The sequence below is a fragment of the Embleya scabrispora DSM 41855 genome (assembly GCF_000372745.1).
Taxonomy (GTDB): domain Bacteria; phylum Actinomycetota; class Actinomycetes; order Streptomycetales; family Streptomycetaceae; genus Embleya; species Embleya scabrispora.
Genome location: NZ_KB889561.1, coordinates 230,687 through 346,029 on the forward strand (window position 1 = coordinate 230,687; position 115,343 = coordinate 346,029).

90 protein-coding genes and 4 pseudogenes (2 of these 94 running past the window's edge) are annotated in these 115,343 nt (G+C 71.1%); 60 read left to right on the forward strand and 34 right to left on the reverse strand.

The window, feature by feature from the left end:
• Positions 1-5,039: the 5' portion of an ATP-binding protein gene (locus tag A3IC_RS0100930; RefSeq protein WP_425387286.1), read on the reverse strand. 625 nt of this gene lie to the left of the window's left edge; only the first 5,039 of its 5,664 coding nucleotides appear in the window; the start codon lies at positions 5,037-5,039; its stop codon lies off the left edge, out of view.
• Between the two features lie 263 nt (positions 5,040-5,302).
• Positions 5,303-6,178 carry an SDR family NAD(P)-dependent oxidoreductase gene (locus A3IC_RS51835; protein WP_020548179.1) on the reverse strand — a complete coding sequence of 292 codons (876 nt, stop codon included), beginning with the start codon at positions 6,176-6,178 and terminating at the stop codon, positions 5,303-5,305.
• A gap of 627 nt (positions 6,179-6,805) precedes the next feature.
• Between A3IC_RS51835 and A3IC_RS68230 the strand changes: the two genes are divergently transcribed.
• The 4 genes and pseudogenes from A3IC_RS68230 to A3IC_RS0100950 all read left to right on the forward strand — a co-directional run bounded on the left by A3IC_RS68230 (position 6,806) and on the right by A3IC_RS0100950 (position 9,404).
• Positions 6,806-7,102 (forward strand): acyl carrier protein, encoded by a 297-nt coding sequence (locus A3IC_RS68230; protein ID WP_245599120.1) that lies wholly within the window; start codon positions 6,806-6,808, stop codon positions 7,100-7,102.
• 149 nt (positions 7,103-7,251) lie between these two features.
• Positions 7,252-7,482 (forward strand): annotated as a pseudogene (locus A3IC_RS70515) (beta-ketoacyl synthase N-terminal-like domain-containing protein); the annotation flags it as partial.
• Between the two features lie 119 nt (positions 7,483-7,601).
• Positions 7,602-7,790: pseudogene (locus tag A3IC_RS70520) on the forward strand (3-oxoacyl-ACP synthase); the annotation flags it as partial.
• A 177-nt stretch (positions 7,791-7,967) separates the two neighbouring features.
• Positions 7,968-9,404 carry a hypothetical protein gene (locus tag A3IC_RS0100950; protein WP_245599121.1) on the forward strand — a complete coding sequence of 479 codons (1,437 nt, stop codon included), beginning with the start codon at positions 7,968-7,970 and terminating at the stop codon, positions 9,402-9,404.
• A 471-nt stretch (positions 9,405-9,875) separates the two neighbouring features.
• Here A3IC_RS0100950 and A3IC_RS63825 read toward each other — a convergent pair whose 3' ends face one another.
• A complete protein-coding gene (locus A3IC_RS63825; protein WP_020548183.1) occupies positions 9,876-10,241 on the reverse strand; it encodes a chaplin in 366 nt (121 codons plus the stop codon).
• A 285-nt stretch (positions 10,242-10,526) separates the two neighbouring features.
• On the reverse strand, positions 10,527-10,886 hold the full coding sequence (locus A3IC_RS0100960; protein ID WP_040875935.1) for a hypothetical protein: 360 nt from the start codon (positions 10,884-10,886) through the stop codon (positions 10,527-10,529).
• Between the two features lie 239 nt (positions 10,887-11,125).
• Between A3IC_RS0100960 and A3IC_RS0100965 the strand changes: the two genes are divergently transcribed.
• The 4 genes from A3IC_RS0100965 to A3IC_RS0100985 all read left to right on the forward strand — a co-directional run bounded on the left by A3IC_RS0100965 (position 11,126) and on the right by A3IC_RS0100985 (position 14,525).
• Positions 11,126-11,800 (forward strand): TetR/AcrR family transcriptional regulator, encoded by a 675-nt coding sequence (locus A3IC_RS0100965; protein ID WP_020548185.1) that lies wholly within the window; start codon positions 11,126-11,128, stop codon positions 11,798-11,800.
• A gap of 98 nt (positions 11,801-11,898) precedes the next feature.
• Positions 11,899-12,480, forward strand: coding sequence for a TIGR03086 family metal-binding protein (locus A3IC_RS0100970; protein ID WP_020548186.1), 582 nt, complete (start codon positions 11,899-11,901; stop codon positions 12,478-12,480).
• A 224-nt stretch (positions 12,481-12,704) separates the two neighbouring features.
• Positions 12,705-13,277: a TetR/AcrR family transcriptional regulator gene (locus A3IC_RS0100980; RefSeq protein WP_020548188.1), complete on the forward strand. Its 573-nt coding sequence runs from the start codon at positions 12,705-12,707 to the stop codon at positions 13,275-13,277.
• Between the two features lie 63 nt (positions 13,278-13,340).
• Positions 13,341-14,525 (forward strand): SGNH/GDSL hydrolase family protein, encoded by a 1,185-nt coding sequence (locus A3IC_RS0100985; protein WP_020548189.1) that lies wholly within the window; start codon positions 13,341-13,343, stop codon positions 14,523-14,525.
• Positions 14,526-14,596: 71 nt separating this feature from the next.
• Here A3IC_RS0100985 and A3IC_RS0100990 read toward each other — a convergent pair whose 3' ends face one another.
• Positions 14,597-15,133, reverse strand: coding sequence for a TetR/AcrR family transcriptional regulator (locus A3IC_RS0100990; protein WP_020548190.1), 537 nt, complete (start codon positions 15,131-15,133; stop codon positions 14,597-14,599).
• A gap of 207 nt (positions 15,134-15,340) precedes the next feature.
• Here A3IC_RS0100990 and A3IC_RS0100995 point away from each other — a divergent pair, with 207 nt between their 5' ends.
• From A3IC_RS0100995 to A3IC_RS72355, 3 genes are all read left to right on the forward strand, one after another.
• Positions 15,341-16,540: a trypsin-like serine peptidase gene (locus A3IC_RS0100995; protein ID WP_158695762.1), complete on the forward strand. Its 1,200-nt coding sequence runs from the start codon at positions 15,341-15,343 to the stop codon at positions 16,538-16,540.
• A 495-nt stretch (positions 16,541-17,035) separates the two neighbouring features.
• Complete coding sequence (locus A3IC_RS0101000) at positions 17,036-18,613, forward strand: amidase (RefSeq protein WP_026217735.1); 1,578 nt, start codon at positions 17,036-17,038, stop codon at positions 18,611-18,613.
• A 148-nt stretch (positions 18,614-18,761) separates the two neighbouring features.
• A complete protein-coding gene (locus A3IC_RS72355; protein ID WP_020548193.1) occupies positions 18,762-19,850 on the forward strand; it encodes an FAS1-like dehydratase domain-containing protein in 1,089 nt (362 codons plus the stop codon).
• A 36-nt stretch (positions 19,851-19,886) separates the two neighbouring features.
• Here the strand turns inward: A3IC_RS72355 and A3IC_RS0101015 are convergent, their stop codons facing one another.
• A complete protein-coding gene (locus A3IC_RS0101015; protein ID WP_020548194.1) occupies positions 19,887-21,215 on the reverse strand; it encodes an aspartate aminotransferase family protein in 1,329 nt (442 codons plus the stop codon).
• A gap of 87 nt (positions 21,216-21,302) precedes the next feature.
• On the opposite strand from A3IC_RS0101015, the gene A3IC_RS0101020 reads away from it, so the two are divergent.
• Complete coding sequence (locus tag A3IC_RS0101020; protein ID WP_020548195.1) at positions 21,303-22,211, forward strand: LysR family transcriptional regulator; 909 nt, start codon at positions 21,303-21,305, stop codon at positions 22,209-22,211.
• Between the two features lie 119 nt (positions 22,212-22,330).
• Here the strand turns inward: A3IC_RS0101020 and A3IC_RS0101025 are convergent, their stop codons facing one another.
• Entirely contained in the window at positions 22,331-22,831 is a 501-nt protein-coding gene (locus tag A3IC_RS0101025) for a phosphatase domain-containing protein (protein WP_020548196.1), read from the reverse strand.
• 325 nt (positions 22,832-23,156) lie between these two features.
• Between A3IC_RS0101025 and A3IC_RS51855 the strand changes: the two genes are divergently transcribed.
• The 6 genes from A3IC_RS51855 to A3IC_RS0101055 all read left to right on the forward strand — a co-directional run bounded on the left by A3IC_RS51855 (position 23,157) and on the right by A3IC_RS0101055 (position 29,211).
• Entirely contained in the window at positions 23,157-23,495 is a 339-nt protein-coding gene (locus tag A3IC_RS51855) for a hypothetical protein (protein ID WP_040875936.1), read from the forward strand.
• Positions 23,496-23,592: 97 nt separating this feature from the next.
• Positions 23,593-24,645, forward strand: a complete 1,053-nt coding sequence (locus A3IC_RS0101035; protein WP_020548198.1) for an STM4015 family protein — start codon at positions 23,593-23,595, stop codon at positions 24,643-24,645.
• Entirely contained in the window at positions 24,642-25,850 is a 1,209-nt protein-coding gene (locus tag A3IC_RS0101040; RefSeq protein WP_020548199.1) for an STM4014 family protein, read from the forward strand. The genes A3IC_RS0101035 and A3IC_RS0101040 overlap by 4 nt, the downstream gene beginning before the upstream one ends.
• 47 nt (positions 25,851-25,897) lie before the next feature.
• Positions 25,898-26,707, forward strand: coding sequence for an STM4013/SEN3800 family hydrolase (locus A3IC_RS0101045; protein WP_026217737.1), 810 nt, complete (start codon positions 25,898-25,900; stop codon positions 26,705-26,707).
• Positions 26,708-26,869: 162 nt separating this feature from the next.
• On the forward strand, positions 26,870-28,252 hold the full coding sequence (locus A3IC_RS0101050) for an STM4012 family radical SAM protein (RefSeq protein ID WP_020548201.1): 1,383 nt from the start codon (positions 26,870-26,872) through the stop codon (positions 28,250-28,252).
• 29 nt (positions 28,253-28,281) lie between these two features.
• Positions 28,282-29,211: an STM4011 family radical SAM protein gene (locus A3IC_RS0101055; RefSeq protein ID WP_026217739.1), complete on the forward strand. Its 930-nt coding sequence runs from the start codon at positions 28,282-28,284 to the stop codon at positions 29,209-29,211.
• Positions 29,212-29,236: 25 nt separating this feature from the next.
• Here A3IC_RS0101055 and A3IC_RS61650 read toward each other — a convergent pair whose 3' ends face one another.
• Positions 29,237-30,244 carry a DUF4034 domain-containing protein gene (locus tag A3IC_RS61650; protein WP_020548203.1) on the reverse strand — a complete coding sequence of 336 codons (1,008 nt, stop codon included), beginning with the start codon at positions 30,242-30,244 and terminating at the stop codon, positions 29,237-29,239.
• Between the two features lie 669 nt (positions 30,245-30,913).
• Between A3IC_RS61650 and A3IC_RS0101070 the strand changes: the two genes are divergently transcribed.
• From A3IC_RS0101070 to proS, 3 genes are all read left to right on the forward strand, one after another.
• Complete coding sequence (locus A3IC_RS0101070; RefSeq protein WP_020548205.1) at positions 30,914-31,801, forward strand: M20/M25/M40 family metallo-hydrolase; 888 nt, start codon at positions 30,914-30,916, stop codon at positions 31,799-31,801.
• Positions 31,802-31,886: 85 nt separating this feature from the next.
• Entirely contained in the window at positions 31,887-33,299 is a 1,413-nt protein-coding gene (locus tag A3IC_RS0101075; protein WP_020548206.1) for a M1 family metallopeptidase, read from the forward strand.
• A 187-nt stretch (positions 33,300-33,486) separates the two neighbouring features.
• Positions 33,487-34,899, forward strand: a complete 1,413-nt coding sequence (gene proS, locus A3IC_RS0101080; RefSeq protein WP_020548207.1) for a proline--tRNA ligase — start codon at positions 33,487-33,489, stop codon at positions 34,897-34,899.
• Positions 34,900-35,158: 259 nt separating this feature from the next.
• On the opposite strand, the gene A3IC_RS0101085 is transcribed toward proS, so the two are convergent.
• Entirely contained in the window at positions 35,159-36,844 is a 1,686-nt protein-coding gene (locus tag A3IC_RS0101085) for a PucR family transcriptional regulator (RefSeq protein WP_020548208.1), read from the reverse strand.
• A gap of 284 nt (positions 36,845-37,128) precedes the next feature.
• Between A3IC_RS0101085 and A3IC_RS0101090 the strand changes: the two genes are divergently transcribed.
• Positions 37,129-38,079 carry a hypothetical protein gene (locus A3IC_RS0101090; RefSeq protein ID WP_026217742.1) on the forward strand — a complete coding sequence of 317 codons (951 nt, stop codon included), beginning with the start codon at positions 37,129-37,131 and terminating at the stop codon, positions 38,077-38,079.
• A 70-nt stretch (positions 38,080-38,149) separates the two neighbouring features.
• On the opposite strand, the gene A3IC_RS0101095 is transcribed toward A3IC_RS0101090, so the two are convergent.
• Both A3IC_RS0101095 and A3IC_RS0101100 read right to left on the reverse strand, forming a co-directional pair.
• Complete coding sequence (locus tag A3IC_RS0101095; protein ID WP_020548211.1) at positions 38,150-38,998, reverse strand: SAM-dependent methyltransferase; 849 nt, start codon at positions 38,996-38,998, stop codon at positions 38,150-38,152.
• A 116-nt stretch (positions 38,999-39,114) separates the two neighbouring features.
• Positions 39,115-39,777 (reverse strand): O-methyltransferase, encoded by a 663-nt coding sequence (locus tag A3IC_RS0101100; RefSeq protein WP_026217743.1) that lies wholly within the window; start codon positions 39,775-39,777, stop codon positions 39,115-39,117.
• 82 nt (positions 39,778-39,859) lie between these two features.
• Between A3IC_RS0101100 and A3IC_RS0101105 the strand changes: the two genes are divergently transcribed.
• Positions 39,860-40,510, forward strand: coding sequence for a TetR/AcrR family transcriptional regulator (locus A3IC_RS0101105; protein WP_020548213.1), 651 nt, complete (start codon positions 39,860-39,862; stop codon positions 40,508-40,510).
• A gap of 120 nt (positions 40,511-40,630) precedes the next feature.
• Here A3IC_RS0101105 and A3IC_RS0101110 read toward each other — a convergent pair whose 3' ends face one another.
• Positions 40,631-43,333: an immune inhibitor A domain-containing protein gene (locus tag A3IC_RS0101110; RefSeq protein ID WP_020548214.1), complete on the reverse strand. Its 2,703-nt coding sequence runs from the start codon at positions 43,331-43,333 to the stop codon at positions 40,631-40,633.
• A 603-nt stretch (positions 43,334-43,936) separates the two neighbouring features.
• Here A3IC_RS0101110 and A3IC_RS0101115 point away from each other — a divergent pair.
• Positions 43,937-44,200: a hypothetical protein gene (locus A3IC_RS0101115; RefSeq protein WP_020548215.1), complete on the forward strand. Its 264-nt coding sequence runs from the start codon at positions 43,937-43,939 to the stop codon at positions 44,198-44,200.
• A gap of 280 nt (positions 44,201-44,480) precedes the next feature.
• Positions 44,481-46,325: an arabinofuranosyltransferase AftB family protein gene (locus tag A3IC_RS0101120; protein WP_158695763.1), complete on the forward strand. Its 1,845-nt coding sequence runs from the start codon at positions 44,481-44,483 to the stop codon at positions 46,323-46,325.
• Positions 46,326-46,411: 86 nt separating this feature from the next.
• Here the strand turns inward: A3IC_RS0101120 and katG are convergent, their stop codons facing one another.
• Positions 46,412-48,643, reverse strand: coding sequence for a catalase/peroxidase HPI (gene katG / locus A3IC_RS0101125; RefSeq protein WP_020548217.1), 2,232 nt, complete (start codon positions 48,641-48,643; stop codon positions 46,412-46,414).
• Positions 48,644-49,190: 547 nt separating this feature from the next.
• Here katG and A3IC_RS0101135 point away from each other — a divergent pair.
• From A3IC_RS0101135 to A3IC_RS0101155, 4 genes are all read left to right on the forward strand, one after another.
• Positions 49,191-49,601, forward strand: coding sequence for a Fur family transcriptional regulator (locus A3IC_RS0101135; RefSeq protein ID WP_020548219.1), 411 nt, complete (start codon positions 49,191-49,193; stop codon positions 49,599-49,601).
• 344 nt (positions 49,602-49,945) lie between these two features.
• Positions 49,946-50,431, forward strand: coding sequence for a pyridoxamine 5'-phosphate oxidase family protein (locus tag A3IC_RS0101140; RefSeq protein ID WP_020548220.1), 486 nt, complete (start codon positions 49,946-49,948; stop codon positions 50,429-50,431).
• A 310-nt stretch (positions 50,432-50,741) separates the two neighbouring features.
• Positions 50,742-53,141, forward strand: coding sequence for an ATP-binding cassette domain-containing protein (locus A3IC_RS0101150; protein ID WP_020548221.1), 2,400 nt, complete (start codon positions 50,742-50,744; stop codon positions 53,139-53,141).
• Between the two features lie 146 nt (positions 53,142-53,287).
• Positions 53,288-53,731, forward strand: coding sequence for a DUF6314 family protein (locus A3IC_RS0101155; RefSeq protein ID WP_020548222.1), 444 nt, complete (start codon positions 53,288-53,290; stop codon positions 53,729-53,731).
• A 246-nt stretch (positions 53,732-53,977) separates the two neighbouring features.
• On the opposite strand, the gene A3IC_RS0101160 is transcribed toward A3IC_RS0101155, so the two are convergent.
• From A3IC_RS0101160 to A3IC_RS0101195, 8 genes are all read right to left on the reverse strand, one after another.
• Complete coding sequence (locus A3IC_RS0101160; RefSeq protein WP_020548223.1) at positions 53,978-55,843, reverse strand: asparagine synthase-related protein; 1,866 nt, start codon at positions 55,841-55,843, stop codon at positions 53,978-53,980.
• Between the two features lie 216 nt (positions 55,844-56,059).
• Positions 56,060-56,188: a lasso RiPP family leader peptide-containing protein gene (locus tag A3IC_RS67195; protein ID WP_020548224.1), complete on the reverse strand. Its 129-nt coding sequence runs from the start codon at positions 56,186-56,188 to the stop codon at positions 56,060-56,062.
• 349 nt (positions 56,189-56,537) lie between these two features.
• On the reverse strand, positions 56,538-57,128 hold the full coding sequence (locus A3IC_RS0101170) for an SDR family oxidoreductase (RefSeq protein WP_020548225.1): 591 nt from the start codon (positions 57,126-57,128) through the stop codon (positions 56,538-56,540).
• The gene (locus A3IC_RS0101175) at positions 57,128-57,850 is read right to left on the reverse strand and encodes an SDR family NAD(P)-dependent oxidoreductase (RefSeq protein ID WP_020548226.1); all 723 of its coding nucleotides are present in this window, start codon (positions 57,848-57,850) and stop codon (positions 57,128-57,130) included. Before A3IC_RS0101175 ends, A3IC_RS0101170 begins: the two co-directional genes overlap by 1 nt.
• Positions 57,847-58,623 (reverse strand): creatininase, encoded by a 777-nt coding sequence (locus tag A3IC_RS0101180; RefSeq protein ID WP_020548227.1) that lies wholly within the window; start codon positions 58,621-58,623, stop codon positions 57,847-57,849. The genes A3IC_RS0101175 and A3IC_RS0101180 overlap by 4 nt, the downstream gene beginning before the upstream one ends.
• Positions 58,620-59,522 carry an NAD-dependent epimerase/dehydratase family protein gene (locus A3IC_RS61655; RefSeq protein ID WP_020548228.1) on the reverse strand — a complete coding sequence of 301 codons (903 nt, stop codon included), beginning with the start codon at positions 59,520-59,522 and terminating at the stop codon, positions 58,620-58,622. Before A3IC_RS61655 ends, A3IC_RS0101180 begins: the two co-directional genes overlap by 4 nt.
• Positions 59,519-60,946: an APC family permease gene (locus A3IC_RS0101190; RefSeq protein ID WP_158695764.1), complete on the reverse strand. Its 1,428-nt coding sequence runs from the start codon at positions 60,944-60,946 to the stop codon at positions 59,519-59,521. The genes A3IC_RS61655 and A3IC_RS0101190 overlap by 4 nt, the downstream gene beginning before the upstream one ends.
• 74 nt (positions 60,947-61,020) lie before the next feature.
• Positions 61,021-62,763, reverse strand: coding sequence for a thiamine pyrophosphate-binding protein (locus A3IC_RS0101195; RefSeq protein WP_020548230.1), 1,743 nt, complete (start codon positions 62,761-62,763; stop codon positions 61,021-61,023).
• A gap of 253 nt (positions 62,764-63,016) precedes the next feature.
• On the opposite strand from A3IC_RS0101195, the gene A3IC_RS0101200 reads away from it, so the two are divergent.
• Complete coding sequence (locus A3IC_RS0101200) at positions 63,017-64,762, forward strand: PucR family transcriptional regulator (RefSeq protein WP_020548231.1); 1,746 nt, start codon at positions 63,017-63,019, stop codon at positions 64,760-64,762.
• Positions 64,763-64,849: 87 nt separating this feature from the next.
• Here the strand turns inward: A3IC_RS0101200 and A3IC_RS0101205 are convergent, their stop codons facing one another.
• Complete coding sequence (locus A3IC_RS0101205) at positions 64,850-65,755, reverse strand: MerR family transcriptional regulator (RefSeq protein WP_020548232.1); 906 nt, start codon at positions 65,753-65,755, stop codon at positions 64,850-64,852.
• A 92-nt stretch (positions 65,756-65,847) separates the two neighbouring features.
• On the opposite strand from A3IC_RS0101205, the gene A3IC_RS0101210 reads away from it, so the two are divergent.
• The 6 genes from A3IC_RS0101210 (at position 65,848) to A3IC_RS51870 (ending at position 72,064) form a co-directional block, all read left to right on the forward strand.
• Positions 65,848-66,711, forward strand: coding sequence for an alpha/beta fold hydrolase (locus tag A3IC_RS0101210; RefSeq protein WP_026217747.1), 864 nt, complete (start codon positions 65,848-65,850; stop codon positions 66,709-66,711).
• Positions 66,708-67,256, forward strand: a complete 549-nt coding sequence (locus tag A3IC_RS0101215) for a YybH family protein (RefSeq protein WP_020548234.1) — start codon at positions 66,708-66,710, stop codon at positions 67,254-67,256. Before A3IC_RS0101210 ends, A3IC_RS0101215 begins: the two co-directional genes overlap by 4 nt.
• Positions 67,257-67,258: 2 nt before the next feature.
• Positions 67,259-68,251 carry an LLM class flavin-dependent oxidoreductase gene (locus tag A3IC_RS0101220; RefSeq protein WP_020548235.1) on the forward strand — a complete coding sequence of 331 codons (993 nt, stop codon included), beginning with the start codon at positions 67,259-67,261 and terminating at the stop codon, positions 68,249-68,251.
• Positions 68,252-68,367: 116 nt separating this feature from the next.
• A complete protein-coding gene (locus A3IC_RS0101225; RefSeq protein ID WP_026217748.1) occupies positions 68,368-69,282 on the forward strand; it encodes a DUF1028 domain-containing protein in 915 nt (304 codons plus the stop codon).
• Positions 69,279-70,541, forward strand: a complete 1,263-nt coding sequence (locus A3IC_RS0101230; RefSeq protein ID WP_020548237.1) for a M20 family metallopeptidase — start codon at positions 69,279-69,281, stop codon at positions 70,539-70,541. Before A3IC_RS0101225 ends, A3IC_RS0101230 begins: the two co-directional genes overlap by 4 nt.
• Positions 70,542-70,567: 26 nt before the next feature.
• Positions 70,568-72,064, forward strand: coding sequence for a purine-cytosine permease family protein (locus tag A3IC_RS51870; RefSeq protein WP_106668727.1), 1,497 nt, complete (start codon positions 70,568-70,570; stop codon positions 72,062-72,064).
• A 130-nt stretch (positions 72,065-72,194) separates the two neighbouring features.
• Here the strand turns inward: A3IC_RS51870 and A3IC_RS64115 are convergent.
• Positions 72,195-72,606 (reverse strand): annotated as a pseudogene (locus A3IC_RS64115) (serine hydrolase); the annotation flags it as partial.
• A gap of 13 nt (positions 72,607-72,619) precedes the next feature.
• Positions 72,620-74,581 (reverse strand): hypothetical protein, encoded by a 1,962-nt coding sequence (locus A3IC_RS0101250; protein ID WP_020548239.1) that lies wholly within the window; start codon positions 74,579-74,581, stop codon positions 72,620-72,622.
• A gap of 209 nt (positions 74,582-74,790) precedes the next feature.
• On the opposite strand from A3IC_RS0101250, the gene A3IC_RS0101255 reads away from it, so the two are divergent.
• The 3 genes from A3IC_RS0101255 to A3IC_RS0101265 all read left to right on the forward strand — a co-directional run bounded on the left by A3IC_RS0101255 (position 74,791) and on the right by A3IC_RS0101265 (position 76,776).
• Positions 74,791-75,420: a hypothetical protein gene (locus A3IC_RS0101255; protein WP_020548240.1), complete on the forward strand. Its 630-nt coding sequence runs from the start codon at positions 74,791-74,793 to the stop codon at positions 75,418-75,420.
• Between the two features lie 142 nt (positions 75,421-75,562).
• Entirely contained in the window at positions 75,563-76,192 is a 630-nt protein-coding gene (locus A3IC_RS0101260; protein ID WP_020548241.1) for a ClpP family protease, read from the forward strand.
• The gene (locus tag A3IC_RS0101265) at positions 76,189-76,776 is read left to right on the forward strand and encodes a ClpP family protease (RefSeq protein ID WP_020548242.1); all 588 of its coding nucleotides are present in this window, start codon (positions 76,189-76,191) and stop codon (positions 76,774-76,776) included. The genes A3IC_RS0101260 and A3IC_RS0101265 overlap by 4 nt, the downstream gene beginning before the upstream one ends.
• 63 nt (positions 76,777-76,839) lie before the next feature.
• On the opposite strand, the gene A3IC_RS51875 is transcribed toward A3IC_RS0101265, so the two are convergent.
• A complete protein-coding gene (locus tag A3IC_RS51875; RefSeq protein ID WP_020548243.1) occupies positions 76,840-77,292 on the reverse strand; it encodes a helix-turn-helix domain-containing protein in 453 nt (150 codons plus the stop codon).
• Positions 77,293-77,478: 186 nt separating this feature from the next.
• On the opposite strand from A3IC_RS51875, the gene A3IC_RS0101275 reads away from it, so the two are divergent.
• Positions 77,479-78,447 (forward strand): right-handed parallel beta-helix repeat-containing protein, encoded by a 969-nt coding sequence (locus A3IC_RS0101275; RefSeq protein ID WP_020548244.1) that lies wholly within the window; start codon positions 77,479-77,481, stop codon positions 78,445-78,447.
• Positions 78,448-78,574: 127 nt separating this feature from the next.
• On the opposite strand, the gene A3IC_RS0101280 is transcribed toward A3IC_RS0101275, so the two are convergent.
• The 4 genes from A3IC_RS0101280 to A3IC_RS61665 are packed head-to-tail and all read right to left on the reverse strand — an operon-like array spanning position 78,575 to position 82,602.
• Positions 78,575-79,900: an ABC transporter permease gene (locus tag A3IC_RS0101280; protein WP_020548245.1), complete on the reverse strand. Its 1,326-nt coding sequence runs from the start codon at positions 79,898-79,900 to the stop codon at positions 78,575-78,577.
• Entirely contained in the window at positions 79,813-80,667 is an 855-nt protein-coding gene (locus A3IC_RS0101285) for an ABC transporter ATP-binding protein (protein ID WP_020548246.1), read from the reverse strand. The genes A3IC_RS0101280 and A3IC_RS0101285 overlap by 88 nt, the downstream gene beginning before the upstream one ends.
• A complete protein-coding gene (locus A3IC_RS61660; RefSeq protein WP_020548247.1) occupies positions 80,664-81,974 on the reverse strand; it encodes a peptidoglycan-binding protein in 1,311 nt (436 codons plus the stop codon). Before A3IC_RS61660 ends, A3IC_RS0101285 begins: the two co-directional genes overlap by 4 nt.
• A complete protein-coding gene (locus A3IC_RS61665; RefSeq protein ID WP_158695765.1) occupies positions 81,961-82,602 on the reverse strand; it encodes a hypothetical protein in 642 nt (213 codons plus the stop codon). The genes A3IC_RS61660 and A3IC_RS61665 overlap by 14 nt, the downstream gene beginning before the upstream one ends.
• Before the next feature lie 122 nt (positions 82,603-82,724).
• Between A3IC_RS61665 and A3IC_RS0101300 the strand changes: the two genes are divergently transcribed.
• The gene (locus A3IC_RS0101300) at positions 82,725-83,447 is read left to right on the forward strand and encodes a response regulator transcription factor (protein WP_020548249.1); all 723 of its coding nucleotides are present in this window, start codon (positions 82,725-82,727) and stop codon (positions 83,445-83,447) included.
• Positions 83,437-85,374, forward strand: coding sequence for a sensor histidine kinase (locus A3IC_RS72360; protein ID WP_281174445.1), 1,938 nt, complete (start codon positions 83,437-83,439; stop codon positions 85,372-85,374). The genes A3IC_RS0101300 and A3IC_RS72360 overlap by 11 nt, the downstream gene beginning before the upstream one ends.
• A 54-nt stretch (positions 85,375-85,428) precedes the next feature.
• Here A3IC_RS72360 and A3IC_RS0101310 read toward each other — a convergent pair whose 3' ends face one another.
• Positions 85,429-87,033 (reverse strand): N-acyl-D-amino-acid deacylase family protein, encoded by a 1,605-nt coding sequence (locus A3IC_RS0101310; protein WP_020548251.1) that lies wholly within the window; start codon positions 87,031-87,033, stop codon positions 85,429-85,431.
• Between the two features lie 233 nt (positions 87,034-87,266).
• On the opposite strand from A3IC_RS0101310, the gene A3IC_RS0101315 reads away from it, so the two are divergent.
• Together A3IC_RS0101315 and A3IC_RS0101320 are read left to right on the forward strand one after the other, a co-directional pair.
• Positions 87,267-88,103: a TIGR02452 family protein gene (locus A3IC_RS0101315; RefSeq protein WP_020548252.1), complete on the forward strand. Its 837-nt coding sequence runs from the start codon at positions 87,267-87,269 to the stop codon at positions 88,101-88,103.
• Between the two features lie 150 nt (positions 88,104-88,253).
• On the forward strand, positions 88,254-89,813 hold the full coding sequence (locus A3IC_RS0101320) for a phytoene desaturase family protein (RefSeq protein WP_040876003.1): 1,560 nt from the start codon (positions 88,254-88,256) through the stop codon (positions 89,811-89,813).
• A 79-nt stretch (positions 89,814-89,892) separates the two neighbouring features.
• On the opposite strand, the pseudogene A3IC_RS64125 reads toward A3IC_RS0101320, so the two are convergent.
• The 4 genes and pseudogenes from A3IC_RS64125 to A3IC_RS0101350 form a co-directional block, all read right to left on the reverse strand.
• Positions 89,893-90,368 (reverse strand): annotated as a pseudogene (locus A3IC_RS64125) (trypsin-like serine protease); the annotation flags it as partial.
• 194 nt (positions 90,369-90,562) lie between these two features.
• Positions 90,563-91,648: a cytochrome P450 gene (locus tag A3IC_RS51895; RefSeq protein ID WP_052173158.1), complete on the reverse strand. Its 1,086-nt coding sequence runs from the start codon at positions 91,646-91,648 to the stop codon at positions 90,563-90,565.
• Positions 91,649-92,279: 631 nt separating this feature from the next.
• Positions 92,280-93,128 carry a protein kinase family protein gene (locus tag A3IC_RS61680; RefSeq protein ID WP_020548258.1) on the reverse strand — a complete coding sequence of 283 codons (849 nt, stop codon included), beginning with the start codon at positions 93,126-93,128 and terminating at the stop codon, positions 92,280-92,282.
• Positions 93,129-93,240: 112 nt separating this feature from the next.
• A complete protein-coding gene (locus tag A3IC_RS0101350; RefSeq protein ID WP_020548259.1) occupies positions 93,241-93,450 on the reverse strand; it encodes a hypothetical protein in 210 nt (69 codons plus the stop codon).
• A gap of 614 nt (positions 93,451-94,064) precedes the next feature.
• Here A3IC_RS0101350 and A3IC_RS51905 point away from each other — a divergent pair.
• From A3IC_RS51905 to A3IC_RS0101430, 16 genes are all read left to right on the forward strand, one after another.
• A complete protein-coding gene (locus A3IC_RS51905) occupies positions 94,065-95,363 on the forward strand; it encodes an MFS transporter (protein ID WP_020548260.1) in 1,299 nt (432 codons plus the stop codon).
• Positions 95,364-95,990: 627 nt separating this feature from the next.
• A complete protein-coding gene (locus tag A3IC_RS0101360; RefSeq protein WP_020548261.1) occupies positions 95,991-97,334 on the forward strand; it encodes a lysine N(6)-hydroxylase/L-ornithine N(5)-oxygenase family protein in 1,344 nt (447 codons plus the stop codon).
• The gene (locus tag A3IC_RS51910; protein WP_020548262.1) at positions 97,331-98,491 is read left to right on the forward strand and encodes an NAD(P)/FAD-dependent oxidoreductase; all 1,161 of its coding nucleotides are present in this window, start codon (positions 97,331-97,333) and stop codon (positions 98,489-98,491) included. Before A3IC_RS0101360 ends, A3IC_RS51910 begins: the two co-directional genes overlap by 4 nt.
• Positions 98,488-100,830: a class I tRNA ligase family protein gene (locus tag A3IC_RS0101370; RefSeq protein WP_020548263.1), complete on the forward strand. Its 2,343-nt coding sequence runs from the start codon at positions 98,488-98,490 to the stop codon at positions 100,828-100,830. The genes A3IC_RS51910 and A3IC_RS0101370 overlap by 4 nt, the downstream gene beginning before the upstream one ends.
• On the forward strand, positions 100,827-104,213 hold the full coding sequence (locus A3IC_RS0101375; RefSeq protein ID WP_020548264.1) for a non-ribosomal peptide synthetase: 3,387 nt from the start codon (positions 100,827-100,829) through the stop codon (positions 104,211-104,213). Before A3IC_RS0101370 ends, A3IC_RS0101375 begins: the two co-directional genes overlap by 4 nt.
• Positions 104,210-105,757 carry an AMP-binding protein gene (locus A3IC_RS0101380; protein WP_020548265.1) on the forward strand — a complete coding sequence of 516 codons (1,548 nt, stop codon included), beginning with the start codon at positions 104,210-104,212 and terminating at the stop codon, positions 105,755-105,757. The genes A3IC_RS0101375 and A3IC_RS0101380 overlap by 4 nt, the downstream gene beginning before the upstream one ends.
• Complete coding sequence (locus A3IC_RS0101385; protein WP_020548266.1) at positions 105,741-106,004, forward strand: hypothetical protein; 264 nt, start codon at positions 105,741-105,743, stop codon at positions 106,002-106,004. The genes A3IC_RS0101380 and A3IC_RS0101385 overlap by 17 nt, the downstream gene beginning before the upstream one ends.
• Before the next feature lies 1 nt (position 106,005).
• Positions 106,006-106,620, forward strand: a complete 615-nt coding sequence (locus tag A3IC_RS0101390) for a GNAT family N-acetyltransferase (RefSeq protein ID WP_020548267.1) — start codon at positions 106,006-106,008, stop codon at positions 106,618-106,620.
• Positions 106,617-107,720, forward strand: coding sequence for a C45 family autoproteolytic acyltransferase/hydrolase (locus tag A3IC_RS0101395; protein WP_020548268.1), 1,104 nt, complete (start codon positions 106,617-106,619; stop codon positions 107,718-107,720). The genes A3IC_RS0101390 and A3IC_RS0101395 overlap by 4 nt, the downstream gene beginning before the upstream one ends.
• The gene (locus A3IC_RS0101400; protein WP_211232254.1) at positions 107,717-108,511 is read left to right on the forward strand and encodes a thioesterase II family protein; all 795 of its coding nucleotides are present in this window, start codon (positions 107,717-107,719) and stop codon (positions 108,509-108,511) included. Before A3IC_RS0101395 ends, A3IC_RS0101400 begins: the two co-directional genes overlap by 4 nt.
• A 72-nt stretch (positions 108,512-108,583) precedes the next feature.
• Entirely contained in the window at positions 108,584-109,441 is an 858-nt protein-coding gene (locus A3IC_RS0101405) for an isocitrate lyase/PEP mutase family protein (protein WP_020548270.1), read from the forward strand.
• On the forward strand, positions 109,438-110,364 hold the full coding sequence (locus tag A3IC_RS0101410) for a beta-ketoacyl-[acyl-carrier-protein] synthase family protein (protein ID WP_020548271.1): 927 nt from the start codon (positions 109,438-109,440) through the stop codon (positions 110,362-110,364). Before A3IC_RS0101405 ends, A3IC_RS0101410 begins: the two co-directional genes overlap by 4 nt.
• A gap of 31 nt (positions 110,365-110,395) precedes the next feature.
• Positions 110,396-112,720 carry an iron-containing redox enzyme family protein gene (locus A3IC_RS0101415; protein WP_020548272.1) on the forward strand — a complete coding sequence of 775 codons (2,325 nt, stop codon included), beginning with the start codon at positions 110,396-110,398 and terminating at the stop codon, positions 112,718-112,720.
• A 71-nt stretch (positions 112,721-112,791) separates the two neighbouring features.
• Entirely contained in the window at positions 112,792-113,856 is a 1,065-nt protein-coding gene (locus A3IC_RS0101420) for a saccharopine dehydrogenase (RefSeq protein WP_020548273.1), read from the forward strand.
• A complete protein-coding gene (locus A3IC_RS51915; protein ID WP_020548274.1) occupies positions 113,849-115,147 on the forward strand; it encodes a saccharopine dehydrogenase family protein in 1,299 nt (432 codons plus the stop codon). Before A3IC_RS0101420 ends, A3IC_RS51915 begins: the two co-directional genes overlap by 8 nt.
• Positions 115,144-115,343, forward strand: the beginning of a protein-coding gene (locus A3IC_RS0101430) for an ATP-grasp domain-containing protein (RefSeq protein WP_020548275.1). Its footprint extends 1,135 nt past the window's final position; 200 of the gene's 1,335 nt are visible here — the first part of the coding sequence; its start codon is at positions 115,144-115,146; its stop codon lies beyond the right edge, outside the window. Before A3IC_RS51915 ends, A3IC_RS0101430 begins: the two co-directional genes overlap by 4 nt.

Here is a 115,343-nt window from a genome sequence, read left to right on the forward strand (position 1 = left end):
TTGCCGGACGCCGCGTTGATCGCCCGCGCGACCTTCTTCGACGACAGCGGGAACAGCGTGCCCGCGGTGTAGGTGTCCGGGCCGTCCGTGGGCGGGAAGCCGCGTCGCGGCACCGACCGCGACTCGATCCCGATCAGACACACCGGCAGGCCCCCCAGGCGCACGTCCTGCACGGCCGCTGTGTCCGCGTCGGCCATCCCCGCCCAGCGCTCCGACACGGGGTGGTCCTGGTCGGACAGCGCGCGCATCACGGTACGGATGTCGAACGGCTTCTTGCGGTCCGGGTTGTGCTCCGCGGAGAAGATCTCGCCGACGGTGGTGAAGTCGCTGCCCGCCACCGCGTGCGGGAAGTCGCGGATGTCGCGGTCGAGGGGGTCGGTGGTCCGCGCCCGCCGCGGCATCTCCTCTCCCGGTACGACATAGGTGTGGTCGTAGTGCTCCAGCAGCACGTCCCGCGCGGCGGCCAGGTTCGGCGCCCAGTACTGCGCCTGGCCGTTGGGGCCCATCACCCGGTCGTAGCCGCCGATGCCGAAGTTGTCCTCGGCCGAGACGCCACCGGAGAAGTCCAGCGCCTGCTTGCCGGTGAGCACCATCGCCGAGNCCGGCGTCATCACCAGGATGCCCTTGGTGTGCATCAGCATCGTCGCCTCGGCGTTCCAATACGGCTGGGCGCCGACGGTGATCCCGGCGACCACGATGTTGATCTCGCCGCCGGCCTGGGTGAACGTGACGATCCGCTTGAGCGCGGCCGCGACCCAGTCCATGTTCTCGGTACCCGAGGTCATCGAGACCCGCGCGCCCGACGACAGCGCGAACCACTCCACCGGCACGCGCATCCGCTCGGCGAGGTCGAGCGCGGCGATCACCCGCGAGCACTCCGGCTCGGACAGCGCGCCGAGCGACTTCGTCGGGTCGCCGAGCAGCACGACCCTGACGACGCCCTGGGGGTGCAGCGCGGTCGGCGTGGTGACCACGCCCGCGACGATCGCCGCGGTGTTGTTCCCGCGCGGCCGGTCGACCGGCGCCAGAACATGCTCTTCGTCGAGGTCGTACTCGACGAAGTCGCCCAGCAAGCGGATCAGTTCGTACGGGTACACGGTGTTGCGGGCGGCGGCGCGGAGCACCTTGCGCCGGTAGTCGTCGACCGGCTCGACCGGCTCCGGCGAGCGCTCGCCGACGGTGAGTTCGGTGCCGCCGGAGGCGTCGCAGGCGACCCGCACGGCGATCTTGCCCAGTTCACCACTGTGCCGGTCGCGCCGGCGGGCGATGAACACGATCTCCTCCAACCCGGCACCCTCGGTCGTCGGCATCAAGCGCCCGACGACCGTCTCCAACTCGGCGCGGGTGATGTCGCTCGGCGGCCAGACGTAGATCACGATCCGATTGGTGTCCGCGTACTTCCCGGTCGGCCGCCGGGATTGGGCGCGGCGGATCGAGTCGAGGCAGGCGGCGAAGACGTTCTCGGCCGTCGGCAGCGCGATGAGCCTGCCCTCCTGGTCGCGCAACTCGGTGAGGTCACGGACCTGGGCGAAGGCCACGAGGCGGTCGTCCGACGGGTTTTCCCGCGCGACGCACCGGAAGAGGTAGACCTCCTCGTCCGAGGACGGCAGGCGGGTGAGGTCGAACTCGCTCAGCCGCTCCAACTGCATCCGCCGCGCGATGTACGGGTGCAGGCCGCGGATCAGCCGCTCCTCGACCATTCCGGTGCCGGTCGGGCGGAAGGTGAAGTGGTGGTGCATCACCGTGCCGCCGCAGCCCGCGACGGTGGCGGTGAGCCTGCGGACCCGGTTCGACAGGGGGTGTGCGTCGACGACTTCGTGCAGCGCGAGTGCCATCGCGTCGGTGTCCGCCGGCTGCTTCTCCCAGGCGAGATAGATGTCCGCCTCGACCGCGTCCTCGCCTCCCGCCAGTTCCGTGAGCCCGCGCAGCACGTTGCCCAGTTCGTCGAAGCGCACCGCCGAGGAGACCAGACGTGTACCCGCGCGCTCGGCCACCACGAACGTGCAACCCGCGACCTCACTCGAACGCACGCCGGTAAGGCCCTTGTTGCCGTAGTACCGCCGGGTCAGCACCTCCAGCATGGTCGTGTTGTCCAGGTCGTCGCGGCCGAGCCGCCGGCCGAGGAGTCGCACCAGCGGTTCGGTGCTGCGCACCATGGCGGCGACCCGCTCGGCGCGGTCCGGCGTGTCCGGGTGCTCGTCGAGGTGACGCAGGTGCCTGCGGACCTCGGTGTAGACGCGAGCCCGGTTGCGCCGCAGCAGCGGCTGGGCCAACCAGGCGAAGATCAGGCCGCGCGCGAGGTCGGCGACCGAGGGGAAGCGGACCTGGGTCGCGGCCACCAGCCGCTCCAGGGCCAGACCGACCGGCTCGCGCAGGGTCGCGTCCGGTGGCGCCTCCCGCAGCCACGTTCGCAGCAACGTCGTGACGACGTTGGCGTCGACGGACGCGCGCTGCCGGCCGAGGAAGATCCTGAACACCGCGGCCTCGAGCCCGGCCGAGGGCTCCGACTCGGTGACGCCGTAGTGGGCGAGCGCCTTGGCGAGCTTGGCCCGAAATGCCTCCGGCAGCCCGGCCCGTTCGACGTCGAGGCTCTGCAGGTAGGTGTGGAAGTGTTCACGGGCGCTGTGCACGTGGCTGTCGACGTCGCCGAACTCGCCTGCCGGGCGGTTGCGGCTCAGCTCGGCGAGATCGGCGAACAAGTCGACGAGTTCGAGCTCCTCGGCCAGTGGTCGTTCCTGGCCCTCCTCGATGGCCGCCCGGCGCGCCGCGAGATAGTCGTCGAGCACCCGGCGTTCGTCGTGCGGATCGACGTCGTACCCCAGGAGCAGGCCGCGCAGGTCCTCCCGGCCGCGCGCGGCGCGCTCTCGCGTCGGGAGCGCCTCGGCGGCGGCCGGCAGGTCCGGCTCGACGGATGAGGTGTTCTCGGCTTCGGCGGCTTGGTCGTCGAGCGGTTCCAGGCGCAGCAGCGGTGCGCCGGTGTCCACCTGGCTGCCCACGGACACGGCGCATTCCTTCAGCCGCGCCCGGAACGGCGCCCGCAGTACCGTCTCCATCTTCATGCTCTCCAGCACCAGCACCGGAGCGCCCGCCTCGACCTCGGCGCCCACCGCCAACGGCGTGGCGACGACCAGCGCGGGCGCGGGCGAGCGCACGACGCCGCCCTCGTCGCGGCCGACCCGGTGCGTCACGCCGTCGACCTCGACCAGGTGGATCGGCCCGTGCGTGGCGGTGAGCAGGTGGTACGCGGTGCCGTTGACGACGATCTGCCCGGTGTGCCGGTCGAAACGGTCGAGTTCGACGTCGGCGGTGCGCACGACGTCACCCACCTGGATGCCGACGCGGAACCGATGCGCACCGACGCGCGCGACGCGTACCCGGTAGCCGATACCGCGCAGTTTCAGGTCCAGCGGACGGCCGCTCTCGTGTTGCACCTGCGGGCGCCCACCGAAGGCCGTGGACAACAGCCGCCGCCGCTCCCGGAGTTCCTCTTCCTCGTACGCCTCGATGGCGGCGGCCGCCAGCGCCACGCCGGAGTGCCGATGCGCAACGAGCCTGCCCTCGCCGCGGACGCGGTCGATCCAGCCGGTGTCCGCGCTCGCGTCGATCACCTCGGGCTGGTCGAGCAGATCGAGCACGAAGCTCTTGTTCGTCGCGCCGCCCTCGATGACGACCCTGGTCTGCGACATCGCCCGGCGCAGCCTGCCGAGGGCCTCGTCCCGGTCGTGGCCGTAGGCGATGATCTTGGCGATCATCGAGTCGAAGTCGGCCGGGATGGTGTCGCCTTCGCCGACTCCGGTGTCCACCCGGATGCCCGGGCCCGTGGGCAGGTCGAGGCGCACGATGCGGCCCGGGGAGGGCGCGAAGTCGCGGTCGGGGTCCTCGGCGTTGAGCCGGGCCTCGATGGCGTGCCCGCGCTCGACGGGCGGCTCGCCTTCGAGCCGGCCGCCCGACGCCACCCGCAGCTGCGCCTTGACCAGATCGAATCCGGTGGTGCACTCGGTGATGGGATGTTCGACCTGTAGGCGGGTGTTGACCTCGAGGAACGCGAACTGCCGGTCGCCGGGGTGGTAGAGGAACTCGACGGTCGCCGCGCCGCGGTAGCCCACGGCGATGGCCAGTCGTTCGGCCGACGCCTTGAGTTCGGCGGTTTGTTCGGGGTCGAGTACCGGCGACGCCGACTCCTCGATGATCTTCTGGTTGCGTCGCTGGATCGAGCAGTCGCGAACGCCCAGCCCCCACGCCGTGCCTTCGCCGTCGGCGATCACCTGTACCTCGACATGCCGGGCGCCGGTGACCAGGCGCTCCAGGAACACGACGCCGCTGCCGAACGCCCGCTCGGCCTCCAGGCTGGTGCGCTCGTAGGCGTCGCTCAGCTCGGCCTCGCTCGTGACCACGCGGATACCGCGCCCGCCACCACCCGCGGTCGCCTTCAGCATCAGCGGATAGCCGATCTCGGCCGCCACCGCCAACGCCGCGGCCGGCGTCTCGACCGCGCCGCGGCTCCACGGCGCGACCGGCACACCGACCTCTTCGGCGATGAGCTTCGCCTGGATCTTGTCACCGAGGCGACGCATCGCCTGCGCGCTCGGCCCGACGAAGGTGACGCCGATGCGCTCGCACAGCTCCGCGAACGCCGGGTCCTCCGCGACGAAGCCCCAGCCGACCCAGGCGGCGTCCGCCCCGGTCGCCACCAACGCCCGCTCCAGGACGGCGTGGTCGAGGTAGGGACGAGCGGACGCGGGACCGAGATCGTAGGACAGGTCGGCCTCGCGCACGAATGTCGCCGCGTGGTCGACGTCGGTGTGCAGGGCCACCGTCTCGATCCGGGTCCCCGATTCCCCGGCCAGTTCCCGCACGGCGTGGATGAGCCGCATCGCGGCCTCACCACGGTTGACGATGGCGACACGACTGAACACTCGACCGACACTCCTCTGAAGCAACGATGTGCGCGCGGCGGCACGGCGGTTCCGGTGACGACCTTCCGTCCCCCGGCCTCGGCCGTGTCGCAGACGGGGCAGGCTATCGGGAACAGACCGCATGAAACGACCACGAAACACCGCACACTTGCGTCCGGCCGGGGCGCATCGGTGGGAGTTGGGGCCCGAATGTCGGCGTCGGATCCCGATGATCGCCCGTTCGGCGGGCACCCGTTCGGCGCAGCGCCGCTTCCGGCCTGGGCCCGAACCCAACTGCGAACGATGGCACGTGCGTTGGGGTCGCGCCGGCCGTCGAGGACCCCACCGCCCGATGTCACGCACGGCAGGGTCGAGCGATGCGACGCGGGCGGGGCCGAGGACGCGCGTCAGTGGGCCTGCCCGTCCCGGTGGGCTCCGACGGGCGGCACGTCGTTACCACCATCGCCTCGTCCCGATGCCACCGTGTCGGTATCGCGGTCGTGGGCCCCGACCGGGCCGGTGGTGAAGTCCTTGGCCAGGCCGGGCATCGTCAGGGACCGGTACGGGGCATGGCGCAGGAGACCTGCCAGCACCTTGTAGCGCATGCTCGGCACACACACGACCGGTGGACGGCGCCGATGGATGGCCCGCACCGCCTGTTTCGCGACGTAGGGCGATGCGAGCGTGAGCAACGGGGGCGGCGCGGTGACGCCCGCTCGCACGTGGAACTGCGACGCCATGTAGCCGAGCACGAGTGCGGTCAGCGCGACGGGCGAGGTGCGGACGCGCCGGGAGTAGGCGAACGACTGGGTCATGGCCAACTCGTACGCCTTGGCCGCGCCGTACGCCGTGCCCTGCCAGGCGGGCCCGACGGCGGCCACCGAGGACACGGTCAGGATGCGCCCGACGCCGCGCCGGAGCATTTCGGGCAGCGCGGCGTGGACGAGCCGGGAGGGGGCGACGACGTTGAGGGCGAGCATCCGCTGTTCGTCCGCCCAGGCCGTGCGGTCGAAGGACGCACCCAGGGCCGCGCCCGCGTTGTTGATCAGGATGTCGATGTCGCACGCCGCCGCGGCCACCTGTTCGAGGTCGGCCTCGACGGTCAGGTCGGCGGGCAACGCATGTGCCTTGATGCCGTGTTCGATCGTGAGGTCGGCCGCGAGTCGGTCGAGGGCTTCGGCGCCGCGGGCGACCAGGACCAGATCGTGGCCGCGTGCGGCGAGGGCGCGGGCCAGGTCGGCACCGAGACCACAACTGGCGCCGGTGACCAGGGCCGTGGACATTACTGCCTCCTTCTCGCAACGGGCGGACGGGAACCGCACACCAGCGACGACGGCTCGGACCGGCGAATCCGCGATGGAGGCCCGGATTTCGGTATCGGGACGCGAACGTCGAACCGGCGCGAGCACCGAGGGCGGCGCGAAATCGCGTCGTACGGCGACACCTCGCGAGGACGTGAGCGCCGACGTACGTACTGGGCAGGCCCGTGGTCGAGCCCGGCGGCCGGGACCGGATCCGGGTGTGCGTCCCATCCTTTGGGACGACGCCTCCCCGGACGGTTCGCCCGCTGTCCGCGGACGAATGATCGGCCGATCGGACTCCCGTACGGGCTGGTTAACCGCACGAACCCCGGAAAGGTCACGCCAGGTCCGCCTTCGTACGTTCGAGTTGCGATGGTTGCGTACTTGCGGGTGAACATCCAGGCATGCTCCCGGTGCCGTTCCCGGCCCATCACCCCAGGTCGTGGACTGGTTCGGGGGCGTGGGAGCGGCCGGGGGACGGTTTCGCGCCCGACCTCGCCACCGATACACAGGGTGCTCGATCGCATACCCGATCGGGGTTGTTGCACGGCGACGCGCCGCCGGGTGTGCGCGTTCCGACCGAGCAGGAGGGCGTTCCCCGTGTACGCGATGCTGTGTGAGTTGCTGGTCCAGGAGTTCGGCATCGACGCCACGGACATCGTTCCCGAAGCGACGTTCGAATCGCTGGAGTTGGACTCGCTGTCGATGGCGGAACTGGCGGTCATCGTCGCGGACCGGACGGACAAGGACTTCAGCGGGCCGGCCAACCTGGACAAGGACACCACGTTGGCCGAGGCCGCTGTGGCGTTCGAGGCCGTTCCGATCGCCGAACCGTACGCCCGGACCACCCCCGCCCCCTCCGTCCCGACCTCCGCCCCGGTTCACGCCTTGTCCTCGGACGGCTGAGATGGCCTCCTCCGAGGTTGCGGTCACCGGTCCGGGCCTGGTCACCGCCGGCGGAATCGGGGTCGAAGCCACCTGGAGGACCTTGTACGCGGGCACTTCCACGGCTCGCCGCGACCCGGTGCCGGCCGGCCTGGCGGTGGGCATCTCCTGTGGACGGAGGCTATGACGAAGCCGGCCGCGGACCGTGTCACCTCCGGCTCCCCGCGACCGCTCTGCCCCGCTCGCTGCCGAACACCCCGCGCACCGAGCTCGCCCTGGATCCGGGTGCCCAGGGCGCCGACTTCGCCCCCACCGCCGGTTGCGCGTCCGGAGCGACCGCGTTGGGCGTCGCCCGCGACCTGGTCCGCGCGGGCACCCTGGACATCGTCTTCGCCGGCGGCGCGGACACGATGTGCAACCGGCTCACCGCGACTGATTCGTACCGGGCGAGGGCATCGGCATCCTGGTCCTGGAGCGGCTGGAGCACGCGCGCGCCCGCCGGGCCCGCGTGCGGGCCCTGGTGTCCGGCTACGGCTCCGCGAGCGACGCCTGCCATGTCACCGCGCCGCACCCCGACGGCCGCGGCTCCCGACTCGCCACCCCCGCTGCCCTGGCCGACGCCGGCCGGAGCCCGGGCGATGTCGATCACGTCAATACGCACGGCCCCGGCACAGCCCTCGACGACGCCGCCGAGGCCCGCTTCCTCGCGGCCACCTTCGACCACTGCCCACCGATCACCGCCGCACCGACCCGAGTCGGATCCGGACGTGGTTGCCGAGGCCCCACGCCACCCCACCCGCCTGAACACCGCGATCTCCACCTCGGTCGCGTTCGGCGGCCGAAACGCCGTCCTCGCCTTCCGCTCAGCAACCTTAGGAGCCCCTGTATGACTGTGACCCGAGTGGAATCGATGTCGGCGCGATGCGCCGTCCCGGCTCCCCGCCGGCCGCTGGAAGAGTTGGACTGGTGGCGCTCGTGCAGTGTCCGGGTCGCCGACCCGGCCCCGGAACTCTCCGGCGTGGTGCGGTCGTTCCTGGACGACCTGACGGCGGCGTTCGTGCGTGGCGGGCACCGGGTGGTCCGGCGGGGAGCGAACGAGACCAGGACCGACGTGGTCCTGGTGGGCGTGTCCGTGCCCGACGGTCCCGGCCCGCTGGCCGACCGCATCGTGGAGGAACGGACTCCGCTGATGCTCAGGCTCCGCAAGGAGCAGGGTCGGCAGGGCGTGGTCGGCCGACTGGTCGCCGTCGCGGAAGTGCCCGAGCGGATGAGCGAGATGTCGCACCCCGAGGTGGTGCGCGCCGCGCGGATCCTGATGGCCAGGGTGGGGGTCTTCACGGTCGTGTTCGTCACTCCCGGCGCGCTGCCCGGGGAGGTCGCCGAGGCGACGCTGTGCACGATGGAAGGCGGACACCCCACCGAGACCGTGAACGTCGCTCAGGGCATCTGCGATCGACTGGTCGCCGCGGCCTGCGCCCACGAAGTGGCCGGCCGTCACGACGTGGTGCCCGATGCCTTCACCGCCGCCGAGTGGGCCGCCGCCCGCGTGCCGCGGAGCCTGGCGGCGGCCGGGACCCGGATGGGGGGCCTCGGGCTGTTGCCGGCCCCGCACGCGATGCGCGACTTCGTATCGCCTCGGCTGAGCCGCACCTACGCGATGTACCTCAACCTCCAGGGCTTCAGCGAGGGCATGCTCTTCGCCTTCGACCCCGATCTCGACGCGCTCGTGGTCACCGCGTCCGGGCGCTGGGGTGTCGACAAGCGCGACCTCTCCGACAGTGACCTCGTGGCCGTCGACCATCGCCTGAACCGGGGCCGGTTGCGCGTCCTGGCCCCCGAGGGCATGCAACCCATGGCTCCGTCGGTGGAGGCGTGGGAGGTCTGCGCGCTCCTCGAGGCGGCGCCCACCGTACGGGTCACCAGGAACGCGGCGGGGCATTGGGAGTGGGACCCGAACGGCACCCATGAGGTGCCGGCCATCCGGGCGGGCCTGCACGCGCACGTCGGTGTCTCGCACGCCGACTCGACCCTGATCGAGACCATCCCGCCGGACCGGGATCGTTATCCGTACGGTTTCGGCTGTGGCACGGATCTGATGATCGACGTCGCCAGTTCCACGCTGGCCGCCTCGCGCGCGCTGCACGACCCTGCGGACACCCGCCACTACGTGCGCTGGCCCATGCTCTACCACGGCGAGATGGCCCTGGAACTGTGGGGACCCGACCAGCCCGACGAGCCGCTGCGCGGTCTCCTGGACCTCTTCGACCCGCAGGTGCTGGGAGCCGTGCGCTTCCACCCGGACCACATCGACCAGCCCTGCTGAGCACCGCGCCGCACCCGCTCTCGCGCCCGGGGTAGCCGCTCGGGTGTGGGGGGAACTTCTTCCGTCGTCCGTCGTGACGGGCGATACGTCGGCCCCGACCATCCCGTGGTCGGGGCCGAAGTCGTCGTGCCGAGGCGGGATGAACACGCGCCCGACCCGGGGGCGTTACGAAGGTGTCGATCCTTCTTCCGCTCGAAGTCCCGGAGTTCGCGGGGCCGGCGGTGGATCCGGTCGCTGGCATGCCGATGGCGCGGCGGCCCGCCCGGACGCCGTCCGTGGTCCTGCGGCGGATCGTTCGCGTGAGGGACGGCACCGATGGTGCCCGGGGGCGCGGGTATCCCCCTCACTCCGGTGTCGTCGCGAGGCGGCGACACCGGAGCGGACGATCGCCGAATCCGCAGGGCGGGCACGGGATCCCGGGCTCGGACGCGGAGAGGGCGGCCGAACCGGTGACTCGAACGAAACGAGGTGTCAGACCCCTACACGCTCCAGGAGCGAGCGGTGGCCGTCGTCGTGCTGGTAGCCGCCGCCACCGTGCGGGTGATCCTGCCGGCGGTGGCCCTCGTGCTCGTAGTCCTCGTCACCGTAATCGTTGATCTCGGCGATGACGCATTCGTTGCCGAACGCCGGGTTGAGCGCGGCGCCCGTATTGGCGGTGTCGCCGCATCCCATGGCGGGAGTGTGGAAGGGTGTCTGGCCGATGTTTCCGGAAAAGACACCCGAGGACTTCACCGCCGCAGCATCGGCATCGGCGCTCGCGCTCGCGGCGCCTGCGCCCGTCATCACGAGGGCGGCGGTGCCGACGGCCAGGACACTGACCTTTTTGAACGAGTTCACGACAATCTCCCGTGTAGCGCAGCATCCGCGCCGCCCGATTGCGACGCGCACTCCTCTCAACGAGGCCGGCCGGCTCCGGCAACCATCGCCGCACCGGTTCACCCGAATGGCCCACGCCCGATCGGGGCCTTGGGGCGTGTCTTCGATCCCCCGCCGGACACCCGTCCACGCGAGGGCCCGATCGGACCGCGGCGGACGGCCGTGTTCGAAGCGCCGCCGGCCGTCGGCGACCGACCGGGCCGACATCCACCGCCCCCGGCAGCGGGGGCGGTTCGGGTGGTGGTGTCACCGGGTCGGCAGGCGACGGCGCGCGCGGTGGATGGTGAAGACGAGGGCGGCGGATGCGGCGACGATCAGGGCGACGAACGCCGGGTGGATGTCCTTGGACAGGCTTTGCGCGCCGTCGGGCCGTACCAGCCACACGGTGAGTGGGATCGCGAAGGCCACTGCCACGAGGGCGGCCGTCAGGCGGACCGCCCGGTCGCGGACTCGGGTGAGCGCGCCGACCAGGGCGATGACGACGGGCACGCCCGCGAGCAGGGCGAATTGGGCGAGAACCATGACGGGAACGGCCCACGCGCCGATGGTCACCGCCCGAGGCACGCGTCGGTCCGTGGCTGCGGGCGAGGTGGCTGCGACTGACATGACGTTCTCCTTGTGCGGGCGTGGGGTCGGACGTGCGAAACCGAAGGCGACGCACCGCCGGGTGCCTGAATGGCCTTGCCGTTCGTTATAAGTTGTAACGCTCGTAAGTAGTCCTCGTCAAACACGTGCGTGATACCCTCTAACCAGACCTTGAGCATGTAGCCGCCAGGGTCCGGCAAGATCGGCAAGGTCCCGGCAGGTTCCATCGGGGTTCATCGAGGTCCGGAAAGAGGCAGACCATGGCGGAGACCGACACGGAGACCCCGCGTGAGCGCTACCGCACCCAGGTGCGCGCCGAGATCAAGGAGCACGCGCGGGAGCAGATCGCCACCGCCGGAGCCTCCGCACTCTCGCTCAACGCGATCGCGAAACGCATGGGCCTCAGCGGCCCCGCCCTCTACCGCTACTACGCCGGCCGCGACGACCTGATCACCGAACTCGTCGAGGACGCCTACCGCAGCCTCGCCGACACCCTCCACGCGGCCGCCGCATCCGGCCCCGACCCGAGGGCGCTCGCCCACGCCATGCGCGGCTGGGCCCTGGAGGACCCCCAGCGATACCTCCTCATCTACGGCACCCCGGTCCCCGGCTACCACGCCCCCGACCACGTCACCGTCATCGCGAACGAGCTCATGACGACCCTGCTCGACGCCTGCTCCGCGACACTCCCCGACGGCCCCGTGACCCCACTCGACACCCACCTCGCGAACCACCGCCACTGGGCCGCCGACCACCCCGCCTCACCCGCCGTCCTGCACCGGGCCCTGACCTTCTGGACCCGACTCCACGGCGTCCTGTCCCTCGAACTCGCCGGCCACTTCGCCGGCATGGGCTTCGACCCCGCCCTACTTTTCGCAGCCGAACTGGAAGACCTCCTCACCGACGGCGGCGATCCGCCCACCGACCACCGATAACCACCGACGCGCCGCCGGCCGGCAGAGTGGCCATCACGGGTGAGGCCCTGTCGCGTTTGTTCAAGGCGGGGGTGGGGGGCCGTGCCTAGGGTCTGGGCATGACCGAAACGATCAGTGAGCTTCTGCGGCATGCCTCTCGCGCGGCCGTCGCGGTTGTCGGCGGCATCCGCGACGACGAGTTGCGCCTGCCGACGCCCTGCGACGCCTACGAGGTGGGCGACCTGCTCAACCATCTCTTCCAGGTGGTCGTGAACTTCCAGGCTCTCGCCGCCAAGGAATCGGCGGACTTCTCCACGACCCCCGATCACCTGCACGGCGACTGGCGGGCGGGCTTCGAGGCCGAGACGGCGCGGCTCGTCGCGGCGTGGTCGATGCCGGGTGCCGACGAGGGGATCTCCGGCGGCATGGGCCTGCCCGCGGGCATCGTGGCGCGCATGGCCCTGCTCGACCTCACCGTCCACGCATGGGATCTCGCACGGGCCACCGGCCGGGACTACACGCCGCCCTCGCAGGTGATCCCCGCGTTGAACGAGCTCGTCGACACGATGGCCACGACCGCGCGCACGATGAACGTCTTCGCCGCCCCGGTCCCGACCCCCGAGGACGCCCCACCGTTCGAGGCCCTGCTTGCCCACACCGGCCGCGACCCGCGGTGGAACTCGGCGACCGCAACGCGTTGACCACGACCGGCCGCGCCTCCACGCGCGGCCCGCCGACCCGGCCGCTGCGCCTTCGGGCGAGACGGGAGCGGCACGGCGAAGCGCCGGTTCGGGCCGGCCCGAACCGGCGCTTCGTGCTCGATCGATGCGTCCGATGAGGATGTCATTTTGCCTAATCTGTTTAGGCAAAACACTAATTGACTGTGGCACACTGGGAGGTGAGTTCGGAAACCTGGAGGATGGGCATGGCACGGGTGGGACTGACCACGGAGAACCTGGTCCGGGCGGGGGCGGAGCTGGCCGACGAGATCGGCTTCGAGCAGGCGACCCCCGCGGAACTCGCCCGGCGGTTCGGCGTCAAGACCGCGAGCCTCTACTCGCATGTCAGGAACGCCCACGACCTCAAGACGAGAATCGCCCTGCTCGCCTTGGCGGAGCTCGCCGACGCAGTCTCCGCCGCGGTCGCCGGCCGGGCCGGCAAGGATGCCCTGATCGCGTTCGCGAACGTCTACCGCGACTACGCCCTCGAACACCCGGGCCGCTTCGCCGCGGCCCGGTTCCGGCTCGACCCGGACACGGCGGCCGCCGGTGCCGGCGTCCGGCACGCCCGGATGATGCGGGCCATCCTGCGCGGATACGACCTGGCCGAACCACACCAGACGCACGCGGTACGGCTGCTGGGCAGCGTCTTCAGCGGCTACGTCGACCTGGAGAGCGCCGGCGGCTTCAGCCACAGCGCCCCCGACTCGCAGGAGAGCTGGACCAAGATCCTCGACGCGCTCGACGCCCTGCTGCGCACCTGGCCCACCGCGCCCTGACCGGCCCGGACCCGACCGGCCCTCCCTCACCGGCCTCCCCATCGACAAGACCGAGGCAATGCGATGAACACCGAAAACGACCGGGTCACCACCCCCATCACCGCCGACCTCGTCCGCGGCGCCCTCGACCTGGAGCACACCGAACGCGGCGTCCTGCCCCACCGACTCCCCGCACGTGCCCGACGGCAGATCCCCGACGGGCAGCTCGCCATGGCGGAATCGCAACCCTCCGGCGTGCGGCTGGCCCTGCGCACCCGGGCCACCGTCGTCGAACTGGACGTCGTCGCCACCAAACGGGTCTACGTCGGCGCGCCGCCACGCCCCGACGGGGTGTACGACCTCGTCGTCGACGGACGACTCGTGGACCGGGCCGGTGTGCCCGACGGCGACACGCTCACCATCGACATGGCCTCCGGAACCGCCCGGACCCACCCCGGTCCGGTACGGACCGTGCGGTTCGCCGGCCTGCCCGATGACGAGAAGGACGTCGAGATCTGGCTGCCGCACGACGAGACCACTTTGCTGGTCGCCCTGCGCACCGACGCGCCCGTGCACACACGACCGGCCGACGGCCGCAAGGTCTGGCTGCACCACGGCAGTTCGATCAGCCACGGCTCCAACGCCGCCACCCCGACCGGGACGTGGCCCGCCCTGGCCGCGGCTGCCGGCAACGTGGAGCTGATCAATCTGGGGTTCGGCGGCAGCGCCCTGCTCGACCCGTTCACCGCCCGCGCGATGCGCGACACCCCCGCCGATCTGATCAGCCTCAAGATCGGCATCAACATCGTCAACACGGATCTGATGCGGCTGCGCGCGTTCGGCCCGGCCGTGCACGGCTTCCTCGACACCATCCGCGACGGACATCCCACCACGCCGCTGCTGGTCGTCTCGCCCATCCACTGCGCCATCCACGAACACACCCCGGGACCCTCCGCCTTCGACCTCGAAGCGATGAGCGAGGGGCGCCTGCGGTTCACCGCCACCGGCGACCCCGCGCAGGTCGCCGCCGGGAAGCTGACGCTCACCGTGATCCGGGAGGTGTTGGCCGGCATCGTCCGGCATCGTGCCGCCACCGATCCGAACCTGCACCACCTCGACGGCCTCGACCTCTACGGCGAGGCGGACCACGTGGAACTGCCGTTGCCCGACGAACTGCACCCGGACCCCGCCACCCACCGCCGCATCGGCGAACGTTTCGCCCGCCTGGTATTCGGCACCGACGGTCCGTTCCTCGGCACGACCGGCTGACCCGGATCGCGGTCACGCGCCTGTCACCTCACCGGGACGCGGCCGGACCCCGTCGACGTCCGCCGCGCGGATCAGCGCAGGAACAGTCGCAGCAGCGCCTCCCGCAGGTCGTCGCGGCGGCCGCCGACGAGTTCCTCCAGGGTGATGTCGAAGACCATCGCGACGAGCAGGTGCGCCATCGGTTCGGCGGGATCCCAGCCCAGGGCGACGAGTTCGGGCAATACGAGTGCTCTGGTACGGGCGTTGCGGGCCCGGGTCTCCTCGAAGAGGTCGGGGTCCGTACGGGCCTGGACCAGCAGCGCGCGGGTGCCGGTGGTCGCCAGGCCGGCGTCCAGGTAGCCGTGCACACCGGCGACCAGGCGCTCGCGGCCGGCCGCGAGGCCGTCCACATCGGCCAGGACACGTTCCTCCAGGCCGCCGTGGTACCGGCGGTGCAGCGCCACGAGGTAGCCGCGGCGGTCCTTGAAATGCTGGTAGAAGCTGCCCTTCGCCATGCCCGCCGCGTCCACCACGGCGTTCACCGACATCCTGGACAGCCCGCGCGCGTCGGCGACTTCGAGCCCCGCCCGCAGCAACGCCTCGCGTCCCGGTCCCGCCGGCCGTGCCACCGATCACCCCTGTTCGACGGTCAAACCATCCGGTGGCCTTGACAGTTGCGCCCCGCGTGAACACCTTATGACCGACCGGCCGGTCATGAACAGAGTCGATCGCGACGTACGGCACGGCGTGATCTCGGCGAGGGCCCGGATGGGCCTACGCCTCCCGACGCGACAACGCTCGTACCGTTGCTCATTCGAGAGGACATGGACCACTTCATGCACATACGAAGCACGTTACGACGCAGGATCGCCACCGTGGTGGGGGTGTTCGGTCTCACCGCGGCGGCGCTGACCGCGGCACCGGCGGCGCACGCCGACAACACGGCCCCGGTCGAACTCCCCCGGTTGGTCGCCGCCGACCCCGTCAACCACGCCGCGACGCTCCAGGCCGAGGTCGCCTTCTGGAACGTGGCGCGGATCGCCGAATACGGCCTCAACTCGGACGGCGCCGACGCGTTCCCGCCGCCGGGCGGCTGGGACGATCTGAGCAAGCCGTGGGCCGGCCAGGGCGCGATCTCGCGTACGGCCGGCAAGCTGCTGATGGTGTACCGCAATTCGTTCGACGGCACGCTCGTGCCCTCCTCGTGTTCGGCGAACGTCGTCACCAGCGCCAACCGGAGCACCATCGTCACCGCGGGCCACTGCCTCAAGGTGACCGCCAACATCCGCGGCGGACTCGGCGACGACGTCGTCACCAACGCGGTGTTCATCCCCGGCTTCAACGGCGCGAACGTGCCCCGCTTCACCGGTACCGACGACACCAACGCGCCCCTCCCCGGCACCGACATCGCGCCGTACGGGGTGTGGGGCGTCACCCGCGCCTGGATCACTCCCACGTGGGACGCGGACAGCACCTTCCGATCCGGCGGCGACGTCGCGATGGCGACCGTCGAACGCCCCGGCGACCCCACACCGATCCAGCAGCTCACCGGCGGCCAGAACATCGCCTTCGGCGTGGCCGCCAATCCGCTCTCGCTGCACCAGTTCGGCTACCCCACCGACAACACCCGCAACTGGTACTGGACGAAGAACAGCGACGGCACCACATCCGCCGACTTCGGCGTCGCCCCCTCACTGCGACGCGGTTTCGACGGCCGGAGCCTGATGTACGCGCGCGGCTCCACGATCGGCGACTCCTCCGTCAGCCTGGCGCACGACATGGCCTCGGCGATGTCGCCCGGCTCCAGTGGCGGTCCCTGGCTGATGAACTTCGATCCCGCCACCGGCACCGGCACCCAGATCGCGGTCACCTCCCGCTTCACCAACTCCACGGGCACCTCGCCCTGGTGGGACGCGGTCTGGGCGATCGTCCACGGCAGCACCCCCAACTGGGCGTACGGCCCCTACCTGATGTCCAACGGCTTCGGGGAACTGACTCAGGCGATGTACAACGTCGTCCGCGACGCCACGACCTGACCACCCGTACCCGACCACCCACGTCGCAGCGGGTGCCCTGACCGAACAGCACACCCAAGGCGCCCCCGGCCGAGGCCGGGGGCGCTCCACTGCCTCACCCCTGCGCGATACGACCCGTCGATCGCAGGCGCCACGGCCGGCGTCCACGGCACCGTCGCCCGGGCCCGATGCCATTGCCGGGTAGCCGGCACCTGTTGCGAGGCGACGACGAAGGCGTCGAACTCGTCCTCTCGGTCCGGAGTCATCCGGTTCCGGCCCCCTCACGGTCGTTACGCATTCGGTCACCCCATGGACGGACCGGCACACCGCATATGTTGCGTGCCGGCGTGCCGAGCGGCCCCGCCGGCCGCCCGCCCGGTCGGCGCCCCGTCGCGTCGCGCCCCGCCGCGCCGGGGGCTTCGGTCGGTTGACGAGCCGTGAACGTGAGGGGCCGGATCCGGGCGGGTATCCGGGCGTCCTTGTGCCGGGACACCGGGATGTAGTGCGATGACCCGCATGACAAAGAAGAGCGTTGCCCTTCTGATCGCCACCCTGGTGGCCGGGTGCCTCGTGACGGGGTCGCCGGGTTCGGCGGCCGAGGCGGCCGCGGATTCGCCGGCCCGGTTGGGAGTCGATCTCGACACGGTGACCATCCCCGAGTTACAGGCGCGCATGGCACGCGGCTCGTTGACCTCGTCGGCGTTGACCGGCGCCTACCTGTGGCGCGTCAAGACCGTGGATCCCCGGATCAACTCGGTGTTGCGCACCGATCCCACGGCCCTGCGCCAGGCGGCCGCCAGCGATGCCAGGCATCGGCGCGGCGAGAGCCGTGGCCCGCTCGACGGAATCCCCGTTCTGCTCAAGGACAATGTGAACACTCGCGGCCTGCCGACGACGGCCGGATCGCTGGCGCTGGCCGGGAGTCCGCCGGACACCGACGCAGTCCTGGTGGCGCGGCTGCGGGACGCGGGGGCGGTGATCCTCGGCAAGACGAATCTCTCCGAATGGGCGAACTTCCGTGGCGCCAAGCCCACATCGGGATGGTCCGCGGTGGGCGGGCAGACCGGGAATCCGTACGTGCTGGACCGCAACCCCTGTGGTTCGTCGGCCGGTTCGGGCGCCGCGCTCGCCGCGTCGTTGTCACAGGTGGCGATCGGCACCGAGACCGACGGCTCCATCGTGTGCCCGGCCGGAGCGAACGGCGTGGTCGGCCACAAGCCCAGCCTGGGCCTGGTCAGTCAAGCAGGCGTGGTACCGATCTCCGCCGAGCAGGACACCGCCGGACCGATGGCGCGCAACGTGACCGATGCCGCGCTCACGCTCGCGGTCCTCAGCGGCGGCCGGCTTCCGCGCCTCGCCGACTCGTTCGACGTCGCCGGCGAGGCGACGCGTCCCGGCGGTCTGCGCGGCAAGCGCATCGGCCTGTGGCGGCTGCCCACGCTCGGGCCGGACGTGGACGCCCTGATGACGCGTGCGGCGGACCGCCTGCGCACGGCGGGCGCCGAGGTCGTCGAGGTGAACCTCCCCTACCAGGAGCGGCTGGCCGAACTGGAGTTCCCGGCGCTGTTGAGCGAGTTCCATCGGGACATCGACGCCTACCTCGGCACCCGGCAGGGGCCGCGCGATCTTGCCGAACTGATCGAGTTCAACCGCAACCACCCGGCGGAGCAGACCTGCTTCGCCGGTCAGGAGTTGTTCGAGCAGGCTTTGACCGCGCCGCCGACGACCGACCCGCGATACCGGGCGGCGCGCGCCGAGTTGAAGGACCTGTCCCGGCGGTCGATCGACGAGACCATGGCCGCGCATCGCCTGGACGCCATCGCCTCGCCGACGAACCCGCCCGCCTGGACGACCGATTGCGTGCGGGGAGACAACGACGTGATCCCGTCCTCCACTCCCGCGGCCGTGGCCGGGTACCCGTCGTTGTCGGTACCCGCAGGCTTCGTGCGCGAGTTGCCCGTCGGCCTGCTGCTGATGGCCGGCGACCAGCGGGACACCGAACTGCTGTCGCTGGGGGCCGCGGTCGAGCGTCGGCTGGACGCCCGACAGGCGCCGCGCTACCTGCCGTCGGTGGGGTCCGCTACCTCGGGGTGACCCCGGCCCGCTTCACGATCGCGAGGCAAGCCGGGGCGCGATCGTAAAGCGGGGCCGCTGCGCGCTCGACACCCATCGCTTGTCAATGTCAAGGATATCGATAGGGTGTGCGACGGCAACCGGCGATCGTCTGGAAGGCGAGGCGGGCATGACGACCGACACCGTGGAACTGGACAGGATGCTCCAGGAGTGCGTCGTAGAGGGCACCGCGTCGGTCGTGCGCGCCCGGCACGCGGTCAACGCGCCCATGCTCGACCTGTGGGCCGACGCCCTCGGCGACCCCAACCCCGTCTACCGCGACGCCGGCGCCGCCGCCGCAACCGGACGAGCCGGGATCATCGCGCCGCCGACCATGATCCAAGCCTGGACCATGCCCCGGCTGCCGGCGCTGGCCGCCACGCTGCCGCAGGTCCCCGGATACGCGCCCTACCTGGGCGGGGAAACGGCGAACGACGGGTCGCCGCCGCACGATCGGGCGAACGGAAAGGGCGCCGGCAACCCGGCGGCGGCCGTGCATCGCCTTCTCACCGCGCACGGGTACGCCGCCCGCGCGGCGACCAGGTGCCGGCAGGAGTACCACCGCGAGGCGGCCGTCGGGGACCACCTCACGTGCGAGAGCGTGATCACGACGGTGTCGGCGCGCAAGCGCACGGCGCTCGGCGCCGGATACTTCGTCACGACGCGCATGACCTTCCGCGACCGGGACGAGGCCGATGTCGCGACGGTCGACTGGACCGTGCTGTGCTTCCGTACGCCGGAGAACCAACCCGCCGCCGCGCCGGCCACCCTCGCGGATCCCCCGCAGCCGACCCCCGCAAGCGGCCGGACCTGCCGCCCGCTGACGGCCGCCCCGCGAGTGGGCGACCGCACCCCCGTCACCACCATCCCGATCACCCCCACGTTCGTGATCGCGACCGCCTTCGCCACCCAGGACTTCTACGCCGCCCACCACGACGCCGACTGGACGCGCACCTCGCTTCGACGGCCCGGCATCTTCACCAACATCCTCGCCACCACCGGACTCGTCGGCGGCGTGGTCACCGACTGGGGCGGCCCGGCCAGCCGACTCCTGGAGGTCGACCTGCGCCTCCTCGCCCCCAACCACACGGGGGACACCCTCACCCTCGCCGGCGAGGTGACCGCCGCACACGACGACGAGGTGGCCCTCGACGTCACCGGAACGAACTCCCTCGGCCCCCACGTCCAGGCCACCGTCCGCGCCCACGTCCCGAGCTGACCCTCGCGTCGGATCGGCGTGCCCGGCGCGGCAGGGTCAAAGGGTCGAGCAGGTGTCGCCGATCGCCCGGTCCAGGATGGTCAGGCCGAGGGAGAGTTCCTCCTCCGTGGCGGTCAGGGGTGGGGCGATGCGGAAGACGCCGCCCATGCCGGGGAGTTGCACGATGTTCATGTGCAGGCCGAGTTCGAGGCAGCGGCGGGTGATGCGTGCGCCCAGTTCGTCCGAGCTGTGCTTCCGCTCGTGGTCGACGGCGAGTTCGAGACCGGCCAGCAGGCCCCGGCCGCGAATGTCCCCGACGACGGCGTGGCGCGCGGCGAGGTCCGTCAGGCCATGGCGGAGGAAGCCGCCGAGCGACTGCGCGCGTTCGTCGAGCCGGTCGCGGACCAGCACGTCGAGGACGGTGTTGCCGACCGCGGCCGGCAGTGGGTCGGCGACGTGCGTGGTGAAGAACAGGTACCCGCGCTCGTACGCCTCCTGCTCGATCTCGGCGCTGGTGACCACGGCCGCGAGGGGCAGGCCCGCACCGAGCGTCTTGGACAGCGTGAGGATGTCGGGCACGACGCCGTCGCGCTCGAAGGCGTACCAGGATCCGGTGCGGCACAGGCCGGTCTGGGCCTCGTCCAGGATCAGCAGCATGCCGCGTTCCCGGCATTTGTCGCGCAGGGCCGCGAAGTACCCGACCGGCGGCTCGATCACGCCGCCCGAGCTGAGGATCGGTTCCACCAGGCACGCGGCCAGGCTGCCGGTCGACTGGGCGTCGATCAGGTCGAAGGCGAAGTCCAACTGGCGTTGCCAGTCCAACGAACCGTCGGCCGTGGTGAAGTCGGGCCGGAACACGTTCGGCACGGGAATGGCGAAGTTGCCCGGCGCACCCGGGCCGTAGCCCTTGCGGCCGGCGCTGTAGGTGGCGGACGCGGCGGCCTGTGTCATGCCGTGCCAGGATCGCGCGAACGAGACGATCTCGTGCCGGCCGGTGACGAGCTTGGCCATCCGGATCGCGGCCTCGTTCGACTCGGCGCCGGTGGTCAGCAGCAGCACCTTCTCCAGCGGTGCGGGCAGCGTGTCGGCCAGCCGCCGGGCGAGGTCGACGACCGGGCGGCTGAGCATGCCGCTGTAGAGGTGGTCGAGGGTGGCCACCTGCCGCTGCACGGTCGCGACGATCTCCGGATGCGAGTGGCCGAGGATCGCGCTCATCTGGCCGGAAGTGAAGTCGAGGATCTTCCGGCCGTCCGCGGTGAACACGAAGCTCCCGGCGGCACGATCGATGATCTCGCGGGTGAACTCGCCGCCGTAGCGGACCAGGTGCCTGTCGGCATCGGCCCAGAAGGAATCGGTGGACGCCTGGGTGGTGGTCGAAGCAGCCATGTCTCCGACGGTAGGTCGAGCCCGAGCAACACGTCCAGCTCACAATTCCGGCTGTCCTGTTCGGCAAAACCGCACAACAATGGGAGCATGATGAATCCCTGGCGGCTGCGGCTGCTGAGCCGGCTCGACACGCTGGGCACCATCCGAGCGGTCGCCCAGGCCACCAACCTGAGCCCCTCCAGCGTGTCCCAGCAGCTCGCCGTACTCGAGGCCGAGACACGCACCCGGCTCCTGGAACGAACCGGACGCCGGGTGCGCCTGACCTCGGCCGGGCTGATCCTGGCGCGGCGGGCGCGGGCGATCCTCGACCACATGGACGGCGTCGAGGAGGAACTGCGCGGGTTCGGCGAGGAACCCGCCGGACTGGTGCGGTTGGGGGCCTTCCAGAGCGCGATCCACAGCATGGCCGTGCCAGCGGTGACCCGTCTGGCGCGCGAACATCCGCAGCTTGACGTCGAGTTGCTGGAGCTGGAGCCGCACGAGAGCATGCCCGCGCTGCGAGTCGGCGACGCGGACATCATCATCACGACCACGGACTTCGACGAACTGCCGTTGGGGCCCGACCTCGACCTCGTGCCGTTGACCACGGACCCGATCGTGCTGGTGGTTCCGCCCGAGCACCCCGCGGCCGGACGCGGCGCCGTGGACCTGGCGGCCTGCGCCGACGAGTCGTGGGCGTTCGACGTGCCACAGTCGTACATGGCGAATCTCGCGCTACGGCTGTGCCGCCGGGCACGGTTCGAGCCGCGGGTGGTCTGCCGGTTCAGCAACTACATGATGACCCTGCAACACGTCGAGGCAGGACTGTCCATCGCACTGCTGCCCGGCCTGGCGGTCGACCACCGGTACCGGGTCGCCACCAGGGAACTCGCGACCCCCGTGACGCGCACGATCACGGCGGCGATCCGCCGCGGCCCACCACCTCGCGCCGCGGTGCGCGCCGTCCTGGACGCACTGCGCCACAATCCGGACCCGCCGCTGCCCGAGCGCGAGTGAGGCATCGAGCCGAACAGGGCGCACCGACGATCCCGCCCGTGGAGGCCGATGTCCGGGCGCGCACCCCGCTCGTCCTTCGCGGGCTCGGGCGGCCGGGCGCACCGGGTCGCACATCGGGCTCAGGTGCGACCCACGCGGTTTTGGGCCTGCTCCAGGGCCGGTGAGGCGGGCATCCAGTCTGCCCGCACCACCGGGAAGCCCGCGGCCTCGTACGCCCGGCAGACCTGGACATCGTCGTCGACGACCATGGCAACGGTCCGCCCCCGCGCGAGCTTGCGCAGCAACTCGGGTTTGGCGACGCGGGCCGGACGACGGTCCCGGTCACGGCGCATCAGCAGGCGGCCGGGCGGCAGACCGTGCCGGTCCAGCCAGGCCAGGGTGTCGCGGCGGCAGCGCTCCGGGCGGCCGGTCACATACACCACCTCGTGTACCCCGACACTGGCCCGCGCGAGCGCGACGCCCTCCGCCAACGGCGCGTCCTGCGCCGCGGCCGCGAAGAACGCCTCCCAGTCATGTGGACGCGACTCGACGAAATGCAGCCGATGACGGGTGTCGGCCACCGTGCCGTCCAGGTCGAACACCGCCAACGAGCGGGACTTCACAAACTCCTCCAGGACCATTCCGACTCGGCCGCGCAGTCTACGCCGAGGCCGCCCGACAACACCGCGGAGGTCGAACCGACGTACCCCCGGGAACCGCCCGGAATTCGGCGCCGTCCGGACACCCGCCGCGGCCATCGCCCCGCTCATCGCCGCTCCGGCCACACGGCGACCGGAGCGTGGTCGCCGAGCGGGTGCGCCCCTCCGGGAGGGGCGTCGGTGGGCTCTGGTAGTCAAGACCGGTACGCCCTCCGATCCGCACGCGCTCGACCCATCCGCGGCAACGCACCGTCAGCCGCATCGGCCGCGCCCGCGCACCCAGTGCCGCGAAGGAAACATCCTCACGATGCGCATGCACGGTCACGCAACGCACTTCGGCGGCCTGCCCGTCGCCGAACCGAACCGGCTCCCGCAGGCCGCGGCCGGCCGGGCCGACACCGCACGCGGCGACCAGCCCCCGCACGCACTCCCTCGGGCGCGTGACGCCGCGTGGGCGTTGCGGGTGTTGTCCGGTGGATCGTTCACCCACCTCGCGCACCTCAATCTGCGCCACCACTACATCGGGCCGACCTGGCAACAGCGCCTGCGCGACGAGCCGTCCGGCGTGCGTTCGGACCTCGACGACGAGGAGCCCGACGACTGCGGGGACGGCGAGATCCGGCGCTACGTCGAGGTGGCCGAGTAGACGTCACGCCGAAGCAGCGCCGCCGACGCGCTCCCCATCGCCCGACCAGCCCGCGCCGCCCCGTTCCCGGCCCGACCCACGAAGGTGACCCACCGACATGTCCATCTACGACTACCTCGAAGACTTCGGCGGGTTGCCCGTCGCCGACCTGCGACCGCCGGACTCGGAGGAAGCCTCGGCCGTGCCCGGGAAACAACCCGAGCAAGCCCTCCGCGACGCCCCCACACCGCCGTACGGAATCGCTCCCGGCGAGCACCCCGCGGACGCCGTCGCGTGGCGGCTGCGCCACCGCCACTGGGCGGACGACCCGGAAATCACCGATCTCTACGAATACTTCCTCGCCAACGTCGACACCACTCGGGTCACCGCCCTGATCGTCGGCGCCTGGACCATCGACATGTCCGAGGAAAATCCGCTGATCGAACGGCTGATCCGCGACGCGGGCCGCTTCCCGGCGCTGCGCCACCTCTTCCTCGGGGACGTGGTGCAGGAGGAATCGGAGGTCTCCTGGATCGGCGTCGGCCCGTGCACCGGAATCCTCGAAGCCTTCCCGTTCCTGGAAGAACTGGTGATCCGCGGTGGCGAGAACACCCTCGAGGACCCCAGCTTCGACGGCGCCCCCGCCCTGACCGCCGTGCGTCACGAGCACCTGCGCCGCCTCCGTTTCGAGAGCGGCGGCCTGTCGGCCCGGATCGTGCGCGCCGTCGGCACGAGCGACCTCCCGGCACTCGAAGAGCTCGAACTGTGGCTCGGCGTCTCGGACTACGGCGGCGATGCCGGCATCGACGACCTCGCCGACCTGCTGTCCGGCACCCGAGTGCCCCGGCTGCGCCACCTGGGCCTGATGAACAGCGAGATCCAGGACGAGATCGCCGCCGCGATCGCGAACGCCCCGGTCACGGCCCGACTGGAATCCCTCGACCTGTCGATGGGAACCCTGGGCGACGAAGGCGCCGAGGCTCTCCTGCAGGGCCAACCCCTGGGTCGGCTCCGCAAGCTGACGATCCGCCACCACTTCCTGAGCGACCCCGTGGCCGAGCGCCTGCGCACGACACTGCGGGCGTCCGGCGTGGCGGTGGAGATCTCCCGCCCCGAACAGCTCCCGGATTGGCGCGACGACGACGACCGATACGTAGAGGTCGCCGAATGAGTCCGGGTCCATCCGGCACGGCTCTCGACCGGCACCGGAACAACCGTGCGCCTGCCCCCACCACGATCACCGTCGTCGCAAACCCCGGACACCGGCGCCTCGTGGGATTCGCGGCGGCGGCGCGGGCCGCCGGGTTGCCGGCCCCGAATGTCGTCCCCTGGCAGGACGTACTGCGCGGCACCCGGCTCGCCGTCGCCGCCGGACCGGTTCGGATCGACTCACCCGGCGAGGATCCCGCCGTGCACGCCCTGCTCGGCGGCCCCGCGGACCCGCACCGCGTGGAGGGCGGGGCGGTCCGCCACGCGGCTTTTCGTCGTGCGCTGGAGCGGGTGCGGTGCGCCGTAGCCTCGACTCCCGGCGCGTGGCTCGTCAACGATCCCGACGAGATCGCGGTCATGTTCGACAAGCCACGCGCGCACGAGCGGCTGCGCGACGCGGGTGTCCCCGTTCCGCCCGGGTTGGGCACCGACGGGCGCGGCGTCGCGGTGCGCTCGTACGCCGAACTGCGCGATGTGATGCGCGGCAGCCGCCACCCGCGCGTCTTCGTCAAGCCCGCCCACGGCTCGTCGGCCTCCGGAGTGTTGGCCCTGGAGACCTCGGGTGCGCGGGTGCAGGCCACCACGTCCGCCGAACTGGTCCGCACCGGGCCGGGCGTCACACTGTTCAACTCGCTGCGGGTGCGCAGATATCGCACCGAGGCGGATGTCGCGGCCCTGGTCGACACGCTGTGCGCGGACGGCGTGCACGTCGAGACCTGGCTGCCCAAACTCACTCTGGACGGGCTCGCCGTCGACCTGCGCGTCCTGGTCGTCGCGGGCCGCGCCACTCACGTCGTCGCGCGCGGCAGCCGTTCCCCGATGACCAACCTTCACCTGGGCAACGCCCGCGTCGACGTCGACGTCGTGCGCCGCGCCGTGGGGTCCACAGGCTGGGACGAGGCCATGGCGACATGTGTTCGCGCGGCCGGATGTTTTCCCCGTACGCTGCACGTCGGCGTCGACCTGCTGTTCTCGGTCGACCGGCGCCGGCACGCGGTCGGCGAGGTCAACGCGTTCGGTGATCTGCTGCCGGGCGTGCTGCATCGGGGCCGGGACACGTGGGGGGAGCAGGTCCGGGCCCTGGTCGAGGGATGGCGCCCGCCCGGGACATCACGTCCGGCGGGACGGGAAGCACCAGACGAGGACCAACTGCCGTGTCCGACCTGACCACACCTGTTCCGGCGCACTCCCGGGACGACGGCCACGACCCCGACATGAACGAGGTCGTCGGCCGCCACGACCTGCTCATGGTCACGCTCGACACGTTGCGGTACGACGTGGCCGCGGAACTCGCGGCTGCCGGTCGACTGCCCAATCTCGCACGCGTGTTGCCCAAAGGACGCTGGGAGGCCAGGCACACCCCGGGCAGCTTCACGTACGCCGCACACACCGCGTTCCTCGCCGGCTTCCTGCCCACCCCGCAGGCTCCCGGCCCGCATCCGCGTCTGTTCGCGGCGCGCTTCGGCGGCAGCGAGTCCACTGCGCCGCGCACGTGGGTGTTCGACGAACCCGACCTGCCTTCGGGGCTGGCGCGGGCGGGCTATCACACGGCCTGCATCGGCGGCGTGGGCTTCTTCAACAAGCAGGGCGCGCTGGGCTCGGTCCTGCCCGGGCTGTTCGCGGAGAGCCACTGGAGCCCCGAGTCGGGCGTCACCTCGCCCACGTCGTTCGAGACCCAGGTCGCGTGCGCGGAACGCGTCGTCGCCGCCGTGGACTTCGACCGGCGGCTCTTCCTGTTGGTCAACGTGGCGGCGCTGCACCAGCCGAACTGGTTCCACCTGCCCGGCGCGACGGCCGCCGAGGGCGATACGCGCGAGACGCACGCGGCGGCGCTGGAGTACGTGGACCGGCATCTGGGCCGGCTCTTCCGGGCGATGAGCAGCCGTCGTCCGTGCTTCGTCGTCGTGACGTCCGACCACGGCACGGCGTACGGGGAGGACGGCTACACGGGGCACCGCATCGGGCACGAGGTGGTGTGGAGCGTGCCGTACGCGCAGTTCACGCTGTACCCGGGCGACTGGTGACGTCGCGGGCGGCGCGAACGGCGGCACACGAGGGCACCCGGCGCGGCGGCGCCGGTTCGCGACTCGGGGACCCGGTCGGCTGCCGTGTCGGCTCGCGCGCATAGGGTCGGGACATCGCGCGCCTTGCGCACCACCCGGTCACGTCGTCGGAGGTCATCGCCCATGGGGTCGCCCGGCACCACCGATCCCGCGTCCCCGCCGTCGGCGGTGGCGGACCTGCTCGGGTCGCCGTACGCGGGATACGTCTACTCGTATCCGCACAAGACCGCGTACCGCCCGCTCGACCCGGAGCCCGCGCTGAGCCAGGTGTGGCGGGGCCGGGACCTGTCGGCGTTGTTTCTCTACCTGCACATACCGTTTTGTGAGATGCGCTGCGGCTTTTGCAACCTGTTCACCCGCACGGGTGCGCCGCAGGAACTGGTCGGGCGCTACCTGGACGCGCTCGAACGTCAGGCGCGGGCCGTGCGCGAGGCGATACCCGACGCACGTTTCGCGATCGCGGCGGTGGGTGGCGGGACGCCCACCTACCTCGACGCACCCGAACTGGAGCGGCTGTTCGACATCGCCACGGAGGTGATGGGTGCGGACCTCGGCGCGATCGCGACGTCCGTCGAGACCTCCCCCGCGACGGCGACGCCCGAGCGCCTGAAGGTGTTGGCCGCGCGTGGGACGACCCGGGTCAGCATCGGCGTACAGTCGTTCGACGACGCCGAGGCCCGCGCGGTGGGGCGCCCGCAGCGCCGCGCCGACGTGGAGGCCGCGCTCACGGCGATCCGGGACGCGGCGCTGCCGATCCTCAACATCGACCTGATCTACGGCATCGACGGCCAGACCCGGGCCGATTGGCTGGCCTCCATCGACGCGGCGCTCGCGTGGGAGCCGGAGGAGTTGTACCTCTACCCGTTGTACGTGCGTCCGCTCACCGGCCTCGGCCGGCGCGCCGTCACGCGGGCCGATTGGGACACCGACCGCCTCGCGCTCTACCGCGCGGGCCGCGACCGGCTGCGCGAAGCCGGCTACGAGCAGGTGTCGATGCGCATGTTCCGCCGGGCGGACGCGCCGACCTACGCCGGCGGCGCTGTAGGCGGGGAGAGCGGCTACCGCTGCCAGCGCGACGGCATGATCGGGCTCGGCTGCGGCGCCCGTTCGTACACCTCCGACCTGCACTACTCGTTCGAGTACGCGGTCGGGATCGGCGAGGTGCGGGCGATCATCGACGACTATGTGACGCTCGATCAGGAAGCCTTCACCCGCGCCCGCGTCGGCTATCGGCTCGATGCGGGCGAGCGACGCAGGCGGTACCTGCTCACCTCGCTGCTCCAGGCCGACGGCCTGGCCGCGGCCGACTACCGGGCGGCTTTCGGCACCGACGCCGCCGCCGACTTCGCCGCCGAACTCGCGCGGCCGGCCCGGGCCGGCCTGTTGACCGTCTCCGAGACGGGTGTACGCCTGACCGAGGAGGGCCTGGCCTGGTCCGACGCGATCGGCCCGGCGTTGTTCTCGCCCGAGACCGCCGCCCTGATGCACGGATACCGCCCGCGGTGACCCGACGTCTCGTCGGCACGGCGCTGCCCCTGGCCCAACCGCGCGCGTGCGCCGACCCGTTGACGATCCTGTACCGGGGTCCGCTCGCCTCGTGCGACTACGACTGCGGCTACTGTCCGTTCGCCAAGCGCCGCGATACGCCCGAGCAACTGCGGGCCGACCGCGCGGCGTTGGCCCGCTTCGCGGATTGGGTGACGCACGCTCCGGACCGTGTGTCGCTCCTGTTCACCCCGTGGGGCGAGGGCCTCGTGCGCGGTTGGTACCGCCGTACGCTCGCCGAGTTGAGCCGGCTCCCGCACGTCGAGCGCGTGGCCATCCAGACCAACCTGAGCGCGCATCCCCGGTGGACCGAGGCGGCGGATCGCACCCGCCTGGCGCTGTGGGCCACCTACCACCCCGACCAGGTCCCCTACGCGCGATTTCTGGACCGTTGCCGCGACCTGCACGCACGCGGCGTACGCTTCAGCGTCGGTGTGGTCGGGCTGCCCGAACACCTCTTCGCCGCACGGCGTCTGCGGGCCGACCTCCCGGCCGACGTGTACCTGTGGATCAACGCCGCCGAGGGTCACTCGTACACCGATGCGGCGGCCGCCGAATGGACCGCGCTGGACCCGCACTTCGGCTTCAGCCGGCATCCGCATCCGTCCCGTGGCGTACCGTGCCGCACGGGCGACACCGTGATCAGCGTCGACGGCGAGGGCACGGTACGCCGTTGCCATTTCGTGCCCGAGGTGCTGGGCAACCTCTACGACGGCTCGTTCCGTGCCGCGCTCGCCCCGGCGCCGCCCTGCCCCGCACGGGCCTGCGACTGCCACATCGGCTACGTCCACCTGACGTCGCTACCCCTGTACGACGTCTTCGCCGACGGCATCCTCGAACGCGTCCCGGCGCCACCGAAATCGGCACCACGCGCAACCGAAGGCGGCGCATCGGGCGCGGTCGACCGACTCGGTGATTGATCGGACCGTCCGCACGCGCGTGGCTTCAGTCGCGATAGGGAGCCAGTGCGTCCTGCGACTTGCGGAAGGCTTCGGCGAGGAAGCCACGGCTCGTGTGGTACCAGGGGTATTCGTAGACGCTGTTGTTGGCGGCCGCGAACTGAACCGCGAGATCGATCCATCGGTCCGACATCGCGAGGGAGAAGGTCAAGATGCTGAGGTCGTGCAGCCAGGTGGGATTGCGGCCGTCGCCGTCCTTGGGATACGTCGCGAGGGCAGCGTCGAGGTCGGCCTGACGCTCCGGGTGCGACCAGAACTCGTCGATGTCGAAATCGGGGTCACGGTCGTCCTCGCGCAATTGGTACTCGACGTGCGCCTGCAACACCAGGAGTGCCAGCGGCGATCCGGCCGGCGCCTCGGCCGCGGCCTTGCGGGCGAACGCGTACATCTCCTCGTGCGAGCCGTACCACTTGGCGGCGAGGTACTGGAGGGCGCTGTTGTGACCGAACCGGCTGTGCGGGTCCCGGGCGAGCAGCTCGGACCAGCGGGCCTCGAACACCTCCCGCGGGGCCCCACGGCCGATGGTCACCCACAGCCGGGTGATCCACGGCGTCGGGTCCTGCGGGGCGGCCTCGCACGCGAGCAGGCAGGCGCGCTCCGCGTGTTCGAGGATTCGGGCGAACTCGGCGAACGCCTCGGAGCTGGTGTCGCGTGCCCACCCGCTGCCGCGCGCCTCCCAGGCCGCGTTCACCGCGACCTGCGCCTCGATCACGAGCCGGTCGGCCGAATCGGGCTGCGCGTGCTTCCAGGCCACGAACCACGCGGGATTCTTCAGGACGCTCTCGGCGAGGGTCTGCACGCAGAGGGAGCGTCGATCCCAGTTCGATGCGATCTGTTCGAGCAGCTGCGCCGCGGGCTCGAATCGCCCGGTCCGCACGACGAAGTCCCGGGCGGCGGCCACTTCGAGGTCCAGCATGGCGCAGTCCTCGACGAAGGCCGGGCCCGCGGGGGTCTCGTCGCGCCCCGACCGACGAAACCGCTTGAAGATCGACATGGAAGCGCAGCGTAGGGCATCACCCGCACTCGAAGGTGCCCGCCCCCGTCGGAGAGGTTGGCGCCGGGCGGAACCGGCGCACCGGCTCGTCCGCCGGCAGTACGACGGTCGCCTCGTCGTCCGGTGCCCGGTGCGGTGCGGGCGGCGGCGACGGGAAGAAGCCGCCGGCCGGCCGGCGACGCGGCGACGGCGTCGCCACCCACTCGCGGAGCGAGCGCTCGTCGATGCCGGATCGGAAGAAGTCCATCGCCTGGGCCGGTGCGGGCGGCAGTTCGTCCGTCCCCCGACGGTCCGTCGATCGGATCGGCCGGTGCCCGGGCCGGGCCCGCCAGGGTCGGCAGTCCGCCGGTTTCCATCTCCTCGCCGAGTAGGGACTCGGGCGTGGGTTCCGTCAGGTATTCCGCGACCTCGAACGCGGCCCGGGTGAACTCGCCCGGCAGCCCCACGTTCACGCTCGTGGCGGGGGTCTCGTCCAGAGCGCTTTCGCCGACGTGGTAGTAACTCGACGGCCCGTACGACATTTCGCCCGGATGTACCTCGACGACGGAGGCACTCCTTCACACCGCACGGCCACGGGTTTCTGACAACTCCCTGACATCTTCCGGGGATTGTGGGGTTCCGGCTGCTCGCCGGAACATCCCGCCTCTTCCCTCAAGGAGCGAGTCCCGTATGGAGATACCCGGTCGGATTCGGCGCACGGTCGCGGTGGTCGGCCTGTGTGTGGCCCTGGTCGCCGTGCCCGCCGCGGCACAGGCCGAGCCCGCGGCGCCCAGGACGGCGCAGGTGCCCGTCGTCACCGCGGAGCAGGTCATGCCGCATCTGCGGGCCCTGCAGGAGATCGCGGACCGCAACGGAGGCAACCGCGCCCACGGCACCCAGGGTTTCCGGCAGTCGCTGACCTATGTGAAGCGGGTGCTGGACCGGGCCGGCTTCCGCACGAGCCTGCGGCCCTTCACCTACAACGGCGTGCTCGGGTACAACCTCATCGCGGACTGGCGGGGAGGCGACCCCGAGCATGTCGTGCTCGTCGGCGCCCACCTCGACAGCGTCGCGGCGGGGCCCGGCATGAACGACAACGGCTCCGGCGCGGCCGCCGTGCTCGCCTCCGCCGTCGCGATGTCGCGGGCCGGCGTCGTACCGAAGCGCCACATGCGATTCGCCTGGTGGGGTGCGGAGGAGCAGGGCCTGATCGGCTCCAAGGACTACGTGGCCGAACTGTCCGCCGCCGAGCGCGAGAAGATCGACGTCTACCTCAACTTCGACATGACCGGCACCAAGGACGTGCGGCAGTGGTTCGTCGTCCACGACGAACCACGGGCCACGGACGCGTTCGAGGCGTACTTCGCGGCCAGGGGCCTGCCCACCTTCGACATCGGCATCGGCGGCTCGGACCACGTGTCCTTCGGCGCGGCCGGGATCCCGGTGTCCGGCTTCACCACCGGCCTCGACGACTGCTACCACGACGCCTGCGACCGCGTCGACAACGTGGACCCCGGGACCGAGACCACCAGCGCCAACGCCGTCCTCGGCGTGACCTGGCAACTCGCCACCGGCTGAACATCGACCACGGCCACCACCGCCATCACGGGCAGGAACAGGACAGATGCGCAGCACAACGAGACGGCACCGCCATTTTGCACTGGTGGGCATCCTGGCAGGCAGCATGCTGCTGACCGCCGTGCCCTCCTCGGCCGCCGGCGCCGGTGCCGGCGGATCCGGCGTGGGAGATCCGTACTTCCCCGACGACGGGAACTCCGGCTACGACGTCGCCGACTACGACGTCCGCGTGGCCTACGACCCGGCTCGCCCGGACCACCTGACCGGCGACACCACGGTGACCGCCACGGCCACCGCCCGACTCGACCGCTTCGACCTGGACCTGGAGGGCTTCGAGGTCGGCTCGGTCACCATCGACGGCACGCCCGCGAAGAGCTTCTCCCGCAGCGGCGCCCACGAGTTGGTCATCACCCCGGCCCGTCGCATCGCCAAGGGCGCGAGGTTCGCCGTCCGGGTCCGCTACTCCGGCAGACCCGTCGGCAAGAGCTGGCATCGGCTCGCCGACGGCGCGGCGAATGTGACCGGCGAGCCGCACTCCGCCACCGCGTGGTACCCGGCCAACGACCACCCGTCCGACAAGGCCACCTTCCGGCTCACCGCGACGGTCCCCGAAGCCTGGACCGTGGTCGGCAACGGCCGCCCCGGGCCCACCACTTCCTCCGCCAAGGGCTGGAAGACCCACCGCTGGTACGAGGACAGGCCGCTGGCCACCTACCTCAGCACCATCGCCATCGACAAGTTCACGGTGCGCACCTCGAAACTGGCCGACGGCACCCCGGTGATCAACGCCTACAGCCCCGGCATCCCGATCGACCCCGGCACGGAGGCGCTGCTGCCGGAGATCATCGACTTCCTGGCCGCCAAGTTCGGCCCGTACCCGTTCTCCTCGGCCGGCTTCATCGCCGTCAACGGTGAACCCGGTGCGCCGGGCGGTCCCGGCGCGCTCGAGACGCAGAGTCGTCCGACCTACATCGGGCCGGTGTTCGACTCCTCGCTGGTGCACGAGTACACCCATCAGTGGTTCGGCAACAGCGTCTCGTTCACGGACTGGCGTGACGGTTGCCTCGCGGAGTGCGTCGCCCAGTACGCCGGCCAGCTGTGGGACGAGAAGGGCGGCGCCGACCTCGACACCGGCTTCTACCGCAGCATGATCGAGGAGAGCGGGCGCAACCCGGCATTCTGGAGCGTGCGGCTCTACGACCCGGGCCCCGGCAAGGAGTTGGATCAGGCCCTGTACTTCAAGGGGTCGATGATGATGCACGCCCTGCGGCGGACCATCGGGGACGACGCCTTCTTCGGAACGCTTCGGCAGTGGCAGCAGGAGCACCGCTACGGCAACGCCTCGTGGCCGCAGTTCGAAGAACTCACGAGGAAGGTCTCCGCCCGGCCGGACCTCACCGGGTTCTTCGACGCCTGGGTACGCGGCACCACCGTCCCGGAGGACAAGTACCTCTACCCCGGCAGCCTCGGCAGCATCGCCCCGACGAACCCCCGCTGAACCAAGGCGTGTGCGCGGCCCGGCACCTTCGGGTACCGGGCCTCGCTCGCGCCCGGGACCTGCATCCGTTCGCCGACCGGCGCGGGAGGAGATCCGGCCCCGTGCGGGATCCGGCGCAGCGGGGGATCCGGCGTAGCGGGAGATATCGATTGGCGCCCGGACCGGCCCGCGTCCTACCATCCGCACCATGCCCAAGGCTCCTGTTCTCACCCCCCGTGCGGACGACTTTCCCCGCTGGTACCAAGACCTGATCGGCAAGGCCGAGTTGGCCGACAACGGTCCGGTGCGCGGCACCATGGTCATCCGACCGTACGGGTACAGCCTGTGGGAGCGCATGCAGCAGGAGATGGACGCCCGGATCAAGCAGGCCGGCGCGTCGAACGCGTACTTTCCGCTCCTGATCCCGCAGTCGTACCTGACGAAGGAGGCCGAGCACGTCGAGGGTTTCGCCCCCGAGCTCGCCGTCGTCACGCACGGCGGCGGCAAGGAGCTGGACGAGCCGGTCGTCATCCGCCCCACCTCCGAGACGATCGTCAACGAGTACTTCGCCAAATGGGTGCAGAGTTATCGCGATCTGCCCCTGCTCATCAACCAGTGGGCCAACGTGGTGCGTTGGGAGCTGCGCCCGCGCGTGTTCCTGCGGACGACGGAATTCCTGTGGCAGGAGGGCCACACCGCGCACGCCACGTACGAGGACGCCCGGGACTATGCCGCGCGCATCCACCGGGACGTATACGCCGAGTTCATGGAGAACGTCCTCGCCATGGACGTCGTGCCGGGGCGCAAGACGGCCCGGGAGCGCTTCGCCGGCGCGATCAACACGCTCACCCTCGAAGGCATGATGGGCGACGGCAAGGCCCTGCAATTGGGCACCAGTCACGAGCTCGGCCAGAACTTCGCCAAAGCCTTCGACACGCGCTACCTGTCGAAGGACGGTCGCCAGGAGTACGTCTGGCAGACGTCGTGGGGCTCCACCACACGCATGATCGGCGCGCTGGTGATGATGCACGGCGACGACGACGGTCTGCGCGTCCCGCCGCGTCTGGCGCCGATTCAGGTGGTGGTCGTCGCCGTGAAGAGCGACGACGCGGTTCTGGCCGAGGTCCGCGCGATCGGTGATCGGCTGAAGGCGACCGGCATCCGCGTCCACGTCGACGACCGCACGGACACGCCGTTCGGCCGCCGTGCGATCGACTGGGAGCTCAAGGGAGTGCCGGTACGGATCGAGGTCGGACCCCGGGACCTGGCGAACGGTACCGCCGTGCTGGTGCGCCGCGTCGCGGGAAGCAAGGACCCGGTGACGATCGCCGGACTGGCCGAACTCGTGCCCGCCGTGCTGGCGGACGACCAGGCACTGCTGCTGACCCAGGCCCGTGAGCGCCGCACGGGCCGCGAGGTCGAGGTGACCACGATCGAGGAGGCCGCCGAGGCCGCGAGCACCGGCTGGGCCCGCATCCCGTGGGCCACGCTCGGCCCGGAGGGTGAGGCAAGGCTCGCCGAGCAGGGCGTGTCCGTCCGCTGCCTGATCGCCGCGGACGGCTCGGTGCCCGAAACCGACGACCAACCGGGCAACATCGCCGTGGTCGCCCGCGCCTACTGACCTCCCGGGGTCGATCCCGCAGCCCACTTCGGCCGGGTCCGCGCGGCCGAGGCCGAGCTCCGGGCCGCCGAACAGCGCCGGCGCGCCGCGACCGACCGGCTCTGCGTCTCGATTCCGATGATCCTGGCCGCCGCGACGGCCTGAGACCGCGATCGCCGAGCGTGGCATCGTCGCCTCGAAAACGAGTCGCAGTGGGCAGCGGGCAGTGAGCGGCGAGCGGCGGACGGTGAGCGACCCACCCGCCACGCCGCTGCTCCGGCTATCCCTCGGGCCGGGTGGTGGCCGATACCGCGTCGCCGAGGTCGCGGGTGGGCTCGCTCGGGCGCGGGCTCATCAGGCGCAGTTGCAGTTGGACCGCGAAGCGCGCCGCCGGGTCCTGTAGGTCGATCCGGCCGACCTCGGTCATTCGACGCATCCGGTACCGGAAGGTGTTGGGGTGTACGAACATGCTCGCCGAGGCCGTGGTCACGTCGCCGAAGGCGTCCAGCCACGCCCGCAACGTCTCGACCAGGCTCGTGTTGTGCTTGGCGTCGTAGGCGACGAGTCGGGCGAGCGGGCCGGCGAGTTCGTCACCGTTGGCCACGGCGAGGTCGCGTACCTCCAGGAGCAGGGCGTCGATGTAGACGTCGGAGATCGAGGCGACCCGCCGGTTCACGTGTCCCCCGGCGAGCACACGCAGCGCGCGGTCCGCGTTGGTACGCGAGCGGCGCAGCGCGGCGGGTTCCTTCGCCACCGATCCGATACCGATCAGCGCCTTGACCCGGTCGCCGGTGCGCTCCAGGAAGTTCGTGGCGATCTGTACGGTGCGCTCGCGTCCGTCGGCCGGATCGCCCGGTGCCGGCAGGACCGCGTAGGCGACGTCGCCCAGGAGGGCGACGGCCGAACGCGGTTGCACGGCGTTGAGGTGGATCGCCAGGGCCCCGGCCAGCCGTTGCCGTTCGGCCGTCAGTTGGGCGTGGTCCTCGCCCGTGCCGGGGGCCAGGCCCAGAGCCAGTACGACTGTGGGTTCGTGCACCAGGCCCAGGCGGTCGAGGGCGTCGACGGCGCCGGGCCCACCCCCCAACACCGTGGTGACCAGGTCCGCGCGCAGCCGGTGCTCGAAGTCGGCGCCGGCCCGGTGGCGCAGCAGGTGCAGAGCCGCGAGTTCGGCGGCTTCACGAAAGGCCGCGGCGCGTTCGGGGCTGAGCGGCTCGTGCACGGCGGCCCATATCGAACCGAGGATCTCGTCGCCCGCCCGGATGACGATCGCCACCCGGAAGAGGCCGAGCTCGCCCTCGTCGAGGGTGGCCGGGGCGAAGAACACCGGTTCCCGGCTGCGGTACAGCTCCTTGAAGACGCCGCGGGCGGCCATGATGCGCAGGTATTCCTCGGGCACGCGGCGGTTGAGGATGGTGGCCACGCGTGAGGGGTCGGCCTCGTCCTGACGACCGGAGAAGGCGAGGACGTGGGAGCGGCGGTCCTCGATGGTGACCGGTGCGTCCAAGAGGGTGGCCACCGCGTTGGCGAGCGCGAACAGGTCCCCCGAGGGGATGCCGCCCAGGGTCTGCGCACCGGCCTCGCCGATGTCGCCTTCGGTGAGCAACGTGCGCAACAGCGCGGCGAGTTGGGCCCAGGACGCGCCCCGGGTCAGCGCCAACAACGCCACCCCCGCCTGCCCGGCGGCGGTGGCGACCGCGGGGTCGGGTTCGAGGGGTCCGCGGACGATCAGCGCGGCGACGTCGTGGGCGCCGAGCGTGCGCAGCAGGCGGATGATCTCGGCGGGGCCGTGCACGGCTGGGCCCAGCACCACGGCGTGCGGCGGGTACTGCGGTTCGTCGTGCGGATCGTGGATGACCACCCCGCCGATCTCCTCCACGATGTCCGGGTCGCCGTGGATCAGGTCGAGGAGGGTGGGGCCGAAGTCCTCGAGTACGCGGCCCAGGCTCCTGCGGGAGTGCGTCGTCACGTGTGGGTCACCTCTGTGGGGCGGAACCGATGCGGTCCTCCGAGATCGTACGCGGGACAACAATAGGCACTGCAAAGATGGCCGCTCGGGGCGTCGACGATGACCGCGTCCGCTTCACCGGATTCTCGACCGGGGTACGCGGTGCACGGTTTCCGGCCCGCGCGAAGACCCGGTAGCGCCCGTCGACAACCGCCGAACGCCCGGCCGTGGGCACGGAACCGGCCGGGCGGGTGGTGCGTCACACCGGCGCCGCGCACGGAGCGCGGCGTCCTGGAGGTGGACCCGTGTCCGTTCCCGCACCACGACTGATCCTCACCCTCGCGGTCGCCCTGTTCGCCACCACCCTGACCGCGTGCGGTGCGGAGCAGGACGGCGCCGACGCGCGCGCACCCGTGGCAACCGGGAGCCCGTCCGCCGAAACCATCGCTCAGGCACGACGGGACGCCGAGCAGGCGGCCGATCGCTGGGAGGCGGATTACGCGGCGGACAAACCGCGCTCCCTCGTCATCCGCGGCGGCATGCCCATCCAGGTCGGCAATTGGGAGTCGGGCAACCACGCCTTCAAGGTCGCGCTCGGCGACGGCTGCTTTGCCCCTCCCGCACCCGGGGTGCTCCCGCGGACGCCGGTGGACGGCGAGGTGCGCTGGGCGGACGGAGTCGTCCAGCGCCGCCCGGCCACGGCACCGCTCCAGGGCTACGGCACGTCCGTGCCACCCGAGCTGAAGTCCCGCTGCGGAACGACGCAGTCCCCCCGGCTGACCGTCACGTCCGTGTCCGCGGCGACTCGAACCGTGCAGACCACCGAGGGCGAGGCGACCGTCCCGGCGTGGGAGATCGCGTTCGCGGACACCTCCGTACGGGTGATCGGCCTCGCGGTCACCGACGACCCGTGGCCGGACCCCGGGCGCCCGATGCAAAGCGTGGACACCGCGATCGTGGCCGGGGACGGCCGTACCCTCACCGTCGGGTTCAACGGCTCACCGGACGGGCCCGGTCCGTGCGGGAGCGACTACCTACCGGTGGCCGTACAGCGCGACAAGGTCGTCGCCGTCGCGGTGGTCGGCATCTCGAAACCCGGGCCGACGGTCGCCGAGGACGGCGTGCGGATCGCCTGCTCCACAATCCTGGCCTCGCGCACCGTGACGATCACCCTCGACGCACCGTTGGGAAACCGCGCCCTGATCGGCACCGCCGGCCTGCCGCTCCGACCGCCGCCGACGCGGCCTACGGGCTGACCGGTCCGGGCCATCCGCCCGCCCGCACCGACTCGACGCCCGCGCGCCGTACGCGGGGTTGTCGGGCGGGTCAGGCGCGTTTGACCGCCACTCCGCCGTACATCGCGATGTCCTGGTCGCGGATGGGTGGGGCGTCGTGGTCGGGGCGCCAGTGGTGGACCAGGGTCACCCCGGGATCGACCAGGTCGTAGCCGTCGAAGAAGGTCAGCGCCTGGGCCCGGTTCCGGATCTGCAGCGGCATGCCGCGGGCGTTGTATTCGCGGCCCACGCCGCCGACCCCCACCGGGTCGGTGTCGCCGGTGAACACGGTCAGCACCAGGAAGCTGCCCGGCGCCAATGCGTCCATGAGCCGGCGTACGAGTCCCCGCGGGTCGTCCCGGTCCAGGACGAAGTGCACGATCGCGACCAGTGACAGGGCCACCGGCTTGCCCAGGTCCAGCACGTCGCGCAGTTGTGGAGCGCCGATGATCGAGTCGACGTCACGCAGGTCGGCATCGACGTAGCAGGTCCGGCCCTGTGCGGTGCTCGACATCAGGGCCCGCGCGTGGGTCAGCACGATCGGGTCGTTGTCGACGTAGGCGACCCGCGTCTCGGGGGCGATGGCCTGCGCGATCTCGTGCACGTTCGGCGAGGTGGGGATGCCGGTGCCGATGTCCAGGAATTGGCGAATGCCGTACTGCTCGGTGAGGTGGCGCACGGCGCGGTTCATGAACGTGCGGGTGGTGCGCATCGAGATCGGCAGGGCCGGCCACGCCTCCACCGACGCCTTGGCGGCGATCCGGTCCGGCTCGAAATTGGTCTTGCCACCGATGAGATAGTCGTAGACCCGGGCCGAATGCGGGACGTCCAGGCGTAAGTCCACCACCGGCTGGTGCTCGTCCTGCGGTTCCCGTCCGATCATCCACTGCTCGTCCGACATCCTTCACCTCTTCCGTCCACCTGGAACATCGACACCAACTGCCATTGTGGCAAGCCGTGTTGTCTATGTCGGCTGTGCCTTTGCCACAACGTACTCTCCGAGCGCACGCGCGTTGCTCACAGGCGGCAGCTGATCTCCATGCCGTCCTCCACCGGGAAGGTCACGTTGTGATAGCCGTTCTCCGGGTCGCGGACGTAGTCGAGGTAGGGCTGCAGATTGCTCAGCTCGACGTCGTCGGCCACGACGAGTGTGCCGGGCCGTAGTTGCGGTTCGAGCAGTCGCAGTACGGGCAGGCACAGGTCCTTCCAGCCGTCCAGCAGCACGAGGTCCGCAGGGCCGTCCAGCTCGCGCAGGGTCTCGCGGGCATCTCCCTCCAGCACGGTGATCACGTCGTCCAGGCCGGTCTCGGCGAAGGTGCGGCGCGCCGCGGCGATCTTGTCCTTGCTGAGTTCGGTGGTGACGACGCGTCCGGCGCCGTTGTCGCGCACGGCTGCGGCCAGGTACAGCGTGGAGATGCCGAAGGACATGCCGAACTCGACGACCGTGGCCGGGCGTACGGCTCGGACCAGGTTGTACAGCAGTGCCCCGCCCCCGGCGGAGATGGGCATGTAGATCTCCGCCGCGGCCTCGGCCTGTTCCCGGGGCGACAACGGCTCGAACCCGCCCGGCAGTTCCGCGTCCATGCGCGCGGCGACGTCGTCGTCCTGTTCGGCCTGCTCGAACATGCGATCCAGAGCCGTTCGGACGCGAGGGTCGGCAAGCGTGTTGGTGTATGTCATGCGACCTAGAGTAGACGCAACGTCTCGTTGTTTCCAGATGCAATAACCTCGACGCGGAAGGCGGGACGACAGGGGAGGCGAGATGACATCCGGGACACAGGGCACCCGGGCGGACGGCACCGACGGATCCGCGCGGCAGCACCACGGCAACCGGCACGGCCGCAGCGAACGGGCCCGACTGGCGGTGCTGGAGGCGGCCGACGACCTGCTCGCCGAAAAGGGATTCACCGGCGTCACGATGGAGGGCATCGCCGCCAGGGCGGGCGTGGCCAAGCAGACCATCTACCGGTGGTGGAGCACCAAGACCGACGTGCTGATGGACGCCTTCCTCCAGGACGCCGTCGAGGACCTGACACCGCTCGACTCCGGCGACCTCGCCCTCGATCTACGGGACTACCTGCGGCGACTGGCCCACTTCCTCGACAGGTCCGACTCCGGAGCCGTCTTCCGCGCGCTGATCGGCCAGGCTCAGCACGATGCGGTGTTCGCCCGGGACTTCCGATCCCGCTGGCTCGACGCACAGCGTGGACGCGACCGCCTGCCGCTCGAACGCGCCATCCACAGCGGCCGGTTGCCCGCCGACCTCGACATCGCGACCGAGACGGACCAACTCCTGGGCCCGCTCTACTACCGCGTCCTGGTGACCGCCGAACCCGTCGACGAAGCCTTCACCGACAGCCTCGTCGAAGCCTTCCTGCGCCGCCACGGGCCGACCCCACCGGCTACCTCCTGAACAACCCTGCTTTCCCGCCGGTCGGGCTCCGGCGCCGGCCGCGGACGTGCGTCGGCCCCCACGACCACAATTCGGTCGTGGAGGCCGACGTCGCACCCATCCGCTCTTTGTTGCGCCTGCCTACTTACGCGCGGGCACGATCCACACGACGGCGCCCTTGTCACCCGAGAGCGGGTGGACCGGGAACGCGATCGCGCCGTACGCCTTGTCCCATCCGGGGTTTCCGGAACCGAGCACCGAGGAGAAGAACGGCTTGCCGTAGTTCGCGTAGTCCGGCGAACCGTCCGTCTTGGTCACCCGGGTCGAGTACGGAGCCCGCGCCGGGACCACGGTCGAGCCGGTGACGTCCTTGGCGGCGAAGCCGGTCGCGTTGGCCTCCGCACCCGGTGCGTAGCCGAACGAGTCGGAGAAGAACCGCACCGGCTCCTGCTTGGCGAAGGTCGCACAGTGGTCGCCCGCCCTGCGGCAGGCCCGGAACCCGGCCGTGTCCTTGAAGCTGAACGCCGCGTTCGCCGACTGCACTCGGGGTTCGAGGTTGGCCGCCGAGTTCGACGGCGCGTCCGGGAACCGGTAGGGGTCCGGGTTCGCGTCGACGAGGAGCAACTCACCCTTGGCACCCCACGACGGGGACGTTTCCAGGTTGTCGAGTACGCCGTTGTTCGGATACGAACTGTCCCGCAGCCACACGAGCAGGCCCGGCGCGTTGTAGGCGAGCTTCTCGCGCTTGCCGTCCTCGCCGAACGTGTAGGTGTACTTCAGGCCCTGGTCGAAGCCGGACATGTTGCGCCACTCGAGCAGGTAGTACTGCTCGCGGCTGAACGTGCCGTCGGTCCGGATCCAGCCGGCGCCCTTGGTGCCCGCGCCGACCGAACCCCCTTGCGGGGTCCAGCCGTTGTCGCCCTGCTCGACATCGTCCGACCACACCGTGGTGGAGCCGTTGGTGAGCGAGAAGTCGTCCGCGACCCAGCCCTTCCACTGCGTCGCCGCGTCCGTGTCCACGCCGAGGCGCAGCTTGACGTTCTGCCCGGCGTACGGCGTCAGGTCCACGTGATCGTGACGCCAGCCGTTGCTCTCGCCGGTCAACCCGGTGCTCTTGTGGAACGCCCGGAGGTTCCCGTTCGGGTCCGGGTAGTCCGGAGGAGTCGATACGAGCTTGCCGGCCTCGTCCCGGACCTGGAGCTGGGTCCACGTGGTGCCACCGTCGGTGGACACCTCGACGAAGCCGAAGTCCCAATCCTCCTCCAGGGCGTAGTCGCTCCACCACTGGAACTTCACGTCCGAGCCGGTCGGAACCGCGATGTCACGGACGATCTTCACGTCCGCCCAGTCCTGGTCGTTGCTCGAATACCACGCCTTCGTGCCGCTGTGTGGCGTGCTGAACCTGATCACCTTGTCCGGGAGGTTCACCCGGACGGCCTGCTTGGTGCCCTTGGGCGTCTTGGCCGCCTGGCCGAGCGTGACCAGTGCGGGCCGGTCGCCCACCTTCAGGACCTCCGGTGTCAGCCAGCCCAGCGTGTACTTGGACCACGCGCTCATGTGCGCGGGCATCGACTGGAACAGCGGACCCGAGTGGGACCCGTTCGCCATCAGATCCCAGAAGTTGACGTCCGACGAACCACCGCTGAAGTTGTCGTACAGGTCCGGCAGCCCGAGGTCGTGGCCGTACTCGTGGGCGAACACGCCCACCCCGGAGTCCTCCGGCTGCACGATGTAGTTCGAGATCTTCTTCTGGGTCCCGGGGACCGTGTACCCGCCCGCCACGGCGCTGGAGTGCGCCCAGATGGCATAGGTGCCCTCGGCGCCGCCGCCGGTGGACTTGTCCTTGCCCGAGTGCACGAGAACCAGGTGGTCCACCACGCCGTCCGGCTCCAGCGTATTGCCGTCGCCGTCCGCGTCGCCGGTGTCCTCCTTGTCGTAGTCGGCCCACGGGAAGTTCGGTTGGCTGCGCGCGAGTTCGTTCACCGCGTCGATGGCCAACGTGGCGGCTCCGCCCGGGTTGTTCGGGTGTCCGCCCATGTCCTGCTCGCGCTTGCCGCAGCGGCCGGCGCCGTACCACGCCTCGGAGTGCGGCACCTTGATCCACGGAGTGGCGGTGCCGGACACGGTGTACTTGCCGCCCGACATCTCCTCGTACATGTTCTTCATCGTGTAGCCGGAGACGTCGATGCCCGGCTTGCCGTCGGGACCGGTCAGGTCCGGCCGCATGCGTTCGGTGATGCCCTGCTTGGTGTAGAGCATCTTGTTGAAGTGTTCCGAGCTGAAGTCCTTGACCCACGGCGTGTTGTTGTCCCGCCCGGTCAGCGCCGGGTCCGGAATGGCGTTGTGCAGTGGGCCGTTCTTGATCGTGCCCGGCGGTTCCAGTACACAGGATGCGTCGGTGACGCTCGCCCGACGGTTGAATCCGGAGAAGTCGTCGTTGGCGTTCTCGTTGAACTCGACGAGAACCGTCAAGAGCTTGGCGTCCTGCTTGGAACCCGCCGCCAAGCCGGTTTTCTCGGCCTTGAGTTGCTCCGGGCTCTTGCCCGTGCGCTGGGCTTCGGCCTCGAGAAGGCGCAGTTGCGATGCCGCGCGAGGATTGCCCTCGCGTTCCTTGCTGCCGCCTCCGGTTTTGGCCTTGCGGGCCTTGTCGGCGGTGGTCTGCTCGGCATCGATGCCGCCGTCGGGACCGGCCTCGGCCTCGACGGGATTGAAGTATTGATCGTTGGGGCCGGGATTCCAGACGGCCCTGGTGGTGTCCACACGCGCGGCTGCTGCGGACGAGGTGACGCCGGGTGCCGCGGTCAGTCCCGTGACCGCGAGGAGCGAGACGGACAGTAGCGTCACCGGGCCACGCAATCGCCGGATGGCTCGCGGCGGAGTTCCGCCGCGTCCGGGTATCGCTCGACTCAAGATGGTCTCCCTTCCGCCCGGAAGATGGTTCCGGACGCGAAGCGACGCCGATCAGGGTGCTGTGGTGCCGTTATGCGCCCACGACGTCGAGCTGTTTCGGCAGAAACCCGACGCCTGTTCCCACCAACCGTCGGGTCACGGCGACCGGTGGGAAATGGGCCGGGTGACCGGACACTAGAGGCGCGAGTGACGACAGAGGCAGGGGAAGTCCGAGGTTCTTTGCGAATTCTTTACTCAACTATCAACGGGGCGTGCCCGACTGGGTGATCGCGCCCGTCTTGATCGGCTAAGGTCCGCCGGACCGAAATCGGCCCACGCCTTACCGTCTCCGCAAGTTCCTTACGAATTACCGGACTTCGGCCTCGGGTGGAGATCCGCGGCATCAACTTTCGTATCCCGTCCAACCATCCTTCGAGACGTCACACCCATCTTTCGTAGGTTCCGTGCGCGTCGGGCAGCCGTCATCCTGGACGGAACCCGGAGCGGTGTACGCGAGTTCGGCGCGCCGTTCCCGGTCCCGCTGCCCACACTCGATCCATGGACATCCTCGAAACACACGGCGCGATCTCGGTTCCGGGACGGGGCGAGGCAGAGGTCACACTCGACCTGTACGACCCGCCCCGCACCGACGACGTACTCCCCCGCGGATGGACCGCGATCATCACGTCCGGCCCCGATCTCACCGTCGGCGAGCGGGGCCTGCTCTTCCTCGACGCCCAGGACCGCCTGACGGCCAATGCCTTCGTCGTCGTCGCGAGCGGCGACCGCGTCACCCGGATCGGCGCCCACGAACCACCGTGAACGCGAACCCCCCCACACGCCTCGAACCCGCCGGGATGTAACGCCCCGGCGGGTTCGACGCGTTCCTAGGGCAAGGCCGCGTCGCGAAGGCATCGCGCTCTCCCGGGACGCCCGGTCGCATCCACAAATACGCACCCGCCGCCGAGCCAGGGGCTCTGCCGGCATGCCGTCACACCCTTCGAAGTACCCGACGTCGGCGGACGAACCGCCATTTCGCCGTGCCCGGAAACGCGGGGTCGCCCTTCCCGTGTCGCCGGCCCGAGATCCATAGGTGATCTTGATGAGCCCAGACCCCGCCGCCACGCCAACGTCCGAGCGAACGTCCGCGTCCGCCGCGAGACCCGAGCGGGACCACACACGCACGGCGGAAGCGGAGGCCGACGCGTCCGCCTCGCCGGCAGGCGGCCCGCGCGCTCGATGGAACCGCTCGCTCGCCCCGGCGGCTGCCGTGCTGATCGGCGTCCTCGGATATCACGCGCGGTGGATATGCGACGACGCGTTGATCTTCACGCGCGCGGTGCGCGAGATCCTGGCCGGCAACGGGCCCGTCTCCAGCCCCGGCGAGCGCGCCGAGGCCTCCACGAGCACGCTGTGGCAGTGGTCGCTCGCACTGTTCGGGTTCGTCCTGCGTCGCAGCGACACCACGACCATCTCCTGGATGCTCGGCCTGTCCCTGACCTGCGCGGCCGTCGTGTTCGCGGTCGACGGCGCACGGCGGCTGCACACCGCGGCCGGCCGAGCCGAGAGCCTGTTGATCCCGTTCGGCATCCTGCTTCCGCTCGCCCTGCGGCCGATGTGGGAGTACGCGACATCCGGCCTGGAGACCGGCCTCAACATGTGCTGGACGGCCGGCTCGTGGTGGTTGCTGGTCCGGCTGCGCAGGGCCCGGTCGCGCCGCGCCGTGCTCGCCGCGGCGGCCATCGTGGGGCTCGGCCCGCTGGTACGTCCCGAGGCGGCGGCTGTCAGCGCGGTGTTCCTGGTCGCCCTGTGGCTCGTGGTGCGTCCCACGGTGCGCGGGACGCTCGTGGTCGCGGGCGTCGCGGCGGCTGTGCCGGTGGCGTATCAGATCTTCCGGATGGGCTACTACGGCATCGTGTTTCCGATGCCGGCGCTCACCAAGGGCGCCGACGGGTCGCTGTGGGACCGGGGTTGGGCGTACGTCACCGACTTCGCCGAACCGTACCGGCTGTGGTGGCCGCTGATCGTGCTCGTGCTCGGCGCCGGATACGCGCTGCGCGGGCGGCGCGGGCGGCGCGAGGACACGGTGCTCGTACTGGCTCCCGTACTCGCCGCCACGATCCTGTTCGGCTATGTGGTCAAGGTCGGCGGCGACTACATGCATGCGCGCATGCTCGTGCCGATCCTGTTCCTGTTCCTTGTGCCGGTCGCGGTGGTGCCGCTGACCCGGGCCTTGGTGCTACCGGCCGTGGCGCTGGTCGTGTGGTCGGTGGTGTGCGGGATCTTCCTGCGCTACAGCCCCGTCACCGGTTCGACGGTCGGCGACGAACGCGCCTACTACGTGCGCTTCACCGGCTCGTCGCATCCCACCTCGGCCCGCGACTTCCTGCGCACGCATCCGCTGACCAGGGCCGCCGTGGAGGCCGAAGTCGCCTCCGGTCGACGGTCGTTGATCTACTACGGCCCGCGTCTGGAGGGTGACATCATCACGGTGCCGCTGCGCAAGGACATCCCGGCGCGAGTCGCGGTGATCGGCGTCTACCTGGGCACTGCGGGAGCGCTGTCGCCCGCGGACGTGCGGCTGGTGGACTACTGGGGGCTGGTCGATCCGATCGGGGCGCGGTTCGAGCTTCCGGTGACCAAGCCGGGGCATTCGAAACCGCTGAGCAACGCGTGGCTCCTGGCCGCCTACGCGGATCCGGCCGCGCCGGTGAATGCGTCCGGCAACTTCGCCCGGCCGGAGCCGGTCACCCCCGAACAGGTCACGGCCGCCCGACACGCGCTGGGGTGCGGTGATCTCGTCGAACTGGGCGCGTCCACCCGGGCGCCCATGTCGGTGGGCCGCTTCCTGGACAACATGAAGGGTTCCTGGCGCCGCACCCACATCACCATTCCGGCCGATCCCTTCGAGGCCGAGCGCAAGTTCTGCGGACGCAACACCCCCTGACCCGAACCGGACCCAGGACGCCTGCCGAACCGGGTGGGGCCGGCGGCGTCCGGGTCGGCCCGTGCGGGCCGACCCGGACGTCGGACTCAGGCCAGGTCGAACCGGTCCAGGTTCATCACCTTGTCCCACGCGGCGACGAAGTCGTGCACGAACTTCTCCTTCGCGTCGTCGCTCGCGTAGACCTCGGCGAGCGCGCGCAGCTCGGAGTTCGACCCGAAGACGAGGTCGACCCGGCTGCCGGTCCACTTGACCTCGCCGGTGGCGGCGTCGCGGCCCTCGAACGTGCTCGCGTCCTCGGAGGTCGCCTTCCACGTCGTGCCCAGGTCGAGCAGGTTGACGAAGAAGTCGTTGGTCAGGACGCCGGGGGTCGCGGTGAAGGCACCGAGCGGGGACTGCTGGTAATTCGCGCCCAGGACCCGCAGGCCGCCGACGAGGGCGGTCGTCTCCGGGGCGCTCAGGGTCAGCAGGTTCGCCCGGTCGATCAGCAGATACTCGGCCGGCAGCCGGTTGCCCTTCCCGAGGTGGTTGCGGAAGCCGTCGGCGGCCGGTTCGAGCGCGCTGAACGACTCCACGTCGGTCTGGTCCTGCACGGCGTCCACGCGGCCGGCCGTGAACGGGACCTCGACGTCGAAGCCGGCGTCCTTGGCGGCCCGCTCGACCGCGGCGGCACCGGCCAGCACGATCAGGTCGGCCAGCGAGATCCGCTTGCCGTCGGTGCGGTCGGCGTTGAACGCCTCCTGGATCCCCTCCAGGACGCCCAGCACCGCGGCCAGCTCGTCGGGCTCGTTGACCTCCCACCCGATCTGCGGCTGCAGGCGGATGCGCGCGCCGTTGGCGCCACCGCGCTTGTCGCTGCCCCGGAAGGACGAGGCCGACGCCCACGCGGTGGACACGAGCCGGGAGACCGACAGGCCCGAGTCGAGGATCCGGCTCTTGAGTGCGGCGACGTCCGCGCCGTCGACGAGCTCGTGCGTCACCGCCGGCAGCGGGTCCTGCCACAGCAGCGTCTCGGTGGGAACCTCCGGACCCAGGTAGCGCACGACCGGGCCCATGTCGCGGTGGGTCAGCTTGAACCACGCGCGGGCGAAGGCGTCCGCGAACTCGTTCGGGTTGTCCAGGAAGCGCCGCGAGATCTGCTCGTAGGCCGGGTCGAGCCGGAGCGAGAGGTCGGTCGTCAGCATCGTCGGCGCGTGCGTCTTCGACGGGTCGTGCGCGTCGGGCACGGTGCCCGCGCCGCCGCCGTCCTTCGGCCGCCACTGGTGCGCGCCGGCCGGGCTCTGGAACAGCTCCCACTCGTGGCCGAACAAGATCTCGAAGAAGCTGTTGTCCCAGGTCACCGGAGTGTTGGTCCAGATGCCCTCGAGACCACTGGTGATCGCGTCGCCACCCTTGCCGGTGCCGAAGGAGTTCTTCCAGCCCAGGCCCTGCTGTTCGAGCGGCGAAGCCTCGGGGTCGGGGCCGACGCTGTCCGCCGGACCCGCGCCGTGGGTCTTGCCGAAGGTGTGGCCACCCGCGATCAGGGCGACCGTCTCCTCGTCGTTCATCGCCATCCGGCGGAACGTCTCACGGATGTCGCGCGCCGCGGCCAGCGGGTCCGGGTTGCCGTTCGGGCCCTCGGGGTTGACGTAGATCAGGCCCATCTGGACCGCGCCGAACGGGTTCTCCAGATCCCGGTCGCCGGTGTAGCGCTCGTCGCCGAGCCACGTGGTCTCCGGGCCCCAGTACACGTCCTCGTCGGGCTCCCACACATCCGCCCGACCGCCGCCGAAGCCGAAGGTCTCGAAGCCCATCGACTCCAGGGCGACGTTGCCGGTGAGGATCAGCAGGTCGGCCCAGGACAGGCTGCGGCCGTACTTCTTCTTGACCGGCCACAGCAGCCGGCGGGCCTTGTCGAGGCTCGCGTTGTCCGGCCAGCTGTTGAGGGGGGCGAAGCGCTGCTGGCCGGCGCCGGCGCCGCCGCGGCCGTCGCTGATCCGGTAGGTGCCGGCGCTGTGCCACGCCATTCGGATCATCAGTGGGCCGTAGTTGCCGAAGTCGGCCGGCCACCAGTCCTGCGAGGTGGTCAGCACCTCGGCGATGTCCCGCTTCACGGCGGGGAGGTCGAGGGTGTTGAACGCCTCGGCGTAGTCGAAGTCCTCACCGAAGGGGTTCGCCACGGCCGGGTTCTTGGCAAGGATCTTCAGGTTGAGCCGCTCCGGCCACCACTGGCGGTTGCCGCCGCCCTGGGTTGGGTGCGGGGCTCGTCCGTGGGCGACCGGGCAGCCGCCCTCGCCCTCGGACTTCGCGTCTACGACGATTGCGTCATGGTTCTCAGACATGGGGAATTCCTTCCGGACCAGGCAAATCACAGTGCTCGGAACTGCGGGTCACGGTGCTGGGGAACTGCGGGCGGTGCAGCGGTGGGGCGCCGACCCCGGTCGGCGGCGACACGGCGTCCCCGGTCGAACCGGGCCGGGGCGCCGGCCGGTTCGAGACGGTGTGCGGGTCGCGCCGTCGGGAGCGGGTGGAGGGTCTCGCGTGCGGCTCGTCCAGGGGAAACGTGATCATGTTCGTCCCATACCCATAGCACGCCGGGGAGGCGATCGCCTCGACACCGAGGTGGTCACCGTCCGGAACGCTCCGGAACAGCGCGACGCGGGTGGCCGTCATCCGCAGGCCGGTACCGCGCGGCTTCTCGACGGTGGTGCCGTCACGTCTGCGTCTCCTGCCGTAGTGGAGTCTTCGCTGCCCCTTGGCTGCCGCCGGAACCGATCCTACGATGGACAGAGTCCAAGTCAAGATGCTCGCCAATCCCGTACCCAACCGGAACCCGAACGTCCACCGGTAAACTTCGGCGCCCCACCGAGCCTGAATAGGTGAACCGACATGAGCGACCTGTTGGAGCGGCTGCGAGAACGCGGTTGGCGGATGACCTCCCAGCGGCGTGTCGTTGCGGAGGTCCTCGACGGCGACCACGTACATCTGACGGCCGACGAGGTACACGCCCGCGCGGCGCAGCGGCTGCCCGAGATCTCCCGGGCGACCGTCTACAACGCCCTGGGCGAGTTGGTCTCGCTCGGCGAGGTCAAGGAGGTCTCCACCGACGGCCGCGCCAAGCGCTACGACCCCAACGCCCACCGGCCGCATCAGCACCTGGTGTGTTCCGCCTGCGGAACCGTGCGCGACGTGCACCCGACCGGCAACCCGCTGGCCGACCTCCCGCCGGACCAGCGCTTCGGCTTCACCATCTCCGAGGCCGAGGTCACCTACCGCGGCCTGTGCCCGTCCTGCGTGTAGCCACCCCGGGACGACAGGGCCGGCCCGTGCCATGCCCGTCCCCGGCGCGCGCGGGACGGCGATCGACCCGGCTGTGACCGGCGCACTTTTCCGGACGAGGATGGTGCCTCAAAACGTCGGTGCCACGAAGTCCTCGATCGTGAGCCGGTGTGGGAAGGTGTCGAGCGGCTCCGGCGACTGGTCGAAGGTGACGCGGTCGAAGTTGTGGAAGCCGGCGAGCGCGGCACGATCACCGTGGGCGAGTGGACGGCGATTCGGCCGCGGGTGTCGAGAACGTGGCGGCGTCTCCGTCCCGGGGACACAGCGGCCACGAGCGGCCGCGCGACAGTGGAGGACGACGAGTCATGGACCCCGAGCAGATCGCACAGGAGCTGGCCGACGCCCACGAGCTGTTGAGCCAGGCGTCAATGGCGCGGCTGGCATACAACGGACCCGACGGGCGGCCACGCGTCATCCCGATCGGGATCTTCTGGACCGGCGACGAGATCGTCATGTCCACCGCGGCCACGGCGCCCAAGGTAAGGGCGCTGTCCGCCCGCCCCGAGGTCGCCCTGACCATCGACGCCGGCGACAGCCCCGGCTCGGCCAAGACACTGTCGGTGCGCGGCGTCGTGCACCTCACCATCGTCGACGGGGTGGTTCCGGAGTACCTCGCGGCCGCGCGGAAGAACTTCGACGCCGAGTACGCGGCCGAGTTCGAGCGGAACTGCCGGGCCATGTACGACCGGATGGCGCGTATCGCGGTCGAGCCGCAGTGGGCGCGGTTCTACGACTTCGGTGCCGGCCGAGTGCCGCGGTTCCTCGCCGAACTCGCCAAGAAGTCGAGCTGACCGCGTCGCCACGCAGACTTCGAGCGCGTGAACCCCCGGTGCGGCTCGCTCGCCGGGCGGCATCGTGCTCACGGGACACCGATCAGGAATCGAGAAGCGTGGCCGTCGGGTCGCGGCCGGCGCGGCGGTCGTGAACGGCGCCGCCGGTGACCACTGCCTCGACGGACGGCCCGCCCACCCCGGACCGCCTCCTCCGGCGTAGGCGCGTGAGGGCATCGGATGTAGCGTTCGAAGCCGATCGGATCGAGCCGGGCGACATCGGCGAAGGCCGCGAAGGCGGCCTCGCCCGAGGGACGGAGACACGACAGGCATGGCCAAGAGGACGGACTCGCAGTCGCCCGCGCCGCACGTTGCCGACCGCCACGATGTGATCCGGGTGCACCGCGCACGGGTGAACAACCTCAAGGACGTCAGCGTCGAGATCCCCAAGCGTCGGCTGACGGTGTTCACCGGCGTCTCCGGCTCGGGCAAGAGCTCCCTGGTGTTCGGCACTATCGCCGCGGAGTCCCAGCGGCTGATCAACGAGACGTACAGCGCCTTCGTGCAGGGCTTCATGCCGACGTCGGCGCGGCCGGAGGTCGACGTCCTCGAAGGGCTGACCACCGCGATCCTGGTCGACCAACAGCGCATGGGCGCTGATCCGCGCTCCACGGTCGGCACCGCAACCGACGCCAACGCGATGTTGCGCATCCTGTTCAGCCGCCTCGGCAGGCCGCACATCGGTCCGCCCGGCGCCTACGCCTTCAACGTGCCCTCGGTCCGCGCGAGTGGTGCCATCACCGTCGAGCGCGGCGCCAAGAAGGCGGTGAAGGCGACCTTCAACCGCACCGGCGGCATGTGTCCGCACTGCGAGGGCCGGGGCACGGTCTCCGACATCGACCTCACCCAGCTCTACGACGACTCCAAGTCGCTCAACGAGGGCGCGATCACGGTCCCCGGCTACAGCATGGACGGCTGGTACGGCCGCATCTTCGGCGGCTGCGGCTTCTTCGACCCGGACAAGCCCATCCGAAAGTTCACCGGGAAGGAGCTGAACGACCTCCTGCACAAGGAGCCGACCAAGATCAAGGTCGACGGCATCAACCTGACGTACGAGGGTCTGATCCCGAAGATCCGCAAGTCGATGCTGGCCAAGGACGTCGACGCGCTGCAGCCGCACATCCGCGCGTTCGTGGAGCGGGCGATGACGTTCACCACCTGCCCCGAGTGCGACGGCACCCGGCTGAGCGAGGGGGCGCGGTCCTCGAAGATCGAGCGGATCAGCATCGCCGACGCGTGCGCGATGCAGATCAGCGACCTGGCCGCGTGGATCCGCGACCTCGACGAGCCGTCGGTGGCGCCGCTGCTCGCCGGCCTGCGGCAGAGCCTCGACTCGTTCGTGGAGATCGGGCTGGGCTACCTTTCGCTGGACCGGCCCGCGGGCACCCTGTCGGGCGGCGAGGCGCAGCGCGTCAAGATGATCCGCCACCTCGGCTCGTCGCTCACCGACACCACCTACGTCTTCGACGAGCCCACCATCGGGCTGCATCCGCATGACATCCAGCGCATGAACAGCCTGCTGCTGCGACTGCGCGACAAGGGCAACACGGTGCTCGTCGTGGAGCACAAGCCGGAGACCATCGCGATCGCCGACCATGTGATCGACCTCGGCCCCGGCGCCGGGACGGCGGGCGGCACCATCTGCTTCGAGGGCACCGTCGAGGAACTACGGACGGGCGGCACCGTCACCGGCCGCCATTTCGACGATCGGGCCGTCCTCAAGGAGAAGGTACGCACACCCGCCGGCGCGCTGGAGATCCGCGGCGCCACCACGCACAACCTGCGCGACGTGGACGTGGACGTCCCACTCGGGGTACTGGTCGTCGTCACCGGCGTCGCCGGCTCCGGCAAGAGTTCGCTCGTGAACGGGTCGCTGGTCAAGGACTCGGAGTCCGCCGCGAGCGCGGGCGTGGTGTCGGTCGACCAGAGCGCGATCCGCGGGTCGCGGCGCAGCAACCCGGCGACGTACACCGGACTGCTCGACCCGATCCGCAAGGCGTTCGCGAAGGCCAACGGGGTGAAGCCGGCGCTGTTCAGCGCCAACTCCGAGGGGGCCTGTCCCACCTGCAACGGCGTCGGCGTCGTCTATACCGACCTGGCGATGATGGCCGGCGTCGCGAGCGTGTGCGAGGAGTGCGAGGGGAAGCGGTTCGACGCGTCGGTGCTGGAGTACCACCTCGGCGGTCGCGACATCAGCGAGGTGCTCGCGATGTCGGTGAGCGAGGCCGAGGAGTTCTTCGGCTCCGGCGAGGCGCGCACACCGGCCGCGCACACCGTCCTCGGCCGGCTCGCCGATGTCGGGCTGGGCTACCTCAGCCTCGGGCAACCGCTCACCACACTGTCCGGCGGCGAGCGGCAGCGGCTCAAGCTGGCCACGCACATGGGCGGGAAGGGCGGCGTGTACGTCCTCGACGAGCCGACCACCGGGCTGCATCTCGCCGACGTCGAGCAGTTGCTCGGCCTGCTCGACCGGCTCGTCGACTCCGGCAAGTCGGTCATCGTCATCGAGCACCACCAGGCGGTCATGGCGCACGCCGACTGGATCATCGACCTCGGCCCGGGCGCCGGTCACGACGGCGGCCGGATCGTCTTCGAGGGCACGCCCGCCGATCTCGTCGCCGACCGCTCCACGCTCACCGGCGAGCACTTGGCGGCCTACGTCGGCACCTGACGGTCGGCGTCGGTCGGGTCCGGCCCCGAGACGATCGTCTCGGGGCCGGACCCGGCGGTCGGCGCCCGGCCGTGGAGTGGAGTCGAGCACCGGACCGGTCGGCAGGACCGCGGAGAGGTACCCGCGCGGCAGGGGATCATGGGCGCATGCGTTCCGTTTCCGTTCCCGACACCGCCGCCTACCTCGCCGGGCAGTGGTCCGTCGACCGCGCCGTGGTCGACGAGCGCTCCAGCGCGCGGGGAACCTTCATCGGTACCGCGGTCTTCCGGCGAATCGGCGACGAGCTGCTCGAAGTGGAGTCCGGCGAGTTCGTCTGGGCCGGCATCGCCAACCGGGCGAGCCGCACCCACCGGCTGGTTCCGCGAGGCGACGGCACTGCCGACGTGCTCTTCGCCGACGGCAGGCCCTTCCACCATCTCGACCTGCGCACCGGCCACTGGAGCACCACGCACCCCTGCGCCGCCGACCGCTACGACGGGGAGTTCACCGTCGTGTCGCCCGACGAGTGGCATCTGCGGTGGTGGGTGGAAGGGCCGGCGAAGACTCAGCTGCTGACGTCCGTCTACCGACGCATCCACGCCACGCCCTGAGCGACCCCCGCCCGGCACGGCCGGCCCTCGTGCCCGTCCGCCGTCGACGACGGACCGTGTGGCTACTCGGTACGCGAGAACCGACGCGTGGCCACCGCCAACGCCACCAGCGCCGCCGCCGCGAGGAAGGCCACCTCCAGCAGGACTGCCGGTACCGGCCCCTTCGTTGGTCGAGCAGCACGAGCCCGTCCGGTACCTCCGTGGCGGTGACGTCGGGGGCCGGGGTGATGGGCATCGGAAATCCTCCTATCGACGGGCGAGTTGCGACTCGGACGCTTCGACGGAACGCAGCCATCCCTCGCAGGCCAGGGTGTTCTCGAACGGAGCCGGTGGCGCGGTGTCCGGACTCGGTCCCAGCAGCGCGGCGCGCAGTGCGTCCGCGTCGACCAGTCCGAGTCGGGCCAGCCGCAGGTCGTCGCACAGTTCCGCGAGTCGGTGCCGGTTGTGTTCCACGCCCGCGTGGAACTCGGCGCTGAAGTCGCCCTTGCTGCGCCGCGCCAGGAGTTCGTCGGGTACCAGTCCGCGCAGGGCGGTGGTGAGGACCGGTTTGAAGCCGCCGCGCACCATGCGGTCCTCCAGTCGAACCGACAGGGCGGCCTCGACGACCCGATCGTCCAGGTAGGGCGCGGCCAGATCGATGCCGTACCGGGACAGGTTCCATCCCATCTCGCGGATCGCGGCCCCGCCGTGGAGGACACCCTCCAGGATCCGGTGGCCGGCCCGATCGGGGTGCAGCGGCCGCGGGTCGTGCGCCGCCGCGTCGAACAGCAGGCGGCGCACGGATGCGACGGCGCTCGGGGACACCCAGGCGGGCAGCCGCGGATCGGGCGCCCAGCCCATGAAGACCTGCGAGGGTGGCGGCGCGGCTGCGGTGATCCGCCGTGCGCCGGCGCGCAGGGCGTCGGCGAAGGAGGCGTTGTCGGTCAGGCCGCCGAGGGTGGGGAGCAGGTCCCAGCGGTTGAGCGCGCGGCAGCGGAGCAGCACCGGCAGACCCGTCAGGGGGCGCCTACGCGCAAGCGTGCGGAGGTGGGTGGGGGTGACGGAGAACAGTTCGTCGCCGCCGACGCCCATCAGGTGCACCGTGGCACCGCGGGCTGCGGAGTCCCGTGCGACGTACTCCATCCGGGCCAGGTTCCGGCTCCACGGAAGCGGACCCTGCGAGCCACGCGGATCGTCCGGGCGCCCGGCGCCGGCGCAGGCGCCGATGTGCTCGTTGTCGCCGTCGTACGTGCCGGCGTCCAGCCGGCCGGGGCCGTCGGCCGGCCCGCTGGAGCAGTGCAGTGCGGTGGGCAATAAGGCAGCCGCGCGTTCGGCCCACAGCGTGTCGTCGTTGGCGGGATCGAGGGGCTTCCAGTGGTGGGTGAGCAGTCTGCCCTCCTCGGCCGCGGCGACGAAGCACAGGCCGGTGGAGTCCAGTCCGCCGGACAGGTCGGCGCTGACCGTACGACCGCCCGCGGTCCGCACGGCGACGGCGTCGCGGATCGCGGCGCGTACGGAGTCGGCCGCCTGCGGCAACGGGACTTCGGCCGCCGGCGCCTGCCACCAGGGCACGGTGCGAGGCGCGCCTTCGGTGTCGATTTCCAACCAGCAACCCGCGTCGAGTTGATCGACGCCGGTCCACACCGAGCGGGTACACAGGGGCCAGGGCGCCCCGGGGGCCAACAGGCGTAGTGCCAGGGCCTCTTCGTCCAGGTGCGCCCCGACGAGATCGGCCAGCCGACGCGGCCGGTCCGCCGCCACGGTGACTCCCGCGACCCGGGCGTGGAAGATCTGTCGGGTGCCGGCCAGGGCGCCCTGTGCGCGGACGCGGCCGTCGATCGAGGCGAGCAGGTGGACGCTGCCCGGGAGGGTGCGGGCCAGTTCGTCCAGGTCGTGCAGGGACCGGGCGTGGGCCAGGATGCGGGTCGCGGCGGCGACGTCGAGCCGGGTGTGCCCGAACAGCACGAGGCGTCGGGTGCCGGCGACAACCGTGGTGACGTCCTCGTCCGACCAGTGCCCCACGAGCCACGGTCGGCCCGAGGCGTGCGCGACGCACCGCCACGGTGGTGGTCCGGCGTTCGGGACGGCGATCGGGGCCGACACCGAGGCGTCCGGAAGGATCAGAAAATCCATGGCCTTCTCCCAGGCGTGGTGATCCGGGCGGGCCGGCCCGGGTGCGGGGTCCGGGTGCCGGGTCCGGGTGCGGGGTCCGGGTGCGGGGTCCGGGTGCGGGGTCCGGGTGCGGTGGTCCCGGCGCGCTGTCCGCAGGGCGTACGGCGCCGGCTGGTGCGGAGGCGCACACGCAGCGCCTCCGCACCCGTTCCCCCGGCGACTTGCCGACAGCGAGGGTCAGCAGGCGAGCGGCGTCAGGCCGCCGAAGACGTCCTGCGGGCACCCCCACCAGAGGCCGAGGGTCAGTTCGGTGAAGTCGCCGACCTCGACCAGCGTCGGAGGCCCGTAGCTGTCGTCGTACGTCATGATATTCTCCATCCCTTGCTGATCGCGGATGTCGCAAAAGGGAAGATGTCGACCGAATCGACATCCCTCCTGGTCCGGACCCCCGTCACGCTAGGCCGCCCCCGGTCCCGGGCACCTGGGCTCCCGGTCCCGGTCGGGTCCCGCCCCGACCCGGGACACCCGACCACGGTGAGGGCCGGCGGATCGGAACCCGAACAGGCGTGCGGTCACGTCCTTTTGCGACCCGACGCACGCCGGCGGGGTTTGTCGGCCACAGGCGCCGTGCGGGCGCGGTGCTCTGCGCGGACGCGGCGCCATGGGCCGGACGCGGCGCCATGCCCGGAGCGCGGAGCCATGCGCGGGCGCGGCGCTACGCGCGAGTGCGGATCGTGCCGCCCGTGCAGGGCAGGGTCTGGCCGGTCAGGGACGGAAGGCGAGGGTCGGCGAGGAAGGCGATCGTTTCGGCGATCTCGTGCGGTGTGGGTTCGGCGAAGCCCGCCTCGGGCGGGCCCGAGACCGCCGCCGCGTTGACCGCGACGTGTGCCGGGCCCAGTTCCCGGGCCAGCGACTTGGTGAGCGCGATCGCCGCCGCACCGACCGTCGCGTCGGCGGTGGCGCCCGCCGCCCCGGCCAGACCACGCGCGTCGAGCACGAGCACGATCCGTCCGCCGCCCCCGGCGACCAGGTCTCGTCCCGCCGCACGGACTCGGGCGAACAGCGCGGACAGCCGTCCTTCGACATCGGCCCACCAGGTCTGTGGATCGGTGTCCAGGAACGCGGCGGCCGGGCGGGCCTCGGTCGAGCCGATCACGAAGAGATCGGGCGCCGGCCGCAGCGGGGCGTCGGCGTGCGACCGCGACGAGGTCACCCGTGTGCCGTGTGCGCGCAACACCTGTGCGGTGGCCCGGTCGACGTCGGTCGGCAGGCCCACGAGCACGGCGTGGTTGGCGGAAAGCTTCATCAGATCACCGTTCCCGCGTTGGGTGAGACGACCTGGCCGGTGAGCGCACCGCGGCCGGACAGCAGGAAAGCCGCGGTGAGCGCGATCTCCTCCGGACGCACCAGTGCGCCGGTGGGCAGCGTGGCCAGGTAGGCCGGGTCGCGCCAGACGGTGCCGGCGGCCAGCATCGCGGTGTCGGTGGGGCCGGGGGCCACCACGTTCACCAGCACACCGGCGGATGCCGATTCGGCCGCCAGCGACCGGGTCAGGCCGAGCAGGGCGCCTTTGGCGGTCACGTAGTGGGCGGCGTCCTCGCCGCCGGCGATGGCCAGTTCGGAGGCCACCGCGACGATCGCGCCGCCACCGCGCGCCACCATGGCCGGCAGCGTGGCGCGGGTCAGGTGGTGCAGGCCGCCCAGGTGCACGCCCAGCATCCGCCGAAAGGCCGCGGGCGAGATCGCGTCGAGCGGGATCTCCTCGACATACCCGGCCGCGCTCACCACGCCGGTGGGCGGCCCCAGTTCACGGGTGACCCGGTCGACGAACCGGGCCACGGCGACCGGGTCGGCGACGTCGACCACCGCATCGAGATCCGCCGCGTCGCCGACCCGAAGGTCGCATCCGGCCACCAGCCAGCCCTGGCTGCGTAGTTCGCGGACGCAGGCCAGCCCGATCCCGGCCGCCGCGCCGCTGACCACGGCCACCGGCGCCGACCCGTCGTGGTCCCTGCCCGGCGTGCTCATCGCCCCTGCCCGGCACGCGGTCCGAACTCGGCCCGCACCACCGCGGCGAGCGCGTCCGTGGTGCTCGCGAACAGCGCCTCGCCCAGCGCCGCCGAGCTGCCGTGTGCGGTGCGCAGTACGCCGGAGGGATCGACCAGGCCCGGCCGTTCCGGCAACACCGTGTACGGGGGCGGGGTGATCTCCACGGTCAGCGGGCTGATCGCGTCCACGCGCACCCGAGCCGGGTCCAGGTGCATCATCAGCGACGTCTCTACGATGCCCGCGTGCTCGGCCTCCCAACCGGGGAAGTCGCCCGCGAAGATGCGATCCAGTGCGTCCGCGCCGATCACCTCCCACCAGTTCACCACCAACACCGTGGCCGCGGCGCCGCGTTCGAGTGCCAGGTCGACGCCTTCGACGGCCGGCGCGGTGTTCTCGAAGTGGCCGTTGACCAGCACGATCCGCCGGTGTCCGTGCCGGGCGTAGTTGACCAGCAGGTCGGCGAGGAGCGCGCTGTGCGTGGCGGCGGTGAGCGAGACAGTGCCGGGGAAACGTTCACCACCGCCGCTGATCGGCCGAGATCGTGACCCGTAGGTGAATCCGGGCGCGAGCAGGCCGCCGGTGCGGGCGCACGTGGCGGCGGCGAAACGCTCGGCGATGTGCGTGTCGGTGTCCACCGGCAGATGCGGTCCGTGTTGTTCAATCGAGCCGAGCGGCAGGAACAGCACCTCGTGCGCCGCCCGCTCGGCGATCTCGGGTCCGGTCAGGTCGCGCAGCCGAGTCCGGTCGGTCATGATTTCCTCCGTTGGTCGAGGGTGACGGTGTAGTCGTGCCGGGCGATCAGGTCGGCGAAGCGCCCTCGCGGTTCCCAGCCCAGTGCCTCACGGGCGGCGTCGGCGCGGACCGCGCCGGCGTGCGGGTCGCGGGCGAAGCGGTCCAGGTCGGTGTCGGCGGGCAACTCGCCCACGTCGCGGGCGTACCAGTCGAGGGTGGGTTCGGGGTGCGCGGAGTCGGCGGCGGCGAGCAGATACGGCCCGAAGGTGGGCGTGGGGGTCTCGACGGCGGCCCGGAAGGCCCGCGCGACGTCCTCGGCGGTGACGTAGTCGTACAGGGTGCGCGGGCCGCCCGCCGCCGGGTGCAGGAAGGTGTGCAGGTTCTCCGGGAAGACCACCGCGCACGGACGCAGGCACACCACGTCCGGCCCGCTCGCGTCGGCGAAGCCGCGCGCGATCACCTCGACCAGGGCCTTGCTGATGCCGTACGGGTCCACCGGCCGACTCGGGTGGGTGTCGTCGATCGGCAGACGGATCGGCGTCCATCCGGCACGCAGTTCGTGCAGCCCGGTGGCGGCGACGCTGGAGCACACCACCACGCGGGCGACGCCCTGTTCGCGGGCGACCTGTAGTACGTTCCAGCAGCCCATGGTGTTCACCCGCACGCACGTGGTCGCGTCGTCCGCCCAGTCGTAGTCGATCCCGGCGAGGTGGACCACCGCGTCCGCGCCCTCGAACGCCGCGGCGAGGGCGTCCGGTTCGAGGATGTCCGTGCGGCGATACGCGACATCGGGACCGCCCGCACGCGGGCCGAGGTCGGCATTGAGCACGTCGTGTGCGCCGGCGAATTCGGCCAGTACGTACCGACCGAGGCGGCCGGAGCCGCCGGTGACCACGACCCGCTTGCGCCGGGCGCTCATTCGGACACCTCCGAGGTCGTGCTCGCGAGCGACTCGTCGTCGAGTCCGCGCCGGCGCACGAGCAGCAGGATCAGGCCGCCGACCATCCACACGAGCACCACCGGCAGTGCCCACACGAACGGGCTCTCCGGCAGCGGGTCCAGCGACTCGTACGCCACCAGAATCAGCGCGGCGCTGCCCAGGAACGGCACGACGGCGTGCTTGAGCACGTTGAACTCGTGCCGGGCCATGGTCCGGTACATCCGCCACACCGCGACGCTGCCCATCACGTACACCACGGCGAGGGCGAAGGTGAACATCAGCCCGGTGAACGCGTAGACGTTGTACAGGCCGACCGTTGCGATCATCGCCAGTCCGACCACGACGTTGATCACCGTCTGCGCGCCGATCGCCGCGGCCGGCGTCTGATGCCGGCTCAGCCTGGCGAGCGGCCCGGGCAGCGCGCCCGATCGGGCCATTCCGTACATGAATCGGGCCGAGGCGTTCATGCACGCGATGGCCCCGCCGATGATCGAGTTGAGCAGGGCCAGCAGGGCCAGGAACCACAGCGCGCCCCAGTACTTGTGGGCGAGCACGAACATCGGGATCTGCTCGGAGTCCACCAGGCCCTGGATGTCGCGAGTTCCCCAGCCGGCCAGTTGACCCCATGTGGTCAGCACGACGAACACGCCCAGGATGACGATCGAACCGAGCACCGCCCGCGGGATGTTCCGGCGCGGGTCCGCGGTCTCCTCGCCGAGCGAGGCGGCCGCGTCCCAGCCGGTGTAGGTGTAGATGCTGAACACGAAGCCGAGGAAGAAGCCGTTGCCGGTGGGGGCGCCGCTCCCGGTGAGCCAGGACAGGCTGGTGCCGCCGTCGCCGGGTTGCAGCAGGCCCCAGACGGAGAGCACGACCATCACCACGATCTCGAACACGCCCAGCGCCACGGTCACGCCCACGGCCAGTTCGACGCCCTTGTAGGCCAGCGCCGCGATGGCCACCAGGAGCAGCATCATCGGCGCCCACCACGGCACGTCCCAGCCGTATTCGCTCAGCAGCACCCGGTGCAGTGTGGAGCCGAACAGGCCGCACAACATCGCGGTGGCGACCGGATAGAACAACAGGTACGCCCACGCGGCGAGGAAGCCCCAGCGGGGGCCGAGCAGTCGGCTGACGAAGCTGTGGTAGGTCCCCGCGGAGGTTATGTGCCGGGCCAGTTGGGCCAGCGAGTAGCCGAGCAGGTAGGACACCACCGCGGCGAGCAGCACCACGAGCGGGCTCGCCGTGCCGGCGGTGCCGGCCAGGAACGGCACGGTGAAGGCGACCGTGATGGCCGGGGACATCGTGGTCACCGATTGCATGACGGCGCCGGGAAGGCCGATGGCGTTCGCCTTCAGACCGGACGTGGCCGGCTGCCCCGCCGGGAGTCGTTCGTCGGTTCTCATGGTGGTGCTCCTCGCGTGGTCGGGGCCTGGCCCGGGGTACGTGGGGTCGGTGCCGGTGCCGGGGTGCGTGCTCATCAGCCGTTCGTCCGCAGGGCGTGGGTGGGGGCGAACATCCGCAGCAGGGCCGGGAGTACGACCACCCGGGGGCCGGGGGCGGCCAGCGCCGCGGCCACGTCGCGCTCCAGGCGGTCGGGGCTGCTGAGGGTGGCCGGGACGCCGAAGGCTTCGGCGAGCCGGACGAAGTCGGGGCGGGCCAGTTCGGTCCCGGTCGCCGCGCCGAAGGTGTCCGTCATGTACTCGCGCAGGATTCCGTAGCCGCCGTCGTCGACGATCAGCCACGTCACGTCCAGGTTTTCCTGGCGGGCGGTGGCCAGTTCCGCGATCGAGTACATCGCGCCGCCGTCACCGGAGACCGCGAGCACCGGACGCGTCGGATCGGCGGCGGCGGCACCGAGTGCCGCGGGGTAGGCGTAGCCGAGGCCGCCCGCGCCCTGGGCGGAGTGCATCGCGCCGGGGCGCCGGGCGTCCCAGGCCGACCATGCCCAGTAGCCCAGTATGGTCATGTCGAAGAACGCCGGAGCCTCGTCGGGCAGCGCGGCTCGCAGCGCGGCCAGTACCCGCTGTTCCAGGCCCAGGCCCTGCTCCGCGATCCGCGCGCCGACCCGCTCGCGCAGGGTGCGGGCGACCTCCGCGCCTCGGCCGGGCGATCGAGGCGAGACCGAGTCGCCGAGCACCGCCAGTGCGCCCCGGGCGTCGGCATGGATGCCGAAGGCGGGATGGCCGGCCTCCAACTTGCCCGCGTCCGCCTCGATCTGGATGATCCGTCCGCGCGGGGCGAGCGTGTGGTAGTTGCTGGACAGTTCGCCCAGTCCGGAGCCGACCACGAGCAACACGTCGGCGTCGTCCAGGAGTTCGGTGGTGTGCCGATCCTCCAACCAGGACTGGAGGGAAAGCGGGTGATCCCACGGAAAGGCACCCTTGGCACCGAACGTGCAGGCCACCGGCGCGTCCAGGAGTTCGGCCAGGCGCAGCAGTTCCGCACTCGCGCCGGCCCGGATCACACCGCCGCCGGCCAGGATCACCGGTCGCTCGGCGGCGACCAGCAGTGCCGCCGCCTCGGCGAGCAGTTCGGGTCGGGCCGAGGGCACCCGCGGGCGCACCCGCAACCCGGTCACCCGGGGCACTTCGGTCGCGGCGAGCAGCACGTCCTGCGGGATCTCCACCCACACCGGGCCGTACGGCGGGGTCAGCGCCGACTCCCAGGCCGCGGCCAGTGCCGAGGGGATCTGTGAGGCCGCGCCCACCAGATGCACGGACTTGACCACGTCGCGGAAACTCGCCTGCTGATCGACGAGTTCGTGCAGGTAGCCGCGGCGCCTTCGGCCCAGGCCGGCCGAGGGGATCTGGCTGGAGACGGCCAGCACCGGTACCGATGCGGCGGCCGATTCCTGGAGGGCGGGCAGTGCGGTCAGCGCGCCGGGGCCGGTGGACAGCAGCAGCGGGGCCACCGTGCCGGCGGCGCGTGCGTATCCGTCCGCGGCGAAGCCCGCGTTGTTCTCCACGCGTAGTCCGACATAGGCCAGTGCCGAGCGGCGCAGCGCGTCGAACAGGCCGAGCGCGTGCTGGCCGGGCACTCCGAAGACGCGGTCGGCGCCCAGGTTGACCAACGATTCGACGACCAGGTCGCCGCCGTTGCGCGGCGCGGCCGGCGTGAGGTCGCGGTCGGCGGCGGGCGTGGGGTCGCGGCGGGTGGTCGGGCCCGCGTGGCGCGGGATGCGGGAGGGGTCGACGGGGCCGCGGGCGGCGGTGGAACTCATGGCGGAGGACCTCGCGAGGACGGCAGGAATCGCCTGCGGGACGGGAAGGGGCGAAGGGTGGGGGCAGTGTGGGTACTGCCCGGGGCCGGCCGAAGCGGCGGGGCGGGCGATGGTCGTCGGGCCGGGGTCGGCGCGGGGACCGTTCGCCGTGTGGGTATGAACCTACGTCCGGGACAGGACACCGGTGAAGTGGTTCTTTTGTCCATTATCATGATTCAAAATAGATGAATCGTCCCGACCAGGAGGTGTTGCCATGCCGTCGGTCGGCTCCTCCTCCGCCCGTCCGGCCGATCGTGCCCAGGACGGGCCCGGGCTCGACGCCCCCGACGTCCCCGACCCGGCAACCGGTCCCGACGTGGCAACCGGTCCCGACGTGCCGAGCGTCCCGCTGAGCGTGCTGCTCGCCGATCCGGCGCTGGGACTGCGCCAGATCGCCGGCCCGCGCGAGGACCGACCCGTCTCCACGACCGGCGTGACCGAGTTGGAGGATCCGACTCCGTATCTGATCGGCGGCGAACTCCTGCTCACCGCCGGGGTGCCGCTGCCCAAGACCGCCGAGGGCATCGACGCGTACGCGGGACGGATCGCCCGCGCGGGGGCCAGCGCGCTGGGCTTCGGTCTGGTGCCGGTGTACGACGAGGTGCCCGCCGCGCTGGTCGAGGCGTGCGACCGGCACGGGCTGCCGCTGCTGCGGGTGCCCGACGGGACGCCGTTCGTGGCGGTCAGTCGGGCGGCGCACTCCGCGATGACCGAGTCGCGGTATCGGGATTTGCGGCGAATCAGCCGGGCCCAGGGCGCACTGGTCACCGCGGCGGTGCGCACCGACGCGCTGCGGTCGGTGCTCAATCGGCTCGCGGTGCAGTTGGACGCGTGGACCGTGCTGCTGGATCCGGCCGGCAACGAACTGGTGGCCGCTGGGGCGCGCCCGGATCCGGCGGCCCCGGAGCGGTTGCGCGCGCTGATGGTGCGGACGATCGCGCAGTCGCGCGCCGCCGGGTCCGGTCGGGGGCGGGTCGCGCCCACCACGGCCGCCGACCACCACGAGGGGCTGCATCTGACGGTGCACGCGCTGCCCGGTGGCGAGGGCGGCGCGACACCGCCGGCGGCGATCGGGGTCGTGGCGACCGGCGCGCCGACCGCGGTCCAACACTCGGTGACCGCGGTGGCGGCGGTGTTGTTGTCGCTGTTGACCAGTCCGCGGCACGCGCTCGGCGGCGACAGCGACAGTTCGGCCGCACTGGTGCGGTTGATGCTCGGCGGGTCGCCGCAGGAGGTGGCGACGCTGCTGCTGCCGGCCGCGCCGGGCGCGTGCTGGGTGGTGGTGCGCGGCCGGCTGGGCCGGCAGCGGTCGGGCCGGGCGGCGGGATGGGGATCGGGCTCCGGCGAGGATCCGGTGCAACTGGCCGCGTTGGGCACCGCGTTGGCCACGCCGTATCTGGATCTGCGCGGGCGCGATGTGTACGCGCTGGTGCCCACGACGCCCGGTGCGCCGACGCCGGATCCCGCGGCGGCGCACCGGCTCGGTTGGACGCTCGGCTTCAGTGCCCCGTCCGCGACGGCGGACCTCGCGGTGGCCGCCAATCAGGCCGAGCGGGCGTTGCGGCACGCGCTCGCGGCGGGCGTGCCCACCGGGCGGCACCGCGAGCAGGACCTGAGCGTGCACTCGCTGGTGCCCGCGGCGGACGCCGCCGCGCTGGCCCGTGCCCGGTTCGCGGCACTGGTGGACGCGCCCTCGCCCGGATACCACGTGCTGCTGGAGACCCTGCGTTCCTGGCTCGCCCACCACGGCAGTTGGGATCGCACCGCGGCCGCACTCGACCTGCACCGCAACACCGTCCGCCAGCGCATCGGCCGGATCGCCGACCTGCTCGATATGGACCTGCACGACCCGGACGTACGGATGGAACTGTGGTTCGCGCTGCGCTGGCTGCCGGGCGAACGACCCGCCGGCGAGTCCCCGGACCGGTCGTCGCCGGCGCCGGACATCGAACCGGGGTAGCCAGCGCGGTCGTGCGGGTCGGTCGGCCGGGCAGGTCGGCCGGGCAGGTTCCCGGCTGGGTCGGCACGCCCCGATCCCCCGGGCGGATCAGCCGGGGCCGGTCCCCGGGGCCGGTCCGGCGGCGGTGTCGGGATCCTGTGCGGTGAATCCGGAGGCCGCCTGGATGATGCGCCTGGTCATCGGGTCCGACCACGCCTTGGGGGACAACACCTCGATCCAGATCGCGCGGGCGGTCTTGCGGCCGATGTTCTCCCACGAGATCAGCGTTCGGGACGGGAAGGAGACCGAGTCGCCCTCGGCGACGTCTATCGGCTCGGCCACCCGCGCGTGGTCGCCGAGTCCGCCGCCCACCCGAAAGCGCAGCGTCCCGGACATCAGGAAGGCGAAGGTCTCGCCCGGGCGCGAGTAGGGGCCGCCGCTGGAGCCGCGCGGTGGGATGGACAGCAGGGCCGGTTCCAGATCGTGGCCGGGGAGCAGGAGTTCCTCCCACTGCACGCCGCCTTCGAGGACGACGGTCGCCCGCTCGTCGGCGCGTACGACGCTCGCATCGGTTCGGGTGAACGACGCCAGGCTGCTCATCGGGACACCGAGCGCGTCGGTGATGCGGGCGATCAGCTGGGTCGAGGCGCGCTCGACGCTGCGTTCGATCGATGACAGGTGCGACACGGAGGTGTCCGTCATCGCCGCGAGTTCCTTGAGGGACAGACCACTGGCCAATCGGGCGCGGCGCAGCCGACCGCCGTCGGCGGGCTCGTCCGGCACCGGGGCGTGGTCGGGACCGCTCAACGAGGTGCGAATGGCCGCGGGATTCCAGCCGTGCCGCTGCCGCAGGTCGGCGATCCGGCGGGCCCGGCTCACGTGTTCGGGACCGTAGCGGCGCTGTCCGCCGGCCGTGCGGTCCGGCACGAGCAGGTCCTGTTTCTCCCACGCCCGGAGCGTCTGAGGGCTGACCCCGACCTCGGCGGCGACATCGCCGATGCTTCGCCAATTCATGCTCGGGAGTCTAGGCCGGACGTCGCCCCGACTCTCGACAAACTTACATCGTTACTGTAACTATGGCGCCCCAAGCGGAGAGGGGAAGCCCAATGTCGTCCGTGGATCGGATCGTCTTCGGTGCAGGCTCGGGATCGGCGTTGACCAGGCAGGGTGCCGCTTCCGGGGCCCCGACGGTGCTCTTCGTACACCCGGCCAACCTGCAGGCCCGCTGCTGGCGGGCGGTCCTGGCGGCGGTGCCGACCGAGTGGACGTGTCTGGCGATCGACCTGTCCGGACACGGGTCCTCGGCGCGCCGCGACGCGTACGACCTCGCCGGGTGGGTGCGCGAGTGCGTCGAACTGCTGGACGCCCGCGAGGTGGCGGGCGTGCACGTGGTGGGCGCCTCCGTCGGCGCGGCCGTGGCGGTGGAACTGGCCGCCGCGCACCCGGACCGCGTCGAGAGCGTCACCACGGTCGGCGGGGCGTTCCGCCCGGCCGACCCGGCCGCCTCACGGGAGTTCCTCGCGGCCATCGCCACCAGGGGTGCGCGCAACGCCGTACTGGACATCCTCGCGAGCGAACCCGGGCTGGACGAGGTCCTGGTGGCCGAGGTCGCCGCCGACATCGGCGTCGACTCCGACGCACAGGCCGCGCGCATCTGGACAGCGGCCGCCGAGGCCGCCGGACTGGACGCCGCACCCGAACTGCGGTGCCCGACGCTGGCCATCGTCGGGGACCGGGACCTGGGTTGTCCCGTCGAGGACTCCCGCGCCTTCGCCGAACTCACCGGCGGTCGGCTCGCGGTCATCGTCGAACACGGACACCTGCCGATGTACACCGCCCCCGCCCGGGTCGCGGCCTACATCGCATCCCTCGTCGACGGCACGCGCGAGCACCGCGCCCGCGACCGGGATTGCGACACCGGAAATCTCAGCACCGGAAATCTCAGCACCGGAACAGGAAGCCGACCATGACCGAAACCCCGTTCGCGGAGCGCACCGCGCCGAAAGCGGACATCGCCGCGATCCTCGGACTCCACAAGCAGTGGTGGGAGTCGAACATCGGGTGGGACATCGACCGCATGGTCGAGGTGTTCCCGTCCCCGGGTGACGAATACCTGATGTTCAACTTCAACGGCCACCCCTACTTCAACATGACCGAGAAGGTCGCGTTGTGGAAGTGGTACCGCGAGATCATCGCCCAGACCGGCGGCCTGCGCACCGAGATCATGCGCCTGGAGGTCCGCGGCGACACGGCCTGGCTGGCCTGCGAGTTCACCATCGAGGCGGAGATGCTCGACGGCGGCGAGTGGACCGCGGACTCGGTGGACGCCGCCGTCGGACGGGCCACCGAGATCTACCACCGCGACAACGGCACGGGCGCACCCGAGTGGCGCATGTGGCACACCCACATCACCGCGCTGCCCGACCTGGACGAGGCGCGGCCCGGATTCGACGACTCCACCAACAGCCGCGGCCTGGGCCGGGTGCCGTGGAACCCGCTCCCGAAGGGCGTCTGACCATGACTCTCACTCCGGATTCCCCGCGCATCTCCCTCGTCCTCGGCAGCTCGCAACACCCGGCCGAGATCGTCGCGGCGGCCAAGGCCGCCGAGCGCGGCGGCTTCGACGAACTGTGGGTCGGCGAGGACTACTTCTACACCGGCGCCATCGCCTCGGCCGGCGCCGTGCTGGCCGCCACGCGACTCCCGGTCGGCATCGGCATCGTGCCCACCACTTCGCGTCATCCCGCGCTTTTGGCCATGGAGTTGGCGACCCTGGCCGGGCTGTACCCGGGCCGGCTCAAAGCCGGTGTGGGTGCGGGCGTGCCCGACTGGCTCGACCAGATGGCGATCCGCTCGAAGACCCCGCTGTCCTCGGTCCGCGACGTCATCGCCGGGCTGCGTACCCTGCTCGCGGGCGACACGCTGACCGTCGAGGCGTCGTCGTATCGAGCCCGCGAGGTGCAACTGGCCCACCCGCCCGCGATCGTGCCGCCGATCCTGGCGGGCGTGGGCGGTCCCAAGGCGCTGGCCATGTCGGGCGCCTGCGCGGACGGGACCGTGCTCTCGGTACTCGCCGGGACGCGCTACGTCGAGTGGGCGGCCCGTGCCGTCGCCGCCGGCGGCGCCGGCCCCGAGCACGACTTGGTCGCGTACGTCTTCTGCTCGATCGACGACGATGCCGCGGTCGCCCGCGAGCGGTTGCGCGAGTTGTTCGGGCTCTACCTGTTGGCCGGACCGCGCAACCCGATGACCGAGGCCCACGGCATCGCCGACGAGGTCGAGGCACTGGCCGCGCTGGACTTCGACGACGCCGTACGCGCCATTCCCGACGCCTGGATCGACGAGTTGGCGGTGGTCGGGACACCCGCGGACTGCGCGAAGCGAATCGGCGCGTTGGCCGAGGCCGGGGCGGACTGCATCGCGCTGTGCCTGATCCCCGGCGAGGACGGCGAGGCGCAGGTCGACCGTCTCTCGCGCGACCTTCTCCCCCTGGTCCGCGCCCGGGCGTGACCCGTCCGGCGGCCGAACCGACCCTCGGGAGGGGCGTCGGTGCGGCCGCCGGTCGCCGGTCGCCGACACGGCACATCGGCACCGCACACATCAGCGATCGGAGATCGGAGATCGGGATGACCTATTCGATAGTGAGCTTCCATCCGCACGACGGCTCCCTCGGGTTCGCCGCGCAGTCGCACTTCTTCGCCGTGGGATCCGTCGTCGGCGATGCCGAGGCCGGCGTCGGCGTGGTCGTCAGCCAGGCATTCGCCAACACCGACTGGCCGCACGAGGGGCTGTCGCTGCTGCGGGCCGGCGCCACGCCCGACGACGTGCTCGCGACGCTGATCGCGGGCGATCCGCTGGCCGACTACCGCCAGGCAATCGTCATGGACGCCACCGGCGCGTACGCCTGCTTCACCGGTGGCGGTTGTGCGCCGCACACGGGCGTCGCCCGGGGCCAGGGGGTGGCCGCGGTGGGAAACATGCTGGCCTCGGACGACGTGTGCCGGGCCATGGTCGCCGCGCACGGCGACTCGGCGTCGGGGTCGGCGCACGCGAGTCGGCTGGTGTCCGCTCTCCTCGCCGGGGAGGATGCCGGCGGTGACGCCCGAGGATCGCAGTCGGCGGTCGTCAAGGTGGTCGACGGTGTGCGCGGCGAGCGGCCGTGGCGGCACGTGCTCGCCGACATCCGGGTCGACGACCACGCGGACCCGGTAGGCGAGCTGCGCCGTCTGTTGCCCATCCACGAGGGCTTCCGGACGATCGGGGCCGCGTTGTTCGCCCCGCCCCTGGTCATCGGCGACGCGTCGGGCATCGCCGCCGCCGAGGCGCGGGAGATGGTCCGGGCGCTCGCGGCGGCCGCTGCCGGCCTCGGCGGCAACCCCGAGGCGGACCTGTGGCGAGCGGTGATCCTGCTCCGCAGCGGCGAGGTCGACGCGGGCGGCGCGCTCCTGGCCGAGCTCGGCGCCGCCCGGCCGCACCTGGGCGAATTCGCCCGCGGCCTGGAACGGGTCGGGATCCTGCCCAAGTCCGAGGTGCGACCGTGAGGCCGACCCCGGCACCGGGCGCGGCCCGGCCGCCGGTCGAAGCCTTCGTCCGGGCCGACCGAGTGCGCGAGACGGCGGTGGAACTGGTGCGCATCGACACCCGCAACCCGCCCGGCCGCGAGTCCGCGGCCGTGCCGACGCTGTCGAACCTGCTGGCAGCGCTGGGCTGCGACACACACGTGTTCACCTCGCGTTCCGGGCGGCCCTCGGTGATCGCCAGGTACGGCCGCACCGCGCCGGGCCGGCCGACGCTGCTGATCAACGGCCATGTGGACGTCGTACCGGTCGTCGAGTCGGACTGGACGGTGCCCCCGTTCGAGGGCGTCGTGCGTGACGGCCGGCTGATCGGGCGCGGCGCGGCGGACATGAAGGGGGGTATCGCCGCAGCGATCGAGGGATTGCGCGCCTGCGTCGACTCCGGCGTCGAACTCGGCGCCGACATCGTGTTCCACCTCGTCGCCGACGAGGAGACCGGCGGCGACCACGGCACGGCCGAACTGGTGGCCGCCGGCCTGGTCCGGGCCGACGCGTGCATCGTCCCCGAGCCCACCGAGCTGCGGGTCGCGGTGGCCGAGCGCGGCTCCTGGCAGGCCGAGATCCAGGTGTTCGGCACCGCCGGGCACGGCGGCGACCCGGGGCGGGGGCGGTCCGCGGTCGCCGACGCGGCGCGGATCACCACCGCCCTGCATCTGGCCCGGTTCCATGCCCACCCGCACCCGCTGCTGGGCAGTCCGACGTGCAACGTGGCGATGGTGCGCGGCGGCGTCGCGGCCAACGTGATCGCGCCGAGCTGCGAGTTGACCATCGACCGACGCACGCTGCCCGGGGAGAGCGCCCGGGACGTACATGCCTCGATCGTCCGGATGATCGACGCGTCCTGCCCGGACGTGGACTATCGCGTGGTCCCCACCTTCTTCTGCGAGGCATCCGAACTGCCGCTCCCGCACCCCTTCGCCGACTTCGTCGACGCCTGCCGGCCGGGCGCGGGCCCGGACCGCGCCGGGCCGAACGAAGGTTTCGTCGGGTTGTACCTCGGCTCCGATGCCCGCTTTCTGCGCAACGACCTGCACATTCCCACCGTCGTCCACGGCCCGGGCTCGATCCGTCAGGCGCACGGCGCCGACGAGTGGGTGGCACTGGACGACCTCACCGCGGCCGCGCGCACCCTTGCCCGCGCGATGGCCGGGTTCGCCGACTTCGCGGCGGACGGTGCGGCCGCCGACCGGAATCAGAGCAGACAAACAACCGGAAAACTGTAGATTCTGCCCCACATGAAGGAGGGCGCATGGCTGACCACTCAGGTGCGGTGACAGGCCGGCCGGCCGCAGGAACCGAGAACGTTCGCGGTCCGGTGCTGGAAACCCGCTCCATCGACTACGTCCCACAGTCCGAGCGGCACGGCCGCGCCTGGCATCAGGCGCCGTTCTGGTTCACCGGGCAGTTCGTGCCGACCACGATGGTCGTCGGCTTCGCAGGCCCCGTGATGGGCCTGTCGATCGGCTGGTCGATCGCGGCCACCGTGCTCGGCATCCTGTTCGGCACCTGCTTCATGGCCTTCCACGCGAACCAGGGGCCCACCATGGGCCTGCCCCAGATGATCCAGTCACGCGCCCAGTTCGGCACCCGCGGCGCACTTGTGCCGATGCTCGCCGTCATCTGCGTGTACATCGGCTTCAGCGCGTTCGGCGTGCTCCTGGCCTCCCAGGTGCTCGAATCGGTGCTGCCCGGCTCCTCCACGGTGTGGGCGGTCGTCATCGTGCTGCTGGCGGCCACCGTCGCGATCGTCGGCTACGACCTGCTGCACACGGTGCTGCGCCTGCTGCCGTACCTGGTCGTACCGGTGTTCGCGATCCTCACCGTCCTGGCGCTCCTGCACCTGGAGCCGCACCCCGTCGCCCACTCCTCCGCCTTCACCCCCGCGGCGGCACTCGCCCAGTTCGTCGCGGCGGCCGGCTACCAGCTCGGGTACGCCGTGTACGTGTCGGACTACTCCAGGTATCTGCCCGCGGACACCTCCGAACGCGGGGTCATCGGTTGGACGTACGCCGGCGCCGCGCTGTCCGCGATCTGGCTCATGGTGCTCGGCAACTTCATCGCCGGCTCGGTACCGGTGCCGGACGCGCTGGTCAACCTCCAGGACATCGGCGACACTCTCTTCGACGGCTTCGGCAAGACCGCCGTGGTCGCGGTCCTGGTTCCGAGCGCGATCGCGGTCATGGGTGTCAACCTCTACGGCGCGATGCTCTCGGGGCTGAGCATCGTCCAGGCATTCCGGCCGATCGCCCTGACCGTTCGCACCCGCATCGCGGGCATCCTCGCCGGCGCGGCGCTCGCGCTGGCCGTGGCCGAGGGCCTGCCGTCGAAGTACCTCGGCAGCTTCAACGACTTCATCACGCTGATCCTCTACGTCCTGGCGCCGTGGACCGCGGTCAACCTGATCGACTACTACTTCGTGCGCCGGGGCCACTACGCCATCACCGAGATCTTCAGCCCGAACAGCATCTACGGACGCTGGGGTTGGCGTGGCCTGCTCTCCTACGCGCTGGGCGTCGCGGCCCTGGTGCCGTTCATGGTCACCGGCTTCTACACCGGACCCATGGTCGACGCACTCGACGGCGCCGACATCGCCTTCGTCGTCGGACTCCTGGTCTCCGGCGCGGCCTACTGGCTGACCACCCGGGGGTTCGACCTCGACGCCGAGCAGCAGGCGATCGAACAAAGCAAGTTGCACCTCGACGGCACAAACGCGGTCGTCCGCTCCAGACCCCGCGTCACCGAATGACCGCGGCCGGGTCGACACCCCGCACCCACGATCCGGGGTGTCGACCCGGCACACCCGTCGAATGGCGTGCCGGCAGCGCGGCGGTGAGGACTTCGGTCGGGGCCGCGCCGCCGGGGCAAGGAGTCGGGGGTCAGCTCTGGGCGGGGAGTTCGTAGCCGTGTTCCGGGGTGGCGATCGAGGTGACCGCGCGGGCGAACACGGTGCTCGGCTCGTAACCGTCGTGCGGGATGTCGGTGTTGAGCAGGATCACCATGCCCAGCGGCGCAGGTCGTGCAGATCGGAGATCATCGCGCCGGCCGCCCAACCCCAACTCGGGTTCCAGTCGGTCGCGTCGGCGATCGCGCCGGTCGGTGTCTGGTTCGTGTATCCGTGCGCGCGCGGCTCCGGGAACTCGGCACCCTCGGGGAACAGGGTGTTGTGCAGGCGGGCCGGACCGGTGACGCGCGTTTGGATGAAGTCGGCCAACGACATCCAGCCGAGCTTCTCCAGACCAGACCGAGCAGGACGGTATTGGTGTTGGAGCGACCGGGCGGCACGCTGTTGCCCGGTGCCTGCTCAGTTCTCGGTGTCGGCCGCGTGCAGCAGGGACCGTACCTTGCCGTCGACGCCGAAGCGGTATTGCAGGGCCCACTCGCAGAACTCGCGGGTCGTGTCGTCGGGATGATCGCGCAGCGCCTCCAGCAGTTCCTCGGACAAATCCGTTCGCCCGGCACGGCGGTCCTGCGCCGTGAACGTCAGCAGGTAGGCCAGTGCCCTGGACACCGGATGGAACCGCGGGTCGACTCTGGTGGCATCGCCGGTGGAAAGTTCCCGCAGGATCACGGCGGTTCCGGCGCGGACGGTCTTGAGGTTGCCGCGGTCGCGCGCACCGAATCCGGCGCCGAAACAATCGCCGATGGCGAACAGGACGGCGTGCATCTCGGTGATTCGGGCGTCCGTCGGCCCGGTCGCCAGCTTCGCGTGCGCCTCCTTGCACGCTTGGACCAGGATCTGCGCCACAGTGTTGTCCCGGCGCTGTAGGAATCCGATGGCGAACAGCGCCCGCACCCGCAACCAGGACTGCTCCTTCTCGTGTTCGAGCACGTGTTCCAGGGCGTGCACGACGGCCCCGGTCCACCCGCCCGACAGCAGGGCGTCGACCGCCCGCCGCCGTTGCACCACGGCGTTCTGCAGGAGCAGGTGCATGAACAGGGCCTTGGTGGGTTGCAGGATGCGCTCGGGGATCTCCTGGGAGTCCAGCGAATCGGCGGCGGCGCGCACGATGCCGAACCAGGATTCGTCCTCGGGGTCGGGTGTCGGCCACGTGTTGCAGACCGGCGTCCCGGCGTCGAGGACGGATTCCAGGGTGGCCGCCGTCCAGCGCAGACCCCCCGCGGCCGCCGTATCCGCCGCCTGCGAGCGGAACCATCGTACCAGGTCCCGCAGTTCCGTCTCGACCTCGCGGACGCGTCGGGCCTGCGCGTCGTCTTGGTGACGGCGCGGATTGTGCACGAGGGTGCGTTGCCACAGGCCCAGCGCGGCGGTGCCGCGTTCCCTGATGGTCGACCCCGGATCGGTCGCCCGTGCGATCAGCAGGTCCCGCACCCAGTCCTCCTCGGGCGGTGACCACGACTGGGGTATCACGACGGCCAGTTCCAGATCCAGGGAACGTCCCGGGCACACACTCCTGCGCCGGAGTTCGTCGGCGTCCCTGAGGAGCCGGATCACCCAACCCTTGAGATGCGAGCTGGAGGTGAGGTTGTCCTCGCACAGGTGGACCAGTTGGGTGAGCACCCGCCAGTGACGAAATCCCAGCGGCGACGTGCGCAGTCCGCCGCCGATGAGGTCGCCGAGGTCGGCGTCGTACGCGTACTTGGTGAGGCTGCCCAGCAACACCAACGCGTCGATGTTGCGCGGCGTGGGAGGGGCGCCTCCGATCAACGCGAGTCGTTCGGCGATCGTGTGGATCTTCCTCTTGTACTTCTGCCGCAGTTCCGAGGACGAACGTCTGGCGTGGTCGACCGGCATGAACAGGGACAACAGCGCCGACGCCTGGACCAGCACGGCGAATTCGGTGTCCGCGTCCTCCTGCAGGATCTCCCACGTCCACCCGGCCGGAAGGTGCGCCGGCAGGCTGTCGTTCCGGGCGAGTCCGCGCAACCGGATGCCGAGCGAGTTCAGCCCGCCCAGGGATTCGGTGTCGGGGGCCAGCGCGACGATGGCCCGGTCGAGGTTGCGCAGCCAGTCGCCGGTCAGCGCCACCGGTTCCCGGCCGGTCGGCCGGTTCGGGGACGCCCCGTTCACGGTCGGGCCGCGCAGACTGCCGGTCACCTTCGCCGGGGCGCTGCCGGTCCCGCGGGCCACCGCGTTCTGCGAGATTCCGTACCGCTCCAACCGTGCCAACTGCGCGGCGAGCGCGTAACGCATCAACTGCCCCACGTCGTCGATGTCGTCGACGCGATGGCGAATACGTTCTTCGCCGGGCCGGGCGGCATCACGGTCGACGCCCTCGACGGCCGTGCGTTCTCCGGGGTTCATTCCGAAACGCTAACAGCGCCGTCAGCGCTGCGCACCACACATGTCGGCAAGCGTGCCAAGTCTGTTACCCGTTCTCACCGAACCCGTCTTGACCTGCACAAACGACTTCGCGCGGGGGCCGACACACGCTTGTCGGGGCGACACGGGGTTGCCCAGGATGAGGAACGCAGGCACAGCCTCGGCTCACCGAGACAACCCATGGAGCGAACATGCCCGAGATCTCCCCCGCCGACGCCGGCTCGCGGGTCCCGCCGGTTCTGCGAAAGCAGGTGCCGCAGGTCCCGGTAGCCCCCGATGCGCACGACCAACCGGCCGACGAAACCGCTCGGTCCGAGGCCGCCCGGACCCAATGGCTCGGCGCCCTCTACGCGTTCGGCTACATCGGTCTCGCCCGGACGGCACAGGCCGAGTTCGACCTCGACGGCGTCGCCGCCGCTCTCCCCCTGTACGCGCTGTCCGTGGCGGCGGCCGGACTGACCGACGGTCTCGGCCGCCGCCTCACCGATCGACTCGCCCGCCGCGGCCTCGCCGTCCCGCGCGCGTGCCGCGCCGTCGGCAGGCTGCTCGCCGCGTGCGTCCCGCCTGCGGCGGCCCTCCCTTGGCTCGCCCCGGATCCCCTGATCGACGTCACGACACGGCCACCGGCCCCGGTCGATGCGGCTCTCGGGTGCCGGTTGCCCGTCCCCGAACAATTGCCGAACGTCGCTCCGCCACGCAGGCACCGCCTCCTCCGGCGGCGGCCCGGGGCGTCGGTGAACCGACCCGCCGGCCCGCCTCTCCGGCGGGCGACCGCACTGCGCCGCGCTCATCCGACCCTGGGGAACGGGCCTGTGTCATAAGGGAGTTGGCAGCAGAAAGCACGCGCACAGCCGGCGGCTCACCCCCGCCCCGGACCAGGCTCCGCGGTCGATCCGCTCTGAGCGGATCCGCTCTGGGCAGATCGGCTTGGTCCGGCCGCGCGTGACAGCCCAGGGTGGAGGCATGAGCGATGACACGAAACCCCCGCTGTTCCAAGAACACACGCGGCGCGAACTGTACGGGCAGCGCGTCCTGCTCCTCGACGGCCCGTTGGACGACGACAACGGCTCGTTGCTCACCACGCAACTGCTCACTCTGGCAGCGGAGGACCCCGCCGCGGACATCGCGTTGTGGATTCACTCCCCGGGTGGTTCGGTGCCGTCGATGCTCGCGATCCGCGATGTCATGCGGCTCATCCCGTGCGACGTGTCCACCCTGGTTCTCGGCATCGCCTACAGCGCGGGCCAGTTCCTGCTCTCGTCGGGAACTCCGGGAAAGCGCCGGGCGCTACCGCACGCCCGGGTGCTCATGCACCAGGGCTCCGCCGGTATCGCCGGTACCGCCGTGGACATCGAGTTGCAGGCCAACGACCTTCGTCACACCCGCGACACGGTGCTCGGCCTGATCGCAAAGGACACCGGCCAGTCCATCGAGCGGATCTTCGAGGACTCGCTGCACGACCGTTGGTACACCGCGCAGGAGGCCCTCGACTACGGCTTCATCGATGCGATCGTCCAGGAGTTCGACGAGATCGCCCCACGCGGTGCCCGCCGTGTCGCCAAGAACGCCGGATTCCAGGGAGCCTCGCGATGAGTACCTACGCCATTCCGAACGTCATCACCCGCGACTCTCGCGGCGAACGCATCATGGACGTGTATTCGCATCTTCTCGCGGAGCGCGTGGTCTACCTCGGGACGGCCATCGACGCGGGCGTCGCCAACGCTCTCGTGGCGCAGTTGTTGTTCCTGGAGGCGGACAACCACGAACAGGACATCCAGTTCTACATCAACTGCGAGGGCGGCGACCCCAGCGCCATGCTGGCGGTGTACGACACGATGCGCTATGTGCGTTCGCAGGTCGCCACCACATGCGTGGGCCAGGCCGTCGCGGTGGGCGCGGTACTGCTCGCCGCGGGCGCGCCCGGCAAGCGCGCCGCGCTGCCCCACGCACGGGTGGTGCTGCATCAGCCCGCCGCGCAGGGACGCGGCACGATCCCGGACCTGATCCTGCAGGCGGACGAGGTGGTGCGGGTCCGCGCGGACATCGAACAGATCCTCTCCCGGCACACCGGACAAAGCACGGCCACCCTGCGTGCGGACACCGACCACGACCGGGTCTTCACCGCGGCGGCGGCGAAGGAGTACGGACTCGTCGACGTCGTGCTCGAAGAACGGTGACGCACCCCGACCGGCGCGCCACCGCCGTCTCCGCTCGAAACGCCGTTCCCGGTCGTCGTGCCGTCACGCCGCCAAGGCGAGAGCGGCCCGGCAGACCGCGGCCGAACGGCCCGTCGGACGGGCGCTCTTCAGGTTTTCGCTGACCGCGAGCGTCAGATCGACCAGGGTCACGCCCAGCGCGCCGGCCATCGCCGCGATCATCTCGCTCGACGGCTCTTTGATACCGCGCTCCACCTCGGAGAGGTACTGCGGCGAAACACCGGCGCGGCCCGCCGTCTCGACGAGTGTCTCGCCCCGTTTGTGGCGAAGCGACCGCAGATGTTCGCCGAGCACGTCCCGCCACAGCGGCTCGCGACCGGGCGCGGCCGATCGGCGTGACGCGGGCGCGGGCGCCGGTGTCCGCACGGGCGCGGGCACGGGTGTCCGCGCGGGCGCCGGCGCCGGTGCGGGCGATGCCGGTGCGGCATGCCTGTCGTCGTCGGTGCGGTGCGAAAGCGGTGGGGCGGTCTCGGCCATGCCTCATGGTAGGCCGCCCCCCGCGCGCTTTCCCCGTTGTCCGCCCCCAGCGAAATCCGACGCGGTGTTGGTCTATACCTTTGCCTGCCCATGCCGCACGCTGGATGCCGTGTGCCCGTCCGATGTCGGTGCTCGAAGGCGACTTCGGGACGGTCCGTCCCGTCACCGTCGACGGAAGGCTTCCCCATGCGCATCCGCACCCTGGCATCCGCCCTGGTGACCACCGTCGCCGCCGGGCTCGTCTGTGCCCCGTCCGCCGGGGCCGCGACCGCGTCGGTCGTACCGGTGTCGACGTCGGCGCAACTCAAGACGGCGTTGGCCGCGGCCGTACCGGGCGACACCATCCGCCTCGCCGACGGCAGCTACACGGGCAACTTCCAGGCGACCAAGGCCGGTCGCGCCGACGCGCGGATCACCCTGACCGGCTCCGCCGACGCCGTGCTGCGCACCGGCACCGGCGGCGGCTACGGCCTGTATCTCAACGGCGCCTCCTACTGGACCGTGCGCGGGATCACGCTCACCCACGCCCAGAAGGGCATCATGATCGACGCCGCCCGCGGCGTGCTGGTGGACTCCGTCACGGTGCGCGAACTCACCATGGAGGGCGTGCACTTCCGCAACTCCAGCAGCGACGGCGCAATCGTCGACTCGCACATCCTCGACACCGGCCGGGACAACCGCGGCATGGGCGAGGGTGTGTACGTCGGCACTGCCAACACGCTCTCCGACCGCAGCGACCGGGTACAGATCCTGCGCAACGTGATCGGCCCCGGGGTGCGCGGCGAGGCGGTGGACCTGAAGGAGGGCACCAGCGGTGGCCGGGTCGCGGACAACACCTTCGACGGCACGGGCCTGACCGGCAACAACTACGACGACTCGTGGGTGGACGTGAAGGGCAACGGCTACCTGATCGAGCACAACACCGGCGGGAACACCACCAACAACGGGTTCGAGGTGCACGCGCAGGCCCCGGGCTGGGGCTGTGGCACCGTCTTCCACACGAACCACGCCGACCTGACCGGCGCGACCGGCCCCGACCGGCTCGCGATCCACGCCGTCTCGTACAGCCCTGCCTGCCCGACCACGGTCACCGCCGACAACACGTTCACGGGAGGCGACGGCCTGGTCGACCCGGGCGTGCCGGTCATCCCGTGACCGCACCGCCGGTCCGATCGGGCCCGCGCACCGCCGATCCGTCAGGGACCGCGCGCCGCCGGTCCGATCGGGCCGGGGCCGCGCCTGCCGTGGCGGAGCAGGCGGCGGACCCGGCCCGAGGTGCGGCTCACGTGCCGGCCAGCGCCTGCGTCGGGGTCAGCCGGGACGCGCGGATCGAGGGGTGGACACCGGCCGTCATGCCCACCAGGATCGCGCCGCCGAAGCCCGCCCCGACCGAGGCCGGCGACACCACCGCGGGCCAGTGTTGAAACCAGGCGTAGCCGATGGTCGCGGCCACGCCCAGGACCGTGCCGGCGAGACCGCCGAGGGTGGACAGGGCGATGGACTCGGTGAGGAACTGGCCGCGGATCTGGCCGCGGTTGGCGCCCAGGGCGCGGCGCAGGCCGATCTCCTTGCGGCGCTCCAGAACCGAGATGAACATCGTGTTGGCCACCCCGATGCCGCCCACCAGGAGGGCGACGCCGGCAAGGCCCAGGAACAGCGCGGAGAACGTGCTCTCGGTCGCGCGCTTGGCGGCCAGGGCATCCGAGGGGCGGCTGACCCTGACCAGGCCGGGCAGCGCCGGGTTGACGGTTTGCGCCAGGACCGCGCGGACCGACTCGATGGCCGACTCGGCGGTGCGGACGTAGACGACGGTGGGGTGACCGTCGAAGCCCAGGCCCGTGCGCGCGGCCTCCCAACCGACCAGGACCGCACGATCGATGTCGGGGGCCAGCGGGGCCGGCGCGAGAATGCCGACGACGGTGAACCAGCGGTTGCCGATGACGACCTGAGGTGGCGCCTGCCCCGGCGTCAACGTGTCGAAGCCGAGCCGGATGCCGGCCTCGTGGCCGAGCACGACGGTCGGGAAGCGTTCGGTGACCGGGTCGAGGAAGCGCCCGGAACGGACCCTGCCGTGGATGGCGTCGAGCAGGTTGGCGCGGCTTGCCAACACCGCCAGCCCCGAGCCGTCGTTCGGGTCGACCCGGTCCGAACGACGCACCACCGCATGGGTGTTCGCGACCGCGCTGGTCAGCGTGACCGGCCCGATGCGGGCCGCCATCGCGTCGGCGGCCTCGGGCAGCAGTACCGGCGGCTTCTGATCCGGCTGCGGTTCGGCGCGCAGCGTGTCGGTGCCCAGTGCGGAGAGTTCGTTCATCAACGCCTTCTGGCTCGACGCCGGAATGCCGATGACGATGATCATCGTCGCGATACCGATCGAAATGCCGAGGGCGGACAGCGCCGCGCGCATCTTGCGCGTGCGGATTCCGAGCAGGCCGAGCCGCAGGATGTCGGCCGGGGCCAGCCGCACGGGTCGGGTCGGATCGGTCGCGGCCGCCGCTCGTGCCGAGTGCACGCGGCGGCTCACGAGCGGCCGCCGAATCCCGCGGACGGCGCGGGCGCCACCGGTGCCATCGGTACGACGGGTGCCGGGTATCCGGGCCCGTCCCAAGCCTCGACCCGCTCGGGAGTCCCGAGCCCATCGGAGCCATCGAACCCGGCGGATTCCTCGAACGCTGCGGGCGCTTCGCCCACTTCGGCCGCGGGCCGCCCGGTGTCCGTGACCAGTCGGCCGTCGCGGATCTCCACGCGGCGCGGCAACCCGGCGGCGATGTCCCGGTCGTGCGTGATGATGGCGATCGTGGCTCCCTCGGCGTTCAGCTGGTGCAACAACTCCAGGACCGCCTGCCCGTTCGCCGTGTCCAGGGCGCCGGTGGGCTCGTCGGCCAGCACGAGGGCGGGTGCGTGGACCAACGCGCGGGCGATCGCCACGCGTTGGCGCTCGCCGCCGGAGAGTTCGTGCGGCCGGTGTCCGGCGCGGCGGGCCAGGCCGACCCGGCCGAGCGCCTGCACCGCGAGCGGCAGCCGACGGCGGCGCGGGACGCCCGCGTACAGCAGTCCGGTCGCGACGTTCTCCGCGGCGGTGAGCCCGTCGGTGAGGTGGAACTGTTGGAACACGAAGCCGAGCAGGCGGCCGCGCAGTGCGGAGAGCCGCCGGTCGGACAGGGTGCCGACGTCGTGGCCCAGGATCGACACCGTCCCCGCGGTCGGAGTGTCCAACGTGCCCATCAGGTTGAGCAGGGTGGACTTGCCCGAGCCGGACGGCCCGACGATGCCCACGAGTTCGCCGGCCGCGATCGCGAGTGACACGTCGTCGAGGGCCTTGACGCCGCCCGGGTATGCCTTGCTCGCGTGTACGACCTCCAGGACCGGACTCACGACGTGGTCACCACCCGCAGGCCCGGCTCCAGGCCGCTGCCCTCGACCTCGACCATGCCCTTGACGAACAGGCCGGTCTTGACCGCGATCAGGCGCCCGGCGGGGATCTGCACGGCGTACCCGCCCTCGCGCAGCGCGACCAGCGCGCCGATCGGCACGGCCAGGACACCCTTTCGGGTTTCGGTGGCGAAGCGGACCTGAACGCCGGCCGCGTCGAGGCCTCGCACCGCGGCGGGATCGTCGAGGGTGACGGTCACGGTCATTTTCGCCCCGCCGGCGTCCGGACCCAGCGCATCCGGTCCGGTGTCCTTGCGTTCGGCGGTGCGACCGATCCCGGACACCGTGCCGCGGGTCTCGGTGTTGTCCGGGAGCACCACGGTCACGGGGGTGTCCACCGCGATCGAGCCGACCTCGGTCGCGGCAACGGGCACAGTGACCGCCTTGGCGGTCGGCGTGATGGTCATCACCGGTGCGAGCGACGCGTCGTCACCGAGTCCGGCCGACAGCGCGCCCACCCGGATCTCGCCGGACAACACGGTGACATCGCCGACCTCCAGGACACCGGTCTGCGAAGTCCCCAGGGCCTTCTGCCACTTCTTGACCGCCGCGGACAAAGCGGGAGTCCAGGTCGCCTCGCCCGTCGGTACGCCGGCGGGTTGGCCGCCGATGTCGTAGCCGAGTGCCTTGAGGTTGTCCGCGATCACCCGCACGTCGCGGCCCTGCGGGGGCTTGGCGGCGTCCTTCTTCACGGTTTCCTGCTTGGCGGTCTCCTGCTTGGCGGTCTCCTGCTTGGACGTGTCCTGCTTCGGATCGCTCTGCTTCGGGTCGGACTGCCTGGAATCCGTCTGCCCGGAATCCGTCCTGCCGTTCGTGCCGCCGCCCGCCGTGTCCCCTTCCGTCCTTCCCAGCGCACGGAACATCGGGGTCGTCCCGTAGAAGAGCGCGATCGGCCGATCGTCGAGGCGGTACAGCGGCTTCCCCCGGGTGATCGTGTCCCCGCTCTTGGGCAGCCACGTCACAATGCCCTTGCGTCCGGCCTTGAGCGGTTGTTCGGTACCGAACCCGAGCGTGCCCGGCAGGTCACGGGCATCGGACAGGTCGGTCCTGGTCACCGCGGCCGTCGCGACGCCCGCCGACTTCCTCGCGGCCCCGGTGGACCCGCCGCCACGACTGGTGGCGGCGAAGGCGGCGACCGCGCCGAGGACCAGCACCACGACGACGATCAGCGCGATCCGGCGTCCGGTCCGCGCGCGTCGCGGCTCGCGGAACTCGACGGTGCCGGCGCCCCCGTCGTCAGCGCTTGCCACCGAAGGCCTCCAGCTTGCATTCCTGTTCGATCCTTCGGTGCTGCTCGTTGGTCAACGTCGACTCGCCGGTGAAGGTCCATCCGTCGGAGGTGACCTTGACCTTCATGCCCTTCGCGTTCATGCACTTGACCCAATCGCGCATGTCGTCGTCGTACTTCGGGTTCTGCTCCGGGTCCATCTCCGGCACCATCAACGGCATCTTGATCTCGCACTCCTTGAACTCGCGCGCGTACCTCTTGGTGCGCGCGATCTCGCCCTCCACGGACCCGGACTGCCGGGTGTCGACGCCCTTGGCCGTCAGGCACGCCTGGTACGTGGCCCACATGCGCTTCTCTTCCTCCTCCGACGTGTCCAGACGGCGCTGGGGTCGGCCGGTGGTCGGCGCCTGGGACGTGTTCGCGCTCGTGGCGGGCGGCGCACCCACTTGTCCACCGGCGGTATCGGAAGCCGCCGACCGTTCCTTGGCCGCGGCGTCGGACGTGGGAAGCGAGGCGACCTGCGAGGAGGACTTCTCGGAATCGTCGCCACCGCATGCCGTCAGCACGAGCAGAGCCGCCAGCGCGACGGTGGACAAAGCGGCCGAACTGGAACGGCGGGCGGGCGAAGGCAACGGTTCGATTCGAGGCATGGCCCTGATGCTGCCGTCCGGATGTCAGGAACCTGTCAGGTCGTGGTCAGGATGGGATCGGAACCGGGACGACCTGGGCCCGATGGCGATCGGACCAGGTCACGGCACCTAGCATCGACGTCATGTGCGCGCACGTTTTGGTGGCCGAGGACGACGAGAAGCAGGCCCGATTGGTCCGCCTGTACCTGGAGCGCGAGGGTCACGTGGTCACCGTCGTGCACGACGGACGGGACGCGATCGACACGGCCCGCACCAAGCGACCCGACATCCTGGTCCTGGACGTGATGATGCCGCGCGTCGACGGCCTGGATGTCACGCGCGTCCTGCGCCGCGAGAGCGAACTGCCGATTCTGATGCTCACCGCCCGCTCGACCGAGGACGACCTGCTGCTCGGCCTGGACCTGGGCGCGGACGACTACCTGACCAAGCCGTACAGCCCGCGCGAACTGATGGCTCGCGTGCGCACGCTGCTGCGCCGAAGCGGGCGACCGGCGGGTCCGCCCGACCCGGTCCTGCGAGTCGGCCGGCTCTCGGTGGATCCGGTACGACACGAGGTGGCCGTCGCCGGGCGCCGGGTGGACTGTACGCCCGGCGAATTCCGCATCCTGGAGGCCCTGGTCACCGAGCCGGGGCGGGTGTACACGCGGCAACAACTGCTCGAACAGGCGCACGGATTCGACCGGTATGTGACCACCCGGACGGTCGACGTGCACATCATGAACCTGCGCCGGAAGATCGAGGCCGACCCGCGGCGCCCGGCGTATCTGGTGACCGTGTTCGGCGTCGGCTACAAGATCGGCGAGCCGGGCCCGGACGCCCGTGGGGAGCGCGACGGTGGCGCGTAGGGTCCCGCTGCACCGAAGTCTGCTCGTCCGGCTGCTCGCCTCCTCGGTCCTGGTCGCGGCGTGCGCGGTGGCGGCCACCGCATGGCTGGCCGCGCAGACCACCGAGGGGGCCATCCGCGACGGGCAGAGCCGGGTGCTGGCCGACGACACCCGGATCTACCGCACGTTGTCGAGCTACGCGGCGACCCATCCGCAGTGGACCGGCATCGAACCGATCCTGCGCGAGTTGTCCCGGGACACCGGCCGACGGATCGCGCTGACCACCCGCGAGGGCGCGCCGATCGCGGACTCGGACGCGGGGCCGGCGTCGCCGCCGCCGTTCAGCCGCCCGTCGGCCGTCGTCGACCCGCTCGCGGTCGACGCGACCCTGGTGCCCACCACCGGATCCGACCGCATCGATCCCGAGGCGGTGGGGCCGTTCCGGCTCACGGACGCCGAGCGGGCCCAATCGCGCCGGGACGCCGACGCGGCGGTGCAGTGCCTGCGTACGGCGGGCCGCTCCGGTGACATCACGCAGCAGCCGAACGGGCGCTCGGTCGTCACGATCGTGGGCGGACCCACCGGGGCCGGCGAATCCGCCGGCCCCGGCGTGAACGCGACCGTGCCGGGTCCGATGGCCGATCCCGACGGCACCCCGGGCCCGCGCCCGCGGGCATCGCGCAGCCCGAGCGTGGTGTCCGAGGCATCCACCGCACGCCCCGGCACCGACGACGGCCGGACCTCGAACAGCGCGATCGCCGCGTCGTGCGGCCTCGCGCGACCCAACGCGCCGACCGCGACCGAGCAGAAGGCGCTGGACGAGCTCAACGCCCTGTTCGCGGCCTGCCTGACCCGCAAGCGCATCGCGCCGCTCACTCTCGGGCTCGACCTGACCTGGGACAAGGACGCCTCGCCCGTCGTCGCCCGGGACGTCGCCGCGTGCGTGGACACCGCCCGCCGCGAGCAGCTCACCCCGTACGTCGTGCCCGCGACGCTGTTGTTCGTGGGCGACCACGACGGCTCCACGGCCCCGGTGTTCGACCTGAGCCGAGCCGACACCGTACGCATAGCCGGCGTCGCCGCGCTGATCCTGCTCCTCACCGCGGCGGTCACCGGCCTGGTCGCGGCCCGGCTGATCCGGCCGCTGACCGCACTCACCGACGCGGCCCTGCGGATGCGCGACGGCGACGACGCGACGCGGGTGGACCTGCCCGCGAACCACGAGATCGGCCGGCTCGCCGAGGCGTTCAACGACATGTCCGAGCACCGGCTGCGCATGGAGGAGCAGCGCAAGGAGATGGTCGGCGACGTGGCGCACGAGTTGCGCACCCCGCTGAGCAACATCCGCGGTTGGCTGGAGGCGGTCGAGGACGGGGTCGCGGTGCCGGACCGGGCGTTGACGTCCTCGCTGCTGGAGGAGGCGCTACTGCTCCAACACGTGATCGACGATCTCCAGGACCTCGCCGAGGCCGACGCGGGTCGGCTCGGCCTGCGGATGGAATCGGTGGCGCCGCACGAGGTCGCGGAACAGGTCGTGGCGGCGCACCTGGCCGGGGCCGCGGCGCAGGGTGTGGCGCTGGTGGTGCGGGGCGACTCGGACCTGCGGGTGTCGGCCGATCCGGTGCGGCTGCGCCAGATGGTGGGCAATCTGGTGTCCAACGCGGTGCGGCACACGTCGGAGGGCGGGAGCGTGACCGTGTACGCCCATCAGGATGGGCCGGAGGTCGTGTTCGAGGTGACCGACACCGGAATCGGCATCGCGGCGGCGGACCTGCCGCACGTCTTCGACCGGTTCTGGCGCGCGGACAAGTCCCGCAACCGCCGCACCGGCGGCAGTGGGCTCGGTCTGGCGATCGTCCACCGCCTCGCCCGGGCCCACGGCGGCTCGGTCACGGTGCGAAGCACCCCCGGCGTGGGTTCGGTGTTCGCCATCCGCCTGCCGGCCTGAGCGGCCCCGGCGCGCATCGGTGCCGCCGGGGTCGCTTTCGGGCCACGCCGTTCGTCAGGACACGTCGCGGCGCAGGGCCCGGCCGGCCAGGGCGCCCGTGGGCCGACCGTCGCGCAGCGCGGCGGTCCCGTTCACCAGGACGTGCCGCATGCCGCGTGCGTAGCTCGCCGGGTTCGCGTAGGTCGCCGTGTCCACGATGTCGTCGGGCGCGAAGATCGCCACGTCGGCGTGCGCGCCGACCCGCAGTACGCCTCGATCGCGCAGTCGCAGATTGGTCGCCGGCAGGCCGGTCATCCGGCGGACCGCCTCCTCCGGCGACACGATGCGCTCGTCGCGCGCGTAGCGGCCCAGCACCCGGGCGAAGGTGCCGTAGGCGCGGGGGTGCACCGGATGGTCGGCGAAGCGTTCGTCGACCGCCGGGGCGTCCGAGTCCGAGCCCACCGACACCCAGTCGCGGGCGAAGGCGAGTCGGATGTTGTCCTCGTTCCCGACGAAGTACGCCGCGTCGGCGTGCGGTGCCGCGAGCACGATGTCCAGCATCGTGGTGATCGGGTCGGCGTCGCCTCGGGCCTTGGCGATGTCCGCGATCGTGGATCCGGTGGGGACGCCGATGTCCGGGTGATTCGACAGGATCACGATGCCCTCGGCGCCGCCGCTCATCCGCCACAGGCTCTCCCAGTCGCCGCCGTCGCGCACCGCGTCGAGGATCTGCGCCCGGCTCCGCGGGTCGCCGAGGCGCTGCCGGAGCTGCGCCGGGCCACCGAGGTGGAAGGGCGGAGGGATGGCGGCCGACAACAATGTGCTGCCGGCCGTGTAGGGGTAGATGTCGGCGGTCACCTCGACCCCCGCGGCGCGGGCGGCCTCGATCCGATCCAGGACGGCGGGCATCTTGTGCCAGTTGTCGCGGCCGGCGGTCTTCAGGTGGTAGATCTCGGCGCGGGAGCCGGAGGCCCGGGCGATCTCCAGGAGTTCGTCGACGCCCTCCAGGAGCCGGTCGCCCTCGTTGCGCAGGTGCGAGATGTACAGCGCGTCGTACCGTGCCAACACACGGGCATAGGCGATGAGTTCGTCGGTGTCGGCGTAGGTGCCGGGAGGGTAGATCAGCGCGGACCCGACACCGAGGGCCCCGTCCGCCAGCTCCTGTTCGAGCAGCGCGCAGGCGCGGGCGAGGTCGTCGGCGTCCAGCGGGCGGTCGTCGAGCCCGGCGACGGACATCCGGAGGTTGTCCGCTCCGACGAAGCTGGCCACGTTCTGGCCGACGCCCTGGGCTTCGAGCTGCTCCAGGAAGTCGCGCAGTCGCGGCCAGGAGCGACGGGTCCCCTCGGCCGACGGGCCGAGCTCGATCATCCCGTCGGTCATCGCGCCGGTCACCGGGCCGAGCGAGACGCCTTCGCCGAAGATCTGGGTGGTGACCCCCTGATGGAGATCGGACAGGCCGCGGGGATCCTGCTGAAGTGTGAAGTAGGCGTGGCTCAGCACGTTGACGAAGCCCGGGCAGACCACGCAGCCCCGGGCGTCGATCTCGTCACGGCCCCGGACATCGCCGACGTCCCCGACCGCGACCACACGTCCGGCGTCGATCGCCAGATCGCCGTCGAATGCGGGCGATCCGCTCCCGTCGACGAGGGAACCTTCGCGGACAACGAGATCGACCTGCATACGGAGCCTCTTCGAGTACGAGTGAGCCGACGTGCCTGGCGCCCCTCAGTATCACCGCGAGCGCGCCGGTGGATCATGGGCTCCGGCACGAGCGACACCTCGAAGATGTGTGCGTCCGCACGAAGACTGCCACGCAACACCCGACTCCCGAGGGCGGTGCGCGCCGGCGCGCACCCGCTCCGACGCGAATATGCGATTGAGCATCGGGCGGGCCGCCCCTAGCGTACGGGCGGGTGAGCAGCACATTGCGAGAGATCGCGGAGGCCAACGCGCGCATCGTCGCCGCGGGCGCGTACGCGACGCCCGAGGGCACCGTCGTGGTGGCGCCCGCGCTTCGTTCGGCGATCTCCGGCACGGTGAGCCATCCGCCGGACGAGCCCGGCGAACCGCGTCGTACCGATCCCGGGCCCACGACGTCGTTCGAGGTGACCGTCGAGAACAGCCTCCAGGCCGCGCGGCGCCTGGTCTCGACGGGTGTCGGACCGGTCGCGGTCCTGAACTTCGCGTCGGCGCGCACCCCGGGAGGGGGCTACCTGCGCGGGGCCCGTGCCCAGGAGGAGGATCTCTGCCGCAACACCCTGCTGTTTCCCTGCCTCCAGGCCGCCCCCGACTACTACGCGGCCCATCGCGCCGGCTCCGACCTGCTCTACAGCGACCGGGTCCTGTGGTCCCCCGACGTCCCCGTGCACCGCGACGAGTGGGGGCGACTGCTCGGCGACCCGTATCGGGTGTCCTTCCTCACCTGCGCCGCGCCCAATGCCGGCGAGATCCTGCGCCGTGACCCCGGCGCGCACGACCGTATCCGGGACGTGCTGTACCGGCGCGCCGAGCGGGTGTCGACGGTGGCCCACCGGCACGGCGCGCGGCAGTTGGTGCTGGGCGCTTGGGGGTGCGGAGTGTTCGGCAACGACCCGCGCGTCGTCGCCGCGGCGTTTCATGCTCATCTCGCCGCGGACGGCTCGTTGTCCACCGCCTTCGACCGGGTGGTCTTCGCGGTCCCGGATCGCTCACCCGACTCGATCAACCGGGCCGCGTTCACCGAACGATTCGCGCCGAGAACGCCGAGGTGAACCGGCGCCGGCTCCGCGAGTCGGGGTGAACGCGGTCGTGGACGCCGGAGCCGGGGCGATTCCTCGGGCCGGCGAGCCGGGTGTGTGCCTACGCTGCCTAGTGCGTGATTGCCCGGTGGCCCGAGATCGCTGATTCCGGAGGCGAATGTGGTGCGTGACGGTGGGAGATTCGACGTCGTCGTGGTCGGAGGCGGACACAACGGCCTCGTCGCGGCCGCGTATCTGGCGCAGGCGGGTCGATCGGTCCTCGTACTGGAACGGCTCGACGACGTGGGCGGCGCGGCGGTGTCGTGCCGGCCGTTCCCCGGGGTCGACGTGCGGCTGTCCCGCTACTCGTACCTCGTCAGCCTGCTGCCGCGCAAGATCGTCGACGATCTGCGGCTGCCCATCGAATTGCGCCGGCGCCGAGTCGGGTCGTACACCCCGCTCGGTGCCGGCGGCTTCCTCGTCGACGCCGCGGACCGCGCAGGCACCCGCGCCGAGTTGACCCGCTTCGCGGGCTCGCAGGAGGCCGACGCGTGGGAGCGGTTCGGCGCGGCCACGGCACGACTGGCCGGTCGGGTATTTCCCACCCTCACCGAACCGCTGCGTTCCGCGGCCGAGTTCCGCCGGCTGGTGGACGACGAACGCATCTGGGACGCGGTGTTCGGGCAGCCCCTGTCGCACCTGATCGAGGCGGAGTTCGCCGACGACACGGTGCGCGGCGTGGTGGCCACGGACGCGCTGATCGGCACGTTCGCCCCGATGGACGACCCCGCGCTGCGGCAGAACCGCTGCTTCCTCTATCACGTCGTCGGCGGCGGAACGGGCGACTGGGACGTGCCGGTGGGCGGCATGGGCGCCGTCACCGCGGCCCTTGCCGACGCGGCCCGCGCGGCGGGGGCGCAGCTGCGTACCGGGGCGGCGGTCGGCTCGCTGGATCCCGACGGTGAGGTGCGGTACGCCCTCGGCGATCGGGAGTATCGGGTGACGGGTGGACACGTGCTTGCCGCCGTCGCGCCCGACACGCTGAACCGGCTCCTGGGTGAGCCCGGCGACGGGCCCGTGCCGGAGGGGTCGCAGCTCAAGGTCAACATGGTTCTCGCCCGACTGCCGCGCCTGCGCGACCCGCTCGCGGATCCGCGGCGGGCCTTCGCGGGCACGTTCCATGTCAACGAGGGCTACGCTCAGCTCGCGGCGGCCTACGAGCGCGCCGCGAGCGGGGAGATGCCGACGCTGCCTCCGGGCGAGATGTACTGCCATACGCTGACCGACCCCTCCATCCTCGGTCCGCAGGAACGGGCCGCCGGTATGCATACGTTGACGCTGTTCGGCCTGCACATGCCCGCGCGCCTGTTCGCCGGGGACAACGACGGCGCTCGGGCGCGGGCGCTGCGCGCGATGCTCGACTCCGTCGACGGCGTGCTTGCCGAGCCGATCGAGGACTGCCTGTTGCGCGACGGCGAGGGCAACCCGTGCCTGGAGGTGCGCACACCCCTGGACCTGGAGCACGAACTCGGGCTGCCCGCCGGGCACATCTTCCATCGGGACCTTTCCTGGCCCTACGCGCAGGACGCCGGGACACACGGCACGTGGGGTGTCGAGACGGCCCACGATCGCATCCTGTTGTGCGGGGCCGGCGCGCGACGCGGCGGGGGCGTGAGCGGTATCCCCGGGCACAACGCGGCGATGGCGATCCTGCGGGGCGGCCCGGCAGGGCGGGTGCGTTGACGGCCGGCACGTGAGCGGGCCGTGGCCGGCGGTACCGGTGGGCCGTCCCGCGTCGGGCGGGCGGAGAACCGTACATCCTGGTGGAGGCAACGCCGACCTGCACGCCGTTCGCCATCATCGGACCACCCGAGTCGCCGCCGGCGGTGATCCCGTTACCGCGCTGCGCGCAGATCGCCGAACCGTTGTACGCGTCACGGCAACCGCCGGTCACGGTCACGTTGGCGACCTTCAGGAACTGCGACCGGCAGTTGATCTCCTGGTCGAGGCTGCCGATGCGGAACGTCAACTGCCCCCGCTGACACAGTGTTTCGCGGTGAGGATCCAGGTGGGCGCGATGATGGTCGAGGTACACGTCTGCCTGCCGGCGGAGAACAGGCGGGCGGCCCAGGGGGCGTTCTGCGTGTATCCGCCCCCGATGATCGGCTGCGGGCCGCCGGCCGACGGGCTCTCGGCGGAAACCGCGGACGTGGCGGGAGAGGCGGTGGCCGTGGCACCGAGGGTGAGCACCATGAGCAATGCGGCCAAGAGAGTGGGGACTGTCCTGGCTATTCGCAAAGTTCCTCGTTTCCGAAGACACGCGGTATCTCGCGTGTGGTGTCCAGGGGGCTACCAGGATCCCCAAAGCCGCCGGTCACGGGTAATGGCAATCTTCCATACCGTCGGTGTTATGCCTCCGACCCGAATGGCCGTACCGCGCCCGGACGGTGTGGGCGGACGACCCGGATCGGGACGCTTCGGGTCGTCCTCGTTCACCTCCCCGAGGCGAGGAACTCACCCCGTGGCGGACCGGTTCGAGTCATCCGTACGCGTGTGACGCCGAGCAGACCGGCGAGGGGCACCTTGGCGGTGGTCTGGCGTGGGCTCACCGTGAGGCCCTGGAAACGGATGCGATCGAGGAGGTGTTCGGCCAGCGGCATGATCAGGTGTCGGCCGCGGCAGCGGTCGGAGGCGTGGCCGAACGGGAAGTATCCCGCGTGGTTGTCGGCGTCCAGGTCGGTCCAGCGTTGCGGACGGAAGTCGTCCGGGTCGACCCACAGTTCGGGGTCGCGGTGGCTGAGCAGCGGCAACAGCAGCACGTCGTCGTCCGGACCGATCCGGGGGTCCAGGGCCGGGAACTCGGGAGAGGCCACGCGCAGGATGTTCCACGACGGGGGCAGCAGGCGCAGCGACTCCAGCACGATGTGCCGGTTCGACACGTCGGCGTCGAAGGGCGAGCCGAGCCAGAGCGCGTTGGTCACCAGCGCCGACACACCCAGGCACACCGGGGCCGCGACCCGTCGGTACAGGCCCAGCGCATGATGCCGGTCGTCCGGGTCCGAGGCTGCCGTGGCGGTCAGCGCCGCGAGCCGCGACATGGGCGCTTCCGGGTCGGGCGTGCCGGGCAGCGCGGCACTCGTTCGGACCGCGACCCGAGCCAGTACGGGCATCGCCTCGAGTCGACGATCGGTGAGCACGCGCAACCGCAAAGGATCGGGACGAAAAAGCAGATCACGAAGATAGCCATGGCCCACGTGCGGCCAGTCTCCGGAAAGATCCACGGAATCGGGAACCGGCCCCTGCAAAGCAGCCCGGACATCCCGCGAGAGCGCCTGCAGCACGTCGGCCGCCTCCGCACGGGCAATGGATCTTCCGTACAGCGGCTTGAAAGTCGGCCGCTCGAATTCATGGGCGGACCTGCTCCCGAGAAGTTTCTCGATCAGGTCCGGATCGGCGACTCCGACGGTGTCGGCGTCCACCCGAAAGAACTTCACCCCGCGCTGTTCCCGAAGAAGTTCTTCGATCTTCGGCGCAAAAACCGTGGCCCGGGCACGCCCGACCGTATCGGAACGACTCATCGGTGCTCTCCACATGGCGCAGGTCTCGCGCCCGGTGCCGCCGACGTACGGCTGCACCGGACGCGAGCCCGGGCGGCGAACCGATGCTTCGCCGGGCCGAGGTGGCGCTACCGCAGGAGTATCCATCGTGCGGCGGCGGCAGGCACGGCCCGCGTCGGTTCGATGATCAACCGGTTCTCAGGATGTGCGGATCAGCTGTACCAGATGAACCAGGTGGCGGACTTCAGGGACTTCTCGGTCCTGAACCTCTTGGAGAAAGAGTTGACGATCTTGATCACGACAACCTCCAGGTGACTGTGAACCGGCCGAGTCGCGCATGACTCGGGCGGCCGGGGCGATAAACCATCGCTACAGAATCCGACTTTCCGATTCTCGTCGCCTGGAAAGTGAATCCCCGAGACTAAAGGCAAGTCAATGTGACGTGGATCACAGATCGAAAACGCCTCCATAACAAGCCGCTCATTTCCGGCCGGCGCTTATCCAAGCATACTCACACACTGTTCACACAAATCGCGGAAAACAGTTGTTTGTCGATCTTGCCGGCCATGCCGACGAGCGGGACGGCCGGCGACTCCCGACGCGGGCGTGAACATGCGTTTTCAGCCGGCGACAATTTCCACGGCACACGACGTCACCCGCACGCTCCGCCCGTCGGTCGGTGGCGCGTGGGGTTCCTGGACCGATGTGCCGGGTTCCGGGTGGTGGTGGTCTCGATCAGGGCCTCGAGTTCGGGGTCGGCCCATGGGCGGTGGTCGGTCAGCGCGGCACGGTGTCGGCCGGTGGCGATGTCCCCGAGGATGTCCCCGGCGGTGACACCGGGACCGAGCAGACGGGTGGTGGCGGGCGCGTGGCCGGTCCAGGCCCAGCGCAGCGATGCGCCCATGCTGTAGATCTCGGCGGCTTCGGTGAGCGTGACGGCGGCATCGGGTTTGCCGTCCAGGAGTTCACGGGCGATCTCGGGTGCGGTGGACTGGTCCATGCCGCCTCGGTAGGGGCTGGGCAGCGGCAGGTCGGGGTGGTGGGCGAGGTCGTGGTCGATGAACTCGACCGTGTTGCCCGGGGTGATCAGGATGTTGGCGGGTTGGATGTCGCCGTGCCGCCACCCGGCTGCGTGGAAAGCGGCGAGCAGGTTGAACGCCCGATGGGCGATTCGCCGCAGGCTCACCCGGGTGCCGGGCGTGCAGGTGCGGCGGGCGGCGACGCACCAGTCCCACAAGGTGGTGCCCGGTCGCCAGGCGATCGCGACCCACGCACCGTCGCCCAGGCGTCCGCTCGCGGCCCCCGCCGGATGCAGATGCCGGTCGTGCAGGAGGGTGACGGCACGGGCCTCGTGCAACAGTGCTGCGACATCGGCGGGTTCGGACGCGGTCCTGATCTTCCAGTGCCGGGTGCGCCAGGCGGCGGTGTGGTCCGAGGTCAGCGGGCGCGGCGCCTCGGCAACGCCCAGACTCTCCAGCGCGGCGGCGAGCAGCGGGTCCATCGTCACCTCCGCACGGGCCGCACGGGCCGTCGGCGCGACGGCCGGACGAGGCGGAACGCCGCCGGGCGGTGGCGTGGTCGCGCCCGGCGGCGACCCGCACGGCGTGCGGACGTCAGTCGTCCTTCTTCCACCGGCCGGCTTCCTGGGTACCGGTGTACTCGCCGATCGCGGCGCCGCCGCCCGCATGGATCAGCGGTGTGCCGTCGGCGGTGACGTTGAGGCCGAGGGCGTCGTCGAAGTGGTGCTCGGGCAGTGCCGGGCGAGATACCCCGGCAGGATCTGGAGCAGGGGCCCTGCGGGTGAGGATCAGCGGTCGAACCATGGGATTCCTCCTGTCCGTTCGATGCGGGCGCCGCGGCTGGGACATGCCGTACCTCCGAGTGAACCCCGCCTCGCCACGCCTGAACAGCCCCTGCCCGCACCCGGATCGCGCATGCGCCGACCTCCGATCCCAGCCGATGCCCGGCGCGGCGAGCCGGCCGCGGGATCGCCCGATACGGAGGGGGCGGGTGGTGCGGGGGCGGCGCCCGCCCGCAGGCACCGCATACGCCCGAAAGCCCGTACCGCGCGCACCTGAAGCCCGTTCCGCACACGCGCCCGAAGCGCGTTCCGCGCGCCCGATGCCGTTTCCCACCAGCCCGAAAGCCTGTTTCGCGCGCGGTCTTCGTGGCATAGGATCCGGCCGCAGGTGGTGCGGAGGGAGTCGAGACATGCCCGGTCGTCCGAGCGCGCGTTGACGTCGTAGGCCGTGATCGGCCCGTCATCGCGTGCTGCCCCGAGGTATGTCCTCGACGTGCGGCACAGCGAGCCCTCCCCGCCCGAACCGGCGGCGCGCTTGCGCGCCCCCGGGCGCGGGTCTCGTCTTCGGCAACCCGAGGGGTCCCGGTGCCACCCGCATCCTCCGCGACATCCGCCACGTGCGATTCGAACCGTCCGGTGCCGCCGAGCCTGTGGCGCGACGGCGACTTCCGCAGACTCTGGGGCGGCCAAACGGCCTCCCAACTCGGCGAACACGCGAGCCTGGTGATCCTGCCGCTGATCGCTGTGCTGACGCTCGACGCGGACGCCGGGCAGTTGGGCGCCCTGCGCGCGGTTGGGCAGGCACCGATCCTGCTGTTGTCGCTCTTCGTCGGGGCGTGGGTGGACGGGTGGCATACCCGTACGGTCATGGTGTCGGCCGACCTGGGTCGGGCCCTGGCACTGGGTGCGGTCGCGGTGCTCGGCCTGCTCGGCGGGCTCGGGCTGCCCACGCTGTTCGTCGCCGCCTTCACCGTCGGCGCGCTGTCGGTGTTCTTCGACGTGGCCTATCAGACGTCCGCGGTCCGGCTTGTGCGGCGCGATCGGTGGGTACAGGGCAACAGCGCGCTGGAGGGCAGTCGTTCGGCGGCGCAGATCGGCGGTCCCGCGCTCGGTGGCATGTCGGTGTCCGTGTTGTCGGCGCCGATCGCGGCGGTGGGCGGCGCTCTGTTCTTCGCCCTGTCGTTCCTGTCGATCACGCGTATACGCCGCCCCGAATCGCTCCCGGAGCGCACCGAGGGTGCGCCGGGAGTCCGGCGGCGGATCCTGGAAGGGCTGCGTTTCGTCACGCACGATCCCACGCTGCGGGCCATCGGCCTCGCCTCGGCCGTCTTCCAGTTCTCCTTCGCCGCCTTCACGACCGGCTATCTGCTCTTCCTGCCGCGCGAGTTGCACCTGTCGGGTGCCGTCGTCGGGCTGACGCTCGCGGCGACGGGTCCGGGCGCGCTCCTGGGTTCGTTGGCGGCCGCCCGGCTGCCGGCCGGATTCGGATACGGCCCGGTACTCGTGACCGCGGCGGTCGTCGGCGACGGCGTGTTGCTGTGCGTGCCGGTGCTGCACGGTTCCGCCGCGGTGACGATCCCCGTACTCCTGGCGGTCAACGTCGTGTTCGGGGCCTTCGGGCAGTTGGTGAACGTCACGATCATGGCCGTTCGGCAGGCCGTCACGCCGGATCGTATGCAGGGTCGGGTGGCCGCGACGATCACGTTCGTCGGCATGGGTTCGACCCCGCTCGGCTCGCTGCTCGGTGGTGTTCTCGCGACCACGTGGGGGCTGCGCGCCGGCCTCCTGCTGACGGCCGTGGCTCTGCTGGGCTCCCCGATATCGATCGCGTTGTCCCCACTCGCCCGCCTGGGTCGGGTGTTGCCGGCCACCCGCGCCGACACTCACGGGTCGGCCTGCCGCGCCGACGGGGCGGCCCGATCCGCGCACCCGTGACGTCGCCGGCCGTTCCCTGGAAATAGCCGTCGAAACCAACTTGGCAAATGCCGGCACAAAACTTGTTTTACCTCGGGGTAAACGGAATACGATCTTCGGGTTATATGATCACGAGCCGATAAATGATCTCTCCGAGGGGTCCGCTCGACGGTCTAGCCAAGCCGCGACGACTGCTATAGAGTCTTGCTCGGTCATCAGCCCGCGTAGACTCGCGTGCATAGATTTGATGACACGTCAATGAAGTGAAATAACCGTTCCATAGCATTCCGACGGGCCCGAGGTTCCTCCTCCTGTCGATGTCGACTGACCGGATGGATTGGAATCGGATCCCGCCGCCTGTTCCGGTGACGTAGCCGTCGACAAAAAGTGAACAGGGAACGAACAGAGAACATGGCGTGGATGTGACCCGACCACTTTTCGCCGTCCGACTCCTGCTGTGGAGATCTTTTCGATTCAGGCGGCACAGGGTGGCGAATCTCTGAGAAGCATCTGTCGTGAAGCTCCGGGTGGGGCCGCTCCCGACCGCACCCGAGCTGTTCTGTCGCCGCCCCGTGAGTGGCCCACGGAACGACGCGGAATTTCGCCGGATGATCAGTCCTGCGTGAGTACTGGGAGTGTCTTCGAGCTGTGGGAAAATCAGTCGAAAACCGCATTCCGGAAACCGGCGGAAACCAGTCGGCGCAGTACCGCTGCGTCGGCATCGGAGTCGGTCCCGCCAACCTGAGCCTGGCATCGCTGCTGCATGGGCGCTCGGAGGCGCCGAACCTCTTCCTCGAACAGAGGGAGCAGTTCGGCTGGCACGACAATCAGCAGATACCCGGTGCGGCGTTGCAGGTATCGCTGCTCAAGGACCTCGTCCTCCTTTCCGACCCGACGAACGGGTTTTCCTTCCTCTCGTATCTGCACGAGCAGGGGAAGATCTACCACTTCATCAACGCGCAGTACGATGCGGTGCCCCGTCGGGAGTTCCGGAATTACCTGGAGTGGGCCAGTCGGCGCAACGAGAACATCGTCTTCGGCGAGAAGGTGCTCTCCGTCGAATTCGATGGATCCTTCATCGTGCACACCAGTCGGCGCACCGTGACCGCGGACACCGTCTGCGTCGGCGTCGGCACCAGACCCTGGGTCCCGGAACAGGCCCGGGACAAGCTCGGCGACACTCAGTTCCACGTCTGCGACTTCATCGACGGCACGCGCACCGGCCTGGTGGGCAAGCGGGTCGCGGTGGTCGGTGGCGGTCAGTCCGGGGCGGAGGCGTTCCTGGATCTGATATCCCGGCCGCCACAGGAATTGCCCAGGCGGGTGACCTGGATATCGCGACGCGGGAACTATTTCCCCATCGACGACTCGCCGTTCACGAACGAGTATTACATGCCGAGCTACTCCGAATACTTCGCCGGTCTGGACCGGACCGTCCGCGAGTCGCTCAACAATCGGAACGTGCTGAGCAGTGACGGAGTCTCCGAATCGACGCTGCGGGACATCTACCGGCGCTGCTACGAGCACCGCTTCATCGCCGGGGCGCACGACCTGCTGGCCCTGCTTCCCAACCGCGGCGTGACCGACGTGACCGGGAACGAGTCCGGCGGCTGGACCATCGAGATGGGCCACAACGACCGGCCGGGCGTGGCGGAATACGTGGATGTGGACGTCATCGTGTGGGCGACGGGATTTCGCCCGGCGCCGACGGATTTCCTCGCGCCGATCGAAAGCCGGCTGGAGCGCGAGGGCGACGAGTACCGCATCGACCAGGACTTCGCCGTGCAATGGGACGGCCCTCGCGATCGCCTGATCTTCATGCAGAACGCGGCCCGCGGACAGCGCGGCCTGGCCGATCCCAACCTGAGCCTGACCGCATGGCGCAGCCGCCGTATCCTCGACCGGATCCTCGGCGTGGGCTCCGACGAGCAACTGCCCTCGTTCGTCGAGTGGTCGGCCAAACCGCCGGCCGACGAACTGGACGCTCTGTGATCCCCGGCCGCACCGACGTGGCCGTCGTCGGCGCCGGCATCGTCGGTTGCCTGGTCGCTCGGGAGATCACCGCACGCGCACCGCGGGCATCGGTCGTGCTCCTGGACCGGGACACCGCCGGGACCGGCGCGAGCCGTCGATCGGCGGGTCTGCACTGCCCGCGCGGTGCGACGGAACGTGTGCGGCGGATGACGCGGTACAGCCAGGACTACTACGCCGGACTCAAGGCCGACACTCCGGAACTGCCGATCCATCCGGTGCCCATGTCGATCGTCGCGTCACCCACGAGCGCGCCGCGACTGCGCGAGATCTACCTCGACAGCGCCGAACTGACGCGCACCCAGGCGCCGTTCGACCACGAGCCGACCGGTCGACCCGACCTGTGTCTGCCCGAGCACGCACAGGTCTGGGACTGCCGAGGCGGTCAGTACGCGGATGTGTACGCGCTGGTCCGCGACCTCACCCGGGAGCTGCGTTCCCGGGTGACCCTGCGCGAGGGCGTTCGGGTGGATGCCGTACGCACGATCGGCCGGCGGGATCCGGCCGCCGAGAATCCGGGCGCGGACGAGGACGACGCCCGCGCCGGCCACGTCGAGCTGCGTCTGGGCACCGGCGAGACGCTGATCGCGGGACGGGTGGTCCTCGCGCCGGGCCCCTGGCTCGCCGATCCCGCCTGGCGCGAATTGCTCGCCCCGCTCGGCGCCCGGGTCAAGCGGATCGTCGCCCTGCACATCGACCGGCTCCCGACCCGGGCCGATCGGGCCGTGGTCTTCCAGGACGAGGATGCCTTCCTGCTGCCCCTGCACCAGCCGGGGCACTGGCTGTTCAGTTACACGTGCACGACCTGGGACGTCGATCCGGACGAACGAGTCGACGGACTGTCCTCCGAGGACGTCGACCAAGCACTCGCGAGCCTGCGCCGGCACGCCCCGGAGTCGGCCCGACGATGCGTCTCGGGTCGCGTGTTCTGTGACGCGTACAGCGTCACCGGCGAACCGGAGGTACGCGTACTCGACGGCGGACACGTCGTCTTCGCGGGCGCCGCCAACGGATCCGGCTACCGGCTCGCCCCGGCGATCGCGGCGGAGGCCGCGGATCTGCTGCACCTGCCCCCCAAGCCGCCGCACGTGCCGGCGAAGCAAAGGAGTCGGTCGTGAAGATCAGCACCTACCGCACCGATGGTCCGGATGCCGCGCAGGGCGTCGACGTGGTCCCCGTCGAGGCGGGTTCCGCGGCACGACAGGGGGTGGGCGCGACCTGGATCAGCGTCGCGCCCGGCGCCCGCTCGGAGGCGCACCAGCACGACGAGGCGGAGACCTGGGTGTTCGTCGCGGGCGCGGGCGAGTTGACCGTCGACGGCGAACGCCATCCGGTCTCCGCCTCCTCCATCGCCCAGTTCGAGCCGTTCGAGACGCACTCGGTGCACAACACCGGGGACACCCCTCTGCTCTTCGTCAGCTTCTACTGGCGCGACGGCGTACGCGCGGTGCACGCGGCGAACGACACCGGACACCGAGGCTTCGGCAAGCGCCCGCTGTTCGTCTTCTCCTCCGCGCCCACCCCCAACGGGGACCTGCATCTGGGACACCTGTCCGGCCCGTTCTTCGGGGCCGACGTCTTCGTCCGCCATCAGCGCATGCTCGGCGCCGACGCCTGGCACATCACCGGCAGCGACGACTACCAGAACTACGTCGTGGCCGCCGCGCGTCGCGAGGGTCGGACCCCGGCGCAGACCGCGGCGCACTACAGCGCCGAGATCCTGGCCACCCTCGAACTGATGGACATCGACGTCCACCGGTACACCGCGACCAGTCGGGACGCCGCCTACCCGGCCGCCCTGCGCGCGTTCTTCTCCCGACTGACCGCCTCGGGCGTCGTGGCGCCCCGGGAGGGCCCCGCGCTCTTCGCCGCCGAAACCGGCGAATATCTGTACGAGTCGGGCGTCAGCGGCGACTGCCCCACCTGCGGCGGCGAAAGCGGCGGCAACGTGTGCGAGGCGTGCCTGGAACCCAACGTCTGCAGCGACCTGATCGCGCCGCGTTCCGCCGGGTCCGACGTCCCGCCCCGCGAGGGCGCGATCACCCGCTACACCCTCCCGCTGCACGAACTCGTGCAGGACATCGCCGACCACCACCGGCTCGGGCGGGTCCCGGCCGCGGTGCAGGAATTGGCCGAACGGCTGGCCCGGCGCGAGCGGTTGGACATCCCGCTCACGCACCCGGCCGAATGGGGTGTCGCCCCCACCGAGTCCGATGTGCCGGGCCAGGTCATCTGGTCCTGGCTGGACTACGCCTTCAGCATCCTGTACGGCATCGGCGCGCTCGGCCGGGACCTGGGCCGGGACTGGGACGCGGACGCACCCGACGCCGACTGGAAGATCGTGCACTTCCTGGGCTCGGACGGCAGCTTCTTCCACCCGATGTTCATCCCGGCGCTCTATCGCATCGCCCACCCGCGGTGGAACCCGGACATCGACTACCACATCAACGAGTTCTACCTGCTGGAGGACAGCAAGTTCTCCACCAGCCGCGGCCACGCCATCTGGGGCAAGGACGTGCTCGACCCGCGCACGGTCGACTCCATCCGCTTCTACCTGGCGCTGACCCGCCCCGAGGGTCGGCGCACCACCTTCGCACCCGCCGCGTACGAGTCCTTCGTCCGCGACACGCTGGTCGGCGGCTGGCAACACTGGTTGAACGACCTGGGCGATCGGGTCGCGAAGCGCCATGCCGGCGCCGCGCCGGACGCGGGTGTGTGGCGACCCGAGCATGCCGCCTTCCTGGCTCGGCTGGAGGGGCGTCGCTCGGCGCTGACCGGTGCCCTCGGCCAGGACGGCTTCTCGCTCAACCGTGCCGCCGAGTTGCTGAACGGCATCGTCGAGGACGTCAGGACGTTCGCCCGGCTCCAGGCCCCGGCCGCCGAGGTCGCGAACTGGAAGGACGAGGCGCGCACCACGATCGCCCTCGAACTGGCGGCCGCACGGCTGTTGGCCACGTGCGCCGCGCCGGTGATGCCGAGGTTCGCGAACCGCCTCTCGGCCGCCCTCGGCGGACCCGCGCCCACCCGATGGCCGACCTCGGTCGACCTGGTGCCCGCCGGCACGGCCGTCGACCTGAGCGGCCGAGTCTTCTTCGCCACTCCCGAGGCATCCGAGCGGACGCCGGACCCGACATCGAAGCGTGCGTCGAGCTCGGAGGAGCCGGCCGACCCGGCCGCGGAGCAGCAGCAGTCGTCGTTGCTCCCGTGGTTCGGCAACCTGGTGCGTGAACTCCTGCGCCTGCCGGACGACGCCCCCGTCCACGACAAGTCGCTCGTGCTGCTCGGCATGGAGTCGCTCCAGGCCATCGCCCTGCAGTACCGGCTCACCGAGCAGGTCGACGCCGACGTCTCGATCGAGGACCTGCTCGGCGGGCACACGGTCGCCGAATTGAGCGCGCTCATCGAGCGGGGCCTGGACCCCGACGTGGTCGCCGCACACGCGGAGGTTCGAGCGTGAGCCACGTACACATTCTGCGCGAGATCGAGGCGAGGGGTCTGACCATCACCGCCGCCGGCGCCGACCTGCGCCTACAGGGGCCACGCGAGCGCATGGACGCCGATCTGCTGCGCCTGATCAAGGCGCACAAGGCGGAACTGATCGCGCACCTCGACGCGCCGGACGGCTTCGCCCTGACCGACCTGCAGCGCGGCTACCTGGTCGGCCGCGGCGAGCACGTCGAGATCGGCAACGTGGCCAGCCACGTGTACCACGAGATCGAGGGCGTCTGGGACATCGACCGCCTGGAGCGCGCGTTGCGCGCGGTGGTGGCGCGACACGGCGCGTTACGGACCCGCTTCACCGCCGACGGCCGTCAGGTTCGCGAGGACGCGGTCGACGTGCGCGTCGGGCGGCTGGACGTACGCGGCGCGTCCGAGTCCGAACGGCGCGAACACCGGCTCGCCGAGCGGGAGTCGCGCTCGCATCGCATCCTGCCCGCCGACCGGGCCCCACTGCTGGCGGCGGACGTGACGATCCTGGCCGACGACCGTATGGTGCTGCACGTCGACCACGACGGGCTGATCCTGGACGCGATCAGCATGTTCCTGTTCTTCCGGGACTGGTGGTCCGCCTACCGATCCGACACCCACCCGGACACCGATGCCGCCGATACCTCCGACCCGCTCGAAGAGGCTTCCTTCGCGGCCTACGTGACGGCGCTGGAGGTCGCACGCACGCGCGCCCCGGCCAAGCGGGCCCGCAAGTACTGGCTGGATCGGCTGGACGACCTCGCCCCGTGTCCGGACCTGCCACTGCGCGCCGGCCCGGCCACGATCGTCGCCCCCCGGTTCTCGGCGCACTTCGCCCGGCTTGCCGAACCGTCCTGGACGGTGCTCAAGGCCCGGGCGGCCGAGGCCGGACTCACCCCCTCGGCGCTGCTGTTCGCCGTCTACGCGGACACCCTCGCGGTCTGGGGCGCCGGTTCGCGGTTCACCGTCAACACCACCGTGGCGAACCGCCCGCCGATCCACCCGCGCATCTTCGACGCCCTCGGCAACTTCTGCGAGACGATGCTCGTCGAGGTCGCCGTGGACCGTGAGACCACCTTCCTCGACCGGGCACGTGCCCTCCAGGCCGGGCTGCGCCGGGGGTTGGACAACCGGCACTTCACCGGCATCGAGGTGCTGCGCGAACTGGCCCGCCGCGGCGACGGCGCGACGCGCGGGCAGATGCCGTACACGTTCAACAGCGCGCTGGGCTACGTGCACGCCGACATCGACGGTTCGGCCCTGGAACTGTTCGGGCCCGAGGTGTACACCGCGAGCCAGACGCCGCAGGTCTGGCTCGACACCTCCGCCTTCGAACAACACGGCGGCGTGGTGGTGCAGTTCGACAGCGTCGACGGGCTGTTTCCGGACGGGCTGGTCGAAGACCTGGTGTCGGGCTACCAGCGTCTGCTGGAGGCCCTCCTGAGCGAGCGGGCATGGTCGGCCAGGACGTTCGACCTGCTTCCCGAGCACCAGCGCGAGCGGCGCAGGGCGGCCAACGCCACGGCCACGGAGCTGCCTTCGCCCGGGATGTTGACGGACGCGTTCCTGGCCAACGTGGAGCGCGAGCCGGCCGCCCCGGCGGTGCTCACCTCGGCCGGGGCGCTGAGTTACGCGGACGTGTACGCACGGGCCGCGCACGCCGCCGCCTGGTTGCGGGCCCGGCGGGTGGTTCCCGACGAGCCGGTCGCGCTGGTACTGCACCGCGGACCGGCGCAGATCGTCGGGATTCTCGCCACGATGCTGGCCGGTGCCGCCTATCTGCCGGTCGACGCCGCGCTTCCGGCGTCTCGTCGCCGGTACATGCTCACCAACGGACGCGCCCGCCTGGTGCTGACCGACCCTGCCGCGGCGCGGGACGGCGACGACGGGGGACGCGAGGTCCTGGTGCTGGAGCCGGACGGCCCGCTTCCGCCGGGCCCGGTGCCCGATCCGCGCCCGGTGCCCGGCGGCACGGACGACGAGCACCTGGCGTACGTCCTGTACACCTCCGGGACCACCGGCGAGCCCAAGGGCGTCATGGTCGGTCGCAGGAGCGTGGCCAACGTGGTCGCCGACTGCAACGCGCGGTTCGGCATCGGGCCGCGGGACCGGTTCTTCGGGATCAGCGCGTTCAACTTCGACCTGTCCGTCTACGACGTCTTCGGCGCGCTGTGCGCGGGCGCGGCCGTGGTGTTGCCGGACGCGGACAAGGCGAGCGATCCCGCGCACTGGTTGCAGTTGTGCCAGGACACCGGCGTGACCGTGTGGAACTCGGTTCCGGCGATCGTGTCGCTGTTGCGGGACCAGGCGACGGCGGACGGCACGGATGCGCTGAACTCGCTGCGCCTGGTGATGATGAGCGGGGATCGCATCCCCCCGACGCTGCCCGCCGACCTGCGCCGGCTCAAGCCCGATCTGGAGCTCGTCTCGCTGGGCGGGCCGACAGAGACGACGATCTGGAACGTGCTGCACCCGATCGGCAAGGACGAGGACGGCTCGCGGAGCATTCCGTACGGCCGGCCGAACGCGAACAACCGGGCATACGTCCTGGACGAACACCGATGCGACCTGCCCGACGGGGTCACCGGCGAGATCTGGGCCGCCGGGATCGGCCTGGCCCGCGGGTACTGGGGCGACGACGCGCTCACCGCCGAGCGCTTCGTCATCGACCCGGTGCGCGGCGAACGCCTGTACCGGACCGGGGATCTGGGGCGCTACCTACCGGACGGCGAGATCGACATCCTCGGCCGCGGCGACTTCCAGATCAAGGTCAACGGTTATCGCATCGAAGCCGGCGAGGTGGAGACCCGGCTGGTGGCGTTGGATGCCGTGGAGCGGGCGGTGGTCACCCGGCAGAGCGGTGCCCGCGGCGACCGGTTGATCGCCCATCTCGTCCCGGCCGGCGACAGCCGCCCGGACGTCGAGGCGGTGCGTGAGGCGCTGCGCCGGCATCTGCCCCCGTACATGATCCCGGCCGCCGTGCACTGGCACGCGACCCTGCCGCTGACCCGCAACGGCAAGGTCGACCGGGCCAGGTTGGCGGCCGCGGCGGATGCCGTCGCCCCGTCCGCCGCCGCGCCCACCGCCGCCGACTCGGAGTTGGAACTGCGGATCGCCGGATTGTGGGCGAAGTTGTTGCGGATCGCGGATGTGGATCTGGACGTCACCCGCCCGCTGTACGACCTCGGCGGTGATTCGCTGGTGGCCGCGCGCATCCTCGCCGGTGTGCGCAAGCAGTTCGGCCTGACCATCACGCTGGACCGGCTGCCCGAGGTGGACACGGTGCGGGCCATGGCGACGCACATCGAGCGAGGTCTCGCCGACAAGGCCCGCGCGGCCGGGACGAGCGGGAAGGAGGCGGACGCGAGGTGAGCGACTCGGTGATCAATCACATCGTCGCGCGGGCCCCCTCCCCCGGGCACCACATCCGCTTCTTCCGCCTCGGCGGGATCGAGACCGTGGAACTGACCGACTTCCACGCCCGAGCCGGGCGGCTCGCGCTGTGGTTGCGCGAGTTGGGCATCGACCGGGGCGACCGGATCGGCATCCTCGCGGCGAACAGCCTGGAGTGGATGCTCCTGGATGTCGCGGCGATCCGCCTGGGCGCGGTGAGCGTGGGTTTCGACCCGGCCAAGTTCGACACGGACACCGGTCTGAGCGAGCGCTACCGCCTGAGCGTGCTGTTCACCGACCGTACTCCCACCGCGCCCGGCAGCAGGGCGCTGGGCGAGGTGGGCCCGGCCGCGGCGCGAGCCCGACCCGGGCAGGTGCTCGAACCCCTCGTCTACGCGCCCGACGACGTGTTGTCGTTGAAACTCACCTCGGGCAGTACCGGCGAGCCCAAGACGCTGACCGCCGGAGTCGGCAGCGTGGACGACGATCTGCGGGCCGTCCAGGAGATGTTCGCGCACGGTGCGGACGACAACCTGCTCGTGTTCCTGCCGCTGTCGGTGGTGCAGCAGCGGTATTGGACGTACTCCGCGCTGCGGTGGGGCCACGACGTGACCATCTGCACCTACGAGTCCGCGTTTCCCGCGCTTCGGCTGGTCCGGCCGACGGTGGTGATGGGCGTGCCGGGGTTCTTCGAGAGTGCCAGGAGGCACATCCAGGCCCGGATGGGCGACACCGCGGGCGGCGACGCGGACGGGGTTCGCCGCAACGCCGCCCGGCAGTTGTTCGGCGACCGCATCCGCTACCTGTGGACCGGCTCGGCGCCGGCCGCCGCCGGCACACTGCGCTTCTTCACCGACGCCGGGCTGCCGATCTTCGAGGGCTACGGGCTCAACGAGACCTGCATCGTCGCCAAGAACCACCCCGGCGCGCACCGACAGGGCAGCGTCGGGCGGGTGTTGCCGGGCAAACAGGTGCTGCTGGACGCCGAGGGAGTGATCCACGTGCGCGCCGAGCACCCGGTGTGCCGGGGCTACGAGCAGGCACCACCCGGTGTCTCGCAGAGTGTGTTCGCCGCGGACGGGACGGTCCGCACCAACGACATCGGCCGGCTCGACGAGGACGGCTTCCTCTACATCCACGGCCGCGCCGACGACGTGATCGTGCTCGACAACGGCCGGAAGATCGCCGTACGACCACTGGAGGAGCACATGAAGATCAGCCCGGCGATCGAGGAGTGTGTGGTGTTCTGCCCGACGCAGACCCATCTCGTCGCCGTGGTCTCACCCGCCGTTGAGCCGATCGGACCGGCCGAGGAGCGCGCCATCGCCGAGCAACTGGCGCTGACCAACGCCGCGTTCGGCGTGGACGAGCAGATCCGCGACGTCGTGGTGGCACACCCGAGGTTCGGCGTCGAAAACGGGCTGCTCACCTCTCAGCTCAAACCCAGGCGCGAGCGCATCCTCGACACCTACCGCTCACGGATCCACGACAACCAGGGAAGCATCCATGCAGTCCGAGATTGAGACCGTGGCCAGGAAGAACCTCGCCCGGGTCCTGGAGACCCCCGTCGACCCGGCGGACCTCGACCTCGACGAGGACATGGTCGGCGCCTACGGGTTGACCTCGCTGAACAAGGTCCTGTTCCTCATGTCCGCCTGCGACGATGCCGGAGTGGACCTGTCCAGCTTCACCGAACCCGACGTGGCGGCCATGAGCACGCTGCGCGATGTGACCGAGGCGCTGTCGCGCCACGCCGAAAGGGCGGCCTGAGATGGGCTGGGTGGAGACCGCGTCGACGACGCTGGAAAACGAGTACGTCCTGTTGCGGCCGATCGTGCCCCAGGACCGCGAGGGGCTGCGCAAGCAGGCGATGGATCCGGAGATCTGGCGCTACTTCGTGCAGATCATCGCGACGGACGCCGAGTTCGACGCGTTCTTCGACGCGGCGCTGGCCGACCAGGCCGCCGGCCTGCGGGTCGTCTACAACGTGATCGACAAGCGCACCGACCGCTCGGCGGGCAGCATGAGCTTCTGCGGCATCGTGGAGCCGGCCGGACGCCTGGAGATCGGCTGGTCCTGGTTGGGCGCCGAGTTCCGCGGTCAGGGCGTCAACCGCTGGGCGAAATACCTTATGTTGGCTCATGCGTTCGAGCAACTGGTGGCGGAGCGGGTGGAGTTCAAGACGGACGTGCTCAACCTCCAGGCCCGCGCCGGCCTGCGCAACATCGGCGCCACCGAGGAGGGCGTGCTGCGCAGTTTCAACCCGATGCCCGGCGGTCGGCGCCGCGACGCGATCTACTACAGCGTGTTGCGCGCCGAATGGCCCTCGATTCGCGCGCAGTTGCTCTCCCGGGCCAAGGTGACCCGGCCGGAGGGGACCGGATGACCGCGGACCCCGACATCCCGCGCGTGCCGTTCGTGCGGGCGCACGGCGACGCCTTCGCCTGTGGCCGACAGCACGGCATCGCGCGGGCCGAAAGCCTGCGCGCCTTCGTCGACGACGGGCTGACCCGACTGGACCGGGTCATCTCGGGCCCGGTGTCGCTGGCCGCGCTGCGCCCCACGCTGGACGCCTACCGGGCCGAGATCGAGACCCAGACACCGTTGCTGGCCCAGGAGTTACAGGGCCTCGCCGAGGGCGCGGGGCTGAGCGCCGACGAGGCGTTGTTGCTGCAACTGCGGCGCGAAATCATGGGATATCATCGGATACCGACCATGGGTGACTGTACGACGTACGCCCGACGCGGCGCCGCCGGCTCGGTGCTGGCGCAGACCGTCGACCTCAACGGGGATCTCGACGATCACATCTGCGTGCTGCACATCGCCCGGTCCGGTTCACCGCGCCGGGTGCTCGTGCTCGGCTTCGGCGGCCTCCTGGGCTACCTCGGGGTCAACAGCGACGGTCTCGCGGTGGGCCTCAATCTCGTGCTCGGCGGCGAGTGGCGCCCGGGCCTGCCGCCCTATCTCGCCATCCGGCACCTGTTGGACAGCGCCGCCGACGTCGACGAGGCGGTGTGGATCCTGCGCGGCCTCAAGCCGGCGAGTTCACGGAACCTGGTGCTGTGCGACGCCCGCAAGACGGCCTGGGTGGAGATCCTCGGGGACGAGCAGCGGGTCACCGAGGCCGAGGTGAGCGTGCACACCAATCACTTCCTGCACCCCGACTTCGTCGCCCGCGACGAGCTCAACGTCTTCGCCCGCAACTTCTCCCGACAACGGCTGGACACCTGTGTCACGCGTCTGGCCGCGCTGCCGGCCGACGCCGGGGTCGAGGAACATTTCGCGCTGCTGTCGACGGCGCCGATCCGGGTCCCGGGCAATGGTGACATCCGCCGCGAGCGCACGGTGGCCACCGTGGTGATGCGCCCGGATACGGGCGAGTTGCATGTGCGCCCGGGCGATCCGGCGCACAACCGCACACACTCGTTCACGCTGCGCGCCCCCGGGGCGAACCCCGCGCCCGAGCCGGCGGAGGTGACGACGTGAGCCCATCCGTATCCGTGGACGACACCGGCTGGTTCGTCTCGCGCACCGATGCCGACGCGCACATCCCGCGCATCTACTGCTTCGCGCACGCGGGCGGCGATTCCCGCTCGTTCTTGGCCTGGCAGGACGAGTTGGGCGACGAGGCCGAGCTGGTCGCGGTGTGCCCACCCGGCCGCGCCCACCGGGCCCGCGAACCACGGCCCACGCTGGCCGAGTTCGCCCAAGGCGCGGCAGCCGCGATCGCGGTCGGGGGCTCGGGCACCGAGCACGGACCGCCGGTGTACCTGTTCGGGCACAGCCTGGGCAGTCTCGTCGCGTTCGAGACCGCGCGCCGGCTGCGCGAGCTGCCCGCGCTGCGCCGGCTGTTCGTCTCCGGCGTCTCAGCTCCCTCGCTGGCGCCCTCGCAGCGGGTGTGCGATCTCGCCGCACTGGAGGGCCGGGAGTTCGCCGAGGCGTTGCGATTCTTCGAGGGCCTGCCGCCGGAGGTGCTGGCCCACGAGGATCTGCTGGACCTGCTGCTGCCCGGCGTGATCGCGGACTTCCGCATGGCCGCCGGATACCGGTACCGACCGGCCCCTCCGCTGACCGTGGGCGTCACGCTGATCGCGGGCCGAGACGACGCCTACCTGGACGCGGACAAGTTGGCGCTGTGGGACCGCGAATGCGTGACATCGCCCGCGTGCCATTGGGTCGACGGCGGCCACTTCCACTTTCGCGACAAGGGCCCGTCCGCGGTGATCGACCTGCTGCTCGCGGCCGTTCGGACCGACCAACACATCGAAGTCATCTAGAGCCCGAGTCAATACACACCGCCGAGAACGATCCGCAAACGATCCGACGGCATCGAATCGGAAGGAACGGCAATGCAGCTCGACCCGGCAGACCAGTACCGACGGGGTGTCTCCTTCAGCAAGGCACACGAGGGCGATCGGGCGTTCGTCGTGGCGAACGCGTGGGACGCGGGCAGCGCGCGCCTGCTGACCCAGCTCGGCTTCACCGCGCTCGCGACCACCAGCGCCGGCCTGGCCTTCGCCCTCGGCCGCTCGGACGGCGTGAACCTGCTGGCTCGCGAGCAGGCGCTGGACAACGCGCGCTCGATCGTGGCCGCGACGCCGTCGGCGGTCAGCGCCGACCTGGAGAGCTGCTACGGCACTTCCGACAAGGAGATCGCCCGCACCATCGAACTGGCCGCGGAGGCCGGCCTCGTCGGCGCCTCGATCGAGGACGCCACCGGCGACCCGCTGGACCCGATCCTGCCGGTGGAGGTCGCGGTGGAACGAGTCGCCGCCGCCGTGGCGGCGGCCAGGGCACTGCCGTTCCCGTTCACACTGACCGCGCGGGCCGAGAACTTCCTGTACGGCCGGGGTGATCTGGGGGACACCGTCGCGCGCCTTCAGGCATACCAGGCGGCGGGCGCCGACGTCCTGTACGCACCGTGCCTGCCCGACGTCGAGGCGATCCGCACGGTGTGTTCGGTGCTCGACAAGCCGGTGAACGTGCTCGCGGGGGTCGGCCCGGCGCTGTCGGTCGCCGAGTTGTCGGCGTGCGGGGCCCGGCGGATCAGTCTCGGCTCGGCGTTCGCCCGGGCCGCGATCGGCGGCTTCCTGCGGGCGGCCCGCGAGGTCCGCGAGCACGGGACGTTCGCCTTCACCCAACAGGCCGTGCCCTACGGCGAGCTGAACACCCTGATGTCCGAGCCGGCGACGGGCGAGCGCTCGTGAGCACAACCGCGGCGTATCTGCACGGGGCCGGCTACGTCCTGGGCGAGAACGAGGTCCACCACACCGAGATCGCCAATCTGGGCGCGCGTGCCGAGGAGTTGCGGATGGCACCCGCACCCGACCTGTGGGGGTGGGGCAACGTCCGCCGGACCGAGCACAGCCTGGAGGCACTCGCCGCCGAGAGCGCGACCGCCACCATGCGGGCCGCGGCGACCGCCCCGTCCGAGGTGGACGCGGTCGTGCTGTGTTCCACCAGGATCCCCGGGCCCTCGGAGGGCCACGGCAGCTTCATGGAGACCTTCCTCACCGAGGCGGGTCTGGGCGACATCCCGTTCTACGGACAAAACCTGAACCGCTGCGTGAACCTGCTGGCCGCGCTCGACACGGCGACCGCGTTCGTCGAAGCCGGCCGCTACCGGCGGGTGCTGGTGGTCACCACCGACCGTGCCGCACACGAGGACGACCGGGTGGCCGGCTACGCCCTGTTCAGCGACGGGGCGGCGAGTTGCCTGGTCACGGCCGAGGGCGAGATCGAGGGCGGCTACGAAATCCTCGCGTGCGCAAGCGCCCAGGACCGCGGCTCGCTGGCACACGCCAACGAGATCAGCGCGGATCTCGCCCGCACGGTGAACGAGCGCCTGCTCACCCCCGCGGGGATGAAACCCGGCGATGTCGCGGGTCTGATGCACGCGAACATCTTCAAACCCGTGGTCGTGATGAAGGAGCGGCAGGCCGGTTTCACCCCGACCCAGCTCCACCTGGACAACATCACCCGGATCGGGCACTGCTTCGCCGCCGACCCGCTGATCAACCTGGTCGACCGGGCCGCGGCCGGGCACGTCGAACCCGACCGCCACTACATGCTGGCCGCCGGGGTCCCCGGTCAACGGATCGGAGTACTGCTGCGCCGGGCCCGCGCATGACACCGGACGACACCCGAGCAGGAGATCCCGCATGACCCCCGCACCGAACATCCCGGACCGCGGCCGTGCCTTCGTCCCCTTCGTGCTCCCGGACACCCTCGACGCGCTGCCGCACCGCCCCTTCGAGTTCGGCCGCGCCGCCTGGGACGAGGCGGCGGCGGCGGTGCTCGCGGAGCCGGACGAGTTGTACCGGCGGCTCTTACGCGACCAGGAGTCGGAGTCGACGCTGCTGATCGCGCGACGCGTCATCGACGCCTTTCTCGACCCGGCGGACGGCGCGGCGAGGCTCCCGGCGGACGGCCGCCGGGACGCGGAGGCCGACACGGAGGCGGACGCCGAGACGATCGCGGCCCGAGTGCGCCACGCCCGCGCGGAATCGGCCGCGGCGATCAACGCGCTGACCCGCCTCGACGCGGAGTCGCGCGAGGCCGTCCTGCGTCAGCGGGCCCCGCTGGGCATGCTGGCCGGTTGTTGGCTGGACACCGTCTCACAACCGGCGACCCAACCCTCGATCGTGGTCAACCGGCTCTTCGCCCAACACCTGACCCTGCGCGGCACCGGCAACGCCCGGCCGGGCCAGGCGCGGCTGCGGCGCCGCGCACTGGAGCACGCCGGGATCCACCTTCCGGAGATCGCCGCCGCGGACTTCCTGGACCGGGCCCGAGCCCGTCCGCTCACCGCGCTGCACGGCTGCTTCTACCTGGCCCTGTCCCGGCTGCCGGCCAACTTCCTGCCCGAGGTCTCGGGCGTGCACTACACCTTTCAGGCGCTGGGCGTCGACGACCTGCTGACCGACACCGCGCCGCTGTTGTCCGAATCGGTCCTGCGCGAGGCCCTGGCCGAACACCTGGCGCTCGCCGGCCCCGCGGCTCGGCGTCGGCTGTACGCGGCCGTGCGCCTGACGCTCGACCTGGAGCGCGAGCACGTCGCGATGCTCACCGAACTCGGCGCCTGGCACGCCGGCCTCACGCTCGAAGCGCGGGTCGCGCGGATCGTCGCGCGACACGCGCCACTGGCCGGCCGTCAGCACGGCGGCGTCCGGGTCGGCGGCAGGCTGCTGTCCGAGGTCTTCGGCGCCGCCCGGATCGACCCGACCCGATTCCTGGCCGATCTCCGCGAATCGCCGCACCTGCGCGGGCCCGGCGACGGCAGTTGCCGGCTCGTCGACGCGATGCGATTCGGCGGGCCGATGTTCGGAATCTTCGACGAGCACGAGGCGGCGACCTTCCGGGCCTGGGCGGCGAGCGTACAGGCGGGCGAGCGGCCGGCGATCGAGATCGTGCCCGACGTCGCCGGTGACGGGCCGGCCGGCCGCCGGCAGGCCGCCATCGCACGCGGTGTGCCCGCCGACGTGGTGCTCGCCGAGGCCGAACCGCGCGACCATCGCGAGCTGTTCCATCGTCTGGTCAACATCGAGAATTTCGCCAATACCCTCCCGATGGCGGCCGAGCGGGCGCAGCGCTGCTTCGAGGAGGCGGAAATCCTCTTCGTGCACGGCGCCGGCGGCAGGTACACGGACGCGACCTGGTTCGACTACAGCCCGCAGGCGCTGTACGAGCGGGCGGAGCGGGTCTACTGGGAGAAATTGGTCGACCCGTACGAGCCGTTGCGGGAGATCCCGGATCGCGACGCGGTGATCTTCCGGCAATCCACCTACTACCTCACCTATCTGATCGACGGCGCCTGGCTGCACCGGCTCGGCAATCTCGGCCGCGACGAGCGGGAGAGCGACGGCATGTTGTTCGCGATCTACGCGGACGAGATGGGCAACGGCGACCTGCGCAAGAACCACATCACGCTGACCCACCGGGTTCTGGCCAGCGTGGGCATCGAACTGCCGCACATCCGCGACGAGGCGTTCATCGATCAGGACGAACTCCCGGACGAACTCTACGGGTTCGCGATCCAGCAGCTGTGCATGTGCCTGTTCCCGGATCGGTTCCACAACGAGATCCTCGGCTACAACCTCGCGATAGAGATGTTCGGCTCCGGCGAGATGCGGCTGCACGAGTTGCAGAAACTGCGCCACCACGGCATCGACGACTGTTACGAACAGGCGCATCTGACCATCGACAACTTCTCCGCCGGACACGCCAAACAGGCCGCCGACATCATCGTCGGCTACCTCGATCGGGTGGGGCGCACCATGGGCGAGGCCGCGGTGGCGGCGGAATGGCACCGTGTCTGGCGGGGTTACGCGTCGTTCGCGTACTTCCTCGAACAGCCGATGCTGAAGCGAATATCCGCCGCCGCGTCGGCGGACCGGACGACCACGCCGCAGCCCGGCGGTGCCGGTGCCGCCGATCCGGACCCGGCCGGATCCGACGACGACACGACGGCCGAACTGGTCATCTGAGCCCGATCCGGCGCACCCACGATCACGAACCGGCAAGCGGAGGGCACCACATGGCCGATCCCAGGAGACGCATGGCCGACCTCAGGATCACGATGCGACACGAAGTGCGCGAGAGCGAGCGGCGGGCTCCCATCGTGCCGGCCGACGCCGCGCGCCTGGTCCGCAGCGGCGTCGCGCTGACCGTCGAGCGCTCCCCGCAGCGGATCTTCCCGATCGCGGACTACCTCGACGCCGGCTGCGTCGCCGCCGAGCCGGGCGGTTGGCGCACCGCCCCGACGACCGACTTCGTCATCGGCCTGAAGGAACTACCCGACGAGCCGGCGAAGTTGACACACCGGCACGTGTACTTCGGCCACGCGTACAAGGGCCAGCGCGACGCAGCGGCGTTGCTGGGCCGGTTCGCGGCCGGCGGTGGTGCACTGCTCGACCTGGAGTACCTCACCGACGCGGATGGGCGCCGGCTCGCCGCGTTCGGCTACTGGGCCGGATACGTGGGTGCCGCGCTCGCGGTGCTGCGGCATCGGGGTCGACTCTTCCGCCCGCTGCGTCCGCTGACAAAGCCGGCCCTGGACCGGGAGTTGCGCCCATCCGCCACCGACACACCGGCGAAGGTCCTGGTCGTCGGCGCCCTCGGCCGATCCGGGCGCGGGGCCCGGGACGCACTGGCGGTGGCCGGGATCGAGCCGACCTGCTGGGACGTCGCCGAGACCGCCTCGCTCGACCACGCGGCGCTGCTCGATCACGACATCCTCGTCAACGCCGTCCTGGTGACCGCACCGACGCCGCCGTTCGTGACCACCGACCTGCTGCGCCAAGGGCCTCGCCGGTTGTCCCTGATCGCGGACGTCACGTGCGACGTCACCTCGCGGAACAACGTCCTGCCCGTCTACGACCGGATCACCCCATGGCACGATCCGGTACACCAGGCGACCGACGTGGGCGACCCCCTCGGAATCATCGCCATCGACAACCTGCCGTCGCTGCTGCCCGAGGAGGCCGGCGTCGCCTTCTCGGCCGAACTGACGCCCCATCTGTTGACCCTGGCGGAACCCGGGTTGCCGTGGCAGCGCTGCCTGCGGGCGTTCCGCGAGGCATGCCGAGCGAACGGCCTGGAAACGGAGAGCACCCATGTCTGACGCGATACCCGCCGGCAAGACCGTGCACTGGATCGGCACCGGCCTGTCCTCCGGCAGCGGACTGCGGGTGCTGACCGACCGGACACCGCGCGTGCTGGTGTGGGGCCGTACCGAGGTCAAGGCCGAACAGTGCCTGGCTCGATTGGGCCTGACCGATCGAGCCGGCGCGCGCACGTACGATCCGGCGCGACTGGCCGAGGAACTGCACACCGGCGACATCGTCGTGTCGATGTTGCCCGCGACCGAGCACGTCGCGCTGCTGCGGTTGTGCGTCGAGCGCAACGCGCACTTCGCGTGCAGCAGTTACGTCTCCGAGGCGATCCTGGCCGAGGTGCCGGCCGCGACCGAGGCCGGCCTGGCGGTGCTGACCGAGGCCGGTCTCGACCCGGGCATCGACCACCTGTTCGCCGACCTGCTGGTGGCCAGGGGCCGCGAGGTGGTCGGTGACGGTCCGGCCACGGTGGAGTTCACCTCCTACTGCGGTGGAGTCCCCGCAGTACCGAACGAGTTCCGTTACCGGTTCAGTTGGGCACCGCGCGGGGTGCTGGGCGCGCTGCTCGCCCCGGCCCGATACATCGACGAGGGAGCGCGGCGCACCGTCGCGCTGCCGTGGACGGCCACTCGCCCGCACGTGCTCAACGGCGAGACGTTCGAGGTCTACCCGAACCGCGACAGCGTCCCCTATCTCGCCCAGTACGCCCTGCCCGCCGCGTGGCAGGCGCGTGTGTTCGTCCGAGGCACCCTGCGTCTGGACGGCTGGCTGCGGGCGTGGCAGGACGTCTTCGGCACGCTGCGTACCGGCGACGGCGCCCGGATCGCCGCGCTCGCCGACGAACTCGCCGCCCGCCACCCGACCACGGATGCCGACCGCGACCGGGTGATCCTCGCCGTGGCACTCGACGTCGAGGGCGCGAACGGGCGTTCCTGGCGCGGCGAATACGTGCTCGACGCGACCGGCGAGCCGGCCGAGAGCGCGATGGCGCGCTGTGTGTCGCTGCCGCTGGCGTACGGAGTCTCCGAGATTCTCGACGGGCGGGCGCCCGCCGGTCTGCGCCGGGCCGCCGAGGGCGCCGACGAGGCCCGCCGCTGGCTGGCGTTCCTGAGCGCGAACGGCGTCGGCTACCGCTTCGCCGAGACGACGCGCTCCGCGCCGACGCAGGGGCGGGCGACGCATACCGAGGCGACACGGGACGAGCCGACGCACGCCGGGGGGACACGGGCGGGCGCGACGCAACAGCACACGGCAACGCACATCGATCAGGTGCCGACCCAGGAGGACAGCCAAGCATGACCGATCCCCGACTCGATGCGCGGATTCCCGACGGCCGGCCCGAGGCATTCATCCTGACCGGCTCCTTCCCGGTGATCCGTCGCAATCCGCTGTACCTGACCGAACTCTCCGGGCGCGGGCTGAAGATCCTGGTGATCACCGCGGAGTCCTACCGGGAGCAGGCGACGACGGCGATGGCAGACACCTCGAACCCCGC

Bases quoted from the DNA above. Each gene is read 5' to 3' on its own strand.
- A3IC_RS51835 (WP_020548179.1), bottom strand. From the start codon at position 6,178: ATGTCCACGGCCCTGGTCACCGGCGCCAGTTGTGGTCTCGGTGCCGAC.
- A3IC_RS68230 (WP_245599120.1), top strand. From the start codon at position 6,806: ATGCTGTGTGAGTTGCTGGTCCAGGAGTTCGGCATCGACGCCACGGAC.
- A3IC_RS0100950 (WP_245599121.1), top strand. From the start codon at position 7,968: ATGACTGTGACCCGAGTGGAATCGATGTCGGCGCGATGCGCCGTCCCG.
- A3IC_RS0100960 (WP_040875935.1), bottom strand. From the start codon at position 10,886: ATGTCAGTCGCAGCCACCTCGCCCGCAGCCACGGACCGACGCGTGCCT.
- A3IC_RS0100965 (WP_020548185.1), top strand. From the start codon at position 11,126: ATGGCGGAGACCGACACGGAGACCCCGCGTGAGCGCTACCGCACCCAG.
- A3IC_RS0100970 (WP_020548186.1), top strand. From the start codon at position 11,899: ATGACCGAAACGATCAGTGAGCTTCTGCGGCATGCCTCTCGCGCGGCC.
- A3IC_RS0100980 (WP_020548188.1), top strand. From the start codon at position 12,705: ATGGCACGGGTGGGACTGACCACGGAGAACCTGGTCCGGGCGGGGGCG.
- A3IC_RS0100985 (WP_020548189.1), top strand. From the start codon at position 13,341: ATGAACACCGAAAACGACCGGGTCACCACCCCCATCACCGCCGACCTC.
- A3IC_RS0100995 (WP_158695762.1), top strand. From the start codon at position 15,341: ATGCACATACGAAGCACGTTACGACGCAGGATCGCCACCGTGGTGGGG.
- A3IC_RS0101000 (WP_026217735.1), top strand. From the start codon at position 17,036: ATGACAAAGAAGAGCGTTGCCCTTCTGATCGCCACCCTGGTGGCCGGG.
- A3IC_RS72355 (WP_020548193.1), top strand. From the start codon at position 18,762: ATGACGACCGACACCGTGGAACTGGACAGGATGCTCCAGGAGTGCGTC.
- A3IC_RS0101015 (WP_020548194.1), bottom strand. From the start codon at position 21,215: ATGGCTGCTTCGACCACCACCCAGGCGTCCACCGATTCCTTCTGGGCC.
- A3IC_RS0101020 (WP_020548195.1), top strand. From the start codon at position 21,303: ATGATGAATCCCTGGCGGCTGCGGCTGCTGAGCCGGCTCGACACGCTG.
- A3IC_RS0101025 (WP_020548196.1), bottom strand. From the start codon at position 22,831: ATGGTCCTGGAGGAGTTTGTGAAGTCCCGCTCGTTGGCGGTGTTCGAC.
- A3IC_RS51855 (WP_040875936.1), top strand. From the start codon at position 23,157: ATGCGCATGCACGGTCACGCAACGCACTTCGGCGGCCTGCCCGTCGCC.
- A3IC_RS0101035 (WP_020548198.1), top strand. From the start codon at position 23,593: ATGTCCATCTACGACTACCTCGAAGACTTCGGCGGGTTGCCCGTCGCC.
- A3IC_RS0101040 (WP_020548199.1), top strand. From the start codon at position 24,642: ATGAGTCCGGGTCCATCCGGCACGGCTCTCGACCGGCACCGGAACAAC.
- A3IC_RS0101045 (WP_026217737.1), top strand. From the start codon at position 25,898: ATGAACGAGGTCGTCGGCCGCCACGACCTGCTCATGGTCACGCTCGAC.
- A3IC_RS0101050 (WP_020548201.1), top strand. From the start codon at position 26,870: ATGGGGTCGCCCGGCACCACCGATCCCGCGTCCCCGCCGTCGGCGGTG.
- A3IC_RS61650 (WP_020548203.1), bottom strand. From the start codon at position 30,244: ATGTCGATCTTCAAGCGGTTTCGTCGGTCGGGGCGCGACGAGACCCCC.
- A3IC_RS0101070 (WP_020548205.1), top strand. From the start codon at position 30,914: ATGGAGATACCCGGTCGGATTCGGCGCACGGTCGCGGTGGTCGGCCTG.
- proS (WP_020548207.1), top strand. From the start codon at position 33,487: ATGCCCAAGGCTCCTGTTCTCACCCCCCGTGCGGACGACTTTCCCCGC.
- A3IC_RS0101095 (WP_020548211.1), bottom strand. From the start codon at position 38,998: ATGTCGGACGAGCAGTGGATGATCGGACGGGAACCGCAGGACGAGCAC.
- A3IC_RS0101100 (WP_026217743.1), bottom strand. From the start codon at position 39,777: ATGACATACACCAACACGCTTGCCGACCCTCGCGTCCGAACGGCTCTG.
- A3IC_RS0101105 (WP_020548213.1), top strand. From the start codon at position 39,860: ATGACATCCGGGACACAGGGCACCCGGGCGGACGGCACCGACGGATCC.
- A3IC_RS0101115 (WP_020548215.1), top strand. From the start codon at position 43,937: ATGGACATCCTCGAAACACACGGCGCGATCTCGGTTCCGGGACGGGGC.
- A3IC_RS0101120 (WP_158695763.1), top strand. From the start codon at position 44,481: ATGAGCCCAGACCCCGCCGCCACGCCAACGTCCGAGCGAACGTCCGCG.
- katG (WP_020548217.1), bottom strand. From the start codon at position 48,643: ATGTCTGAGAACCATGACGCAATCGTCGTAGACGCGAAGTCCGAGGGC.
- A3IC_RS0101135 (WP_020548219.1), top strand. From the start codon at position 49,191: ATGAGCGACCTGTTGGAGCGGCTGCGAGAACGCGGTTGGCGGATGACC.
- A3IC_RS0101140 (WP_020548220.1), top strand. From the start codon at position 49,946: ATGGACCCCGAGCAGATCGCACAGGAGCTGGCCGACGCCCACGAGCTG.
- A3IC_RS0101150 (WP_020548221.1), top strand. From the start codon at position 50,742: ATGGCCAAGAGGACGGACTCGCAGTCGCCCGCGCCGCACGTTGCCGAC.
- A3IC_RS0101155 (WP_020548222.1), top strand. From the start codon at position 53,288: ATGCGTTCCGTTTCCGTTCCCGACACCGCCGCCTACCTCGCCGGGCAG.
- A3IC_RS0101160 (WP_020548223.1), bottom strand. From the start codon at position 55,843: ATGGATTTTCTGATCCTTCCGGACGCCTCGGTGTCGGCCCCGATCGCC.
- A3IC_RS67195 (WP_020548224.1), bottom strand. From the start codon at position 56,188: ATGACGTACGACGACAGCTACGGGCCTCCGACGCTGGTCGAGGTCGGC.
- A3IC_RS0101170 (WP_020548225.1), bottom strand. From the start codon at position 57,128: ATGAAGCTTTCCGCCAACCACGCCGTGCTCGTGGGCCTGCCGACCGAC.
- A3IC_RS0101175 (WP_020548226.1), bottom strand. From the start codon at position 57,850: ATGAGCACGCCGGGCAGGGACCACGACGGGTCGGCGCCGGTGGCCGTG.
- A3IC_RS0101180 (WP_020548227.1), bottom strand. From the start codon at position 58,623: ATGACCGACCGGACTCGGCTGCGCGACCTGACCGGACCCGAGATCGCC.
- A3IC_RS61655 (WP_020548228.1), bottom strand. From the start codon at position 59,522: ATGAGCGCCCGGCGCAAGCGGGTCGTGGTCACCGGCGGCTCCGGCCGC.
- A3IC_RS0101190 (WP_158695764.1), bottom strand. From the start codon at position 60,946: ATGAGAACCGACGAACGACTCCCGGCGGGGCAGCCGGCCACGTCCGGT.
- A3IC_RS0101195 (WP_020548230.1), bottom strand. From the start codon at position 62,763: ATGAGTTCCACCGCCGCCCGCGGCCCCGTCGACCCCTCCCGCATCCCG.
- A3IC_RS0101200 (WP_020548231.1), top strand. From the start codon at position 63,017: ATGCCGTCGGTCGGCTCCTCCTCCGCCCGTCCGGCCGATCGTGCCCAG.
- A3IC_RS0101205 (WP_020548232.1), bottom strand. From the start codon at position 65,755: ATGAATTGGCGAAGCATCGGCGATGTCGCCGCCGAGGTCGGGGTCAGC.
- A3IC_RS0101210 (WP_026217747.1), top strand. From the start codon at position 65,848: ATGTCGTCCGTGGATCGGATCGTCTTCGGTGCAGGCTCGGGATCGGCG.
- A3IC_RS0101215 (WP_020548234.1), top strand. From the start codon at position 66,708: ATGACCGAAACCCCGTTCGCGGAGCGCACCGCGCCGAAAGCGGACATC.
- A3IC_RS0101220 (WP_020548235.1), top strand. From the start codon at position 67,259: ATGACTCTCACTCCGGATTCCCCGCGCATCTCCCTCGTCCTCGGCAGC.
- A3IC_RS0101225 (WP_026217748.1), top strand. From the start codon at position 68,368: ATGACCTATTCGATAGTGAGCTTCCATCCGCACGACGGCTCCCTCGGG.
- A3IC_RS51870 (WP_106668727.1), top strand. From the start codon at position 70,568: ATGGCTGACCACTCAGGTGCGGTGACAGGCCGGCCGGCCGCAGGAACC.
- A3IC_RS0101250 (WP_020548239.1), bottom strand. From the start codon at position 74,581: ATGAACCCCGGAGAACGCACGGCCGTCGAGGGCGTCGACCGTGATGCC.
- A3IC_RS0101255 (WP_020548240.1), top strand. From the start codon at position 74,791: ATGCCCGAGATCTCCCCCGCCGACGCCGGCTCGCGGGTCCCGCCGGTT.
- A3IC_RS0101260 (WP_020548241.1), top strand. From the start codon at position 75,563: ATGAGCGATGACACGAAACCCCCGCTGTTCCAAGAACACACGCGGCGC.
- A3IC_RS0101265 (WP_020548242.1), top strand. From the start codon at position 76,189: ATGAGTACCTACGCCATTCCGAACGTCATCACCCGCGACTCTCGCGGC.
- A3IC_RS51875 (WP_020548243.1), bottom strand. From the start codon at position 77,292: ATGGCCGAGACCGCCCCACCGCTTTCGCACCGCACCGACGACGACAGG.
- A3IC_RS0101275 (WP_020548244.1), top strand. From the start codon at position 77,479: ATGCGCATCCGCACCCTGGCATCCGCCCTGGTGACCACCGTCGCCGCC.
- A3IC_RS61665 (WP_158695765.1), bottom strand. From the start codon at position 82,602: ATGCCTCGAATCGAACCGTTGCCTTCGCCCGCCCGCCGTTCCAGTTCG.
- A3IC_RS0101300 (WP_020548249.1), top strand. From the start codon at position 82,725: ATGTGCGCGCACGTTTTGGTGGCCGAGGACGACGAGAAGCAGGCCCGA.
- A3IC_RS0101310 (WP_020548251.1), bottom strand. From the start codon at position 87,033: ATGCAGGTCGATCTCGTTGTCCGCGAAGGTTCCCTCGTCGACGGGAGC.
- A3IC_RS51895 (WP_052173158.1), bottom strand. From the start codon at position 91,648: ATGAGTCGTTCCGATACGGTCGGGCGTGCCCGGGCCACGGTTTTTGCG.
- A3IC_RS61680 (WP_020548258.1), bottom strand. From the start codon at position 93,128: ATGGACCCGCTGCTCGCCGCCGCGCTGGAGAGTCTGGGCGTTGCCGAG.
- A3IC_RS0101350 (WP_020548259.1), bottom strand. From the start codon at position 93,450: ATGGTTCGACCGCTGATCCTCACCCGCAGGGCCCCTGCTCCAGATCCT.
- A3IC_RS0101385 (WP_020548266.1), top strand. From the start codon at position 105,741: ATGCAGTCCGAGATTGAGACCGTGGCCAGGAAGAACCTCGCCCGGGTC.
- A3IC_RS0101390 (WP_020548267.1), top strand. From the start codon at position 106,006: ATGGGCTGGGTGGAGACCGCGTCGACGACGCTGGAAAACGAGTACGTC.
- A3IC_RS0101395 (WP_020548268.1), top strand. From the start codon at position 106,617: ATGACCGCGGACCCCGACATCCCGCGCGTGCCGTTCGTGCGGGCGCAC.
- A3IC_RS0101405 (WP_020548270.1), top strand. From the start codon at position 108,584: ATGCAGCTCGACCCGGCAGACCAGTACCGACGGGGTGTCTCCTTCAGC.
- A3IC_RS0101415 (WP_020548272.1), top strand. From the start codon at position 110,396: ATGACCCCCGCACCGAACATCCCGGACCGCGGCCGTGCCTTCGTCCCC.
- A3IC_RS0101420 (WP_020548273.1), top strand. From the start codon at position 112,792: ATGGCCGACCTCAGGATCACGATGCGACACGAAGTGCGCGAGAGCGAG.
- A3IC_RS51915 (WP_020548274.1), top strand. From the start codon at position 113,849: ATGTCTGACGCGATACCCGCCGGCAAGACCGTGCACTGGATCGGCACC.